The organism is Flavobacterium sp. GL_143 (assembly GCF_057834355.1).
Genome location: NZ_CM174401.1, coordinates 2,825,907 through 2,941,249, shown reverse-complemented (window position 1 = coordinate 2,941,249; position 115,343 = coordinate 2,825,907). Strand labels below are relative to the sequence as shown.

General features: G+C 32.5%; 95 protein-coding genes, 2 tRNA genes and 1 pseudogene (2 of these 98 cut by a window edge). 47 read left to right on the top strand and 51 right to left on the bottom strand.

The window, feature by feature from the left end:
* From AC3IPI_RS12740 to AC3IPI_RS12690, 11 genes are all read right to left on the bottom strand, one after another.
* Nucleotides 1–275: the 5' portion of a hypothetical protein gene (locus tag AC3IPI_RS12740; protein ID WP_086894366.1), read on the bottom strand. The gene continues 112 nt to the left of window position 1, outside the view; the window shows 275 of its 387 coding nt (coding positions 1–275); its start codon is at nt 273–275; the stop codon falls past the left edge of the window.
* 3 nt (nt 276–278) lie between these two features.
* Nucleotides 279–494 carry a hypothetical protein gene (locus AC3IPI_RS12735; protein WP_086894367.1) on the bottom strand — a complete coding sequence of 72 codons (216 nt, stop codon included), beginning with the start codon at nt 492–494 and terminating at the stop codon, nt 279–281.
* Nucleotides 494–985 (bottom strand): hypothetical protein, encoded by a 492-nt coding sequence (locus tag AC3IPI_RS12730; protein ID WP_489153090.1) that lies wholly within the window; start codon nt 983–985, stop codon nt 494–496. The genes AC3IPI_RS12735 and AC3IPI_RS12730 overlap by 1 nt, the downstream gene beginning before the upstream one ends.
* Nucleotides 985–1,980 (bottom strand): late control protein, encoded by a 996-nt coding sequence (locus AC3IPI_RS12725; protein WP_489153088.1) that lies wholly within the window; start codon nt 1,978–1,980, stop codon nt 985–987. Before AC3IPI_RS12725 ends, AC3IPI_RS12730 begins: the two co-directional genes overlap by 1 nt.
* Entirely contained in the window at nt 1,967–2,614 is a 648-nt protein-coding gene (locus AC3IPI_RS12720) for a DUF6046 domain-containing protein (RefSeq protein WP_086894369.1), read from the bottom strand. Before AC3IPI_RS12720 ends, AC3IPI_RS12725 begins: the two co-directional genes overlap by 14 nt.
* The gene (locus AC3IPI_RS12715) at nt 2,614–4,113 is read right to left on the bottom strand and encodes a hypothetical protein (protein WP_489153086.1); all 1,500 of its coding nucleotides are present in this window, start codon (nt 4,111–4,113) and stop codon (nt 2,614–2,616) included. The genes AC3IPI_RS12720 and AC3IPI_RS12715 overlap by 1 nt, the downstream gene beginning before the upstream one ends.
* 199 nt (nt 4,114–4,312) lie before the next feature.
* A complete protein-coding gene (locus tag AC3IPI_RS12710) occupies nt 4,313–4,864 on the bottom strand; it encodes a hypothetical protein (RefSeq protein ID WP_086894371.1) in 552 nt (183 codons plus the stop codon).
* 61 nt (nt 4,865–4,925) lie between these two features.
* Nucleotides 4,926–5,342 carry a hypothetical protein gene (locus tag AC3IPI_RS12705; protein ID WP_086894372.1) on the bottom strand — a complete coding sequence of 139 codons (417 nt, stop codon included), beginning with the start codon at nt 5,340–5,342 and terminating at the stop codon, nt 4,926–4,928.
* Between the two features lie 2 nt (nt 5,343–5,344).
* Complete coding sequence (locus AC3IPI_RS12700; protein ID WP_489153083.1) at nt 5,345–6,520, bottom strand: DUF2586 family protein; 1,176 nt, start codon at nt 6,518–6,520, stop codon at nt 5,345–5,347.
* Entirely contained in the window at nt 6,517–7,008 is a 492-nt protein-coding gene (locus AC3IPI_RS12695) for a hypothetical protein (RefSeq protein ID WP_323490613.1), read from the bottom strand. Before AC3IPI_RS12695 ends, AC3IPI_RS12700 begins: the two co-directional genes overlap by 4 nt.
* Nucleotides 7,001–7,411, bottom strand: a complete 411-nt coding sequence (locus AC3IPI_RS12690; protein WP_086894375.1) for an N-acetylmuramoyl-L-alanine amidase — start codon at nt 7,409–7,411, stop codon at nt 7,001–7,003. Before AC3IPI_RS12690 ends, AC3IPI_RS12695 begins: the two co-directional genes overlap by 8 nt.
* A 232-nt stretch (nt 7,412–7,643) precedes the next feature.
* On the opposite strand from AC3IPI_RS12690, the gene AC3IPI_RS12685 reads away from it, so the two are divergent.
* Both AC3IPI_RS12685 and AC3IPI_RS12680 read left to right on the top strand, forming a co-directional pair.
* Nucleotides 7,644–7,931: an oxidase gene (locus AC3IPI_RS12685; RefSeq protein WP_086894376.1), complete on the top strand. Its 288-nt coding sequence runs from the start codon at nt 7,644–7,646 to the stop codon at nt 7,929–7,931.
* Between the two features lie 120 nt (nt 7,932–8,051).
* Nucleotides 8,052–8,528 (top strand): hypothetical protein, encoded by a 477-nt coding sequence (locus tag AC3IPI_RS12680; protein WP_489153080.1) that lies wholly within the window; start codon nt 8,052–8,054, stop codon nt 8,526–8,528.
* Between the two features lie 199 nt (nt 8,529–8,727).
* On the opposite strand, the gene AC3IPI_RS12675 is transcribed toward AC3IPI_RS12680, so the two are convergent.
* The 11 genes from AC3IPI_RS12675 to AC3IPI_RS12625 all read right to left on the bottom strand — a co-directional run bounded on the left by AC3IPI_RS12675 (nt 8,728) and on the right by AC3IPI_RS12625 (nt 15,895).
* The gene (locus AC3IPI_RS12675) at nt 8,728–8,952 is read right to left on the bottom strand and encodes a hypothetical protein (protein ID WP_086894378.1); all 225 of its coding nucleotides are present in this window, start codon (nt 8,950–8,952) and stop codon (nt 8,728–8,730) included.
* Between the two features lie 169 nt (nt 8,953–9,121).
* The gene (locus AC3IPI_RS12670; protein WP_489153078.1) at nt 9,122–9,391 is read right to left on the bottom strand and encodes a hypothetical protein; all 270 of its coding nucleotides are present in this window, start codon (nt 9,389–9,391) and stop codon (nt 9,122–9,124) included.
* A complete protein-coding gene (locus AC3IPI_RS12665) occupies nt 9,375–9,650 on the bottom strand; it encodes a hypothetical protein (RefSeq protein ID WP_489153076.1) in 276 nt (91 codons plus the stop codon). The genes AC3IPI_RS12670 and AC3IPI_RS12665 overlap by 17 nt, the downstream gene beginning before the upstream one ends.
* Before the next feature lie 90 nt (nt 9,651–9,740).
* Nucleotides 9,741–9,944, bottom strand: a complete 204-nt coding sequence (locus AC3IPI_RS12660) for a hypothetical protein (protein ID WP_489153074.1) — start codon at nt 9,942–9,944, stop codon at nt 9,741–9,743.
* 11 nt (nt 9,945–9,955) lie between these two features.
* Nucleotides 9,956–10,156 (bottom strand): hypothetical protein, encoded by a 201-nt coding sequence (locus AC3IPI_RS12655; RefSeq protein ID WP_489153072.1) that lies wholly within the window; start codon nt 10,154–10,156, stop codon nt 9,956–9,958.
* 168 nt (nt 10,157–10,324) lie between these two features.
* On the bottom strand, nt 10,325–10,603 hold the full coding sequence (locus AC3IPI_RS12650) for a hypothetical protein (protein ID WP_489153070.1): 279 nt from the start codon (nt 10,601–10,603) through the stop codon (nt 10,325–10,327).
* 44 nt (nt 10,604–10,647) lie between these two features.
* Nucleotides 10,648–11,274, bottom strand: a complete 627-nt coding sequence (locus tag AC3IPI_RS12645) for an AAA family ATPase (protein ID WP_086894382.1) — start codon at nt 11,272–11,274, stop codon at nt 10,648–10,650.
* Complete coding sequence (locus tag AC3IPI_RS12640) at nt 11,275–12,153, bottom strand: AAA family ATPase (RefSeq protein ID WP_086894383.1); 879 nt, start codon at nt 12,151–12,153, stop codon at nt 11,275–11,277.
* 17 nt (nt 12,154–12,170) lie between these two features.
* Nucleotides 12,171–14,204 carry a hypothetical protein gene (locus tag AC3IPI_RS12635; RefSeq protein ID WP_489153067.1) on the bottom strand — a complete coding sequence of 678 codons (2,034 nt, stop codon included), beginning with the start codon at nt 14,202–14,204 and terminating at the stop codon, nt 12,171–12,173.
* A gap of 72 nt (nt 14,205–14,276) precedes the next feature.
* Nucleotides 14,277–14,486, bottom strand: coding sequence for a hypothetical protein (locus AC3IPI_RS12630; protein WP_086894385.1), 210 nt, complete (start codon nt 14,484–14,486; stop codon nt 14,277–14,279).
* 695 nt (nt 14,487–15,181) lie between these two features.
* Complete coding sequence (locus AC3IPI_RS12625; RefSeq protein WP_489153064.1) at nt 15,182–15,895, bottom strand: LexA family transcriptional regulator; 714 nt, start codon at nt 15,893–15,895, stop codon at nt 15,182–15,184.
* A 133-nt stretch (nt 15,896–16,028) separates the two neighbouring features.
* On the opposite strand from AC3IPI_RS12625, the gene AC3IPI_RS12620 reads away from it, so the two are divergent.
* The 10 genes from AC3IPI_RS12620 to AC3IPI_RS12575 all read left to right on the top strand — a co-directional run bounded on the left by AC3IPI_RS12620 (nt 16,029) and on the right by AC3IPI_RS12575 (nt 21,334).
* Nucleotides 16,029–16,223, top strand: coding sequence for a hypothetical protein (locus tag AC3IPI_RS12620; protein WP_086896328.1), 195 nt, complete (start codon nt 16,029–16,031; stop codon nt 16,221–16,223).
* Nucleotides 16,224–16,369: 146 nt separating this feature from the next.
* Nucleotides 16,370–16,672 (top strand): hypothetical protein, encoded by a 303-nt coding sequence (locus AC3IPI_RS12615; protein ID WP_489153062.1) that lies wholly within the window; start codon nt 16,370–16,372, stop codon nt 16,670–16,672.
* Nucleotides 16,660–16,842 carry a hypothetical protein gene (locus AC3IPI_RS12610; RefSeq protein ID WP_323490604.1) on the top strand — a complete coding sequence of 61 codons (183 nt, stop codon included), beginning with the start codon at nt 16,660–16,662 and terminating at the stop codon, nt 16,840–16,842. Before AC3IPI_RS12615 ends, AC3IPI_RS12610 begins: the two co-directional genes overlap by 13 nt.
* A gap of 2 nt (nt 16,843–16,844) precedes the next feature.
* Nucleotides 16,845–17,222, top strand: coding sequence for a hypothetical protein (locus tag AC3IPI_RS12605; protein ID WP_086896331.1), 378 nt, complete (start codon nt 16,845–16,847; stop codon nt 17,220–17,222).
* 132 nt (nt 17,223–17,354) lie between these two features.
* Nucleotides 17,355–17,585, top strand: coding sequence for a hypothetical protein (locus AC3IPI_RS12600; RefSeq protein WP_086896332.1), 231 nt, complete (start codon nt 17,355–17,357; stop codon nt 17,583–17,585).
* Between the two features lie 241 nt (nt 17,586–17,826).
* Nucleotides 17,827–19,017: a PD-(D/E)XK nuclease family protein gene (locus AC3IPI_RS12595; RefSeq protein ID WP_489153059.1), complete on the top strand. Its 1,191-nt coding sequence runs from the start codon at nt 17,827–17,829 to the stop codon at nt 19,015–19,017.
* 2 nt (nt 19,018–19,019) lie between these two features.
* Complete coding sequence (locus tag AC3IPI_RS12590; protein ID WP_489153057.1) at nt 19,020–19,586, top strand: 3'-5' exonuclease; 567 nt, start codon at nt 19,020–19,022, stop codon at nt 19,584–19,586.
* A gap of 11 nt (nt 19,587–19,597) precedes the next feature.
* Nucleotides 19,598–20,350 (top strand): hypothetical protein, encoded by a 753-nt coding sequence (locus tag AC3IPI_RS12585; RefSeq protein ID WP_489153055.1) that lies wholly within the window; start codon nt 19,598–19,600, stop codon nt 20,348–20,350.
* Complete coding sequence (locus tag AC3IPI_RS12580; protein ID WP_489153053.1) at nt 20,271–20,969, top strand: hypothetical protein; 699 nt, start codon at nt 20,271–20,273, stop codon at nt 20,967–20,969. Before AC3IPI_RS12585 ends, AC3IPI_RS12580 begins: the two co-directional genes overlap by 80 nt.
* Nucleotides 20,970–21,178: 209 nt before the next feature.
* On the top strand, nt 21,179–21,334 hold the full coding sequence (locus AC3IPI_RS12575; protein ID WP_489153051.1) for a hypothetical protein: 156 nt from the start codon (nt 21,179–21,181) through the stop codon (nt 21,332–21,334).
* Between the two features lie 104 nt (nt 21,335–21,438).
* Here the strand turns inward: AC3IPI_RS12575 and AC3IPI_RS12570 are convergent, their stop codons facing one another.
* Together AC3IPI_RS12570 and AC3IPI_RS12565 are read right to left on the bottom strand one after the other, a co-directional pair.
* Nucleotides 21,439–25,368, bottom strand: coding sequence for a YobI family P-loop NTPase (locus tag AC3IPI_RS12570; protein ID WP_489153049.1), 3,930 nt, complete (start codon nt 25,366–25,368; stop codon nt 21,439–21,441).
* Between the two features lie 164 nt (nt 25,369–25,532).
* Complete coding sequence (locus AC3IPI_RS12565) at nt 25,533–25,811, bottom strand: hypothetical protein (protein ID WP_489153047.1); 279 nt, start codon at nt 25,809–25,811, stop codon at nt 25,533–25,535.
* 431 nt (nt 25,812–26,242) lie between these two features.
* Between AC3IPI_RS12565 and AC3IPI_RS12560 the strand changes: the two genes are divergently transcribed.
* The 4 genes from AC3IPI_RS12560 (at nt 26,243) to AC3IPI_RS12545 (ending at nt 33,814) form a co-directional block, all read left to right on the top strand.
* Nucleotides 26,243–27,739, top strand: coding sequence for a T9SS type A sorting domain-containing protein (locus tag AC3IPI_RS12560; RefSeq protein ID WP_489153045.1), 1,497 nt, complete (start codon nt 26,243–26,245; stop codon nt 27,737–27,739).
* Nucleotides 27,740–28,613: 874 nt separating this feature from the next.
* The gene (locus tag AC3IPI_RS12555; protein WP_489153043.1) at nt 28,614–29,984 is read left to right on the top strand and encodes a heme-binding protein; all 1,371 of its coding nucleotides are present in this window, start codon (nt 28,614–28,616) and stop codon (nt 29,982–29,984) included.
* 79 nt (nt 29,985–30,063) lie between these two features.
* Nucleotides 30,064–31,782 carry an alpha-keto acid decarboxylase family protein gene (locus tag AC3IPI_RS12550; RefSeq protein ID WP_489153041.1) on the top strand — a complete coding sequence of 573 codons (1,719 nt, stop codon included), beginning with the start codon at nt 30,064–30,066 and terminating at the stop codon, nt 31,780–31,782.
* Nucleotides 31,783–31,828: 46 nt separating this feature from the next.
* A complete protein-coding gene (locus AC3IPI_RS12545; protein WP_489153039.1) occupies nt 31,829–33,814 on the top strand; it encodes an FAD-dependent oxidoreductase in 1,986 nt (661 codons plus the stop codon).
* A 384-nt stretch (nt 33,815–34,198) separates the two neighbouring features.
* Here AC3IPI_RS12545 and AC3IPI_RS12540 read toward each other — a convergent pair.
* Nucleotides 34,199–34,286: transfer RNA gene (locus AC3IPI_RS12540), tRNA-Ser, on the bottom strand.
* 997 nt (nt 34,287–35,283) lie between these two features.
* Here AC3IPI_RS12540 and AC3IPI_RS12535 point away from each other — a divergent pair.
* Complete coding sequence (locus AC3IPI_RS12535; RefSeq protein ID WP_489153037.1) at nt 35,284–35,904, top strand: terpene synthase family protein; 621 nt, start codon at nt 35,284–35,286, stop codon at nt 35,902–35,904.
* A gap of 188 nt (nt 35,905–36,092) precedes the next feature.
* On the opposite strand, the gene AC3IPI_RS12530 is transcribed toward AC3IPI_RS12535, so the two are convergent.
* The 17 genes from AC3IPI_RS12530 to AC3IPI_RS12450 all read right to left on the bottom strand — a co-directional run bounded on the left by AC3IPI_RS12530 (nt 36,093) and on the right by AC3IPI_RS12450 (nt 51,827).
* Nucleotides 36,093–36,180: transfer RNA gene (locus AC3IPI_RS12530), tRNA-Ser, on the bottom strand.
* Nucleotides 36,181–36,340: 160 nt separating this feature from the next.
* Nucleotides 36,341–36,730 carry an acyl-CoA thioesterase gene (locus AC3IPI_RS12525; RefSeq protein WP_489153035.1) on the bottom strand — a complete coding sequence of 130 codons (390 nt, stop codon included), beginning with the start codon at nt 36,728–36,730 and terminating at the stop codon, nt 36,341–36,343.
* A gap of 5 nt (nt 36,731–36,735) precedes the next feature.
* On the bottom strand, nt 36,736–37,869 hold the full coding sequence (ribB, locus tag AC3IPI_RS12520) for a 3,4-dihydroxy-2-butanone-4-phosphate synthase (RefSeq protein WP_035624622.1): 1,134 nt from the start codon (nt 37,867–37,869) through the stop codon (nt 36,736–36,738).
* Between the two features lie 2 nt (nt 37,870–37,871).
* Complete coding sequence (locus AC3IPI_RS12515; protein ID WP_489153033.1) at nt 37,872–39,323, bottom strand: LptF/LptG family permease; 1,452 nt, start codon at nt 39,321–39,323, stop codon at nt 37,872–37,874.
* A gap of 7 nt (nt 39,324–39,330) precedes the next feature.
* Nucleotides 39,331–40,020, bottom strand: coding sequence for an outer membrane lipoprotein periplasmic chaperone LolA1 (gene lolA1 / locus AC3IPI_RS12510; RefSeq protein WP_039113882.1), 690 nt, complete (start codon nt 40,018–40,020; stop codon nt 39,331–39,333).
* Nucleotides 40,021–40,023: 3 nt separating this feature from the next.
* Nucleotides 40,024–42,474 (bottom strand): DNA translocase FtsK, encoded by a 2,451-nt coding sequence (locus tag AC3IPI_RS12505; RefSeq protein ID WP_489153030.1) that lies wholly within the window; start codon nt 42,472–42,474, stop codon nt 40,024–40,026.
* A gap of 22 nt (nt 42,475–42,496) precedes the next feature.
* Nucleotides 42,497–42,877 (bottom strand): diacylglycerol kinase, encoded by a 381-nt coding sequence (locus AC3IPI_RS12500; protein WP_039113880.1) that lies wholly within the window; start codon nt 42,875–42,877, stop codon nt 42,497–42,499.
* 10 nt (nt 42,878–42,887) lie between these two features.
* A complete protein-coding gene (gene tpx / locus AC3IPI_RS12495; RefSeq protein ID WP_489153028.1) occupies nt 42,888–43,385 on the bottom strand; it encodes a thiol peroxidase in 498 nt (165 codons plus the stop codon).
* 670 nt (nt 43,386–44,055) lie between these two features.
* The gene (locus AC3IPI_RS12490; protein WP_035621165.1) at nt 44,056–44,313 is read right to left on the bottom strand and encodes a DUF6952 family protein; all 258 of its coding nucleotides are present in this window, start codon (nt 44,311–44,313) and stop codon (nt 44,056–44,058) included.
* A 121-nt stretch (nt 44,314–44,434) separates the two neighbouring features.
* On the bottom strand, nt 44,435–44,743 hold the full coding sequence (locus AC3IPI_RS12485) for a thioredoxin family protein (protein ID WP_489153026.1): 309 nt from the start codon (nt 44,741–44,743) through the stop codon (nt 44,435–44,437).
* A 170-nt stretch (nt 44,744–44,913) separates the two neighbouring features.
* Nucleotides 44,914–45,552 (bottom strand): peroxiredoxin, encoded by a 639-nt coding sequence (locus AC3IPI_RS12480; RefSeq protein ID WP_039113877.1) that lies wholly within the window; start codon nt 45,550–45,552, stop codon nt 44,914–44,916.
* A gap of 135 nt (nt 45,553–45,687) precedes the next feature.
* Nucleotides 45,688–47,298 carry a glycoside hydrolase family 3 protein gene (locus AC3IPI_RS12475; protein WP_489153024.1) on the bottom strand — a complete coding sequence of 537 codons (1,611 nt, stop codon included), beginning with the start codon at nt 47,296–47,298 and terminating at the stop codon, nt 45,688–45,690.
* Nucleotides 47,298–47,750: a GNAT family N-acetyltransferase gene (locus tag AC3IPI_RS12470; protein ID WP_039113875.1), complete on the bottom strand. Its 453-nt coding sequence runs from the start codon at nt 47,748–47,750 to the stop codon at nt 47,298–47,300. The genes AC3IPI_RS12475 and AC3IPI_RS12470 overlap by 1 nt, the downstream gene beginning before the upstream one ends.
* A 28-nt stretch (nt 47,751–47,778) precedes the next feature.
* Nucleotides 47,779–48,120, bottom strand: a complete 342-nt coding sequence (locus AC3IPI_RS12465) for a hypothetical protein (RefSeq protein ID WP_039113874.1) — start codon at nt 48,118–48,120, stop codon at nt 47,779–47,781.
* A 23-nt stretch (nt 48,121–48,143) separates the two neighbouring features.
* Nucleotides 48,144–49,679 carry an MFS transporter gene (locus AC3IPI_RS12460; protein WP_489153021.1) on the bottom strand — a complete coding sequence of 512 codons (1,536 nt, stop codon included), beginning with the start codon at nt 49,677–49,679 and terminating at the stop codon, nt 48,144–48,146.
* On the bottom strand, nt 49,663–51,237 hold the full coding sequence (locus AC3IPI_RS12455; RefSeq protein ID WP_489153019.1) for a glycoside hydrolase family 10-like protein: 1,575 nt from the start codon (nt 51,235–51,237) through the stop codon (nt 49,663–49,665). The genes AC3IPI_RS12460 and AC3IPI_RS12455 overlap by 17 nt, the downstream gene beginning before the upstream one ends.
* A gap of 185 nt (nt 51,238–51,422) precedes the next feature.
* Nucleotides 51,423–51,827, bottom strand: a complete 405-nt coding sequence (locus AC3IPI_RS12450; protein ID WP_489153017.1) for a GNAT family N-acetyltransferase — start codon at nt 51,825–51,827, stop codon at nt 51,423–51,425.
* Between the two features lie 301 nt (nt 51,828–52,128).
* On the opposite strand from AC3IPI_RS12450, the gene AC3IPI_RS12445 reads away from it, so the two are divergent.
* The 5 genes from AC3IPI_RS12445 to AC3IPI_RS12425 all read left to right on the top strand — a co-directional run bounded on the left by AC3IPI_RS12445 (nt 52,129) and on the right by AC3IPI_RS12425 (nt 55,047).
* Nucleotides 52,129–52,689: a porin family protein gene (locus tag AC3IPI_RS12445; protein WP_039113870.1), complete on the top strand. Its 561-nt coding sequence runs from the start codon at nt 52,129–52,131 to the stop codon at nt 52,687–52,689.
* A 174-nt stretch (nt 52,690–52,863) separates the two neighbouring features.
* Entirely contained in the window at nt 52,864–53,196 is a 333-nt protein-coding gene (locus AC3IPI_RS12440; protein WP_086893714.1) for a YegP family protein, read from the top strand.
* A 308-nt stretch (nt 53,197–53,504) separates the two neighbouring features.
* On the top strand, nt 53,505–53,696 hold the full coding sequence (locus tag AC3IPI_RS12435) for a cold-shock protein (RefSeq protein ID WP_035621148.1): 192 nt from the start codon (nt 53,505–53,507) through the stop codon (nt 53,694–53,696).
* Nucleotides 53,697–54,017: 321 nt separating this feature from the next.
* Nucleotides 54,018–54,659 (top strand): hypothetical protein, encoded by a 642-nt coding sequence (locus AC3IPI_RS12430; protein WP_489153014.1) that lies wholly within the window; start codon nt 54,018–54,020, stop codon nt 54,657–54,659.
* 187 nt (nt 54,660–54,846) lie between these two features.
* Entirely contained in the window at nt 54,847–55,047 is a 201-nt protein-coding gene (locus AC3IPI_RS12425) for a dodecin family protein (RefSeq protein WP_039113868.1), read from the top strand.
* A gap of 159 nt (nt 55,048–55,206) precedes the next feature.
* Here AC3IPI_RS12425 and AC3IPI_RS12420 read toward each other — a convergent pair whose 3' ends face one another.
* The 4 genes from AC3IPI_RS12420 to AC3IPI_RS12405 form a co-directional block, all read right to left on the bottom strand.
* Nucleotides 55,207–55,359 (bottom strand): hypothetical protein, encoded by a 153-nt coding sequence (locus AC3IPI_RS12420; RefSeq protein WP_165572111.1) that lies wholly within the window; start codon nt 55,357–55,359, stop codon nt 55,207–55,209.
* A 228-nt stretch (nt 55,360–55,587) separates the two neighbouring features.
* Nucleotides 55,588–57,294, bottom strand: coding sequence for a helix-turn-helix domain-containing protein (locus tag AC3IPI_RS12415; protein WP_489153012.1), 1,707 nt, complete (start codon nt 57,292–57,294; stop codon nt 55,588–55,590).
* A complete protein-coding gene (locus tag AC3IPI_RS12410) occupies nt 57,291–58,157 on the bottom strand; it encodes a thiopeptide-type bacteriocin biosynthesis protein (RefSeq protein WP_489153010.1) in 867 nt (288 codons plus the stop codon). The genes AC3IPI_RS12415 and AC3IPI_RS12410 overlap by 4 nt, the downstream gene beginning before the upstream one ends.
* A gap of 6 nt (nt 58,158–58,163) precedes the next feature.
* Entirely contained in the window at nt 58,164–60,392 is a 2,229-nt protein-coding gene (locus AC3IPI_RS12405; RefSeq protein ID WP_489153008.1) for a lantibiotic dehydratase family protein, read from the bottom strand.
* 286 nt (nt 60,393–60,678) lie between these two features.
* On the opposite strand from AC3IPI_RS12405, the gene AC3IPI_RS12400 reads away from it, so the two are divergent.
* The 12 genes from AC3IPI_RS12400 (at nt 60,679) to AC3IPI_RS12345 (ending at nt 89,270) form a co-directional block, all read left to right on the top strand.
* Entirely contained in the window at nt 60,679–63,075 is a 2,397-nt protein-coding gene (locus AC3IPI_RS12400; protein WP_489153006.1) for a TonB-dependent receptor domain-containing protein, read from the top strand.
* Between the two features lie 145 nt (nt 63,076–63,220).
* The gene (locus tag AC3IPI_RS12395; RefSeq protein WP_035621134.1) at nt 63,221–63,400 is read left to right on the top strand and encodes a hypothetical protein; all 180 of its coding nucleotides are present in this window, start codon (nt 63,221–63,223) and stop codon (nt 63,398–63,400) included.
* Between the two features lie 55 nt (nt 63,401–63,455).
* Complete coding sequence (locus AC3IPI_RS12390; protein WP_086893720.1) at nt 63,456–64,808, top strand: radical SAM/SPASM domain-containing protein; 1,353 nt, start codon at nt 63,456–63,458, stop codon at nt 64,806–64,808.
* 1 nt (nt 64,809) lies between these two features.
* Nucleotides 64,810–65,802, top strand: coding sequence for a hypothetical protein (locus tag AC3IPI_RS12385; RefSeq protein WP_489153003.1), 993 nt, complete (start codon nt 64,810–64,812; stop codon nt 65,800–65,802).
* Nucleotides 65,799–67,994 carry a peptidase domain-containing ABC transporter gene (locus AC3IPI_RS12380; RefSeq protein WP_409415956.1) on the top strand — a complete coding sequence of 732 codons (2,196 nt, stop codon included), beginning with the start codon at nt 65,799–65,801 and terminating at the stop codon, nt 67,992–67,994. Before AC3IPI_RS12385 ends, AC3IPI_RS12380 begins: the two co-directional genes overlap by 4 nt.
* A gap of 350 nt (nt 67,995–68,344) precedes the next feature.
* Nucleotides 68,345–69,958, top strand: a complete 1,614-nt coding sequence (locus AC3IPI_RS12375) for a tetratricopeptide repeat protein (protein ID WP_489153001.1) — start codon at nt 68,345–68,347, stop codon at nt 69,956–69,958.
* Nucleotides 69,959–70,369: 411 nt separating this feature from the next.
* A complete protein-coding gene (locus AC3IPI_RS12370) occupies nt 70,370–76,528 on the top strand; it encodes a M4 family metallopeptidase (protein ID WP_489152999.1) in 6,159 nt (2,052 codons plus the stop codon).
* 64 nt (nt 76,529–76,592) lie between these two features.
* A complete protein-coding gene (locus AC3IPI_RS12365; protein WP_489152997.1) occupies nt 76,593–77,234 on the top strand; it encodes a porin family protein in 642 nt (213 codons plus the stop codon).
* 594 nt (nt 77,235–77,828) lie between these two features.
* Nucleotides 77,829–83,474 carry a DUF8696 domain-containing protein gene (locus AC3IPI_RS12360; protein ID WP_489152995.1) on the top strand — a complete coding sequence of 1,882 codons (5,646 nt, stop codon included), beginning with the start codon at nt 77,829–77,831 and terminating at the stop codon, nt 83,472–83,474.
* A 484-nt stretch (nt 83,475–83,958) separates the two neighbouring features.
* The gene (locus AC3IPI_RS12355; protein ID WP_489152993.1) at nt 83,959–86,985 is read left to right on the top strand and encodes a DUF8694 domain-containing protein; all 3,027 of its coding nucleotides are present in this window, start codon (nt 83,959–83,961) and stop codon (nt 86,983–86,985) included.
* A gap of 364 nt (nt 86,986–87,349) precedes the next feature.
* Nucleotides 87,350–88,603, top strand: a complete 1,254-nt coding sequence (locus AC3IPI_RS12350) for a tyrosine-type recombinase/integrase (protein ID WP_489152991.1) — start codon at nt 87,350–87,352, stop codon at nt 88,601–88,603.
* A 1-nt stretch (nt 88,604) separates the two neighbouring features.
* On the top strand, nt 88,605–89,270 hold the full coding sequence (locus AC3IPI_RS12345) for a hypothetical protein (protein WP_489152989.1): 666 nt from the start codon (nt 88,605–88,607) through the stop codon (nt 89,268–89,270).
* A gap of 520 nt (nt 89,271–89,790) precedes the next feature.
* Here AC3IPI_RS12345 and AC3IPI_RS12340 read toward each other — a convergent pair.
* The gene (locus AC3IPI_RS12340; RefSeq protein WP_489152987.1) at nt 89,791–90,123 is read right to left on the bottom strand and encodes a putative signal transducing protein; all 333 of its coding nucleotides are present in this window, start codon (nt 90,121–90,123) and stop codon (nt 89,791–89,793) included.
* A gap of 110 nt (nt 90,124–90,233) precedes the next feature.
* Here AC3IPI_RS12340 and AC3IPI_RS12335 point away from each other — a divergent pair, with 110 nt between their 5' ends.
* The gene (locus AC3IPI_RS12335) at nt 90,234–90,314 is read left to right on the top strand and encodes an IS3 family transposase (protein ID WP_489159235.1); all 81 of its coding nucleotides are present in this window, start codon (nt 90,234–90,236) and stop codon (nt 90,312–90,314) included.
* A 53-nt stretch (nt 90,315–90,367) separates the two neighbouring features.
* On the opposite strand, the gene AC3IPI_RS12330 is transcribed toward AC3IPI_RS12335, so the two are convergent.
* Complete coding sequence (locus AC3IPI_RS12330) at nt 90,368–91,741, bottom strand: SusD/RagB family nutrient-binding outer membrane lipoprotein (RefSeq protein WP_489159209.1); 1,374 nt, start codon at nt 91,739–91,741, stop codon at nt 90,368–90,370.
* Nucleotides 91,742–91,758: 17 nt separating this feature from the next.
* Nucleotides 91,759–94,824, bottom strand: a complete 3,066-nt coding sequence (locus AC3IPI_RS12325) for a SusC/RagA family TonB-linked outer membrane protein (RefSeq protein ID WP_489159208.1) — start codon at nt 94,822–94,824, stop codon at nt 91,759–91,761.
* A 482-nt stretch (nt 94,825–95,306) separates the two neighbouring features.
* Here AC3IPI_RS12325 and AC3IPI_RS12320 point away from each other — a divergent pair, with 482 nt between their 5' ends.
* Nucleotides 95,307–95,669, top strand: a complete 363-nt coding sequence (locus AC3IPI_RS12320) for a YegP family protein (RefSeq protein WP_489159207.1) — start codon at nt 95,307–95,309, stop codon at nt 95,667–95,669.
* Nucleotides 95,670–96,040: 371 nt separating this feature from the next.
* Here the strand turns inward: AC3IPI_RS12320 and AC3IPI_RS12315 are convergent.
* Nucleotides 96,041–96,214 (bottom strand): annotated as a pseudogene (locus AC3IPI_RS12315) (transposase); the annotation flags it as partial.
* A 657-nt stretch (nt 96,215–96,871) separates the two neighbouring features.
* On the bottom strand, nt 96,872–97,276 hold the full coding sequence (locus AC3IPI_RS12310) for a hypothetical protein (protein ID WP_489159206.1): 405 nt from the start codon (nt 97,274–97,276) through the stop codon (nt 96,872–96,874).
* Between the two features lie 1,814 nt (nt 97,277–99,090).
* Between AC3IPI_RS12310 and AC3IPI_RS12305 the strand changes: the two genes are divergently transcribed.
* The 11 genes from AC3IPI_RS12305 to AC3IPI_RS12255 all read left to right on the top strand — a co-directional run.
* On the top strand, nt 99,091–99,606 hold the full coding sequence (locus AC3IPI_RS12305; protein WP_489159205.1) for a hypothetical protein: 516 nt from the start codon (nt 99,091–99,093) through the stop codon (nt 99,604–99,606).
* 156 nt (nt 99,607–99,762) lie between these two features.
* Nucleotides 99,763–100,092, top strand: a complete 330-nt coding sequence (locus AC3IPI_RS12300) for a hypothetical protein (RefSeq protein WP_489159204.1) — start codon at nt 99,763–99,765, stop codon at nt 100,090–100,092.
* A gap of 440 nt (nt 100,093–100,532) precedes the next feature.
* Entirely contained in the window at nt 100,533–100,769 is a 237-nt protein-coding gene (locus AC3IPI_RS12295; protein WP_489159203.1) for a DUF6965 family protein, read from the top strand.
* A 610-nt stretch (nt 100,770–101,379) separates the two neighbouring features.
* A complete protein-coding gene (locus tag AC3IPI_RS12290) occupies nt 101,380–102,057 on the top strand; it encodes a hypothetical protein (protein WP_489159202.1) in 678 nt (225 codons plus the stop codon).
* Between the two features lie 50 nt (nt 102,058–102,107).
* Entirely contained in the window at nt 102,108–108,815 is a 6,708-nt protein-coding gene (locus AC3IPI_RS12285) for an HYR domain-containing protein (RefSeq protein WP_489159201.1), read from the top strand.
* 926 nt (nt 108,816–109,741) lie between these two features.
* Nucleotides 109,742–109,939, top strand: a complete 198-nt coding sequence (locus tag AC3IPI_RS12280; protein WP_489159200.1) for a hypothetical protein — start codon at nt 109,742–109,744, stop codon at nt 109,937–109,939.
* A complete protein-coding gene (locus tag AC3IPI_RS12275) occupies nt 109,936–110,847 on the top strand; it encodes a transposase (RefSeq protein WP_489159234.1) in 912 nt (303 codons plus the stop codon). Before AC3IPI_RS12280 ends, AC3IPI_RS12275 begins: the two co-directional genes overlap by 4 nt.
* A 704-nt stretch (nt 110,848–111,551) precedes the next feature.
* Nucleotides 111,552–112,142 carry a hypothetical protein gene (locus AC3IPI_RS12270; protein WP_489159199.1) on the top strand — a complete coding sequence of 197 codons (591 nt, stop codon included), beginning with the start codon at nt 111,552–111,554 and terminating at the stop codon, nt 112,140–112,142.
* Nucleotides 112,143–112,498: 356 nt separating this feature from the next.
* Nucleotides 112,499–113,074, top strand: a complete 576-nt coding sequence (locus tag AC3IPI_RS12265) for an RNA polymerase sigma-70 factor (protein ID WP_489159198.1) — start codon at nt 112,499–112,501, stop codon at nt 113,072–113,074.
* Between the two features lie 2 nt (nt 113,075–113,076).
* Nucleotides 113,077–114,027, top strand: a complete 951-nt coding sequence (locus AC3IPI_RS12260; RefSeq protein ID WP_489159197.1) for a FecR family protein — start codon at nt 113,077–113,079, stop codon at nt 114,025–114,027.
* Nucleotides 114,028–114,117: 90 nt separating this feature from the next.
* A protein-coding gene (locus AC3IPI_RS12255; protein ID WP_489159196.1) for a TonB-dependent receptor crosses the window boundary here: on the top strand, nt 114,118–115,343 show its 5' portion. It continues 1,144 nt past the right edge of the window; only the first 1,226 of its 2,370 coding nucleotides appear in the window; it begins with the start codon at nt 114,118–114,120; the stop codon falls past the right edge of the window.

The window sequence follows — 115,343 nt, the reverse complement described above, 5'->3', positions numbered from 1 at the left end:
TCCAGGAGTAAAACTTTTCTGTTCATCATATCTTCAAACTCTTTATACCGGGTTTCATATCGGTTTTTTAAGTCGTCAAGAATTTCTTTATAATGTCCGGATAGTTTAATATCATTTTCAATAGCCGTAGTATCAGCATATTGTTTAGCCTGCAAAACCTCAACTTTTAGCTTTTCTACTTCTTGCTTATATTTGCTTTTGGCAAACAAAAAAGTAAAATAACCAGTACCTCCAGCTGTTATTAATCCGGTTAATGCAATTGTAATTTCATTCATTTATTAACTAATTGTATGAATTATTGTTCCGGTAACGCTTCCGTTTGGAGCAACAAGCCCGGCTTGATATTCGATTTTAGCATTTTTAATTTCTTCAATAATTGCTGTGGCCAACTTTAATGAAATCCTGTCCAGACTTGCTTCGTGATCAGATTTTTCTTGTTGCTCATCATCAAATGCAGTACGGATTTTGTTTTTTAGTCTATCTACGCTTAACATTATTTATCTTTTAAAAATTGATTAAACCTATCTTCTAGAGCTGTAAAATCGGCTAAGTTTATTAAGCTTATCGTTGGTCCGTTATTAGTTGTGAATTTTAAATTCTTAATTGCTATTATCAAATCAGCCATCAATTTCTTTAAATTTTCATTTTCCTTTTTAAACAAAAAACCATCTTTGTCTACCTGAAATTGAACTTTATCAATTACAAGACTTAAGCTTTCTATTTCCGAATAAACCTCAACATACAATCGATGTAAATCTTCATTAATCGGACTTACGATAACGGAGCTATCCTTTTTTGGAAACAAATAAAATTTTTGATTGCTCTCGTTTATTATCGAAGCCAATTGTACATCGGCATATTCCAGTTTTCCGTCTGATATCTTACATGTTCCTTTTTCTTTATCAACAGAAATAACATGCGCAATGAAGGTGTCGACATCTCGTTTTTTTATTTTTCTAAAAGCGTCCTGCAAATCTTTTTCCATTACAATCTATTTCTTATGCTTACTTTTCTTCTTGCTCCACTCATCCCAAAAGTGGTCACTACTTTATTAATAAAGTAACTTCCTTCTCTGTCTGTGTGTTCTTTGTCTATTAAAACAGCTTTCATGCCTCGTGTGGCATAGGGAATCAAAAAACTAGTTACATCCCCATTATAACCATCAAATCGTAATTTTTCGAGCTCAGCTTTTACCAGTTCTTTTAATTGTGCTTTGTCTGAAGCTATCGAGGTTGTATAAGTTCTTTGTTCCCCATCTTTATCTCCTTCCTCAACAATAGTTCGCTCATTGGTTTTGGGATCTATATAAGTATATTTCACCATGATTTTTCGGTCTTCTTTGGTTTTGTATTCCAAATTATTTTCGACCAAATTGTAGTTTAAATCATAACTAGCTACTTCACCAATATTCGTTAATTCTTTCAAGCCACAATGCAACTTACCCTCATCATTTATAAAAGAGGTAAAACCAAACTCTTGTTTTAATTTTTCCAGAGCTTGAGCTCCATTTTCATTAATAATCCATTTCTCCAGATCAAAACCCAGAACAGGATAACTAAGTTCGATACCTGTATCTTTTACTATTTCTTTTAAAATATCTTCTAGTGTGACTTTTTTATCCCAGCTATTACTTACATTCTTTCTACGAAGTTTCCACATCGCATCTTCACAGTGAATTTCCAGAGGTGTTTTTGGGCTGATTTTTTTTATATATCCCACAAATTCCACTTTCGAAATTTTACCTTCATAACCCAAAGTAATTGTTACCTTGTCACCAACTTGTAATGCTTTTTCGGTAAACTTCTGTGCTCCATTTTGCTTTATTTTAAATTGGGTTGGCAATTTTATAATTGCTGTATCACTCAATTCATCAACAGATTTGGTTATTTCGATTTCATTAACAGCATTAAAGACATAACTGGATTCTTCTGCGCCTCCATTGACTTTGGTAAACACAACTTTACTTTCAAGTAGAAACATTTTCTTGTGTATTTATTAATTCGTTTTTTGTCTTATTCTTTTCGTCTAAATCAGCATAAAAATCCTGATCACTAATTGCCGAAATCGTATATTTTTGCATTCCTCCTTGTCCCATCATATCCTCAAACTGAATGTCTTTGATTACAATTTTCCCAATGCCAAATAGTGTAAAAAATGGATTGCTTTTTATCTCAAGCGCTTCATTTATTTCTACCATATTTCTTAATGTGCTTACTTGCTGAGAAGGATATGAATTAGGATTTTCGTCATCAAAACAAATTCCTTTTATAGAAATCGTATAATCTTCGGTATTGATATATTCTTTTACAGTTCCTTTACGATACTTTCCTACTGTGGCAGTTTCAACAATTGTTTTGCTTAATCCCAACGAAATTAAAGGCTCATTTGGCAATTCATAATCAACACCTTTATAAGTAAGTGTAAGAGTCAGAAAATATTTCCCTCCCGAAAAATTAGAAGCATTGATAGAGTTTAGGTCTATTTTCTTTCCGTTCTTTTTTATTTTCAGTTTTCCACCTTTTGTACTAACATCAAACAAGAAACCCGGATATCCTGGACCAACATAATCTAGAAATGCTCTAGCTGTAATTTCTTTTATATTAAATTCTGCCATTATACTGCTGTTTGCATTTGGTTAACACTATTCACGGCTCTTAAAAGCATTTCTTGTACTTTTTCGCCCAAATTACTTATCCCTTTTTCGGATGACTCCACGTAAATTTTAGTGTCATCTTGTAGTTTTTGTATGTTTATTATAATATTAGTTCCTTTAGCTCCTCCAGACACAATTGAATCAGACGAACCTATATTATTATCTTTAGCTCCTTTTAACGTTTTGGCTTTTCCAGGATTTACTTTAGTATCTGTTATAGCATTTGTTTTTGCACCTGCCCCGCCAAACGTATCTTTTATCTTTTTAAAATCTCTTGAAATTCCTGCAGTATCTACATTAATTTTAACTTGGCTAAATTCATTTCTCGCTTTAGCGAAAGAATTATCTGCTTTGGCTTTACCAGCAGTAATCGAGTTTTCACGCATTTTAATGTCTCCATTAATCTGAGCAATCATCTTTAGGTTCTCAGAGCTATCGCCCATACCTACTGCTTCTTTAAATTTGTACCAGCCAATTTTTATTTTGTCAATACCAATCATAAAATTTTGTATCAACGTATTAAATTTGGCTTGTGCAGTCTCTGTAAAACCATCCCATAAAAATTTAGCACCACTAACCACATGTCTCCAGCTCTCGCCCCAACCGCTTGTGTATTTAATTATCATTCCGATAACTAATGCAAGCGCCATAATTCCGACTATAATCCAGGTAATAGGAGAAGCTGCCATTATCGCATTAAAAACAACCATAACACCACTATAAATAGCTACAGCATTAGACAATAACAACCATGCTCCTGTAAGAATCAGAATTTCGGTTGCAAAAGGTTTTAATGTATCAATGATAAACTTCAATCCGGTTGTTAGCCAACTCACTACTAGCAAAACACCAGTCATTACGAGTCCAAAACCATCTAATATTGCTCCTACTTCGACAAAACTAAAAGCCGATTTTATAAAATCTCTCAATGATAAAACTACTGGTTCCATCATTTTCCAGAGAATACTAAACCAGGTTGCTATATTGGGCAATTGAGATGTTAAGAAGCTTAGTCCTTCATTCATCGTAGTAAGGATGGTCATAAATAAACCAGAAGCGTCACCACCTAGCGAAACCAAAAAAGTATTCCAAGCGGTCGTAAACACATCTAAATTTGCTTTAAGCTTAATAAACTCATCACTTATCCCTCCTTTTACACCATTAAGCTTTTCATATTCTACTCGGGCATCAAAAACTTTTTTTCCAAATTCAAAAATGGCCTCAGGCGAAAAAGCTCCTTTTATTTTACCTCCAATCTCCATTAACTTGGTCTTAAAAAAACCCATCGAAGTGGCACTTTCTTTGACTTTTTCATTAAAATTATGTACAGAGTTATCTACCTGATTAAACGAGTTATTCATGATATCTATCTGATTTATCGTAATTCCAAGGGATTGGGCCACGTTCAAAATTGGGCCGTTTGCATTTTGTATGCTTGTAATATAGTCGTAGGGGCTCATGATGGTATTTGTGAGGTTTCTTTTTCTTTGGTTCTGATAAAATGTAAATTCTGAATTTCTTCTGCCCAATCTTCATCACTCAGTTTATGAGGTTTAGGAATGTGCATATAGAATTTTAAATACGCATCAAATAATCGTATGTCGATATTCTCTGCAATTGAAAAGGAAGAGGTATCATCGGTATCGATGATAGCCCCTTTTAAAGCTTTTTTAGCGTTGCCACTTTTTTGTTTTGGAGTTTTTCTATTGCCTGGTAAAGCGGGAATCTAATCGAAGCATTTTCTCTATCATTAAAGACATCATCTTTCTTGATACAAATCATTTCGAATAATTTTTCCTGAGTAACAAATGGTTTTGCAGATGGATTTTTCTTTTCGGCAGTTTTAATATCCTGACGTGTAATTACTCTAACGGTGCATTTTTCTTCACCAATTACAATAACCGAGTTGTTTCCTTCTGAAGTTATTTCGGCATCATCAAAATTGAAAAAATTGGCAAGCTCTTTACGTGCTGCAAAGAAGTAATCATCATTTGTCTTGATTTCTTCATCTCCGCCAATAAATAATTCGTTTAACATGACCTCTCCAAAGGTCATTTCGCCATCTTTTTGCATAGCACTAAAGGCATGCTTAAAAGTTGTCATTTTCGGTTCGCGTAAATAAGCTACTTTATCCTCTACAGGAAGCTCATAAATTTGACCGTATTTTTCTTTCCACTCATTAATTTGTTCTTGTTTTATTTGCTGTTTCATTGTTTGTTTTATTTAACCAACCAAAACATTTAAACTGTTTTGGTTGGTTGGATTAGGATTATTATTGTTGTGCTTTTACACCTAAAAAGACAATTGGCAATTCGACTACCATGTTTTTGTCTCCTTGTTTCATGCTTTTCTTAGTTTCGGTAAATTCGCAACCAGTTAAAACATCAATTACCGTTTTTCCTCCATCAGATGGAACGTAAGAAACGATAACATCAAAAGTTAAGTCAAGGATATCAGCGTTTGGAGCACTTAAAACCATTGCTTCCAATTCGCTTTGCCAAATAGTAATTTTTCCTTCGTAAGATTTATTACCACGTGTTACTTTGTGAGGGTTGTTACCACGACCTCTTAAAGTTTCCTTTTCCTGTTTTACAGTGTATTCAACTTCTGTAATTCCTTCTATAATTCTGCCTCCAATTGAGATGGAAACATCTGACCAAGCGTATTGCTTGCTGCTAAATGTGCTCATATTTATTCTAAATTTGTTGTAAATCCGATGTTTACAGTTATATAATCGCTATAACCTACTGGCAATAATTGTAAGGCAATATTCAAGTTGTTAGTCACCAATACATTTTGGTTTTCGTCGATATATGCCTTTACACCAGATAATTTTCCGTTTTGAACCATTAAACCATCAATTTGTCTTTCGATAGCATTTTGCCATGATTTAATAGTAACCGGGTGAATTTTTCCAGCATCTGTAACCGGAATTTCGTCTGATAATTCATCAACCAAAGTATCGTAAGCAATAAGTACTGCTTCGTCCATTACTAAACCTCTTGATAAAGTATTGAAATCATCTGTAGATCCAGTTAAGGTTGCATCACTTGTAAAATAATAACCAGAACGGTTAGCAAAACTGCGTAAAAAGATATACCCTTTGTTATGGATAGCATTCCAAGAAGTATCAAGGGTTTCTGCTTTTGATCCATCAGTAAAATAAGCGGTAAAATCTTCTACCGGACCATCTTTTACACGAGAGATTTTTCTTTGAGAAGGAATACTTGCAATTCTTCCTAAAGCCAAACCTACAGAAGCTTCTTTAGAACCATCTGTGTTTGCTAACAAAATAGATACTTTGTTAAAACTTGCAGTGGTGTAATCTTTTAAGTCGGCAACAACTCCAGAGAATTTGTTTCCTGAGATAATGGTACGAACCGGGAAATACCTGTCTGCATAATCCTGGTTTAACGCTTGCGCTTTTGCAACAGCAAGAGCAACATCGGCGTCTAATCCGTTTGTGATAGTTTCTGTGGTTCCTGATTTTTTAAGAAGTCCTAAAACTCTAATTTTTCCAGATGCATCAGCCAAAAGCTTTTTTGCATAAGGTTTTGTCAAATCGGCCATATCTTCCATTGTAATGGTCGATAAAACAAGCATGAACCAAAGTTCTGCTCCTTTTTTGGCTTCGTCGTAAAATGCTTTGATATGCTTGTAAGCAAAAGCATTTGCACCTGTCTCTTCGATACCAAGATTTACTGCTTCATCAAGCGAGAAAATCTGATACGAACTACCTACAGCAACTTTTCCAGTTCCTGTAATTGTAACTCCAGTTAATACCAATCCTGGTACTTTTTGAATGTCTGATTGTAACAACCCTAGACCCTTGCTAGAGATGTTGAATTTTATATTTGGTAAACTCATACTATTTTAAAAAATTTAATTATATAACAAAATGCAAATCCGAGTAAAAAAGCAATACCGATATGAATAAAAGAATATCCAGTTTTTTGCTTGCTTTCTATATTGTTGTTTTTAATAACATTTGAACTCTCTTTTTTGAACTCATTTTTTATCTTGGCCACTATTGCAAGACTATCACAGGTTGCGGATATCGAAATTGTATCGTGTACAATTTTTAATTTAACCTTTGCCTGAGCGTTTTTCTGAACGTAAAAAATGGGTTGCGAATCTGTTTTCAATTGGCTCTTTGCAACCAATTCAGATAAAGGGATTCTTAGTTCCGTTTCTGCTCTCGGAGCATAAACTGTAGTATCTTTATAGATGACTACTTTTTCAGATGTTATTTGAGTCTGATTTTCGGTTTTTTGAGTTTCCTGTCGCGTCGTACGACAGGAAATCAACAAACAACTAAAAATAAACACTGATAACAAAAGTGTTTTTTTATACATGTTGATATTCTTTTTTAGCGTCAAAACTTGGGCATGCTTTCTTTACATTCGGAAAATCTCTGTGTCCCTGAATAATAGCTTTCGGAAATTTTTGTTTCAACTCCGTAAGCAATTTTAACAAAGAAGCTTTCTGGGCAAGCGTTCGATTATCTTTAGGAACAACCTTTTCGTCGATTCCACCTACATAAGATATGTTGATGCTTTCATGGTTAAATCCTTGTACGCCATTCGAAACCTGTTCTATTGGCAATAAAGAAACTACTTCCCCATCTGGCTTTATAATAAAGTGGTAACCTGGCATTCTCCAACCCAATTGATTTTTCCAGTAGTTCTGTATGCTACTTATTGATGTGTTTTGAGAGGTTGCTGTGCAATGCACGGCTAAGTACTTTATTAGTCTCACTTTGTTTTTTTTATTCTCGTTTCTCTACCCTTCTTTTGGTTTTACTTAAACAAGTAACTCGTATTAAAAAGTAATTTTCCGATTGATTTCTGAGGCAAAGTTGTGGGCTTTTCTGCTGCAAAAAAAATAGTCTTCCAATCCTTGTATCAGACAAATACAAAGTTTGGGGAGATTTTATACAAGCTTTGGAATGTAAATTTTATGGTACGTATCTAAAGCCGAATTTTGCTTTATGAATGATATAATAGTAGACACAAACGGGGATTTAGGCTTCCAGAACGGAGACCTATTGATTGGTTTTTCAGAAAACCTGCATCAAGAACATATCTTGATTGCCAACAAAGGCGAGTATCGTGAATTTCCTGAACTGGGAGTAGGTATTTTGCAAATGTTAAACGACGACAATTACATGAACGTTTTAATTGAAGCCAAAAAAAATCTGGAATACGATGGTATGAAGATTAATAATATTGAGCTCAATGACGATGGGAACTTAAATGTCGATGGACAATATAAATAGACTTTAAAGAAAAGTCTGTTTTAAAGAAAATAATGAAAGCTGTTATACATCAGCTTCAAATCGTTATGCTTATACTTCAAGTGTAATGGGCAAACTAATCACGTAAAAACAAAATTTTAAATGACACCACGCAACGAATTATTTGTAAAAATAAAACAAGCCTTAAAGACAATTCCAGAATTGGGATTGGTCGATTTGCAACGCAAACAAATTTCTAATCCTGTCTCTGGCGATCCTGTTTATTGGACCGCTGCTCTTATCGAAATAAATAGTATTGCCTGGCAAAATATGCCCGAAAGCAATCAGGAAGGAGATTGTGTTGTAGAAGTACTTTTGTATTGTAAAAATGGCTGGATTGACCATCTTAATATAACAGTCGAAAATCCGGATGAATTAGCCGAGTTTAATTTAATCCATAAAATATCCGAAAAACTCCAGCATTTAAAAGGAAGTTTATTTGCTCCATTATTACAAGTTAATGAAGAAGTTGATAATGCTGTAGATGGTTTTATGAGTTATAAACTATCATTTAACACTACTATTTGCAGAGAAATAAATCCGTTATATTCAAACAAAAAACTAAGCATTATTTCTTAGGCATAAAAAAACCTCCTGAAAAGGAGGTTCTTTGGGTGCTAATATTATAAATCAAATTTTGAACACTAATTACACTAATTTGCACTAATCTTAATGGTTAACTTAGTTTGTGTAATTAATTCCACAAACTAATTAGTGACAATTCGTGCAATTTGTGTTTAATATCCTTTTTTGTATTTAAATGCTGTTTAAATGCTGTTTAAAACATTTTTAATTGGCTGTTTTTATTTGAATCTTTGAGGTTGTCGTTGTAAATACCTTCGTAGTTTACAATAGCATCAACGGTTCTTGTAGATAAAAAATATTTTTTAGCAACTTCCTCAACTACAGCATCAATCCTCCATTTAGGGTTCTTTGCCATTAATGAATAAAAGTGCTTACGTACTAAATTATTTCTTTCGAGAAGTCTTTCCTTGCGTGTCATATTACAAAGATAAACAGACAATTTTAATTCTGCAAGGCGATTTTTTTTGACTCTCTAAATGGCTTTATTAACCTATTTATTACATATTTTTGTAATATTGAAGTCTATTACTTATTTATGTAATAAAAACATACCCACTTTATACTAGATTTGAAAGTGGGTAACTTAATTATTTATTTTCTGTAGAGTCTTTAAAGTAAAAACCTATTATAAACCCTAATGGTCCAGACAATACTCCAGAGATTGTTAACAACATGTCTTTATAGTCCTTTATTTCAAAGCATTGTAGATACCCTACAAGAAATCCTACACCAATTACTATAAAAAATGCTCTAACAAAAGTTAAAGCTATTTTACTTCTAACATTCTCTCTTTTAACAGCAGGTTCAGCGGATATATGCTCACTACGCTCAAAAAGGCTATCACTTATTCCCGCCATCTTCTTTTATATTAAGTTGAATTCCACTATTTGGATATTTTTTTCGTAACCTGTCTGTGACTTTAAAATTGATTGAATCTAAATCCTCTTTTTTAATTCCAACTAAATTTGGATTCTTTGCTAAAAGTAAATCAATGACATTTTCTAAGACTCCTATTCGAAACTCATTATCTAAAATTTGAGTAAATTCTATATCTCCGTATTTCACACCCATGATAAACTGTTTTATACAAACAAATATATCTAATATTCTATTCATAGTCATTGCATTTTATAAATTTATTTTTATTGCTAAATAGGTTATTTCGCTTATATAATTATAGTTCCAAACACAGAAAAAATATTGCTTTTATTCTTCCTGTAATTGCTTAATCATAAAGAGTAATCCCGCCAGAACCAAATAAGTAAGGACTAAACCAAACGGAATTAAAATTGGTGACGAAACCAACCACCAACTCCAAGTAATTACATTGGTTATTTTTAAGATGGTGAAAACAATTGTTATTATTGTTAAAAAACCAATGGTGTCTAATTTTGCTTTTCTACTGCTCATACTTTTTTTATTTAATCGTTATACGTTGCTTTGATATGTTTTTTTAATCGGGGATTCGGGATGACAATTTTTGTATATTGACTAAAAGCCAACCGTTCTTTTTCGGATAAATCAGATTTGGAAATCCAATTATTTAAAGTGTCTTTATAAACCAAATGCCCATTTACTTCATACGATTCGTGATCGGTTATTGGTTTGATTGTTACGCTCATATTTTCTTTGTTTATGCATTGTTTTAAGTTTAAATCTCAGCCATTCGATATAGGTTTTAATCGGCTTTAGGTTTGTACCGATGAGCAATATCACTAATAAGATTATTGTATTATTCATAGATTTTGGTTTTGTTAAAGGGGCTAAAAAATCTTCTTGCAATTTTGTCTTTATGATAATCTGGCCTGTTCAAAAGCGAGCCAATTGGTATCTTTTATTTTTTGGAGTGTAAACTGAATCTTGGCTTCAATTACTGGAGGACATTTATAATCTCTAACTTCATCTTCGGATATTTCGTCCAATAAAAAAGAGAATCTACTCAATAAAGCACCTCGTTCCTGGTTGATGCAAATACGCTGAAACTTGCTAAAAGTCGCGTGTTTTTCGGAACAATAAAGAAGGACATTGTACAAAATGTCTAAACGGTTTGTGATTTCGTTTGCTGTCATATTAGTTTTGATTTAAATTTTTGGGTAATTATTATTTTTGAATTCTATTTTTTGATATCACTTCCATGATATAACATGGCTGTTTTTTCATTTATCGCCATTATTCCTCCAGGACATCTTCCGGCCACAAAAGCCGTTAATCCTTCTATTCGGATATAAATCTTAGCCAACTTTTTGGCTAGTTTTGCTGTAGCGGTATAAGGCTCTTTTTTCTCCTCGTGTGCCAGAAATATCATTGTTGTGTTTGGAAACTCCGAAGTAAAACGCCTAAAAGCACCATTTTTCAGTTCGTCATTATAAATTGTCATATTATCAAACAGCACAATTTTGGGCGCTTGGCGTTTAGATAATCTTTCTTTCACCACTTCTATTTCGGTATATTCAGAGAACTTTATTTTTCTCGAAGCAGGATCTATTTTGGCACGTTGTGCATTGGCTTGGAATTCTTTTCCTGTGCCCTCTTCTGCAGATATGTACCAAACATTTTCATATTTGGTTAAAAATTCAGCTAGTTTAAGTGCAAAGAGCGTTTTTCCGTTTTTTTCAGCTCCATATATAATCCAAACACCGCCTTTTTCGGGTTTGCCAAATACGTCGCCCCAGATTCCTTCAAAATCAAACTCGTCGAACTTCTTTTCAAATAATGTTTTGGGAGATATTGCTCGTGCCATTTATGCGCCTATTTTTATGAGAGTTTCTAAATATCTAAGTGTAGTTTCTTTTCCGATGCATTTATTAACCAATGTTTTGGTTTTGCTACGATCTTCTATATTGGCATTGGCAACATCACCTATTAATTGGGTATAAAAAATAGTTCTGTCTACTTTTCCATTAGGAACCAACTTGATAAATTCGTCTGAGAATCGACTGAATATTTCGGCAAAACCTACTTTCTTATTGCTGATTCCTTTCTGAATTTTTGCTCTCAATCCATCGGCACCAATCATGTACCAGCCACATGCTCCATCCGTTCCATTCCATAATTCTTTAAGCTCCAGGAAAGCATTATATTCTAAATCTCCAGCTTCATCAAGAACAATCAAGGGTTTTTCGAGTGTTGTGACGTAATATTTTAAATTGGCTTTTACATCTACATATTTTCCTTGGTTGTCTATGCCAACAGTTTTGGCAAGAAGCCTGATAAATTGTTGTTTGCTTTTGGCTTGAGAGCAATCGACATAGAAAGTATTTTTCATTTTTTTGATAATATGCTTGGTGCAAAATGTTTTACCAATCCCGCAATCATCAACCAATACCATCGATTTGCTTAGAGCCGCACAAAAATTGAGATTATCTTCTATTTCAGTATAAACCGATGTTCTGGCAACTTTCCAATTGTCTTCAAATACTTTTACCTGAAGCTCTCTTCCTAAAGTAATCCAGGTTGTATCGGATAAAATTCTTTCGATTTCCCCGTTTTTTAATCGGGAATAAATGGAAGCTTTTATTCCTTTTGACTTAGAAAAATCAGCATCAGATCCTCCATAATTTTGACGAGCTTCAATGAGTGCCAGTCTTACTTTTTGTTTAAATTCGTTTGTTAGGTTCATTGTTTTACTTTTTATTATTACATAAAATTTCTTTTCCAGCTTGGTATTGCATTTCCTTGTGGTACAATTGCAAAATCATCTTCGGCTTCATCATCAAATATTTCAACCGGCTGTTCTTCTTTCGCTTCAAAGCGTTTAATATTCGAAAACTTAAAATTGGAATTAATCGTTCTTGGTGTATTATCAATAAGATTTATTCTTTCTATTTTATCTCTTTGGCGTTTTGCAAAAGCTTCTACCGATGCCACATAGGAACTTTGTAAAGCTCTCGCCAGATAGTCTGCATCAGTTCTTTCTATAGATGCTCGATTGTAGCGTGGCATTTCCATTATTTCGCAAATCAATCGATCATTTAAATACACAAAAGCTTTCATAACCTGTCCATCATTACCATCAAGCCAATAGACATTAACCTCTTTGCTTTCGATAATTTTCATGATATTGACCAAAGCTTCTCCTGTCAAAATCTTCCCATCCTCGGCAATTGCCCTTCTTTTTCCCTGGAGCATTACATAACCCAACTTGCAAGAGGTTTCGGTTTTATAACCAATAATTGGTAAAATTGCTTCCCAGTTCGTCGGTTTTAAATCAGGATGTTGTTTGTTCAAGAAATAATCAAAACGGCTCATCGTAGCATGTTCAGGATGCGGCATATTATTCCATTGTTCTATTTCCAGCATTCGTTCGTTAATCAATTGATTGTACGGAATAATTTTATTTTCTCCCGGACCAGCCTGATTGGATTCTTTTTTAGCATGCGGACGTCCAATCCATCCAAAAGCTTCTTTCTCGACATCATATCGTACTTTCCCAAACATCCTTTCTATATATTTCCCACTTGCTTTGTTGGCAATAATTCGAGTACTCTGAAACATGGCGCCAGGACGAAGCAGCGTATTCCTGAAACTACTATTTAATGAACTCTCGCATTCCAGTTCATTCGGCAAAGGCAAATTCCACTCCGTATAATTCCGAACCATTTGTCGGTAAAAATCAACGATAATACCCTCTTTCGTTTTCCCGTAAACCACAGTCGTAAAGCATTGAGAAGCAATATCGCACCCAATATAAAACCAGGCTCTCTTACCTTTTTCATACCAAAATGGTGGGTTTCTGTCATCAATAGATAAAATTGAACCCGAATAAACTGGCAAATCCATTTGGTGCGGAGTCGTATATTGACTCATATATTTTTGTCTTTCACCACTTCTGGATAAATGCGTCGCAATTCTGTTTTCCCATTTATTGATGTAATTAATAATCGTGGTATTCGATAGTTTTTTATAGTCTTTCGGGTCAAACATTTCTCCCGTTTCTTCATTAAAAACTTCGGCATAACCATTTAAAAAAGCTTCATAATTCCGTGCTATTTCTGTTGGAGTTGGTTTATGCATCTGGTTTTTAAACAATCCATTAAAAATCATTTCCGTTTTGTCATCCACTTTTCTGGCATTGTTTGTTTTTCCGCCATTAGGATCTTTTATAATCGGATAATACAAATCGTCTTTACAGGATTTCAAAAGTTTTTTAAATTGCTTTTCGCTCGCTGGCAAATTGTGATTTACTTCGTGTTTAATCTTTAATGTATTATTGAAGTTCTCCACATCTTTTACCAATATTGCAATGATTCCTCGTATCGAACCTCTTAACTTTATCCTTTCCTGTATGCGAGCCTGCTCTAGCTTTATTGCAGCATTCATGACACTTGCATTAATAATGTACCGTTCCTGTTCATCAGCCTCTAATGCATTTCCTGCTCTTTTAAACTTGGCATAATATCGAACGGCTGCAGCATCAAAATCAAAAAAAACTTCCAACGGATTATCAATTCTTCGCGGATCTCCTAATGCATCCTGAATTGTTGTTTTTAAACTATCAAAGTCTATCAATAATTTTCGGCCATTCCCTCCTACTTGTAAACGTTTTATACCAAAAGGTTTCTGCTTGTAACGATTAAGTTCTGATTGCAAACTTTTTAAACAATTCCAATACGCCGGAACCAATTCTTCGTATTCTACTGCAACCTTATTATTTGTCCACAGATATGGCATAATTGCATTTTTTTAGAAAATTTTACTTTTGTTTATTCCTGGGAGTCGAAACTAAAATCGATTTGTAGTTTGTTATTTTGTATTGAATTGCTCAATGGTTTCTTTCAGTTCTTTTTCGAGCGTTTTATAATCAACCCTTATTTTATCTGCCGTAATACTATTACGATGTCCCGATAAACATTGTCGAATAAAAAAAGGCGTAAAACCATGTTTATCAACCAATGCCTTAATTATTTGCTGGTTGTAAGTGTACCTTTTGTTTTTTTTAGTTTCTTTGTCCATTGCGTTGTTTGTTTTTTATGATGTAGCAAAGATAAAGTAAAACAAAAGTATTATGCAAGTAATTTGAAATAAATAATTTCATTTTACTTTCATTTAAAACAAAATAAACAGTAAATTATAGGATTAAGTTCTCATATAACATCAAAAAACCGAAAGATGCATAATCAGTATAATAGAGAACACCACGCACCTTAAACAAGCAGAAACAATACAAGTTTTTATTTTTAAAGAATAAAACACAGTAGCAAACATCTAAAAATCAACCAATTAGACACAATTCAGCAATTATAAAAGATGCTATTAAACGTTTTGAGTTTGATAATTTTCAGCAAAAAACTGTAAAAACTAGCAATTAAAACCTCATAAAAGCATTCAAAAAAACACTGTTTTGAATACCCAAATGCAGACCCAGCCTAAAAATTAGAAGATTTAAATCAAAATCAAATCTGACTTTATTCCATAAAAAAAAGCCGTAAATAAACTCGCATGAGCTTTATTTACGGCTTTTATACCTTTTTAAATCTATATATCCTTAAGCAAAACAAACTGCCATTTAAGAACCAATCTCAGCAATTAATAAGGAAGTTTTATTTTTTACTCAAAAAATAACTTTACCCTTATAACTAACTCATTTTAAAGACTTTTATACTTTTTTTTTATTTTAATAAATTGGAAATATTGTTTTATTGGGGATATTAAAAAGTTCTTTTTATTACTTTAAAAATTTGCTTAACATCGTTCAACTCAATAGTAAAATCTTGATATTCTGGACTTTGATTCCTAGAATGACACGTTATTGTACCATTTTCTAAATCCTGAGCAATAATATCTTTACACACTATTGTATCCTTATGCACAATTATCCAGCCATATTGAGAACCTCTAAATCCGTCTTTCCAATGCTGACGATTTAATTCTCTGCAAAGCGTGATAGAACCTTCCGGATTATCATATAATCCACCGTTATCCATACTATCACCTTTTATTTCAAAAGCTACATAATTACCTCTTGCAAATTGATCTACGTAAAAATTTACATCATTAAATCCGTCTACAAAATCACCTTCACAACATTCGCTTATATAAGTAGCATAAGCCTTTACAGGTACAAGCGGCACAGTCATAATAAATTTTCCGTTCTCTAATTCTTTAAATTTATTACCATTTTTATTTTCCAAATATTCCTCTTCTTCAGCTACTACTTCCTGTTCACTTTCAGGTAAGAAGTAATTTCCTGGAACATTAAAATAATCCGCAAGTATTTTACGGTTTTTAATATTTGGCTTAGAATCTTTATTTATAATTCTACTTAAAGTCGATTGCGAAATACCCGTATTCTCAGAGAGCTCATAAGGCGTTATACCTTTATTTCTGATAAGGGTTTTTAATCTAGACCCAACTGTATCCATTTTGCATTTTATTTATAATCATTACAAATAAAAGTAAATCACATTAATTTTATTCAAATTACTTGCGTTATACTTTCATTTTACTTTATATTTGCACTATACAAAAATAACTAATCAAAAGTAGGCAATTAAAATGGAACTAACAAAAACCGCAAAAGAAAAACTAGGAACTGATGAAGTCAAGATGCAAATAGCATTAGCGTTAGGCAAGTCATATTTAACCATGAGAAGATGGATAAACACAAACCACGACAACCTGACCAAAACCAAATCTATCGAAGCGATTACAAAATTTACAGGACTTAAAGAGAATGAAATTTTCGAATAATAAAAACCCACACAAAAACACAAACACCTATTAAACAATATACTAACCCTTAAAATTAGGCAAATAAAAAAACCGCTCACGGGAATGAACGGTTTTTAATCCAGATTTTAATAACGCCCGGACTAGGGGCATTAATACTAAATAGAATGGCAAAGTTAGAGGAAATTTCAGAGAAAATACAACGTATTAAAAAAAACATTTCGACTTATGAAAAATTAAGAAATACTTGCTTAAAGCTTTCAGTTTACTATTATCGAGAAGGAAATACGGTAATGAATGACTGCATGAAACTACGATTGTCCAAAATAAAATCAAAGTTATACAATTTGCACAGTGAGTTGATTCCGATAGAAAAAGAAAGACTACAACTTCTTAATCAGCAACCTAAAATTATAATTCGAGAAACTATCACTTTAAAAATCAAAAATTACGAATCATGGATGCATTAACAGCCAAAGAAAAAAACGTCCTGGCTACTGCATTAAGAATACTTTTTGATAAAGAAGAAAGTAATTACGAAACCTGCTCCACAATCTCTGATTTAGCAATTAAGCTACAAACAAAGAATGCAGAAGAGATAAAGAACGACTTACTATTTGTGACCCAAAACCCTTTTTGATCATGAATATAGATGCTCAGATACGTACAGTTTTCGACACCAGTAAAAAAATGGCCGAAAACAAACCCGATTATCTATTTATATCATTTTCAAAAAAAGACGAAGAAATAAACGGTACTATTTTCAAGGTATATAACAATGACAAAGTACCACTTTACAGTCTTGCGGTTTCAAATAAAAAAGCACTTATCGACTTCTTAAAAGAATTTTTATCATCCGAAAAGATTCCGTTTAGGTTTGAAACTACGACCGATACTACAATTCTGGATATAGAAATAGAAATCAGGCGATTATTCTTTTTAGACTGGTTAATAAAAACAAAGAATATATACCGAAATCATCCCTCACACCTACAAATAGCATTAAACAAGATTAAATAATTATGAAACAATTAGAGCAAGAAAAACCAAACAGAACTTTCCATTTTTACATTATAAGCATATTAATTGCTTTTTGGATTGGGCTAGGAATAGGTGCGCTAATCGTCTTTTTAATTTAAGCAAACAATAACAATGGCAATCGAAAAAAACCAAACATATAAAACGGCAACAGGATCATTACTAAAAGTCAAAACCGTCAGAAGGTCAGGCATGCATACTTTAGAATTGGTCGACGAAAAAGGAAATCCCTTTCCGGAAAGAAGAAATACTGCTGGTCACGTAATCAAGAAATCCGAAAGAATATGCTCTGAAGAAACAATTAAAAGCTATAAAAGGATATTAATCACAACCTCTTTTACATAAATACCAAAATTTTATTTAACACATAGTCCCGAAGCTTCGGGATAGATTTAAAACCATAATCGAAGATGGTTTTAGAAAATCACAATTTTTCCACATAGAGCTATGCGAAAGAAATGTATTTCTTTTTGTATTCTTTTTTTACACATAAAACCTATGTTCCTATGCGTTAAAATTAATTACACCCAATGGATTGAAATCTAGAATAAGTAAAAAAAAATAATCTAAATAACTAAAAAGCACTATGACAAATTTAAACTCTCCAGTTGCAACCGAAAAAGAAATAGCAAACAACACAATCGACTTTACACGCCCGTTAAACGAATATCCAACAGCTCAATTTATAGCCGAATTTATTCAATCGGAAGTAAAACCAAAACACATTTATACTGAAACATTAAATGCCAATGGATTAGTTATTCAGGACGGAAAAGAAAAATTCCTAAACAACGATGCATTAAGTTCATCTATGCTAAAAGCAGCTTTAAAAACTCCATTGCATTTTGAGTTTGCTAAAAGCGAAGATAAAGAAGAGCTCAAAAAACTACAGGAAACTGCCGACCACTTTAATTTAAGTACCTTTTTGCATCAGGCAATTCTGGAACCAACCAAATTTAGCCGAGTTATAATCGAACCTAATATTCCGCTAAACACAAATGAAGGCGTTACAAAAGCGGTTGAATTTTGGGAACAGTTAATAACCGAAAGAGGATATGGTGTAATCGAGATGCAGGAAACACCATTTGATATCGTTCTGGAATATTGCCATAAAACTGTTGTCGAAACATTGGGATTGAGTTTAGATAAAATTGATGGAAAACGCGCTTACATCAAAACTTTAAAAAACTGCTCGGATGTTGAACCTGTTTCTGAAGAAAATATGGTTAAAATCAAAATTCTAAAAAAACATTACGAACAATATGGCAACGGAATTTTAAGAAGACTTATTCTCCACTCCAAAAGAGAAGCTTCGGTATATTATACCGACACAAAAACAGGATTAAAACTAAAAGTAAGACCCGACGCAATCCAATTTAAAGAAAACATTGGCGTAGATGCTATTATATCGGTAAAAAGCTCAGGAATCGAAGATCTGCAAGCATTTTATTATCAAGCTGCAAGATTGCATTATGATTTATCCGAAGGAATGTGTCAGGAAGTAGTTTCTGAGGTTACTGGTCGTGATTTTAATACCACCATTATGGTAATGCTACAAACAGTTGCACCATTTGCAATTGCAATTTTGGTTTGGTCCGCCGAAGATATCGAAACAGGAAAATACAAATATCATCTTGCCTTAAATAATGCCAAAGGAATAATCGAAAACCAATTGATAAAAGGATATGACGTTTTTTCGCACGAAAACAACTTTGGATTAATCCAAATGTCTTTACCTACTTGGAACCAAAACCAATTCTTAACTAGAAACATATAACTGTGAAACAATTATTTATAGATGTCGAAACAACGGGATTAAATCATTGGCAGCACGCCATACATCAAATTTCCGGAGCGATATACATTGATAACGTACTAACCGAGACATTCGATTATAAAGTAAAACCGCATGAGACTAGCAAAGTCGATCAAACCGCTTTAGACATGGGAGGTTTAAATCTAGAAACCATCTATTCTTATCCTCACCAAATAATTGTATATCCCGAACTAATTGCCTTGCTAAAAAAGAATTGCTGTAAACAAGACCCAAAAGACAACTATTTCTTTTGTGCCTATAATGCGCATTTCGATAATGCGTTTCTCAAAGCATTTTTTAAACAATGCAACGATACGGGTTTCGATTCTTGGTTTTGGTCCAATACCATCGATGTGATGGTATTGGCTGCAGAATATCTTAAGGATGTTAGGCACGAAATGCCAAATTTTAAACTCAAAACTGTTGCCAATAAATTAGGAATTACTGTCGACGAAAAAAAGCTACACGACAGTTTATACGATATCCAATTGACAAAAAAAGTTTATGATATAATAACCAAAACAAAGTAAACAATAACCAAATGACCTTAGCAACCCAACCCTATTTCCCTCTATATATCGATGACTGGATGAACAACTCCCAATTAAAAATATGTTCACCAGCTGCGCATGGAATCTTAATTTCCATACTATGCCTTTTGCATAAAGAAAATAATTGTGGGACACTTATGCTTAAGCAAAAGTTCAAACAAAGCGAAAATCAAACTACAAATTTCGCTTTGCAAATTGCAAAACTAACCGCTTTTGATTTGCATGAAATAGAAACCCCTTTAATAGAGTTGGTTGCTGAGGGCATTTTAATTATCCAAGACAATTACCTGATTTACGAACCTATGTTTCGGGAAGAACATATCCAGAAAAAAGAAGCTAAAAAAGAGCTTGCAATTGCAACTAAAAAAGAAATTGCTGTTAAAGAACCTGAGAAAATTGATTTCGAGAAAATAGTTTCGATTTTCAATTCTGTTTGCAACAAATTGCCAGCAGTTCAGAAATTAACGATTCAGAGAAAATCAGCCATCAAAAACAGAATTACAGAATCGGGATTAACAGGATTAGGCGATGCCTTTCAGAAAGTGGCACAAAGCCGATTTTTAAACGGTGAAAATGACCGTGGTTGGACTGCAGATTTTGACTGGATATTAAAACCCGCAAACTTTATTAAAATTATCGAAGGCAAGTATAAAAACACCGAAAATGGAAATAACAAATCAAGCGAACAAATCTTTACAGCTGCAATGGACAGCGAGGTTGGAAGAGACTTTAAGTTTAAGTAAATCAATAATTTCGGGCAATGCACAAATGGCACTTATCGAGATGAATCTGTCTATCGATCAAACTTTTTCTAAACCCAATATAAGAACGGTTTTTAAAAACGAAAACGGAACAATCGGTTTCAGCGTTGTAAATGTTCTCGTAAACCGATTCATAAACTCCTTTGGTTTTAGTACCAAACTATCCAATGACCAAATCGAGATTTTAACCGTAGATACGCTGGAAAATTTTAAATACGAAAGCCTGGAAGATATCATCGTCTTTTTTAAAATGGCACGCACCGGGAAATTTGGTAGCACCAAGAAAGGAGTCGATTCTAATTTAATCTACGGAGAGTGGTATCCTGCCTATTTAGAACTAAAAGCTGATATAAGAGAACAGAACTACTCCAAAGAAAAAAACGCCTTAAACAGCAACAAAATAACTCTTGAAGATGTAAAAAAAACCTATTCAAAACATCAGCAAAAGAACTTCGAAAAAAGAGTAACCAATTTTGTAGAAAAAATAACAAAAAATATCGACCGCCAAATGCTAGAAGATTTAATCACCGATTGGGAAAAAGACCTCGCCAGAAAACCATACCTGAATATCCTAAAAAAGAAAAGAATCACAATTAAATAACCCCAAAAAACAAAAACAAAAATTTAGAGATATAATAAAATTAAGGAGCTATTTCCTGCTGTCTGCTATATCTTTTATGCCTCCCGAAGCCTCGGGACTGGCATAAAAGGATGTCGCTCCCATCAGGGCTAGGAATTTGGTTTTTATGATGAGGTTTTGCTTGAAATTAAATATATGCTTTTTTCTACGATACAATAACCCAAAAAGGGATGGCTAAAACAACAAAGCAAGTAAATCACATACTCGCTTTAGGAGTTATAAGGGAGCATGAAACTCTTAAAAACGAAATAATAAACTTAGAAAATAGTTCTTATTGGTTAAATGAATTAGCAGAAATCTTAAATCCTTATTTGGACATTGAATAGATTTTCTCTTTAAAAATAATACAAAAACTTAAACATCGACTTTGAAAAATCGAGGTTTTTCATTAATCAAAAGAAAATTTCAGAGAGTGATCAAAATAACTCATCTACGTCAAATAAGTAAAACTGAGCTCATTATTTTTCTTTTTAGCTACACTTTTAATATACTTCCCTTTCAATAAGATTAATAGTTTAAAATTATCCGGATTATTTACAACTGTAAAGCTTTGTTTGTTTTTAATTTCTGAAAATGGCTCTCCAATTGCATCTAATGACTTTAATATCACCTCATCATCTAATGTATCAAAATGTTGTACTAGTAATTTTATTTTGACTGTTTCATCGCTTGAATTTAACATCAAATTATTATATAATTTAACACTAATATCAATCAAATTTGTAGTTGATAAGTACTCCGCAATTTTATCTAAATAAATTGAGTTGTACCCAGAAATCTCTGTATCAAATTTTGTAATAATTTTATTTTTAGAATCGTTTGACAAAACACTATCAATAATTAAATTATAAATTATATTTTCATTTAGAGTAAACTTATCAAGTTTATCAATGAATATTTGTTCATTTAATTCAATCAAGCTTATGTATATTCTTTCGTTACTCGTGTCATTCGCATATATATATTGGAGATTTTCGTCTGTTAAGGTTATTTTTTTAGAATTTACTAAAACTGATATTCGACTTAAATTCGACATCTCAAGAATTGAAATATCTTCATAAGGACTAATACTATTAACTAAACAATTGAGACTGTCCTCAGAAATACCTGAGTCAATAAGATTTTTAATAAATTTATTCGTAGAATTATTATCTATATCGCCAATAAAGGATTTTGATAGTTCAGTGAAATTTTCTTCATTATTTAGATAGTTCTCTAAAAATTCAAAGGATTCAAATTTTTCAAAATAAATTAATATATTTCTCCAAATTGGTTGTAACTTATTGTTTTCCATTAAGTCATCCCATAAATATTCACCTACATCTTCAATATTAGAAATCTTGTTATTTTGCTTTTTTATAATTTCAATCTTTAAATCATTAATGATTTTATAACTGGGGAAATTTAAAAGTTTAATGATTGTTTCTTCGCTTTCATTATTATTACTATCTAGTTTTAAAAAAACGTTTTCTAAATAATCTTTTATATTATCATTAATATAATTAATCAATTCAATGATATTAGATTTTAGAATGGTGGTATAATTAAAACTATAAATATCTTCTTCAGAATATGTTAAATTATTTTCTGGGTAATATTTTTTTTTGAAATCTAAAATTTCACAAATCATTTTCGAATTTATATCATATAAATTATTTTTATAAATTTTCTCAAATAAAGATTTTCTTTTATCGTAATAATTTAAAGAACTAAATTTAATATTAAGATGATTTAAAGTTTGAATTAACTCATCTTCATAAACTCGCCCCTTAAAGATTTCTAAAAAATCATCTAAATTATTAATGTAACCAGTTAAGAAATTATTTGAATCTTGATTAGTTAGATTTTTATCACTTCCTATTTTTAACATATTAGCCAATACTACATCTTTTATTTTTTTCTCTAAATCATTCTTACATAAGAATTCCCAGAAAAAATAATTCCTGTCAAGCATTACATCAACAAATAGTGCAATTTTTTCTCTTTTAGTATTATCTGTTTCGAGATATATTAGGTAACTTTTTATAAACTCAAATATAAAAAAAACTTCTTCAGAAATTGTCTCAATTAGGATATCTAATTTTTCACAACCATCACCATCAATTAAAAATTCTAAAATTTCATGATTTAAAATTGAATGTTTTTTAAAATTGCTTTCAGCAAGTTTTTCCACCAATCTTTGAACATTATCTATTTTAATATCAATAGGTAGTATTTTTTGCTCAATAATTTTTTGCTTTAAATTATTATCATTTACAGATAAAGAGCCTTTATAAAAATAGGATATATAATTAATATAGTGCTCATCTATATAACCTTCAATTACAAGTGTTTTTAACAAATTACAATCGTATTTTTTTTCTTCTTCTAGTATTTCATTTTCTAATATCTGATCACCTCTTTTGTTTAATTTGTTTTCCAAAATAATAGTATTAAGGTATTTTTTTATTTCTACAATTTCAGCATAAGAACTTGAATCCGAAAAATCTAAATATTTTATTTCTTTGATGTTTTTTTGTATTCGTTGCTTCTTTAGTTCTAAATTAATAATCTTATTATGTAACTTGTCTTTTATAAGATTCTCTCTTTGTATATAATTTAAATCCTTATTTATTTTTGTTTCAATATCTTTAAAACTTACAGAGGTCGAACTTTTATTACTTTCCCAATAATCTTTATTTCCTGTATTTGAATATTCAATATATTCAGATTTTACTAATTTATAAAAATTTTCATCTATTAATAATGAATCATCTTTTAATGTTATTCCTTTATCAAGTATTTGCTTAATGTTCGTACTGCCTACCTCACTAATTACCTCCTTATATAATTCATATAAATATAATTTTCTTAAAGTTTCGACTTCTGAAATTTTCTCTGAATTAATTAAATCAATTTCATCATTTAATTCTTCAATTTCTTCTTCTTTTTGATTTATAATATTACAATACAATTCTTCTTTTTGATTAAATATTGAATAAAGAATACCTTGCTGTAGTTGTAATGCTGTAAAATCTTTAGGATAATAATTTTTATATATTATAAGTGACAAAAGCTTTTGATTATCAAACGCATGCTCATTTACAACATTAGAATTAGTGGCTGGTACATCATCAAATATTGGTTCGATCTCAATGAAATTAAAGAAAGGAAGATGGATTTTTATCTTAGAGGTTTCATTATTTAATATTGGAACTTCCTCTTTTTTTGTTTCGTTTAAAATGTTTTGATATACTTTAAACTCATTAACAATATTTTTAAGCGTCCTCATATCATTAATATACGGCGACATATTTTTTAAAAAATCATCATTAATATCATCATAATTAGATAATTTTTCTGTGAGGATTTCATATGAATTATCATAATTAATTATTGGAATCAAAGGAATAAGGAAATCAAAAAATTTGGCTCTATTATTATCCTGAGAAAACATCTCATCCTTAATCGCATAAATAAAAGTTACTTTGTTTTTTATATCCTCACAATTGTTGATTAAAGAATTTATCTCTCTCAATTTGATCAAGATACTTGGGTTGTTGAATCGGTCTAAATCCTCAATAATAACTACTTTTACTTTTGTCTTCTCAAAGAAATAAATTATCTCATCAATATTTTTATTAAATAAATTGTCTTTGTCCTCTTTAGGAATCAGTTCTAAATCTTTTACACTAAGCTTACTTAGTTTTAAATTTAAAATCTCTTTTAAAATAGCTTTGAATATTATAAATAAACCTAGAATAAACAAAATAATAAGTGGAATTGTTATTACATTTTTATTAGGTATATATTTATATATATAATCACATAAAGTATCGTTTCTAAATATAATTGTATCTATAAAACTGGGGAATAATATATATACAAATGAAATTATCCAAAGAAAAGATACAATTGCTTTAAAGAATAAATATTTATTATTCTTTATTCTTTTCAATCTGGAATCAGGTAGAATATCTTGTTTTTTAGAATAAAAAATTTGTTGTAGGATTGCAATTTCAACATCTTGTTCTTTATAATCATCATCATCAAATTTTGATAACGAAATCATTAAACACTTTAATCCTTTATTCTTTTTTATAAATGAATTCAAAATGGTACTCTTACCAGTTCCATAAAATCCAGTTAATGCGATATTTTTTATATTTTCATTTTGAATAGCCCATTTTATAGATTCTAAATAGGTTTTGTGATTTTTTTTTAATTCAGCTTCATTTATATTAGGAGTTAAATCTTCGAAACCAAACTTATTTTCCTTTAAAAAATTCCGTTCAATAAAAAGTTGAAAATGATTAATATTTGAAATTAAAAAATCTAAAGAGTAATTTAAATTGGTAATTAAGAATTTTATGATTTTCATTGATTTTTTAAATAAATTTTAGTAATTCAAACATACTATTAATATTTACAACTTATTGCGAGGTCTTCAAAAAATATTAATTATAATAAATACTTATATCAGTTTATAAATAAAAGACCTAATATTAAATATCTTAATATTAGGTCTTTTATTTATAAAAACTTTTACCAGTTTTTTTTCAAAAAATCAATAATTTCATTTTTCATTACAACATTTGAAGGCAATTTATTTCGTATCAATTTTTCTAATTTGTGTAAGTCCGTGACATTAGAAAAAATAACATACTTATTTAAATATGAATTTGCAAAATCTTTTACTTCATATCCCTCATCTCTGTCTAACCTATCTCTATCTATTTTTCCTATATAAGAGCCATCTCCATTATCACGTTTCCATGTGTACTCATTCTTATACAACATATCTGTTTTAGTAAAGTTTGTCATAATTTTTTATTTTAAGATTGAATCAAATGTAAAATTTTTCTCTAATGTTATTTTACGGAAAACCATATTCTATAACTTTTAAATTTTATTTTCCAAAAATATCGATTAACCCATCTAATCAACTAGGTATTTATACCCTTTATTTAAAACAATAAACTCCATAAAAAAAGCGACACGATTATCTTTTTATCAATATCACAGAAAAATCAATTTTAAATTTTGATAGAAAACAAACTGAAACAATATTTTTCATGTTTTTTACTGAAATTAACTACAAAAAAAACTAAATTTACTAATACACACTGATAAACAATTAAATACAACATAAAACACAATATTAATTTGATTTTTTTTCCTAATAAATAACCATTTTTATTATTTATAAATATCCCCACATCTAGAAAATAATAATTCAACAGAACTTAATTACTATGAAAAAAATTACTCTAATTCTCGTTCTAACAATTTATTTTACTCCAACCTACTCTCAATCTAATCCAACTATTGACATCCTGTTTAGAAATAGTTATAAAGTATTTGAACTTCAGAGACTCCCAAACGGAATGTATAGAGATTCGAAACTATTTAGCGGAAATGATTATCATCCGATATCAGCTGCTAATACAGGTATGGGATTAGTCGCTATAAGCATTGCCGACGCGATGGGCTGGATTACTAACGGACAAGATTTGGCTTTAGCAACGCTTAAAACTGCAACGGGACATACTCAGGGCTTTGTACCCGACAGAACATCTAATGGATATTACAGACATTTTATGGATATAGATACAGGGCAACAAGCTTGGGGTTCTGAATACAGTACTATCGATACCGATATTCTAATGTCGGGAGCATTATTTGCAATGAAGTATTTTAAAAATGATGAAATCACAAAGTACACATTAGAAATGTGGAATTCAATTGATTTTGAAGCTGCTATTTCTGATGCTTCAGGAGGAGCTATTTATTTATCAATGAATGCAAACGGAACTGGCGTATCAGGTTCTGCCTGGCCTTATAATGAATATATGATAGCCGCTTGGTTGGCTAAAAACGCCTCTAAAACCCCTACTGGACCAGGGAATGTATTGTGGAATAATCATTACAGCTCTCCAACTCAATTACCAAAAGTAAATTATAATTCTATTCCAGTTTTATCGGATAATGCTACACGTTTTATGCCTTCATTTACACATCAGTTCAATTATTATCTCTGTAATTACTTTACGACTTCTAATGACTATATGCTGTATTTTAAAAATGCGCAACAAGCCGATTTAGAATGGTGGAATAATCAGGGAGGAAATACCTATCAATGGGGATGCGGTGCTGGCTCAGCTATTTCGTCCTCCTATCATGCAGATGCAATAAATGACAATCCTGATCAGATTGTATCACCTCATATTATTGCTGGATTTATTCCTGTAAACCCTAATAGTAAAAATGATTTAATTGCATTATGGGACAACAATAAAGGCAAGTATCTTTTACCAAATTCTACTGACCCAATTTTATGGAGACATAGTGTAAGCAATACAGCCTGGATACCTAATGAAATCATTGGTGTTGATTTTTCTACCATGCTATTCGGGATTGCTACTTTACCAGAATATTTAGGAGCTAGTTTTTTCTCAACCAATAACGCTTTTTTCCCTTTACCAACACCATCTCTAAGCATATCAAGCTTCAATTCTAATACCATAAAACTTTATCCAAATCCGTTTACAAATACTTTTAAAGTAGAGTTAGAGGAAACACAAGAGAATGTTTCAATAATCATTAATGATTTAACAGGAAAATCGGTTTACAATAAAACTTTTTCGGAATTAAAAGATCTTGATATTCAGCTAAACATTAGTAGTGGCTTATACGTTATCGATGTAAAACAAAACGGCGAATCGAGAAAGTTTAAAATACTCAAAAAATAATATTGAATTATATATTTCGTAAAGTTCAACTTTTGCACCTGATCCTTTTTTGCTCTTGGTCATAAAAACAAAAAAAACCGAAACTTTCGTTTCGGGGTTTAACTTTTATGGAGAAAAACTACAAAATATTTACTCTTAATCCCAGAAAAAATAAAGATTACAAAATATAATTTAAGCAAGGATTACACCATTTTCAGCTTCGTAAATCATCATAGGATAAAAAATTGTTTAGCAATTTCTGATACAAGAATCAACTCCCCTATACAATCACTGCTAAACTTAAAACTACATTTTATTATTTAAAACTTCGAAACTATTCTACTTCTCATTAATGGCATATCCTAAATGTACATTTAAGGTTTCAATAATAAATTAAGACACAACAAACACATTTCAAAAAGAAACAGGTAATTATACTTATTGTAATGTGCAGCATTTCTTCTAATTTTAAATACACTATAAACAACTCAAATACAGTATTTTAAAATTTATAATCATCTATTTTAAGCAGAGACGGTAAAAATAATTCTAAAGGTAGACTAAGTAAAATTTATGTTCTAAAATTTAAAAAGTAATCTCCTGCTGTTATTTCGGTTTCCCATGGATAAAAATTCGGCATTCATACCATTTTTTTCTTTTAAACTACTGTGTACTAGTAACTTTATTATGAAATAAACCCCAACTAGATTTATTTTCAAAATATGTTTTTTAATTAATACTTCATAAGTATCAGCATCACTTTTTTCTCCTAGCTATAAAGTTATGCGTGTTATACTATATCAATAAGAAATAAAAAGTGGAATTCAGAAACCACTTTATAAATGTGGCGTAACCCGAAAAGCCTTATGAGTAGGGAACTAAAAAAATAAAAAAAATGGAAAATTCAATCGACTTAGAACAAAAAACATGCCCTTATCAAGCTCAAAATGCTCTACAAGCTCAACAAGCAAGTACAGTAGCATTAATTCCAGACATTACAACGCCACTTGTATCAACAACTAATCAGCCACCAGTTGTGGGGCCTATTAATCTCGGACTTTTAAATAATCTTATTGGTACCTGGAACAGCCCTACCGGAGATGCTGCAACGGGCTATAATGTTATGCCCTTACCTCAGACAGATGCTCCAAATGGATACATCACTAAAAACTTCCCTTATTTTGAAGAAATTACATTTACGCCTATAGCAGGTGGAGCACCAAATCGCGCGGGAAATTTTACACAAACAAGTGGAGTGTTGTTTTATGAACAACGAGTATACATTGCAAACAATGCCCTGCCAACTGGAAGCCAGCCAATTGAAAACACTTTAATTCATGCCGAAAATGGCACTTGGTTATATCATTTTATACGACAACAAATGGAAGGCCCTTATGGTCCTGGCAATGTTCAAAACCCTTCAATTCCTGCACAAGATCCAAAAGTTCAGTACAACAAACAAATTTCGGTACCTCATGGAGTTTCCGTTTTAATGGTAGGAGGTCCAGTTGTTACCGGAACAGGAAATCCGACTTTCCCAACCGCAAATAGAACTCAATTACCGTTTACAGATCCTAATATTATTGACCCATCAACCTATTTAACGAACCAATTAAAATCATTGAACGACAAAGGCATCACAGTTGTTAGCTATTCTAGTATTAATGTTAGCTCAAATGAAATATTAGGAGGCGGAATAAATAATATCCATTTTGAGGCTTCTTTTGGGAAAGTAGTTTCAATGGATACTACCTGGTATATTGAAACGTTGAGTAACGGAACTGTTCAATTACAATACATTCAAAATATTATTTTACAGTTTGAGATTAATAGTTATCCAAAACAGTTTTCACATATTGATGCTAACACTTTACAACTTGTGGAAACGTATGTACAGGTCGATGCAAAATTACCATGGCAAAATACAGGAATTACTGTACAACCAGGGAAACCAATAAGTATAAATTACGATTCAGGCCTATGGACTGCTGATCCTGCTACAAACAATGGTAATTTATATGACGCAAATGGATATTCAGGCTATAAGATAGATCTACCCTTCTATCCACTTCAAGGTGTAAATATGGGATCGCTTATAGGTCAAATTGGTACAAATCCTCCATTCTTAATAGGAAACGGCCCTGTTACAACTCCTGCAGGACAAACTGGACTATTAAGTTTATGTATTGACGATGATTTAAATGCTAAAGGCGGAGCTGGATTAGCCGATAACGTTGGTAGTTTGCAAGTACGCATAAAAGTTTAAAATACTAAAAAAAACACTTTAAAATGAAGTATTTATAACCCAAAGATAAATACGTCTCCAAATCTACAATATCAGAAAAATGAAACCTACAAAAGAATTTACAGTGGCAGATTATCTGCTCACGCGTCTCAAGCAATTAAATGTTACCGAAGTTTTCCAAATCCCAGGCGATTATGTAAAACACTTTACGCAGGCCTTAGAAGACTTTGAAGGTATTAAAACCATTGGAGCTTCAAACGAATTAGATGCTTCTTATGCAGCAGATGCTTATGCTCGTACCCGAGGTTTAGCCGCAGTTTCCTTACAATATGGAGTAAGTACTTATAGTGCATTAAACGCTATTGCCGGAGCTTATGTAGAGCGTAGCCCAGTTATTGTAATTAGTGCTACTCCCGGAGCAGATGCCCGGCAAATAGGCAGTATGTACAACGTACTTTATCATCATTCTACAGGTAATCTCAATGCCGATCAGGAAATTTACGAAAGAGTAACTGTTGCAGCCGAGACTCTAAGCAGTTCTGTAAATGCTCCCGAAAGAATCGATAAATTAATCATTGCAGCACTTACACACCAGCGACCAGTGTACATAGCATGTTTTAAAGAAGTTTGGGGCGAACCTTGCCCCAAACCTTCGAATAAAAAACTAACACCACTGATAATAAAAAGTGAAGTAGCAGCACTTAACAATGCAGTTTCTCAAGCTTGGACTCAAATTAGTCAAGCAAAATCTCCTCTTATTCTTGCAGGTGTAGAAATCTTACGACACGATTTATCAAATCAATTAGAAGAACTTATTAAAGAAAGTGGCATGTTGTACACTACAACTTCACTAGGAAAAACAGTTCTGGATGAGAAAGGAGATAAATTTATAGGAACATATTCTGATCAAGCTTCAATACCCGAAGTTATCAAACTGGTTGAAGCTTCTGATTGTATTCTATCACTGGGAACTATCATTACCGATGATTATTTATGGTTGGTCGAAAATAAATTTTCGGATATGATTCAGGCAACCACTCAAGAAATGAGAGTTGGTTATTTTACGTATAATAATGTAACCCTAAAAGACTTTATCGAAGCATTAATAGAACGTTTTAAAAAAGCCGCAACATATCCTTTAAAAACTGTGGCGCCAGCTCAACCAAAATTCCCAGCACCCTGGATATCCAATTCAGATCCTAAATATGATAAAACACCCGAAGTAATAACGTTTAACCGTTTTTTTGAACATACGGTATCTTTCTTAAAAAAGAACAAAATGTTAGACGATATTGTTATGACTTTTGGTGTAAGCACCTCCATGTATGTGGCAACTAATATCTACGGATTATCTAAGAATGCATATATTTCTTCGGCTGCTTGGCAATGTATTGGTTTTGAAACCGGCGCTGCATCTGGTGCGCAACTTGGGAGTGGTAAACAAGCCTGGACTGTAGCTGGCGATGGTGGTTTTATGACGGTAGCACAATCACTTTCGACTCTTGTAAAATACAATATCAACTCAATACTCTTTGTAATGAGTAACGGAGTATATGCCATAGAGCAAGTATATGTAAATATAGATGCATTTAAAGCAGGACCATCTCATAAGTTTGATGCGTTTGATATTCTTCCAAAATGGGATTATCAGGCACTAGCCAAAGCATTTGGTGCAAACAGCTACCGAGCCGAAACAGTTACTGAGCTAAACGAAGTACTACTTAATCTCAAAAAGAAAACTCATCTCCCAACCTTAGTCGAAATTGTAATTCCTCAAAAAGATCTGGCGCAGCAAATGGCAAGATTGGGTAATGAATAAAAGCAATCACAAAACAATCGAATAAAAATTTTAAAAACATATAATCATGAGTACAAAAACATATTCAATTTTTGGAGCTGGTGCAGCTGGACTCTATACCGCTTGGAGATTACTTGACGGAACTTCCAAAAACAAAAAAAACGAAAAATTGCTTGTCAAAGGGGATATATTAGAACTCTACGACTGGGGAAAATACGATTTTTCTAAAAAAAACCCTGGAACCAGAGAACCTGGAGCACGTGTTTGTACATGGCACTATAAAGACAATAAAGATAATTCGTACCTAGAATTGGGTGGTATGAGATATTTGTATTGGGACGGAACCCCTAAAGGACCGGGGCATCGCTTAGTAACTAAAGCCATAGAAAAACTAGATTTAAAGAAAGATTCAATTCCTTTTAATGAATCTGCAGACCCACTAATGTCTTTGCGTTCTAAAAACATGTATATATCAGATGTTACTTCTAACCAGCCAGCTCCTTATGCTGCAAACAATTACGGCGAAGATGCTCCACCAGATGATGGATTTACAGTCATACAATCTGTAGCTATTACTCAAGATTCTGGACCAGTTACCCGAAGAGAGTGGTGCAAATTTTATGAAGATGGAAAAATTAATATTGAAATGCCTGAAAGTTCAATCTTCAAAAAAGGAGATTTGCTAAAAGAAATTGGGTACTGGAATCTCGGTTATGATATGCTTGGACAAGAAGGATTCAGCTATTTATCTGATGGTAATGGCTATAGTTCAAACGTAGTAAACAGCAATAGTGCACAGTCCTTTAATGTCAATGACGAGTTTACTCCAGGAACAGAATACAAAACTTTAATAAAAGGATATTCGAGCTTATTTGATTCCTTATTTGAAGAAGTCGAAAAACTAGCAAAACAAAAAGGGATTACTCTCAATTATTATCCAAATACACGATTGCGTTCTATTTTACATACCAAGTCAGGAATACATTTTACAACAGCAAAACGTGAATCTCCTGATAAACTTGCAGAAAGTAAAAAATGTGATGCTGCATTTCTTGCAATGCCAAGAGCAGCCATAGAATTAGTAGCTGAAGCAACTAGATATTCCGATGCAGAAGGTTTAGATGTATTAAATCACGAAAAAGTTCAGTTGTATTTAGAATCTGTAATCATGGAACCTTCATACAAAATAGGTATGTTTTTCAAGACTCCATGGTGGAGAGAAACACCAGACGGAGGTCCAACTTATCCTGCCAAACTAACAAGTTACTTTCTGACACTGGAGGGAATAGCTAAATTAAAAAAAGAGAATTTCCCTGCTGAATATCTAAATAAAATAAATAATCCAGCTATTATAGGTATTCCGTTTAACGATAAAGCCAGTTTTATTACTGCTGTAGAAAATGCAATCCAAGAGCGCCTAACTTTTAAACAAGAAAGCCAAATTTTAACTGTAGCCGAATTAGATACCATTGGGCCAAGTATTACTGATATGCCTATCCGACAAGTAGTTTATTTTGGTGATAATGCCAGAAATGAAAAAGGAGATAAAGTGTATGGTATTCTTGCCAGTTATGATGATATCCAATATTCAACATTCTGGAAAGCTTTAGAACTCGGTCCAAAAGCAACACGTAAAATTCCTGAATCCAGAGATTGCCAACCACTCGAAGGACCGAGAAAGGCCACACCTGTAATGGTAAAAATGCTTCGCTCACAATTGGCGGCATTACATTTTGGACCACAGACAGATTATTCTGCTGTACCAGAACCTTTAGAAACTAAGTATATGGACTGGTCGCTCCCTCCTTTTAATGCGGGTTACCATGCCTATAAATCACATTATAATTTAGGTGATGTGCAAAGAAAAATTAGAAAACCATCACAACTTGTTCCAAAAACAGATTGCGATATTTTTATAGTTGGTGAAACGTACTCAAATGATCAGGCTTGGGTAGAAGGTGCTTTTTGTACAGCCGAATCTGTTCTTAATGATTTTTTCGGCATTGAACCAATTATAGATGAAAAATACTATCCATTTATTTCTCCAGAGTAATACTCTAAAAACTGTAACTATGTAAGAAAGCCCAAAAACTTTTTACACTAACAAATGAGGTGACAAAAGAGAATCTCTAAGAGGTAATACAACACCAGATCTAATGGGTTGGAAAAGATCGTTCTTTTCCAACCCATTAAATATAGTTACTATGAATAATTTTTTATAGTCTCAGAAAATGGACAAAAAAGTCAAAACACCATTACAAGATTTCCAACAATGGATGCAATAACTTCTGCCTGATCCATACCAACAAACAGGAATCAAGCCTAGTAGTTTACTTTCTAATGTATCAAATAAATCATGTCTGACAAGACAAAGAGCAGAAATAAGAAAAGCCATAAAAGCAAAAAACCCGAAACTTTCGTTTCGGGTTTTAAATACTGGCGGAGAAAGAGGGATTCGAACCCCCGGACCTGTTACAGTCAACAGTTTTCAAGACTGCCGCATTCGACCGCTCTGCCATTTCTCCAGTATGTCGCTTTCATTTCCTGATTGCGAGTGCAAATATAAGACGCTTTTTTGATTATAACTAATCGAATTTCCAAATACAATAAAATTAAATCGTTTGCCAGAATTTAAGCTACCTAAAAATCATGTGAAGTAGTAAAAGTTTATCAATCTAAAAGCAATAAGTTCAACATCAAATTTATGTTTAAAAGACTAAGAGACTGAACCATATCTAAAATCTGTGGATAAATATTTTTTTTGATTTAAATAATTTACATGAATATAGTGCTTCAAATATTTTTGCATTAAACATCTATTTTCAATGAAAAAAAAATAATTTCACATTAAATATTTTTTTAAATTAGTATATCTAATTAATTCAAAATCAAATAATTATAAATTACACAAATTTTAGCACTCTGGAGCTGATCTGCAATAAATTTAAATATCCTTTCACAACTTTGTCTCCCTCTCATCATGCAACAATTATAAAAAATCAATGAATTCACAGAGTATCTCTGGCTTTATTGAGCTAAGAATTATCACAGTTTATGCTCCACTTTACACGAATGATTAGCATTGGAAACTGAGCTGAAGCATAAGAAAAACTAGAACAAATATAATTTCATTAATTTTCTTTAGACCCTGTATAAATTCTAACCTTTTAAAAAATCATTTTTATGCAAAACAACACGCTCCCAAATCCTTCTTTTTTTGAACAACTCCGAAAAATCACTCGGAATGAAATTAAAAGTTATGATCCTTCATTTGAAGATCCTGTTGAAGTTATACTGACTGAGTATTTCAAAATAAATCCATATCATCTCCCTTTAAGGAGCAGATTTATGAAATGGTTTAAACAGTATGAAAAAACAAGTCCACGATGTCACGAAGACTTGGTATATGTTCCAATATATTTCTTCCCAACAAGTAAAAATTATGATAAATTATTTTTAAACTTTGTTTTAACAGTAACCCTTATCGATATAGATGATTCCTCCCAAGGTGATAAAAATTTTATGACAAATTTCGCAATCAAATGTCTAAAAACATTAAATCCTGATCCGACGTTACCTACAAGTATCCTCGAATTTATAAAAGCAATGATCGGATTTCTATCTGGAGTAGATGATTATTTAAAAAAATATTATCTATTGATCATGGTCGAGTTTTTTGAAGGCTGTCAGACTGAACACAAAGTAGACCGATGGTCACAATCTTTTAATGAATACCTTGAAAATCGCAGAGACGTAATTCTCTTGAGAATGTACACATATGCAATATGGATAATAGAGGACAGGTTTGACCGTAAGGAATTTGATTTGGTATTCGATATTATGCGTGATGTTGATGAATGGGGCGTAATGATGAATGACCATCTTTCCGTTTGGAAGGAAATAGAAGAAGAAGATCCTGGCAACTGGATTCTTATCAAGTGTAAGCAAACAGGAGAAACTTTTAATGATATTTATACTGAGCAATTTAAACAAACGTTGGATAAAACATATGTTTTAATGAATAAGCTCCAAATGGTTGACTTAGCAAATAATACTGATATTGGTAAAAATATACTCCATTTCGTGGCTGGAATATATATATGGAATAAGTATAGTAAACGATACCAAGTTAGGTATAGTTAATGTTTGATAATAATATACACTGATTTCTTCTTGTTCAGATTATCTAATCTTTTTGCTTAATCCCCAAGATTTGATCCTGATCCCTTTTGAACATGATCCCTTTCTATATTCCATACAATTAAAAGAAATAAAACTAGAAAAGTCATAAAATCAAAAAACCCGAAACTTTCGTTTCGGGTTTTAAATACTGGCGGAGAAAGAGGGATTCGAACCCCCGGACCTGTTACAGTCAACAGTTTTCAAGACTGCCGCATTCGACCGCTCTGCCATTTCTCCAGTATGTCGCTTTCATTTCCTGATTGCGAGTGCAAATATAAGACGCTTTTTCGGTTCTCAAAACTTTTTTAGAGCTTTTTTGATGATTATTTTAAATTAATTTTCAACTACCTAATTATCAGTATTTCTCTTTTAAAATAATTTTGCGCTAATTTGCAAATTAGTCCATAATCGGGATTGGTTTTTTATTTTCATCAACCGCAACAAACGAAAAAGTACCTGAAACTACCGTCTCGCGAAGTTCAGAGTACATTTGTTCCATGAAAATATCTACATGAATTTTACAACTTGTTCTCCCAACACTATCAACTTTTGCAACTAATTCAATTAATGTTCCAGCCGGAATTGCTTTTTTAAAGTCAATTTGTCCAGTTGAAATCGTTACCACTTTCTTTCGGCTGAATCTGGTAGCACAAATAAAAGCAACTTCATCCATAAGATGAAGTGCAGTTCCCCCAAATAAAGTATCATAATGATTCGTTGTACTCGGAAAAACAGCTTTAAATATACGTGTTTCAGATTTTACAATTCTTTCTTCAAATGTCTCCATATCACTTAGTAGCTTACGTATTCTGTTATTTCAAGACCGTAACCTATCATACCAACACGTTTAGTTTGTTCCGTATTTGATACCAATCTAATTTTAGAAATATCAATATCATGTAGGATCTGTGCTCCTATTCCGTAATCTTTACTATCAATGATTACTTTTGGTGCTTTCATTACTCCTTGAGATTGTAATGTCTTAAGCTCAGCAATACGGTTTAATAAATTTACAGCTTGCATATCCTGATTAATAAACAATACTGCGCCTTTACCGTTCTCATTAATAACCTTAAACATATCATCCAATTGTTGTTCTGGATTATTAGTTAAAGTACCTAATAAATCATTATTTACCTGAGATGAATTAATTCTGGTAAGGATAGATTCACCCAAACTCCAAGTTCCTTTTGTTAAAGCAATATGAATTTGCTTATTTGTTGTTTGCTCATAAGCTCTTAAACGGAAAGTTCCGAAACGAGTCTCTATATCAAAATCTTCTTTTTTTACAATCAAACTATCGTGTTGCATTCTATATGCTACCAAATCTTCGATAGAAACCAATTTTAAATTGAATTTTTTAGCAACTTCTACAAGTTGAGGTAAACGAGACATAGTTCCGTCTTCATTTAAAATTTCGCAAATTACACCCGCTGGTTTAAATCCTGCTAGTCTTGCAAAATCGATAGCTGCTTCAGTATGTCCTGTTCTTCTTAATACACCACCTTGTTTAGCTACCAAAGGAAAAATATGTCCTGGTCTTGCTAGTTCATATGGTTTTGTATTAGGATCTGTTAATGCAAATACAGTCAGAGATCTATCGGCAGCAGAAATTCCTGTAGTTACTCCATTCCCTTTTAAATCAACCGAAACTGTAAAAGCAGTTTCCATATGATCTGTATTATTGGTAACCATTGGTTTTAAATCCAACTCTTTGCAACGACTTTCTGTTAATGGCGCGCAAATTAATCCACGTCCGTGTGTTGCCATGAAATTAATCATTTCTGGTGTTACCTTTTCGGCTGCAGCAAGAAAATCACCTTCATTTTCGCGATCTTCATCATCTACTACAATGATTACTTCACCTTGACGAATAGCTTCAATAGCTTCTTCAATGGTGTTGAGTTGTATTTTATTTGTTGACATAATTAGGTTTTGTTTTGAGAAGGAATAAACTTCTCAGAGAGTTTTTTAAATAACTTGTTCAATGGAGCCAAAATAGTATCCATATTAATTAAACCAATATCGTTTGTAGCACGATAAGTTAACAAAACGGCTAATGGTGTAAGTATAAAAGTAGACATCCAAGCTCCCATAAAAGGAGTTAATCCGTCTTCTTGTGAAATTCTTTTTCCAAAAGTATTGATAAAGTGAAAAGTAATAAATATCAAAACTGCAAAAACTATTGGTAATCCAAGTCCTCCTTTTCGGATAATTGCCCCGAGTGGTGCACCAATAAAAAACATTAAAAAACAAGCAAAAGCAATCACGAATTTCTCGTAAAGCGCCGTAAGATGACGGTTAATATTTCGTTGTTTCTCTTTTAATTCATTTTTTGTAGCGTCAATAGAATACATTGCGCTTGTAAGATTACTACTTGCCACTTTAAGTATTTCCGACTTTTTATCATTGGCATAGAGTGATAAAATATCGTTTGGCAAAGGTTTTTTCTTTTTATCTAATTTAGCAGTTGGTATACCTTTGGCAATACCCACTTTTTGATTGATATTTTCTGAAAAAGAAAGTATTTCGGTATCTAAATTTTTACTTAATGAATCCAGCGTATAACGCAATTCACTAGCATTTAGCATTCCGTTTGTATTACCTATTTCCTGACTATCATCTACTTTATTTAATTCGGACAAATCGATGTTGATGATTTGCTTTTTAAATTTCCCTTTTATAAAAGGCATTTTACTTCTGTCTTCGTATTTCTTAGGCGTTACATCTTGGTAATAGTAACCATCATTAAGAACTAACTGAAGAATACTAGATTTATCATTACTTATTAATTCACCAGTTTTAGATTTAATAACGGTTTTATTTTCACCACTATTATTTGCTTTTTCATGAATGGTTACTCCTGTAAGCTTATTTCCGTTTTCGCCTGATTTTTTATTTACCTTAATATTATAAAAACCAACATCGCTAAATTGTCCTTCGGCTATAGCCATTGCGGGCTTAGCTTGCGCGATGCTTTTTCTAAAATTAATAAATTTATATTCAGCGTAAGGAATTACATTGTTTGCAAAGAAAAAGGCAACAATACTTAAAAAACAGATAAACACTATTAAACCTCTCATAGCTCGCTGTAGCGAAATACCCGAAGCTTTCATTGCTGCAAACTCATAGTTTTCAGCCAGATTTCCGAATGTCATAATCGAAGCCAGTAAAACCGATAACGGCAATACCAACGGTATAATTCGAGGCATCGAAAACAATAAGAATTTAAGAACCAAAAATAAATCCAAATCTTTACCCGCTAATTCGGCTATAAATAGCCAAACAGTTTGAAGAATGAATATAAAGAATAGAATTACAAATACAGTAGTAAATGTAAGAAGGAAAGTTTTTAGTAAGTATTTGTCTAGTATTTTCAACCCGTAATTAGTCTAGTTTATTGATGTAGTAATTTGGATATTTACTTTGCGCAAAGGTAAACTGATTTTTTGATAATGGCTGATTGGTTTTAAAAGAATTAACGGTTAAAGTAGTTTTTGTTCCGTTTTTACCCATTTCGATTAAATTATAAATATGCTTTGTTTGCACATCAATCCCCAAAAGAATCTCTTTACGCTGGTCTTTAGCGCTTGTTGGATTTAATTTTATGTATTGAATTTTTCTTCCTTTTACGTTCTGAACAATATCCATTGCATACTTATAACCAGAATTAAAAAAAGTCAACATTTTTGAAGGTGTAATTGCATTATCATCTTTTTCGTTAACTTTAGAAATCGTAATTTCCTCGTCTTCAGGAACAATTGTATATGTTTTTTGTCCGTCGAATATTTTGGTAACACCCATAAAATTCAATACAAACTGATTTCCTTTTATAGTTACATTTCCTTTGCTATCCTGATTAATGTTTTCTTTGGCATTATTCAGAGTATATTTAAAATCGATTACGATATTATCGTAGCTTTTTACTTTTGCAGTTACCTGATCCAATAATTCTTTGGCTTTTTTATCTTGGGCCTGAACAGAAAAAGTGACAAGGAATAAAAAAACAATTTGAAAAACCTTTTTCGTAAGGCCGTTTACATTATTTTTTTTGAAGTTTTGAATCGTTGATTTCATGATTTAATTGTTTTGTTCATTGTTAAAAAATTGATCAAGAGAACTTAAATCTAAAATATTTACACTTCTGGCTTTACTACCTTCAAATGGACCTACAATTCCTGCAGCTTCTAATTGATCTATCAATCGACCTGCACGGTTGTAACCCAGCTTTAATTTTCTTTGTAATAATGAGGCCGAACCTTGTTGGGCATTCACAATTATCTCGGCAGCCTCTCTAAATAAAGTATCTCTTTCGGAAATATCCATATCAAGATTAATGCCAGTTTCTTCCCCTACAAACTCTGGGAGCAAATAAGCAGTAGAATATGCTTTTTGTGAACCAATAAAATCAGTAATTTTTTCAACCTCTGGTGTATCGATAAAGGCGCATTGTACACGAACAACATCGTTTCCGTTGGTATATAATAAATCTCCACGTCCTATTAACTGATCTGCTCCTTGCGTATCTAAAATAGTTCTCGAGTCGATTTTTGAGGTAACTCTAAAGGCTATTCTCGCAGGGAAATTGGCTTTTATCAAACCTGTAATTACGTTAACCGATGGTCTTTGTGTCGCGATTATTAAGTGTATACCAATAGCACGAGCCAATTGCGCTAAACGAGCAATAGGAACCTCAACTTCTTTTCCTGCTGTCATAATTAAATCGGCAAACTCATCGACTACCAAAATAATATAAGGTAAGAATCTATGTCCTGCTTCTGGATTTAATTTTCTAGCTTTAAATTTATCATTGTATTCTTTGATATTTCTAACCATTGCATCTTTTAATAAAGAATAACGGTTATCCATTTCAACACAAAGTGAATTTAATGTATTTACAACTTTTGCATTATCGGTAATAATTGCATCTTCGGTATCTGGAAGTTTAGCCAGATAATGTCTTTCGATTTTATTAAATAATGTTAACTCCACTTTTTTAGGATCCACCAAAACAAATTTTACTTCGGCTGGGTGTTTCTTATATAATAATGAAGTAAGAACTGCATTTAATCCAACCGATTTTCCTTGTCCCGTAGCTCCAGCCATCAATAAGTGAGGCATCTTGGCTAAATCGACAACAAATGTTTCGTTAGAAATTGTTTTACCCAAAGCAATTGGCAATTCCATTTCAGCTTCTTGAAATTTAGCCGAACCAATAACGCTTTTCATCGAAACCATTGTTGGGTTCTTATTAGGAACTTCTATACCAATTGTTCCTTTTCCTGGAATTGGTGCAATAATACGAATTCCTAATGCCGATAATGACAATGCAATATCGTCTTCCAGACTTTTAATTTTCGAAATTCTGATTCCAGCTTCTGGTACAATCTCATACAATGTTACCGATGGACCTACTGTGGCTTTAATCTGTGCAATTTCGATTTTATAGTTTCGAAGTGTATCTACAATTCTATTTTTATTTTCTTCTAATTCTTCCTGATTGATTGTAATTCCTCCAGTAGAATATTCTTTTAATAAATCGATTGTAGGGAATTTATAATTAGATAAATCCAAAGTAGGATCAAACAAACCAAAATCGGCAACTAAACGTGATGCTAAATTTTCTTCGATTATATCTTCTTCCGGAGCTTGTTCTATTACAAAAGACTCATCGTGCGAAGCAACAACTTCAGGTGCTTTAGACGCAACATCCATTTTGATTGGCTTTATAACCGGATCCAAATTTATCTCTGATGAGTGAGCAATCGTTGGCTTTAAAGCTTCTTTATTAATTTCGAATTGAGAATCTGGAGTTTTTAAATGGATATTATCTAACTCTTCATTTTCATCAATCGCAAATTCTTCTAAATTATAAGCTCCTTTATCTGTATTTAATGAAGATGATGAATTTAAACCTGAACGAAGTTCTTTTTTGGTATTATCAAAAAAGGCTTGAATCTTATCTGGTGATATTTTTATTTTGAAGATTAAATAAATAATCAATCCAAAAAGCAAACTTAACAAAGTTCCTGTTTTACCTATATAATCTTGTAAAAACAAATTAAGCTCATACCCTATCGTTCCGCCTAACTCTGGTGCCGATGTGGCAAAAAAACCAAACAATATTGATATTATAATAATGACAAATAAATCCCAAAACCAGATGTTTTTAAGTTTTCTTAGCGAAAGCTCCAAAATCAGAAACATTCCTGTTAAGAAAAATAAACGAACAAATATAAAAGAGGCTAATCCGAATCCTTGGTAAACCAATAAATCGGCTAAATAAGCCCCGAATTTTCCGAGCCAGTTTTGCACAGGTTCGCTTCGATCAGTAAGTGCTGTTAATGCGCTCTGATCTGATTGTCCGTAGATATAAAAGGAAATAAAAGCAACTAATAATGCAACGGAAAATAATACCAAAAGGCATCCCAAGACAATTTTTTGTTGCTTGGTCATTTTCTTAGACGTAACTGTCTCAGATTTGGATTTATTTTTATTGTCTACAGTTTCTTTTTTTGTTGTTTTTGCCATTCTTATTTTGGGTGCTAACCGCTTAAATATTTTGTATATATGGTATATATATTGTTAATCCGATTGCTATTGCTGTCATTGCTGCAAAAAACACTGCGCCTGCAGCAATATCTTTAATAAAACCTATTCTTTCGTGATAATTAGGATGAATAAAATCGGCTACTTTTTCTACAGCCGTATTCAATCCTTCCACGCTTAATACTAAACCGATGGCTAATATTTGAAAAAGCCATTCGGTATTTGTAATATGAAAATAAAATCCAGCAATTGTCATTATGATTCCTAATGAAAATTGCACCATTACGCTATGCTCTGTGCTTATAAGCTTTGCAGCTCCTTTATAAGCATAGGTAACGCTTTTTAATCTTCCTTTAAAAAAAGAATTATCTTTTTTAAATTCCATTCTTTGGATTTTATAGTGCAGCTAATGCAGCTTCGTAATTAGGCTCATTTGCAATTTCTGCAACTTGTTCTGTATGTGTAACTTTTCCGTTTTCATCAACAACAATAATCGCTCTTGAGTGTAAACCTGTTAATGGTCCGTCAACAATTTCTAATCCGTTTGCTTTACCAAAAGCTCCTTCTTGAAAATCCGACAAATTAACTACATTCTCTAATCCTTCTGCACCACAAAAACGTTTTTGAGCAAATGGTAAATCTCTAGAAATACATAAAACTGTAGTGTTCTCTAGATTACTTGCATTCTCATTAAACTTTCTAACTGAAGTTGCACAAGTTCCTGTATCGATACTTGGAAAAATATTTAAAACTAATTTTTTACCTGCAAAATTGCTCAATGAAGCAACCGAAAGGTCATTTTGTACTAATTTAAAATCAGTTAGTTGTGAACCTACTTTTGGTAATTCTCCTGATGTATGAATTGGATTTCCTCCTAATGTTATTGATGCCATGTTGTTTGTTTTTTTATGAGGTTCAAAAGTAAGGATTAAAATTTGAATCTAAAAGAATTTGTTATCGGTTTAGGGATTGTTTCCGAGTACACATTCGTCATTGCGAGGAACGAAGCAATCTTGTTTAATCTGCTCGTTTCAATGTTCTGCAAAGTTTACTTTTATTAGTGTGGTTGCTTCGTTCCTTGCAATGACTTTGATTGGCTAGACCTTTGTCAAAGTTTTGAGCCAAGGCTGTAAGGAACTTGGTTTTGAACTTTGACAAAGGTTAGCGCTGAAACTTTGTGGATTTTGATTGCGGAGACGCACTGCGGTGCGCCTCTACAGTTGCGATATCATTACTAATTTTATTTAATAGTATATACTCTATTCTAGATATAGCTTATACTCTATTTCTATTCTCTTTCTTCTATTCTCTTTTCTTTCTTCTCTTTTCTTTCTTCTCTTTTCTTTCTTCTCTTTTCTCCGCGAGAGGGATGGTCGCTGGCTACCGAAGTAGCGCACACAGCCCTACAGCATTAAGGAAAGGGGCGTATGTAGATTTGCTTGGTTTGCCCCTTTTTTTAATGGTGGCTCGCCCAAAGCTTGATTATAGGCAATAAAAAAACGCACCCCGTTAAGAATGCGTTTTTAATAATAATTATTTTTTTTAACCTTTTAAGCCTAATAATTATTTATCGATTGATCCTAAAACACGTTTCATAAACGTATTTAATGCTTCTTTTTTATCAGTTCCCTGAACTACCATTTTATGCACTTCTAATGCTCCGTACATATTAGAAATCAATTCGCCGATTACATCTAATTCTTCATCTTTTAATGATGGAATTTCGGTCATTGCCTCCAAAACTTCAATAGTTTCGATGATATAATCCTGATCGTTTTCTTCTATAAACTGCGTTAATTGTTTTATTACTGGTAATTTCATTTTTTTATTGTTTAAAGTTTAAGGTTTTAAAAAGTTTAAGGTTCAAAGTTTGCGAGTAAAAATTGCTCGATGAAGTTTAACTGTTAAGTTCGTCAACTTTAAACATTAAACTAAAAAAACTTTAAAGAATCTCGTTTACTAACTCGATTAATACTTCTTGTTTGTTGGTTTGTGTTTCGTTTACCAATTTACCATTTACAAATGTTGCAAATGTTGGTAAGTTACTCACATTAGCTAATTTTCTTGATTCTGGTGAATTTTCGGCATCTACCAATACAAAAGTTAATGCTTCATTTTCTGTAGCTAATTTTTTGAATTTTGGTTTCATTATGCGGCAATTTCCACACCAAGAAGCCGAATATTGCACGACAACTTTCTCATTTTTAGCAACTAAATCTGCTAAAGTATCTTCATTTAATTCGATTAACATTTCTTTTGTTTTTTAAAGGTTCAAAGTCGCAAAGGTTCTAAGGTACTAAGTTTTAGACCTTAGAACCTTGTGACTTTTTATTTTGAGATTGTAATTTATTAAGATTCTATTGTGCTCGAGTTTAAATCTTAGAGACTTTGCAACCCTGAACCTTAGAACCTTAAAAAAAATTAGTTTGCGCTTAAATACTCAGCTGTACTTAATCTATCTGCGCTCATTGCTTCTTTACCAGCTTCCCAGTTTGCAGGACAAACTTCTCCTTTTTCCTGGATATGTGTGTAAGCATCTACCATACGTAAGTACTCGTTTACGTTACGACCTAATGGCATATCGTTAACACTTTCGTGGAAAATTTTTCCTGTTTCATCAATTAGGTAAGTAGCTCTGTAAGTTACGTTTGAACCTTCGATGATAACTGAATCTGTTTCTTCGCTGTATTCTGTAGAATCAATATCTAAAATTCCTAAAATGTTAGATAAGTTACGGTTTGTATCAGCTAAGATTGGGTAAGTTACCCCTTCAATTCCACCATTATTTTTTGGAGTGTTTAACCAAGCAAAGTGTACTTCGTTTGTATCACATGAAGCTCCGATTACGATTGTATTTCTTTTTTCAAATTCTGGCAATGCAGCTTGAAAAGCGTGTAATTCTGTTGGACATACAAAAGTAAAATCTTTTGGGTACCAAAACAAAAGTACTTTTTTGTTCTTGTTTACTGCTTCTTCAAAAATATTGATTTTTAAATTATCTCCCATTTCTGAGATGGCATCAATTGCAATACTTGGGAATTTTTTTCCTACTAAAGACATATCTTTCGTTTTTAAGTTAATTATTTATTTGATGCAAAAGTAATGTATAAACCCATCCGGAAGCAATAGGATGTGATTATAAAAATTTATCCATTAATAAACTTTAGCTATGACAGAAAAATGTGTTTTTATAATTTATTGAAGCTCAATATTTACCGGTAATTTCCCTATACAATTAGAATTTTCTAAAAGTTGAATTCCTGCATTTTTTTGAAACGTAATAAAATCCTGATATACTTCGATAAGTCCTAAAGCTTGTTTTGCATTAGGAATTATTGGTAAAACATACGGGTTCCCGAAAACGTAAAGTATACATTTTTTGGTTTTCAATAATTTCCCTAAAAGTTCTAAAACCGATTCTTCGATATCGAAATTATTAAGTGGTTTTGCTTTTGGTACAAATAACGAAATGATAATTGTATCGAATGGTTCTAAATCCTGTTCTACTGAAGAAATTGTAGTATTACCTACTTCGATTGCAAATTCAGGGCTCGCTAATTGTGTATTTAATGTTTTAAAGAAATCATTGTCTACGCTTTTGTATAAGCTTAATTTGGCAAGTGTATTATTTGCATGTGCTTTAAAAACAGTTTCGGTAGTAGAATTATCTATAATTTTTGTGATACTGTTTTGTGCTATTTTTTCGTTTAATAAAGCTGTTTTTTCAAAATCTAAAATTCCTGAACCTGCTTCTGCCTCATTAAGGATTCCTGCTTTTTCTTTGCATTTCCAGATTCTGTTAAAACTTTCTTCGATACGTTCTGGCGAAGCATTTTCTAGAATTGCCTGAATTCCTTCGGGTACATTTTCGGCAAAACACAACACATCGTTTCCTGCATTAAATGCTTCCCACTCTAGTTGTCCTTTTACATCATATAATTTTGATACGCTGTGCATATTTAATGCATCCGAAATCACTAATCCGTCATAACCTAATTGTTCTCGTAATAAGGTTTCGATAATAGGTTTTGATAATGTTGCTGAGGTATCTTTTCCTGAGTTTAAAGCTGGAACTGCAAGATGTCCTATCATAATAGAATCGACATTATGCTCGATTCCTTTTATAAATGGATATAATTCGTTTTCTAATAATTCTTCTAATGTTTCTTTTAGAACTGGTAATCCCAAATGTGAATCTACATTGGTGTTTCCGTGTCCGGGGAAATGTTTTAAACAACCTAAAACTCCAACATCTGACATTCCTCTTAGGTATTCTAAAGCAAAATGGGAAACTTTTTCTTTGTTCTCTCCAAATGAACGATACCCTATAACTGGATTATCTGGATTATTATTTATATCGGCCAATGGTGATAAATTATACTGAATCCCTACCGATTTAAGGTCTTGCCCTATTTGTTTTCCTACTTCGTAAACCAAATCTGATTTGCTCTCTGGCAAAGCTCCAAGGGTAATTGCATAAGGATATTGTGGTGTTTTTTCTACACGCATTGCTAATCCCCACTCGGCATCAATACTTATTAAAAGTGGTGTTGGAGCACATTTCTGGAAACGCTCTATTCTCTCTTTTAACTGTTTATAACTATCATCGTTAAAAACGATTTTTTTGTTGCCCTCGTAGTTTGTTGCAGCACTGGCTCGACTATGAAAAAACGTCAATCCGCCGATGTTATATTCTCGTATTAATCGTTCAGTTTCCTGAATATTTTCTTCGGTATCATTTATAAAAACTGCAGGAAAGAAAAACTGTCCTACTTTTTGTTGCAATGTTTGTGGTATTTTGCTCATTAGTTAATTGTTTTTTTCATGCATACGCTATTATCCATAACATCATACGGAGGATAATTTGGTATTATTGAATATTCTGCTTTTTTGTATAGCGATATAGCTTCTGGTTGGTTTATGCCAGTTTCTAATATGGTTTGTTTGTATTCTATTTCTGAAGCCCAAAGTTCTAATTCGGCTAGAATTCTATATGCGATTCCTTTTTTGCGGTAATCGGGATGTACAAACATTCTTTTAATCTCGACAGTTTGGTCATCATATCTCCTAAAAGCGCCACAACCTGCGGCCACTCCATCTTCATAATACACAACTACATGTTTTATTTTATCGGTTTTATTAAACTGATTATAAAAATCGTGGTCATCTCCATCTCTAATTTTTAAATCCTGATCTAGTAAATAAACCAGATTTGTAAAATCTATATTGTCTGATGTTGTTCTTTTTAATGTAATCATGATGATAAAAAACTATAAAATTCCTGTTTTATTTAAGCTTCTTTTTCTTCTGTTTTGCAAGTAGTGCTTTGGTTTGCAATGCTTTTTCTAGTCTGTTTTTAAACCTAAAAAGTTTTGGCATTCCTTCAATTCTATCTTCGAGCGTAATTTCTTCGTAAATTAGAATGGCTTTTTCTAACACTCGAATTTCATTATCTACATCATTTTGGTTTTTATAAATAGTTGCCAATCTATCATAAGAGTGATTTCCTCTAAAACCTTCATTACTATTTTCTTCGTATAACGCAATTGCTTTTTCAATCTCTCCTGCTTTTTCAAATTCAATTGCTTTCAGGTTACGTTCAACCTGTATGTTTTCATTGATTTCCATGGGCGTTATATTCTAATTAAATCTTATTCTATCTTCTTACCAAAGTCTTTTGGAAAGAATAAAAATCGGGAAAGTATTACTCCCGGAATTGTTGCCAAAAATACCCATATAAAGAAATTTCCGTATCCTAAATATTCCTGAATATATCCGCTTACCATTCCTGGTAACATCATTCCTAGTGCCATAAATCCTGTTGCAATAGCATAATGTGACGTTTTTGATTCTCCTTCGGCAACATAAATTAAATACATCATAAAGGCTGCAAATCCGAAACCGTAGCCAAACTGTTCTACAATTACAACTGCATAGATATAATAAATAGAGGATGGATGAAAATAAGCCAACAATATAAAACCAATAATAGGTAAGTGCATTGTTAGGATCATAGGAAGCATCCATTTAGTAAGTCCATGCTTTGAGATAGCAATTCCGCCTAAAACCCCACCAAGCATTAATGCAATTAATCCGAAGGTTCCGTAGATTAAACCAATGTCTTCGGTATCTAATCCCATTCCGCCTTTTTCAATTGTTTTATTGCTTCCTTTGCTAGCTACTAATTGATTTACAAAATCTATCCTGGGTTTATTTAGGCTTTTATATTCTTTTGCATCTTTATTTTCTACCTCTTGTAATAGATTTTTCGAATTTCTTTTCTCAACCTGAATTGGTAATTTCGAATACATTAATTTTAATTCATCATCAGATAATTTTTCTCCTGTCTTAATTTTTGAATTATAAATTGCTAAAGCTTTAACCTGACTTTCATCTGAACTTGTTTCGACTAATTCATATTTTATTGGATCTACTAAAAATGGCGTTAGCATTTTCATTAATTGAGATTCTCCTAATCTAAATAATAAGATAAATGCAAGTGCTAGTACAATTTGTTTTTTTCTGAAGAAACTTGCAAAAACGGAAGCAAAACTTTGATCTGCAATTTCTTTAGCAGTTCCTGCTGCATTAGTTTCTGTTCTTGGTGTCGAGAAATAATTGTATGTCGTTATAAATGTCATTAATAAACCAACAAAAATCATCGTATATGACCATGCTTTGCGATTATCTCCGTATTTGTGCTCCAGATAACCTGCTAAAAGGACTATCAAGCCGTTTCCTGCCAACATCGAAAGTCTGTAGAATGTGCTTCGGATTCCGAGAAAAAAAGATTGTTGCTCTTTGGGTAAAACCAATAAATAAAACCCATCGCTCGCAATATCATTAGATGCCGAGGCAAAAGCCGCAACCCAAAATATGGCTAAGGTTAATATGAAGAAATTATTTAGCGGAATGGTGAATCCGACAATTAAAAACGCAATCGATATAATTAATTGCATCGATAAAAACCACTTTCTTTTGGTTCCGTTCAACTCTATAAACGGGCTCCATAATGGCTTAATTACCCAAGGCAGGTATAATAAACTGGTATAAACACCAATATCTTCATTTGTAATCCCTAAGTTTTTGTACATAAGTACCGAAACCGAAATAATTACCGCATAAGGCAATCCAGATGCAAAATTCAAGAATGGAATCCAAAACCAAGGTTTATTTTCTGTTTTCATCTGTTATTTCAGCTACGTTTATTTTAAATCCTTTTTTTAAATCTATAATAGTTGGAGTACTTTCGTTTGCATAATAATCGATAAATGTGATTGCGCAAGCTTTGTACTTTTTCATTGTTCGCTCTGAAAGAACAAAATAAATAGAACCATCAATTTCATGAACTGTCAATTTATCTATAATTTGTGTAGCGTCATTTATATCAAGTTTTGCCTCACTTTCGGCACCATAAACTACAATGTAACGTACTTTGGTATTCTGCGGATAGGTAACTTTAAATGAGTAATTAACACTATCTTTTGTAAACTCACTTACTGTAGGAACATCAGCCACTACCTTTCTAAGATTAGGAACTGCAAGCGGAATCGCAGGATATTTATATTGATTCTCTGCCAAAAGGCGTACTACATCCTGGTTTTTATTTATAAGCAGTTTTGCACTAAAATAAGCACTTCCGGTAACGTTACTAAAACTTCTGGCATAATCAACCTGATTAGGAATTTCTGTTGCAAGATTCCAACTTTTATCACTATCGGCTCTAATTTTATACGGACTATGCCCGATATAAATAGCAACATTATTAGAGTTTTCTGACCACCACTTTACTAGTTTAGAATAATTAGCTCTCGGATTATTCATACTCCAATACAGTTGAGGTATTATGTAATCGATCCATTTGTTATCCATCCATAAAACAGGATCTGCGTATAAATCATCATAATTAGATGTCGATTGTGTATCTGAACCTTTTGGATCTTTAGATTTATTACGCCAAACCCCAAAAGGGCTAATCCCAAATTGTACCCAAGGTTTACATGTTTTTATCGTTGTCGAAATAGTATGAACAAAGCTGCTCACATTAGCTCTACGCCAATCGGCTAGACTAACACCATTCCCATATTTTTTATAAGAAGCTGTATCATTAAATTGTTTTCCAGGAACTGCATAAGGATAGAAATAATCATCAAAATGTATTGCATCAATATCATAATTCTCTACAACTTCTTCTACAATCGTAGTTAAATGCTTCTGAACTTCGGGCAAGGCTGGATCATAATATATTCTTCCTCCATATTCTATCATCCATTCTGGATGTTTGATTATATCATGATTTGGGCTTAAACTATCTTTTTTTAAGTCGAATGCAGCTCTGTATGGGTTCATCCAGGCATGGAACTCAAATCCTCTTGCATGTGCTTGCTCAATCATCCAAGCCAAAACATCGTAATTTGGTTTTGGTTCCTGACCTTCTTTTCCTGTCAAATAACGCGACCAAGGTGCTAACTCTGAAGGATAAAAAGCATCTCCAACACTTCGTATCTGTACAATTACAGCATTAAAATTTAGTTTTTTGTAAGTATCCAGAATTTCGAGATAATCAGCTTTTTGTTTTTCTCCACCATCTATTTTACTTTTAGGCCAGTCAATATTAACAACGGTCGCAATCCAGACTCCTCTAAATTCATTTTTAGGATGTTGTTCTTTTTTCTGAGCGGTTACACTCCACCCTGAAAATATAAAAAATAAAAAAAATAATATTACGTGCTGATTTTTATGCATTTCAATCTTAATTTATACAGAAACCAAAAATAGTTTTTTTAGTGAAGTTTACAGGATAATTTATTAATAAAAATTTATAACTTACAGAAATGTAAGCATTAATAAACCTAAACAGAATCTACATTTAATTAAACAACTATATATGAACCAAATATAATTGTTTTCGTTAAGAGTCAAATTTGATTTTATAGTCCTACTTCCATTATGGTAAATTCCTGCCCTGACTTAAAAAAGGTTATCTGAGTATCTATTAATCCAAATTTCTCGTAAAAAGACTTTTTGTTTACTCTCGCATTACACCAAACTCGTTTTATACCATTAGTTTTAGCACGTTGCAAAATATATTCTAAAAGCTTTGTTGCATAACCTTGCCCTTGTTGTTCTGTTAATGTTGCTAGTTTCCTAAATTGCATTTCCTCGTTATCCTCAAAACAAGAAACGATAGCAACGAGTTCAGATTCATTATATAGCCCAAAATGTACACCTAAATCGTCTTCCTTTAATTGTACAAATTCAAAAGGCATATCGGGCCACATCACTTTATGCCTGATTTCCCAAGTTTCTGAAGCTGGAATTTCCTTGATTATCATAATTACTTTTCTTTAACTTGGACAAGAACCCAAAATTAGAATTTATTATTACAAGTGAATCTGGTTTGACTCACAAAGCTTTTATAAATTTTACAGAATTCACCTATATTAAAATTCTAACATATATGCACTTTTACTTTATAAATCATATTAATAAAAAACACATCCTACTATATTTCAAACAAATACAAAACACTTTCTTAAAAAAACCATAAAAAATAAATAAGATATATCTTTCGATTTCAGTTTATAATATTTAATTTTAATGTCTAAATAATAATTACACTAACAATTCACACGTATGAAAAAGTTCTTTTTAATCACGCTATTATGTATCAGTGCAAACAGTTTTGCCCAATTAATACAATTTGGCCCTATAGTTTCTTCTAACATAACTTCTATCCTAACAGATGATTATAGCTCCGATAGTTCAGGAACTTCGGTAGGTTTTGGAGGATTTGCCAGAGTAAATGTATTAATGCTTTATGGACAAGCTGAATTTGGATATGCACAATCTAAATTTACTGTTTCTGAAACAGGAATTGCCGATACCGATTATAAACTATCAGGAACTGAAGCTACTCTTATTGTAGGTTTTAAAATTGTTCCTCTAGGAAAACTAGGAAACGTAAGGATTTTTGGTGGTTACAACTGGAAAAATTATTCTAATATAGATATGAGTAATGACCTAAACTATATCGACATTGTTAAGAACAACAATAGTTTCCTTGGCGGAGTTGGTGTCGATTTATGGAAATTTACTCTAGATTACAGATATTTAGCAGGAGTTACAGATATTGATGCATCTGGTTTAAAAGCAAAAACAGCTGTTTCGAATATCAGCTTGGGATTCAAATTCTAAAGAAAATAACCTTATTATATAAACGAGAACTTAACTTTAAAATTAGGTTCTCGTTTTTTTTTACCCTTTCACAAAAAAATTAAATATTTTACTGTTTCCCATAATCTCTGGAATAATTTTCTTTTGTATTTTTATAAAATAAAACAACTATTTTTAACCTTAAACCATACTATAATGGGAAAATTTGTAATCACGAAAAGAACTAACGGAGAGTTCCAATTTAATTTAAAAGCTGGTAACGGACAAACAATTCTTGCAAGCGAAGGATATTCGGCAAAAGCAGGTTGTTTAAATGGCATCGAATCAGTAAAAACCAATTCACAAGACGATTCAAAATTTGCCAGAGAAACAGCTAAAAATGGTAAACCTTATTTCAATCTAAAAGCAACCAATGGTCAAATCATCGGTACAAGCGAAATGTACGAAAGCGTAGCAGCAAGAGACAACGGAATCGAATCGGTAAAAACCAATGCACCATCTGCAACTACAGATGATCAAACTAGTTAAAAATAGTTTAAACATATCTTTTAAAATATTAAAACCACTCTTATAGGGTGGTTTTATTTTTAGAACCTCCCGAAGTGTTGGGACTACCTCTACGCTATATCTTTCTGTTTTGGCAAGAAAAAGGATGCGACTATGATCTAGGCTAGAGCTTTCGCTTCTGTTAAAAAAATAGTCCAAAAAACTCAATATCAGTCTTAATCCTTAACTAAACGTTAAAATATATAAAATTCTTTTTTAAAATAAAAACTAACTATCAGTTAGTTAAATAATTTTTTAGAGTACATTTACTAATAAAATTAATATAAATTATGAAAACAGGAGTAGTAAAATTTTACAATGAAGCAAAAGGATTTGGATTCATTACAGAAGAAGGTACAGGACAAGACATTTTTGTACATGCATCAGGCTTAAAAGAACAAATTAGAGAAAGTGACTCTGTTCAATTCGAAGTAGTTGACGGAAAAAAAGGTAAAAACGCAGTTGAGGTTACAGTAGCTTAATACTCGCATCAATTACGATTGCCTATTGGTTTAAATATGAAGATAAAAGAATAATATTCGATATACTCTCAATAATAAAACCCGACACATTACTCACAACAGTTTAAGAAACAAAAAAATCCTGTAAACATTGTTTACAGGATTTTTTTTGTGGTGTCGATGATAATCATATTATTAAAACTGATTCCTTTTTTATTTCAGATTCTTAAATCTATTTAATTTAAAGCTAATTAAATATTACAACTTTGAGTCATACAAAAGTATTGATTCACTAATTTTGAAACTTAAAAAACTTAAAAAACTTAAAAAAATAAATACAAAATGAAAAAATTCTACCTTCTAATACTCGTTCTTCTCACTACCAATACTTTCTCACAAATTAATTCCCCAAATGGTGATAATCTTTTTTATTACAATGGTCTTGCTGATGTTCACTTTAAATATCCTGAAAGAGGATCTGGAGGAAGAGCATTTGTTCATGCAGATTACAATGTTTTGGCTATAAATTTCCAAAGTGATTTTACTGGTGGTACAAGAATAGGAAATGATGTATACTTCAAAGATGGTGGTAATTCATTTATCAATTCAGGGAATTTCGGAATTGGTACTACAAACCCAGACGAGAAACTTACAGTAAATGGTAAAATACATGCACAAGAAGTCAGAATAGATATCTCCGCCCCTATGACTGTTCCTGATTACGTTTTCGCAAAAGGATATAAATTAAAATCACTGCAGGAAGTAGAATCATTTATAAAACAAAACAGTCATTTACCCGAAATCCCTTCCGCAAAAGAATTAGAAAAAGATGGCATTCTATTAGCAGAAATGAACTTAAATTTATTAAAAAAAATTGAAGAATTAACTTTATACGCAATAGAACAACAAAAAAACACTGATAAACTCACTAAAATTATTGAAGAGCAAAATAAAAGATTAGAAGTTCTTGAAAAAAAGAACTAAACAAAAAAATCCTGTAAACATAGTTTACAGGATTTTTTTGTGGAATTAATTTTATCATTCTTACACTCAACAAAAACAACGAACACAAACAATTGAAAATCTTTACTTTAAATACAAATAAAATATTTTTAGAACTAAATTTCAAAAGAAAAGAGGTAAATTTATTCTCCTTAAAAAAATAGAAATTATGAAAGTATTAAAAGTAATCGAAGTTCTTTCTAGTTCAGACACTAGTTGGGAAGATGCAACTCAGAAAGCAGTTAGCAAAGCATCCAAATCTTTAAAAAACATTCGTTCTGCATATGTTCAAGAACAGAGCGTAACAGTCTCAGATGGAAAAGTCACTGAGTTTAGAGTAAATCTAAAAATAACATTCGAACTCGAATAGTGCAAATGAATTATTAACACAAAACAATTGAATTAAAGTGCCAACTAAAAACAAAAAAATCCTGTAAACAATGTTTACAGGATTTTTTATTGGAATTAACAATCAGGCTTCTATAATAATTTCATTTTTAATATTTAGGCATATTATTATTTAACGATATTATCCGTGTTGGCCTGAATTTGTTGGAGGCGTAATTTTTATTTTTTCCTCGTCGGTATCACCTCCAATAATTGCTTTCATATTCTTAAATTCTGCTACTTTAAATTTATCTAAAGATAATTTCTTAACCGTTTTAACTTGTTGCTTTTTCATAGTTTTTAGTATAAGTTTTTTTATTTTAAGTGAATATACTATCTCCTGTAATCAGTTAAAAACTCTTGTAGTCTGAATTTATAAATTTCGCCCATAAATTTCAACAATCTACATACTACAATATATAAGATATTTACCCAAAAGCGCATTATTTATAGTGGTTTGAGAAATCTATAAGATTAAAATAGTTTGTCAACACTTTTAAATATATAAAACCAATTTTACCAATTATTGCTCTCCATTTTTTATAAAATAAGATGGCTGATATCCTGTTTTCTTAAAAAAGGCTTTTGAAAAAGATTCTGAATTACTAAAACCTACCTCCTCTGCGATAGCTTTTATCGAATAATTTCTAAACTTTTTATCCTCTCTTAATCTTGTAATAGTATCTTCTATTCTTAAATCATTAATATATTGACTGAAGTTTTTATTTTTGTATTGATTAATAGCTTTGGATAAGTAAGTACTATTCGTCTCTAGTCTTTTTGCAAAATCTGCCAGATTTATATTTGGTTCTAAATAACCTTTATTTTTTTCAAATTCTGCGATTTTTTCCAAAATTTCATTTGCTTTCTCTTTTGGCAAAACAATTGTTTTTTGGGCATTCTCATTTGGCTCAATAACGATATCTGAAACAGGCTTTTCTATTTCGTTACTTTTATTTTCTGTATTATGTATATCGAGTAATTCATTTACTCTTTTTTCATAAAGTTGTTTTTCTTTTTTTGTTTTTAATAAATAAAAAAGAGAAAATCCAAGTCCTATAAGAACGATGAAACCGATACCAATGTAAATTCTTTTTTCCTGATTTATTTTTAAAATTACTTTTTCCTTTTGTAATAATAAATGAGGTGTATCATAATTTTTGTTTATCTGCTCTCCTAAAATAATATCATTTTTGCTTATATAAGAATCTATCTCGAGCAAACGATTCAAATAATATAACTGCTTTTCATTATTTTGTAATTTCTTGTATATTTCAATTAATTGGATACAATTATTGCGTAAATCTGCTGTGTTTAAACCACTCTTAACTAATATGGAATCTGCTGTTTCGAAATCATTTATAGCTTTATCTATGTCTTTTTCGTTTTCCAAATTGTTTTTACCTCTGTAATAATAACTAATTGCTAAATTCAATTTATCACTGGTTGGAGTTAGCATTATAATGGCTTTGTCTAATAAAACAGTACTCTCCCGAAATTGCTTTTTGTAACTATAACAAATTCCTTCATACATTATCAAATATTTATAAAATCGATTATCCGACTTTATTTGTTTCTGCAAATCTTTAATGTAATATAGTGCGGTATCTATTTTTTTTAAACGAATATAAATATCTGCTAAAACCCAGGTAGTATATACATAATCGATAGAATGTATGTTCTTAGATTTAAAATGATTATAATTTCTTATTATAAGTGGTAAGGCTTCTTCTGATTTTCCAAGTTCAATTTTAATTAATGCGATTTGCTGATTAACCAATAAATTTTGTTCAATATTTCCTTTCTGTAAAGAATATTTTTCTGCTTCCAGGATATTAGCCAATGAAGACTTTAAATCCATTTTTTTCATCAAAAAATTACTCTTCAATATATATCCTTTAGCAGGATAATTAAAATCATTACTGTTCTTAGTTAATGCAATGATAGTATCTGCGTATTGTAATGCAGCTGTATCATTGGCAGTAGTCATAGCTGCCATATACAATCCATTAGCCCGGATTATTTTATCTCTTTGTAGTTTAGATTTTTTATAATACACATTAGCGTAAAGGGCTTTCGTATTTTTATCTATAAAATAATTCTCAAAACGTTCATCCAATTCTTTAAAAGATATATTCTTGAGTGAATCTGGAATAACAAAAGTTTCTTCCTTTTGAGAGAAAAGCGCAGTTGTAAATAATAGTAAAATAATTAATATAGAATTCTTCATATTCTGGCTGCTATATTTTTATAATATCTGTTCATAAAATCATAACACATCATTTCATAATGTCTTTGTTTTGATCTAAAAATGCGATTGATATTCATATGGATAAGTGATGAAATAAAATCTTCTAAACTAGTTGACGATTTCATACTTATTATTTCTTTTATTACCTCGATTTCTTTTTGGGTTATTTTCACTAAGTCAATTAATCCTTCTAAGTAAACGGGCTCTTGTTTTTCTTGTAAATATAATATGATTTCATTTCTGTAGGTTCGATACAAAAAATCTAACTTCTTATTATTTTCTTTCTCAATGTGTTGTTCGCTCTTATAATCTTCTTGCATAGTCTTCACAAAACTAATTCGATTATTTAAAGGAATATTAAAACATTCTAATAAATCATTAATCATTTGTAATGAAGCAAATATCCTAGCGATTTCATCTTCCTGAGGTGTGGTATTAGTGATTAAATTTACTGTTTTTTCGCTGTGATAATAAAATAATTTTTCAACAAGTTCTATAGTTGATTCACCGTAACGCTCAATCTCTCTTTTATAAGTTGCCGTTACAATATCGCTCACTAAATCTTTTTTGATTAATTCACTAAAATGCGTCTGCATTAACTTTATTATTACTTGAATATTATCTAGGTTCTCTATTTGAAAACGCAATCTTAAATGATTATTAGGATCATTATATCGTATAAAAAACCACTGAACGATAAGTCCTTTTTGAACCAATTCATTAACAATTGGCAAGATACTTTCAGCTAAAACAAGGTCTGCCGAATAATGTCCACAATAAATTTTATAGTATAGCCATTCTTCTCCCAGAATAAAACTTCTCTTTACTTTTTGCGTATGCATCGTTACTTAAGTTTTATTTTTTACACCAACAATAAATTGATTTGCATAGCTGCCCATTTCCCCCTTAACTACTTTGCCAGAAGGGAATAAAAATTCTTCTAAAATAAATTGTGTTTTATTTTTAACTGTTTCAATTAACATTTCAATACAAGTATCATTTTCAAGATTGATTACTAATGTATTGTCTCCATCGATTAATGACAGATATTGAAACCCTTTTATATGCATAGAAAGAATAACTGAACGAACTAAATCTGGAGTGAAATTTGTTTTATCATTCACTATTTTAAAAAAATCCGGACATCTGTTTTTATTAAAGATCCATTTAGCTTTAGAGATAATACAATTCCCGACCGTTACTCTTGGCAAGTAATCAAAAAGCTTCTCAAATTTATTATTAAATCCTATTACTGATTTACAATTTTCAAATTGCATATCGCATAAAAATTGATAAATGGGTAATGCTTTATAAGAATAATTATGGGCATTTGTTAGTCTTGTAATCACTTCTTTGTTATATTTTTTACTCCACAAAATCAATCTGCCTTTTTTTACAAATACCATTAAATCCTCAATATTTATTTGATTTGAGGATTGTACGTTTGATTGACCTAAATACGGTATTTCGTAGGTTCTAAAACTTGGTCTTCTTAATATATTTCCAGTTCTTGATTCTGGTAAATGAATTATTTCTGCGATGATTTTATTAGCAAAACTTTCAGATTCAAATTGTGTAATTTCATTTGCCAGACTATTTACGCCTTCATTTCCATAACAAAATCGGGCTAATAAATTTGCTGCACTAGAACCGCCTATACTCTGGATTACAATCCACTCTTTACCTGCCTCTTCAACGATTTCAAAAACACATGAGAATGTATTTGGCATGTTTTCAGTTGAGAAATCTTCATTTTTAAAATCAGAATACTCTAAAGCAATACTAGTTTTACCATTCTGTAAGGCATTTTGCAATTTATTGTAGATGATTTTATCTACTTTATTCAAACTTATTTGATGATTCTCGCTATTTGTTTTTTGTTTTATTTCTATACAATCTAATAGTGGAGTCGAATCAGAATTATTATTTTGTAAATATCCTATTCCTGTTTCTATGTCTAATGCCTTAACCAACGGAATCATTTCATATTCATACCTTTCGATAAAAGCTTTTTTAAAATTTTCTAAGGGTGTATTTTTAGGTCTTTCTGAAATTTTATTCAAAAATTTTATAACATTATATAATTCAGATGTATATTTTTTTTCTAGTTCAAATCCTTTAGACTCGAGAAATAAATCGGCTTGAAATAAATATTTTTTATCAAAAGAGATTTTTGTTTTGGATAGACTTTCTTCTATGTCTCTATAATAAGATATATCGTTTCCTAATTTTGTGTCAATATCCTGTAACTGCTTCTCTACTTCATTAATCAAAGTTTCAAATTTAATTACAGCTTCACTTTCTTTTTTGGCTCCGCTTATTAAATCATTAACAGAAGTGTTTCCTGTAAGTTTTGGCTCTAATTCTGAAACCAAAATCTGATTAGAAATTAATTCTTTAATAAATTCTAAAGCTTCATTTTTGGTGATATCTTCAATCATTAAGTAGCCAGCCAACTCCTGTTTAGATATTCCGTTACTGGCTTTTTGTACTATTAAATCCAGATAATCTGTTCGCTTTAATGCTTCAAGAGAATACTTCCGGCTATTATTTTCTAATGTATATTCTACATATCTGTAAAAATCCCCTAATTGATAAAGCGTGCTATTTGGATAAAAAAGCAATTGATCCTGAATAGTCAAGTCTCCGGCTAATTTGCTATATAAATTAGCAACAAATTGCATATCTAAACGTGTCTTTCGATAAAAATAATTTTCCTTATCTACAGAATTACTATCGACACTTATTTTTGTTACGTCGCCAATATTCCCACAACCACATGCAGCAAAAAGCCCAAATGGAGTACATCGAGTAGACATTCGAATAAGATATTTTAGTACAGAAAGTTTAATTTTTTCACTTTTATAAATAGCATAATCTTCTTGATTGCACCATTTTTGGATTTCCGAATATAATTCGGGCGATGCTAAATATAATGCTTCATTTATCTGAGAATCTTTTACTAATTCTTTTATAACATCAGGTTCAATTGAAAGTTCTTTTGTAAGATTTTTATAAAAATCAATTGAATAAGCTGGCGTACGTATTATGAAAGAAGAAAAAAAGGAAAAATTCATCTGCAATTTTGATATATAAACAATAAAGTAAGAATATTAATAATTAAAATACCGAAATTAAGCATTTATTTTAGACTATCCTCTCATTTTATATTAAAACCTGATTAATATACGCAATAAAACACTTTTAAAACACCCTTTAAAATCAAGCAATTACATTTTTTTATTCCAAAAATTTATAAATCCAGACACGATATTTATAAATGTCGACTACCATAGTTTGCATCTAATAAGTTGTTAATCTAGTTTTGATTACAGAAAATCACAAAAAACAGGATCTAACTTTATGTTTAGAATTACAAGAATACTAATTGCCGCAATCCTGTTTTATAGTCCTTCTTTGTTAGCACAAGTAAAAATAAAGGGGAAAGTGGTAGATATTAAAAATAATCCCATTGAGTTTGCTGAAGTTTTATTGATAGATAAAGATTCAACCGCAATAAAAAGCGAAATGACCAATAGTAATGGTGATTTTATACTACTTACAGAAGTTGGTAATTATTTATTACAAATAAAACAAATGGGTACCGTTTTATGGAAAAAGAAGGTAAACATTATAGACAATATCGATTTTAAATCTATTCAGGTAATTGAGAAAGAAGAGAAACTTAGTGAAGTAGTCGTAAAGACCCCAAAAAAGATTATGGTTCGAAAAGTAGACAGATTAGTTTTCAATGTCGAAAATTCTATCTCGGCGATAGGAGGCGATGCTATTGATGCCTTAAAAGTTACTCCTGGAATAAGAGTACAAAACAACTCTATTGCAATGATTGGCAAAAGTGGTATGGCTGTAATGATTGATGATAGGTTAATACAACTTTCTGGAGAGGATTTGATTAATTTTTTAAAATCGATTCCTTCAGATAATATAAAAAGCATTGAGGTTATTTCTACTCCACCAGCAAAATATGATGCTCAAGGAAATAGTGGGATTTTAAATATTAAGTTAAAAAAGGTATTAAAAGACAGTTGGAACACAACATTACGGAGTACATATCTACAACAAACTTATCCGACGGGTAGCCTTGGCGGAAATTTTTCATACAAAAAAAACAAACTGAATTTGTTATTTGATATTAACTATAGAAAAGGAAGTGCACTTGATAAAGAGGATTTAACCTTTTTTTACCCAACAGAGACCTGGAATTCTATAAATAAAAATAAACCCTCCTATACTTTCTTTAATTCTTCGTTGAATTTAAATTATAAACTCACAAAGAAAACAGATATAGGAATACAATATTTAGGTGGTCTTGGAAAACTAAAAAAGCAGAACTCTAATATAACAACTATAAATGAAGCTGTTTCTAATAACTATCTCTATGATATTAATACTATAGGAGATGATACTAAGAAAAACAATAATAGCTCAATAAATATTTACTCAACAACTCTTATTGACACTTTAGGAAAAAAATTCTCGATAGATCTGGATTACTTTAATTTTAAAGAAGATAAAGATAAAAACTTTAATTCGTACAATAATAATCCTGCGCAAAGCTCTTCTCTTATTGGTAATAACCTAAGCAATCAAGATATTAGTAATTATTCGGCTAAAATTGATTTTGATATGCCTTATGGATTTGCTGATTTATCTTTTGGTGGTAAAGTTAGTTTTACAAATAACAAGAGTGATGCCTCATTTTATGATTTAACATCTGGAGATGCAATTTTAGATCCATCACAAAACAATGTATTTAACTATAAAGAGAATACTCAGGCTTTATACGCTTTAGCAAGTAAGAAACTAGGCAAAAAATGGGAATCTAAATTTGGACTACGAATGGAAGCTACTCAAACTATTGGTACTTCTGAAATACTAAACCAGACTAATAAAAACAACTATATCAAATTTTTCCCGAGTGCTTACCTCTCCTATCAACTTAATGAAAAGAATGTTTTTAATTTAAGCTATAGCAGAAGAGTTGGAAGACCATCTTATTGGGAAATGAATCCTTTTAGATGGTATGACAATTCAAACCTATTTTCAGAAGGAAATCCGTTTCTTCAGCCATCTTTTACAAATAATTTTCAGATATCACATTCCTATAATAACATCTTAAATAGTACTATTTACATATCCAAAATAGAAAATGGTTTCGGGCAACTATCAACTTTTGAAGTAATAGATGGGCAGAAAATTCAAAAATTCTTAAGACTTAATTATTACGATCAGACCGATTTAGGACTTGATATATCACTAACATATAATTTTACTAGCTGGTGGAACTATTTCGCCGATTTAACGGTGTACTACAGCGAAACCAATACTAAGTCTATTTACGTTCAGCCTAAATTTTCTGGCTGGGGTGCCAACTTTACAAACACCAATACATTCACTTTAAATAAAAATAAAACTTTTTTTGCAGAGATAAGCTACTTCTATTTCTACCCTACTCTCTCCGGAATATACACCATTAGTGATTATTCTTCTTTTGATTTTGGGATTAAAATATTGTCGCTTAATAAAAAATTGCAAATTTCAGCCAATGTCTATGATGTATTTAGCAGCAATAGACCTCAATATACATATGTGACAAATGGAATCAAACAAATTTCTAAGAACTATTATGATGAAAGATATCTTAGAATATCGTTAAAATACAGTTTTGGGAATAGTGATATCTCTGTTAAAAGTCGTGATTTAGGAAATCAGGATGAAAAAAGCAGAGCAGGAAAATAATAATTGATTTAATTCTCCTAGTATTTTTTCAATGGCCAATGAAAAGAGAAAGGAAGCTTAAATATCTCCGCTTGCAAGCAAATTAATTAACCATTTAAGAGAATCGTTCTCTTGAATTATTTAACAATTGAAAAACATTAATAAAATGAAAAATTCAAATTTAAAAAATAAGCTTTCAGGTTTAACTACAACTAAATCTTTTGAAATCATCGAATTAAACGATTCTTTAAGAAAAATTATTGGTGGTGCAGTTCCAGCAAACAATGGGTCAGGATGCAACGGATCAGGATGCAATCCAAAAGTAGAAATACTAGTCCGTAAATAATTTCTTAATTAGGGGATAGGCACTGCTTATCCCCTAAAATTAAATTCAACTTATCATGAAATATAAATTATCCTATTATACTATCATTACGGATCCAATTCCTAATACAGATGTTTGTGTTGTTTTCGGAACAAAAACTGCAAAAGCTTATAATCTTGACCAAAAAATTATTGCCCTTTTAAAAGAAGAGGACTTTGATCAGATTCCTTTAGATATAATTAATAATTTAATTATCGCTGAGATTATAGTCCCAAAAGATTTAAATGAGTTAAGCGAATTTTGTGAGAAAGCTAAATTAGATGCTACAGCAGAAGATGGTTATCTACATGTTACCGTAATGAGTTCTGGAAATTGCCAGTTAGGCTGTTCTTATTGTGGACAAGTCCATTCTAAGAAAAAATTGGAAGACGATACTGTCGAGTTGATAGAAAAGAGATTAACACATTTATTTAGCAGTAAACCCTTTTCTGAATTCCGCATAAGTTGGTTCGGAGGAGAGCCACTAATGGCGTTAAATAAAATGAGACTGGTTAATACTTTTGCCAAAAAGATTTCAAAGAGCAATGATGCTATTTATAGATCTCATATTGTTACTAATGGACTCTCTCTTAAAAGTAATATCTATGAAGAATTAGCTCATGAATTTAATTGTACATCTATAGAAATCACATTAGATGGTGTAAAAGAGTTTCATGATACCAGAAGAGATACAAAAGCAAAAGAACCTACGTTTGACCTCATATTCAATAACATTTTATCCATTACAAGTTTAAAGGACTACCCTATTAATGGATGTTATATAAAAATAAGATGCAACGTAGACGACACTAATAAAGAAGGTGTAATTCCTTTAATAGAATTATTAGCAGAAAATAATCTACAAGACAAAGTTATTTTCTATACAGCTCCTGTATATAGCTGGGGTAATGATGCGCATTTAACAAATACTAAAGAAGAATATGCGATTAATGAAATCGATTATTTGTTAAAACTTCATGAAGTAGGATTTGAAATTAACTCCATTCCACAAACAAAAGATGTAGTATGTTCGGCAGTTACACCTAATTATGAATTAATAGATCCTAACGGAAAAATCTTCAATTGTACCGAAATTCCGTTGGTACCTATGTACGGAGATGAATACTTAATCGGAGATTTAAAAACCAGTTTTACCGAGGTTAAAGAATACGCCGAAAGACCTTATACAAAATGGTATGATGAAATTCAGGATAAAAGCAATGGCTATTGGTGTACATCATGCAAAATTTTGCCTTTATGTGGAGGACGATGCCCAAAATCATGGAAAGATGGAATTCCTCCATGCCCAAGTATGAAATTAAACATTGAAGACAGACTAATGCTGGCAAACTATTTAATTCAAGAAGATAATATTACTCAAATAGCATAAAATGAGAAAAGATGACATCTCCTTATCATTATCAGACATTGTAAATTCTGATTTTGTAAATGATAATCAATCAGAAGCCATAAGTTTTGATGATTTATTTACCTCTTTTGTTTTTAATCAGTTTGAGTTAACTGAAAGAATGGACATTCAATTAATATGGAGTTATTATTCTAAAGCATTAAATGAGTGTAAGCAAAACAGGTTAACAAAAGCAGATTATTTCTATACAAAAGGTTTAGAAGCATTAAATAATTCTGATTTAAATGAAAGAGCAAAACTATATTTAAATGTATATATATACCCCAATCTGGCATTTAGAGTATATAAAGACAAGAACTATGAAAAAGCTTTAGAGTTATTGCTTTTGGCAATTCAGAACATCGAAATTATTGAAAAAGAATACACAGATATTTATGCTGCCAAAATTCAGCAAATTCATAATGTCATTAGGTTATTTTTAAGAGCGAACAAAAGCAGCGATTATATCGATTTAAACATTGCTATAATAGAACATATTCTTCTGGAAGTAGAACCAATAAAGAATAAATATAACTTAAAAAATTCGATATTAAATCAGACAAAACTTCAATATAAAGAAGAAATGTTAATGCAGATTTTTACTGAATTTTTGGTGACACAAATGACTACAGATACGCAATCATTTGATTTTGAATTTTTCTGTAAATCATTAAATGAAAAAAAACATAATACAGAAAATAAATATCTAAACGATTGGCTCGCTTTAGTATGCCTAATTAACGATAATTCTCAAGACATTGCTTTGCTACTAAAAGATGTTTTAAAGAAAGACTATAAATATGCTTTTTTTAAAATATATGTTTTAAATGCGCTTCAAAATAAAAGTTTCTTGTACTTACAATCTGAAGATTCAATACAGAATGTAAAAGTATTGACAGCTATTTTTACAAACCAAATTCATGATAAAAATATTCTAGAAAAAATTCAAAAAGCATCCAAAATAAACATTAAATGATTTTTATACCCCAACAAGATCAAATGGATTGTGGCCCCGCTTGTTTATGTATGGTCGCAAGTGCTTATAAAAAAAAATATTCTTTACGATACCTAAGAGAACATTCTTTTATCACACGTGAAGGAATTTCTTTATTGGGGGTCAAAGAAGCTGCAACCAAAATAGGTTTTGAAACTCTTACGGCTAAACTAACCATTGAAAAGCTTAATGGAATGCCTATGCCTTGCATTCTTCATTGGAATAAAAATCACTTTGTGGTTCTTAATAAAATAAAAACGAATCTATTTACAAAAAAAAAGTCTTACAAAATTGCTGATCCAGGTCATGGTTTTGTTGCACTAAACGAAGAAAAGTTTAAAAAATCATGGTTATCTGATGGCGATTGTGGAATTGGAGTATTCCTAGAACCTACTGAATCTTTCTATAAATTAACTCCTCCAAAAGAAGAAAAGTTAAATATTAAATACATTTATAACTACTTAAAACCATACAAAAAACAATTAGCTTTTCTTTTTGTTATGTTACTAATAGGCAGCGCCCTAACTTTAGTTTTTCCGTTTTTAACACAAAGTCTAATTGATAATGGAGTAAGTAAGAAAAACTTAAACATAATAAGTCTTATTCTTTTAGCGCAACTCGGCTTATTTTTTGGATCTATAACTATAGAAATAATTCGTAATTGGTTGATGCTTTTTATAGGAACAAAAATAAGTATTCGCATTATATCTGATTTTTTAAAAAAATTATTACAGTTACCTATTAAGTTCTTTGACACTAAAATGACTGGAGATTTTAATCAACGAATACAGGATAATGAACGTATAGAAAACTTTTTGACTTCTCAAAGTCTAGTTACTTTTTTTTCGATGATTACCTTTTCCGTGTTTTTTGGAGTACTTTGGTATTATGATGTTACCATCTTAGTGGTTTATCTTATTTTGACTGTAGTATCAATTAGTTGGTCATTCTATTGGCTCAAAAAACGAAAAATACTAGACTATTTTCATTTCCAGCAACGAAGCCAAAACCAGGAATCTATTTTGGAAATCATCAATGGAGTAACTGAAATGAAATTAAACCAGTTTGAAGATTTCAAACGCAACGAATGGGAAGAAATTCAAAAGAAATTATTTAAAATTAATACCCGAATATTAAAATTAGATCAAATTCAGTTATCTGGTTTTGAATTTCTAAATCAATTCAAAAATATTTTAGTCACTTTTTTAGCTGCATCATTTGTAGTTAAAGGACAAATGACATTAGGACAACTTTTGAGTGTATCCTATATCGTAGGGCAAATGAATAGTCCTATAAACCAGCTTGTTAGTTTTTTCCGTTCTTTTCAGGATGCACGATTAAGTTTAGAACGACTAAACGAGGTACAAAACCATCCAACAGAAGAAGGAGAAAATAATAATTTTTTAAAAATAAGAGATATTAGTAATTGTTTTCCTTTAGGGATCAAAGGTCAAAATTTAAGTTTTCAATATGAAGGCCCCAAATCTCCATATGTACTAAAAAATATAGATTTTAGTATCCCCGAAGGAAAAATTACTGCCATTGTTGGTGCAAGTGGTAGTGGAAAAACCACTTTATTAAAATTATTATTAAAATTCTACGAACCTACACATGGTGAATTATTGTTTAATGCTAAAAATATTATCGATATTTCTTCCCGAAGTTTACGTGAAAATTGTGGCGTAGTCATGCAAGACGGTTTTATTTTCTCAGATACTATCGAAAGAAACATAGCTACTGGAGATGAAAACATTGATAAACAAAAATTAAAAAGAGCAGCTAAAATTGCAAATATTGAAAGTTTCATCGAGACATTACCTCTTGGATATAATACAAAAATTGGAGCATCAGGAAATGGACTTTCAGGTGGCCAGAAACAGCGTTTATTAATTGCACGGGCAATTTATAAAAATCCGCATTATATCTTTTTTGATGAAGCGACATCTGCACTTGATGCTGAAAATGAAAAAATTATTCATGATAATCTACAAGAATTTTTTAAAGGAAAAACTGTTGTCATTATCGCGCATCGCTTGAGCACAGTAAAAAATGCTGACAATATCATAGTACTTAAAAATGGTGAAATTGTAGAACAAGGAAATCATTCTGAATTGGTTTACAACAAAGCTGACTATTTTAAATTAGTTAAAAACCAATTGGAATTAGGAAATTAAACGTTTTAGTAATGAATTGACGAACAAGAAATTTTACCTATTTATTTTTTGATTAAAATACTTTTAAATGTTTACTTTTAGAAAATATAATAAAAAATCCTGTAAATAATCTTTACAGGATTTTTTAGTTTTGGATTGAATGAGTTACAAGCAAATACCGTATTTTTCGGATTCGATTTTCGGGTTTACCAATAAACATTTGAAAAAAATAGAGATCTACAATTGATTCTTTTCCTTCAAATGGTAAATCACGATTAATAATTAGATACTTTAACAAGATTTACATCTTATTGTCATACTAATCCTATTTTTTATTTAAATTTGAAATTCATCTTTAGCATTTTTATATTATGATGGCACGACTCTTTCCCTTGTTTTTTCTTTTTCTTTCTATTAATATTCATTCTCAGTCTTCAACACAAGAACTGATTGATAACTTAAATAGTATTAACGATAATCAGAAAAAAGTAGAGTTGTGCCGCAAAATAGCACTAAACCTTCAAAATTCTGATTGGGACAGAGCTATTAAGTATATCGAATTAGCCGAAGCAGAGGCAAAAAAAGCTAAAGAATCAGAACTCACTTTGGCTTCTGTTTATACTACAGCAGGCAAAATGTATTCTTCAAAAGAGGTCTTAGATATTGCTTTACAATACTACTTAAAAGCGTATGAGATTTATAAAAATAACGGTAATCATGAGGAAGTATCTAAAGTAGAAAACAATCTTGCGATTATTTATGCGCAAGGAAAAAACAAAGAAAAAGCATTAAAAAACTTTTTAAATGTATATCGCTATCAAAAGACTAAGAACGATCCTGTTAAGCTTGTAAAAATTTTAAATAATATAGGTACTACTTACTTAAGTAAAAATTTAGACTCTTCTTTGTATTATTATCACAAAGCCGATTTAATAAATGCAACCATAAAAGATAATGTTTTAAAAGTCTATGTCAACACAAATTTAGCACGAACTTATGTTTTAAAAAATGATAAAACACATGCTGACTATTATTTTGATCGCGCTTTTTCTCTATTAAAAGAGCCTGTTGATAATTTAATACAAGCTTTTGTCTATGAATCTTATTCTGATTATAAGTTAAAAGAAAAAAATTATGATGCTGCAATTCTAAATGCAAAAAAGGCATTAGAATTATGTAGTGAAAATGAATATACTTTTTCGGTTTTAAACCTCAACAAAATGCTTTATCAAGTATATGTAAGTAAACAGGATTATAAAAATGCTGTCCATTATTTTGAAAAATATAATGCCATAAATGATAGCATACATGTAGAAGAAAAGGCAGTAAACCTAGAAAAAATAAAGCTAGAACAGGACTACAAAGTACGCGCCCAAATAAAAACACTTATTGAAGAAAAGAAATTATTTAAGTACTCTGTAGTTGGATTGATATTAGTTGTCGGTATATTAATTTTAATTATTTTTTTAATAAAATACAGAAACAAGAATATCAAAAATCAACTCGAAAAGGAGAAATTAAAGACAAAAATGCAAACCTTAAAGCAAAACCTGGATGCTAAAAATAAGGTTCTCATAGGAAAAGCAATGGCAGAAATACATCGTACAGATAGCATTAACGAAATTCTGACCGATCTTAAACAGATTAAACTCAAAACTATTAATAAAGAAATGCAGCAAGCTATCGATATAGTTTTAAAGCGTTTGGAGAAGAATTTGAATACTGATATCTGGAAAGAATTTGAAATAAGTTTTGAACAGGTTCACCAATCCTTTTTTGACAAATTAACGGTCGATTATCCCACACTTACTCCAAAAGACCGCAGATTGTGTGCCCTTTTATATCTGGATTTAAGCACAAAAGAAATTTCTCAAATAACGGGGCAATCTTTCAAATCGATCGAAAATGCCCGTACAAGACTTCGCAAAAAGTTTGATTTAACCAATGAAAAAGTAAATCTTTCTACTTATCTAAACACATTTTAATCTCATTTAATGAAATATTAAATCATGTCTAACTAGCTGATTTAGTTATATTTATATATTTTTGAGTGTTTTTTTAGTGACGGTTTTTTACCTCGGAGTGTTTTTGTAATAGTCCTTTTTTTTCAAAAACACCTACCTCCATTCTACATTTACGAAAGCGATGTAAATAAATCTAGTAATGAATCGGAAGAAGAAAAATGCCCCTCCTAAAAGTTTAGAACAACTTTTAGAAGAAACAAAAGCAAAAAAGAAAATTCTCTTAAAGATTCTGAAGAAAATAACGAATGAAGATTCTGAAAATCAACCCCAAAATTGATTTTTAGAAAGTGCTTTTATGGTTTGCTATTAACCATAAAAGCATAATGATTATTAACCAAACAAACTCTAAGTATTAATTTTAAATTTAAAAGAATGAATCAAATTTACTTCAAAACCAAGTATTTGTTTATTTTGTTAAGTCTCTTTGCCTGTTCTGTCGGAATGGCTCAGTCACCTTTTCAAAATATCAAAAATGATGGCGTGAAAACCGCCTTGGGAGCACCTGACGAAACAAAGGAGCAAGTTTCTAAAAAAACTAGCGACCCTAATTCTAATCAGGATAAAGATGCCAATAATCTCTTCATGCCAAAAGAAGAAATTATAAATGGCAAAGAACTTTCTGCTACAGAAAGTGAAGCTGTGACAAAACAAGTACAACAGAGTCAAAAGTTATTTGTAGATAAACTAACTAATGCTACTGAGAAAACAAATCCGCAAGACACAGTTCGCACAAAGGTTAAGTCTTTTGCAAAATCTTCTAATTTAACTGTGAAAAATTTATTTGAAGTTAAAAAAGGAGATTTTGATTTATCAACATCTGATAAAATGCAATTAAAATCAATTTCTGATAATCATGGGAGAACTCTCGCCACTTATCAGCAATTGCATAACTCTGTTCCTGTTGAAGGTGCAATTTATAAGGTTAGAGAAAATAAAACTAAGATTGATGCATTTGGTTATACAGCTAAAAAATTGTCTGCAAACAGCAATTATAAAATAAATGCGGCTACAGCTTTAGAAAATGCACTTAGAACTGTAAATGCCAAACAATATATTTGGGAGAGCAAAAAATTAGGTTCTTTAGTTAGTAAAACTATTAGTACAAAACCTCAGGGGGAACTGGTTTTTGTAGGACCTAATTTTTCTCCTGAATTAAAGGAGTATTATCTAGCATGGAAATTTGATATTTATGCTACCAATCCGCAATCTAGCCAAACAATTTATGTCGATGCAAATACAGGAAAAATAGTCCTTACTATAGATTTAAGTCGAGATGCTAACATTACAAATCAAAGCCAAAGCCAAAACCAAAACCAAAGCTTAGGTAAAGGTAAATCACGATATGCTGGTGAAGTAAGTTTTAATACCAAGCAATATGCTGATGGATACAGATTAGAGGGACTACAAGGAAAGTACAATGTGCCAATGTATACCATGAACATGAATCATGCAAATCAGGCTTCAGATGAAGTGATTACTGATTTTATTGATGAAGATAATATTTGGAATGAACTGCATAATAAAGATAATGATGAGGTTGCATTAGATATTCATTGGGGTATGCAAAAAACCATCGAATACTATGGGGAAAGATTTAATCGAAATAGTATCGATGACAAAGGAATGACAATTATTGGTCTTGCACATCTAGGCAAGAATGTTGAAAATGCTTCATGGACTGGTGGTTGGGCACAATTTGGAGATGGTTATAACACTCCTTATGTTGGTTTAGGGATTACTGCACACGAATTAACTCATGGAGTAACACGTTTCACGGCTGGATTAATCTACCAAGGAGAATCAGGTGCAATGAATGAATCTTTCAGTGATATCTTCGGTGTAGCTGTTGAATTTTATGTGGGGAAAGACAAAAAAGAAGATATCTGGATGCTGGGCAATGAGTTATACTCGCATGGCAGCATGAGAAACATGGCTAACCCTAAGGCTCAAGGGCAACCTGACACTTATGGAGGGGTAAATTGGGCAAATCCATTAGCTGTTAATTACGATAATGGAGGTGTACATATTAATAGCGGTATTACAAATTACTGGTTTTACCTTTTAAGTGAAGGTGGCCAAGGCGTAAATGACCTTAATAACAGTTACGATGTTAAAGCAATTGGTCTTGCCAAAGCAGAAAAAATTGCATACATAACTCTTACGGAGTATTTATCTCCTTCTTCAAACTTTAACGATATGCGCCAAGCAAGTTTAATGGTTGTAGAAGATTTATACGGATTAGGTTCTGAAGAATACAAACAAGTTACTAATGCCTGGTATGCTATTGGTATTGGTGCTGCTCATACAGATAAACAAATAGCTCTTGTTTCTGTCGAAAAACCATCCGTTGCTTGTGGTCCTTTAAAAGGTGATGAACCATTTTATATTAAAATAAAAAATACGGGATCTACCATAATTAAAGCAAGTGATCCGTTAAATTACAAATTGAGATTAATGACTACGGGTTTTGGCGGAAGGTTTAATGTTATTTACACCAACAATGGTACTATTTCTTTAGATAAAGATTTAGGAATAGGTCAAGAAATGACTATAAAAGTTCAAGACAAACTTCCGTATATAATAAGTGCGACTACAGTGAACTATGTAGAAATTAAATTAGATTTTAAATCTATTGAGGAATTTGGCTCTAAAGACGGCGTTTCATTTATTGCAAGTTTAGTCGTTCCGCCAGCACAAAAAGATTTCGACATTAAACTCGTAGGATTAAATCTTCCGGATTATTCTGGCGAAGCATTGTCAGCAAGTCATCCGTTAGCGATTACTCTATATAATTTGGGCTGCAAAGATATACCAGCAGGATCCCAATTAAAAGTAGGGTATCTAAATACTACACTTCCCGGAATTGAAGCTATCTGGAAAGACATTACACTAGCTACTGACTTTAAAGGAAACTCAGAAATGACAATTCCTTTTGATAACAACATCGATTTATCTGCGGTTGGATTGCATACGTATGAAGCTTATGTAACCTATAGCCAAGATCCGGTAACAACTAATAACACGGTTACTAATGCTGTTTATAACGGTGTTGTAACTCAATTTCCATATACAATGGATTTTGAAAAAACACCGGGTGGCTGGTATTCAAAATCAATACTTACAAATCAAAAATTTGTTTGGCAACAAACGTCTGCTATCTCATTTAGAGATACAAAATCAAAGTATATATGGGGTACCGTAACCTATGGTGGTTCTGATAAGATAGCTGTGAATTCTAATTTTACCTTAGAATCTCCAATATTTGATTTTACGAATATTGCCTCTCCTTATATTGATTTTGATATGATTTATTTGTTTTCTAAAGGATATGACGGACTAATTGTTGAATATTCTGAGGATAAAGGTCAAAACTGGAAAAAAGTAACAGGCATTGATTATCCGGAAAAAATACATTACAATGAGTTAATATCAGGACCATGGTTTACCGGATTAAATAATATTAGGGTTGGTGAACCAAGAGGAATGCGTTTAAATGAGCTTGCAGGTAAAAAAGCTGCAATCCGTTTTAGAGTAGTTACAGACAAATATAACAGTAATTATATAGGAGCTTTTATAGACAATATTCGTGTAACCAATGCTCCTTACGATTTAGAAGTTATAGCTGCAAACTTAGATGCTGGCACCTGTACTATTAACAATGATAACATAACCATAAAGACTAAGATCATTAATAATTTCAGAACAACTAATGAGCAGGTTAATGTTACAGTAAAAATTCTTAATAGTGAAAAAAACGAGGTTTTTTCAAGAACCGAAAAAACAGCATTAGTATTTACTAAATATAGAGATACACTAACCTATTCTATTTCAAATATTAATTTAAAAAACATAGGTGAAAATACTGTTATAGTTTCTGTTTTCCCTGAAGACATGACCCTGGATGATAAACCAGAAAATAACTCCTTTATGTTTGGTTATGACAATTGGAACAATGAAGATATGAAGGTATCAGTACTTCCATATACAATGGATTTTGAAGATGTTACCAAATATAAAGGATGGAGAACTTCTGAAAATAAAAATGCTACAGGATGGCAACATGGATTAGGTAAAGATTTACGTTCTCCATCATGGCAAGTAGCTGATCATACATATTTCATGGCGAGTAATGATGATAAATGCAATTGTGACTCTTCAAATGATATGTTGATTTCTCCTGTATTTGATTTAACTAATTATAAAGAAGCACATTTAATATTTGATGGCTTTGGAGATGGGCTAAGAGATTCTGACGGATATGTAAAAGTAAGTACAGATGGAGGTGGAACATGGGAAACAATATTTAAAATGCCTTATGTTTCTAATTGGATAGAATATCACGTAAACTTAAGTCCATATGCAGGAAACCCTTGTGTTCTTGTAGCATTTGTACATGATGATAACGGATTATTTGCTAATGGTTTTGCGGTAGATAATATTAAAATTAAAGAAACAGCAGATTATTTAGAGCTGTCTAATTTAAGTGTAGCCGAAAATGTTTACGAAGATGCGCCTTCACATGAATTTTATATAAGTGCTAGAAATTCATCATACGCTAATATTGACAACGTTTCTATCGAATATCAAATTACCAAAGATGGTGCCGCTGTAGGAAAACCAATTTTGTTGGAAAAAAATAGTCCACTATTGCAATATCAAACACTTGTTTATAAAATAAATGGTATACCACAGCTAGCTGCTGGAAATTATGAAATTAATGTAAAAGTATTTACGGAAGGACAACCAAAAGCCCTAATAGAAAGTCTTACAAAAACTTTTAAAGTTATTGCAAAGGCTCCAGACTTAGATGTTGAAACTTTCTCAAATATACCTGAAGGACTATTATTTGGAACAAAAGGATTCGTTTCAAGTCAAAGTGATAGAACTTTCCCATGGGAAGTAGTCGTTAAACCTGATAATATATACCTAGGTATTCCTGTTAAGGATCATACAGGAGATGCTGCTGCAAAGATGCTATACCATCCGCTAGAAAATGGCTCTAACTATGGCGATTTAATCTTACCTCTCTATAAGTTATCTGAAAATGCAACTGCTATGGAATTTTATTATGCAATCGACAGTAATGTTACTAATGATTTTATTATAGATGTTAAAACCGTAGGAGGCGAATGGAATCAAGCATGGAAAATCTCTTATCAAGAAAAACATACAGACAAAGAATGGCAAAGAGGAGTCATTAATTTAAATAAATATAATGGAAAATCTATAATGATACGCTTTAGACATTCTTTGACAGCTGGGTATTCTTATATGGTGTTAGATGATTTAAAACTAATCACTGATCCTATTACAGATGTATCATTGCAAATATTGTCTCCAAAAGATGTATGTGGTGGATCTGAATTTAAAGTTAAGTTGACCAATGAAGGACAAGTTCCGATTAAAGGAAAAGCAATTCAATTAGATCTGGAATATATCAATACACTTGAAACTATCTCAGAAATTATTGAAGCAGAAATTCCTGTTGGTCAAAGTTTAGAATATGTTTTCAAGAAACAGCCTAAACTGGATACAAGCGGTGACTCACATGTATATAATGTTATTGCAAAATTGGAGAATGATCTTATTCCGCAAAACAACGAAATAAAAAATTATATATATCACGAGGTATCATCAGATTTCAAAATATTTGACAATCCAACAATCCATGGATATGCTGGTAAAAAACTGTACATCGATGCTCAAACTAATTTTAGTGCCAATAAACTAGATATTACTTCATACAAATGGAGTACAGGCGATGTTACTAATGGTATCGAGATAAATAAAGCGGGTGATTATACAGTAACCATACTAATGAAAAACGGATGTACTCTTACAGAAACTATAACTGCAACATTTGATACTTTCGAATCTGATTTAGCTAGTGGAAATGTTTGTGGACCTGAAGTTGTATTATCTCCAGGTGATTACAAATCGTACGAATGGTTTGATGGCTCAACTGAACCAACTTACACTACAACTAAAAGTGGCGAATATTTTGTAACTGTTTATAACGAAAATGGAATTGGTAAAATTTTTAGTACTACCGTTACCGTTCTTGAGAACATTACACCAGAAATTCAGGTAGTTGCTGATAAAAAGTTAACCGCTTCAGCCGATGCTGTTTCGTACCAATGGTTCTTAAACGGAAGACCTATACCAAATGCAACTGAAAAATCTATAGTTACAATTTGGGAAGGAGATTATAGCCTACAAGTGACCAATAATAATGGATGTAATAGTATTTCAGCTCCGTTTGATTCAAAAGGTATGCTTGTTGGAAAAATAACAAATGCTTTTAGGGTATTCCCTAACCCAGCAATTGATACTGTAAATATCTTCTTAGCTGATAAAGTTGAAGGAGAAACACAAATCAATATTTATGCAATCGATGGTAAAGCTGTGTGGAGTAAAACATATACAAGTATTCCGTCTAATATAAATGTAAGCGGATTAGCTCCTGGAGTGTATGTTTTAGACTGCAATGTACAAGGCAAGAAATATACCGCAAAGATTGTTAAGAACTAACAAATTTACAGATAAAACGATGGTAACTCTCCCATTGAGAGTTACCATTCTTAAAACAACAAATATGAAAAAATATATGTTAATTATATGCACCCTTTTTTTAGGTGTACCTATTATGGCTCAAAACCAAAAAGTTAAATTAGGCGTAAAAGCGGGTTTAAATATCGCTAGTCTTAATTTTGATGAAAGTGAATTGAATTCATCTAGTAAAACGGGATTTACGGGCGGAATTATGGTTGAAGTTCCTATAGCGAAAAACTTTGCACTACAGCCAGAATTATTGTACAGTCAGCAAGGAACAAAGGTTTCTTTTTCTGATAGCGATGTAACAAACTCTAACTATAAAAGCACTATTAAATTGAACTATTTAAATATTCCGCTTATCCTAAAATATTATGTCCTAGAAGGATTAAGCATACAAGCTGGACCTCAGATAGGAATACTCCTAAAAGCAAATAATAAATACCAAGATAATTTTTTAGGCTATGAGAACCATGACAATTTTAACTTAAAAGGATATTCAAGTGGTGTAGATACTTCTTTAAATTTTGGTTTGGGTTATCAATTTAAAGATAAATTCTATGCCGATGCGAGATATAATATTTCTTATTCTAATGTCTTTAAAGAAAGTGATTTAAATTATTTCATTAACAATGACATGAAAAATAGAGTTTTTCAAATATCAATTGGTTATTTTTTTAAATAGAATTAATTATTCTTGTAGTTTTCCAAAACCACTCTTATATAAATATAGGAGTGGTTTTTTTTATTTTACAAAGATTCTAAATCACAAAGTTTTATTTATAGATCAAAACTTAAATTCATCATTATATTTAACTTTTCTTCCCATAAAAACATCCTCAAAATAGTATTTAACTTTTGAGGGCAGTTTAATCAATGCGCCTCTACAATCTATATGTCGATAATTGGTGATGTGATTTTTTCTTTGTTAAAAACAAATCCCATAAGATAAAACTGATATTAGTTACCCAATAACTATTGATTATAAAGTATTGATAATTAGTTTGTTAAATATTTACGAAGAATTATATTTTTTCAGATTAAGTACATAATAATATACGAAATTGTTTTACTATTTTAAGTATTTTTTTGTTAATTTCATAATCCTTAAAACGTAATTAGTTGTTTTTTAACGTGTTATACTTTTTTTTTTCTGTTTCTGTTTTAAGAAAATAAATAGTATCGATTAACCTTTATTAAGCATTACTTTTTTTTCACTACTCGCCTTATAATTACTATTACTAAGAATTAAATTATTTAATCATTAAAAGTTATTATTATGAGACTAAAATTATCTTTATTACTCGTTTTTATGGTTACGTTTTCATGGTCGCAGACCACGAAAACATTTAGCACCAGTGGTACATTTGCCGTTCCGGCAGGTGTGGCTAGTGTTAATGCTCAGGCATGGGGCGGTGGCGGATCTGGCGGTGGAGCCAGTGGCGCTGGACTCCTCTTAGGAAGAGGAGCGGCTGGCGGAGGCGGAGGTGCTTATGTTAGCGCTACATTGTCAGTTAATTCAGGACAGATTTTAAATGCCGAAGTTGCAGGTCAAACATCTGGAACTTCAGGAGGCAATGGAACTTCGGGAGGATTTTCTACTATTACCGGGTACGAATCTTCATTTTTAGCTGCCGGAGGTTCAGGCGGAGCAGCAAATAATGCCGGAGGCACTCCACTTGGAGGTAATGGTGGTTTAGTTTCCAACTCTGCCGGAACAATTAGGTTTGCTGGACTTAATGGTGTTCAAGGAAATTCATGGTCGCTTTTATCTTTATTACTCACTTCTGGCGCGGGAGGTGCAGGAGCAAATTTTGGTGGTGCCGGTGGTGCAGCTGTTGGAAGTTTGATTTTGGGCACCGCACCCGGTAATGCAGGTATAGCCCCAGGTGGCGGAGGTAGTGGTGCCATAAATTCGGCATTAGGTACCGCCCAGGCTGGTGGAGCCGGTGGAGCTGGACAGGTAATTATTACATATACTTGTCCTACCTATACTATTACAGGTACAACAGCATCAAATGTTTGTGCAATTGGTTCTAACGAATCTATTGTAACTTTAGCTTCAAGTGCTTCATCATTGCCTGTTGGTTCTTATGTTGTAACCTATAACAGAAGCAACCCTGCTGCTACAGGATTAACAGCAAATATGACAGTGAGTTCAGCAGGAACAGCTACATTTATCGCAACTGGATTTACTGCAGTAGGCAATAGTACTATCGTAATTACTAAAATTACTTCTCAATCTTGTTCTTCTACTATTACTACTAATAATACAGCAACCGTAATTGTTTCTCCTGCAACAGTTGGCGGCGCTATAAGTGGCGGAACTACCATAAATGCAGGAAGTACAAGTGGGTTACTAACTTTATCCGGTCATACAGGATCAGTTGTAAAATGGCAGTCATCTGTAAGTCCTTTTACAACTTGGGCTGATATCGCTAATACTAATACGACTTATACTTCAGGAATATTAAACGAAACTACACAATTTAGAGCTGTTGTTCAAAGCGGAACTTGTAGTGTTGTAAATTCTGAGCCAACAACTGTTACAGTAAATCCAAGACCAACGATAACATTAGCTTCCTCTGCAATAAGTCGTTGTAATACTAATGATGGTAGTGCTTCACAGATTTCTTTAGATTATACAGGAACAACAGAAAACCCAACAACTTATAGTATTGCATGGAATTCTTCTCCGTCAAATACTTTTGTACCTGTTACAGATGCAGCATTACCAGCAAATCAAATTGTAATTAATATTCCTGCCGGCGTAGCCTCTGGAACTTATACAGGAACATTGACTGTTAAAAATGCAAACGGTGCTATTAGTAGTCCGGGTACAAGTTTTAGTGTAACTATAAATGAAATCCCTTTCATTACAACTAGCGGAACAATCGCTTCGGTTTGTGCCAGTGCTAATTCACAAAATACAACATTAGCCTATACTGGTGTTACAGGAAATCCTATAAGTTATTCTATTGATTGGAATACCATTGCCAACAGCGCTTCATTAGCAGATCAGGGACCTACCTCATTTGTTTTTGCTTCAAGTGGTGGTATTGTAAATTCAATTGTAGTGTCTCCAAATGTTACACCAGGAACTTATATAGGTATAATGAGTATTTATAATGGAATTTGCAGTCAGAGTCAATTTGTATCATTAACAGTAGTACCCGAAACAGTTGGTGGCGCCGTAAGTGGCGGAACTACCATAAATGTGGGAAGTACAAGTGGGTTACTAACTTTATCCGGTCATACAGGATCAGTTGTAAAATGGCAGTCATCTGTAAGTCCTTTTACAACTTGGGCTGATATCGCTAATACTAATACGACTTATACTTCAGGAATATTAAACGAAACTACACAATTTAGAGCTGTTGTTCAAAGCGGAACTTGTAGTGTTGTAAATTCTGAGCCAACAACTGTTACAGTAAATCCAAGACCAACGATAACATTAGCTTCCTCTGCAATAAGTCGTTGTAATACTAATGATGGTAGTGCTTCACAGATTTCTTTAGATTATACAGGAACAACAGAAAACCCAACAACTTATAGTATTGCATGGAATTCTTCTCCGTCAAATACTTTTGTACCTGTTACAGATGCAGCATTACCAGCAAATCAAATTGTAATTAATATTCCTGCCGGCGTAGCCTCTGGAACTTATACAGGAACATTGACTGTTAAAAATGCAAACGGTGCTATTAGTAGTCCGGGTACAAGTTTTAGTGTAACTATAAATGAAATCCCTTTCATTACAACTAGCGGAACAATCGCTTCGGTTTGTGCCAGTGCTAATTCACAAAATACAACATTAGCCTATACTGGTGTTACAGGAAATCCTATAAGTTATTCTATTGATTGGAATACCATTGCCAACAGCGCTTCATTAGCAGATCAGGGACCTACCTCATTTGTTTTTGCTTCAAGTGGTGGTATTGTAAATTCAATTGTAGTGTCTCCAAATGTTACACCAGGAACTTATATAGGTATAATGAGTATTTATAATGGAATTTGCAGTCAGAGTCAATTTGTATCATTAACAGTAGTACCCGAAACAGTTGGTGGCGCCGTAAGTGGCGGAACTACCATAAATGTGGGAAGTACAAGTGGGTTACTAACTTTATCCGGTCATACAGGATCAGTTGTAAAATGGCAGTCATCTGTAAGTCCTTTTACAACTTGGGCTGATATCGCTAATACTAATACGACTTATACTTCAGGAATATTAAACGAAACTACACAATTTAGAGCTGTTGTTCAAAGCGGAACTTGTAGTGTTGTAAATTCTGAGCCAACAACTGTTACAGTAAATCCAAGACCAACGATAACATTAGCTTCCTCTGCAATAAGTCGTTGTAATACTAATGATGGTAGTGCTTCACAGATTTCTTTAGATTATACAGGAACAACAGAAAACCCAACAACTTATAGTATTGTATGGAATTCTTCTCCGTCAAATACTTTTGTACCTGTTACAGATGCAGCATTACCAGCAAATCAAATTGTAATTAATATTCCTGCCGGCGTAGCCTCTGGAACTTATACAGGAACATTGACTGTTAAAAATGCAAATGGTGCTATTAGTAGTCCGGGTACAAGTTTTAGTGTAACTATAAATGAAATCCCTTTCATTACAACTAGCGGAACAATCGCTTCGGTTTGTGCCAGTGCTAATTCACAAAATACAACATTAGCCTATACTGGTGTTACAGGAAATCCTATAAGTTATTCTATTGATTGGAATACCATAGCAGATCAGGGACCTACCTCATTTGTTTTTGCTTCAAGTGGTGGTATTGTAAATTCAATTGTAGTGTCTCCAAATGTTACACCAGGAACTTATATAGGTATAATGAGTATTTATAATGGAATTTGCAGTCAGAGTCAATTTGTATCATTAACAGTAGTACCCGAAACAGTTGGTGGCGCCGTAAGTGGCGGAACTACCATAAATGTGGGAAGTACAAGTGGGTTACTAACTTTATCCGGTCATACAGGATCAGTTGTAAAATGGCAGTCATCTGTAAGTCCTTTTACAACTTGGGCTGATATCGCTAATACTAATACGACTTATACTTCAGGAATATTAAACGAAACTACACAATTTAGAGCTGTTGTTCAAAGCGGAACTTGTAGTGTTGTAAATTCTGAGCCAACAACTGTTACAGTAAATCCAAGACCAACGATAAATTTATCCGAAACTGCCGAGGGACTTTGCCTTAATGGACATCAAATGAATACAATACTATCTTACTACGGAACAACCGGAAATCCGGTTTCATACAGTATTGTCTGGAATTCTTCTCCAACAAATAGTTTTGCGACTGTTACCGATGAAGTATTGCCATCTAGCTCTATTACGTTTGATATTCCTGGCGGAACTGCTTCCGGAACTTATACAGGAACACTGACTGTAAAAAATGCGGGAGGTGGTACGAGTATAGGAAAAACTTTTAGTTTAACTTTAGTTGACACGCCTTCGATTACTACTACAGGGACAGTAAATCCTGTTACTACAAGTAGCAGCAATCAGACTGCCTCATTATTTTACTCTGCCTCTACAGGACATCCTGATAGTTATTCTATTGATTGGGATTCAGCAGCAAATACAGCTCAATTAGCTGATCAGGACTATACTCCATTTAGTTTTGCACCGGGTGGAGGTTCTATAGAAACTATTGCGATACCGGCAAATGTTCCGGCAGGAACTTATTCAGGTGTTCTTATAATCGATAACGGATCTTGTACCCAGATTCAAGACATATCTATAACCATTAATGCTGCGGCTCCAACTATAGCGTTATCAGAACTTACCGATAATGCTTGCTCTGATGGCAGTCAAACCACAACATTATTGTCTTACAATGGAACAACCGGAAATCCTGTAACTTATAGTATTGTTTGGGATTCTTCTTCGCCAAATGATTTTGAAACTATTATTGATGCAGCATTACCAGTTAGCCCAATAACGATTACTGTCCCTGCCGGAACTGCTGTCGGGACTTATAGAGGAACACTGACTGTAAAAAATGCGGTGAGTAGTAGTATAGGGAAAGTTTTTAATTTAACTGTAAATGAAAAACCTAATTTTTTGGTAGATAATGATGTAACTCCAACAGCTTGTTCAAGTACTAGTATGCAATATACAACATTAGCCTATAGTCATGTTACGGGTTATCCAACAAGTTATTATATTGATTGGGATGATACTGCAAATGCAGCTTTATTGCAAGACCAGCCTATTACCCCTTTTGAGCCCGAAAGAGGATATGCCGACCTAAGAACAGTTGAGGTTTCTGCAAATGCTCAAGCGGGTGATTATTCTGGTACGTTATATCTTCTTAATGATTTTTCCTGTTCATCATCACCTATACCAGTATCTATGTCTATTAAACCAACACCAACAGCTCCTGTAATTGCAAGTATTACACAGCCAACATATGAGGAGCCAACAGGAGGTGTTCTTTTAAGCGGGCTGCCTGCCGGAAATTGGATAATAGAAGTTAACCCATCAGGACGATTAGTAACTGGATCTTCGCAATATGCTGCTATTACACAGCTTGAGGAGGCTGAATATACATTTACAGTAACAAAAGATGGTGTAGGTTGTCCTTCAGAACCATCAGAAATTGTTGATATTCATGGTCCATACGGAGAGGGAGGAGAAGGATTTAAAACAAAAGATTCAACAGATAATACAATTGCTGTTACAGCTGTAAACAAAGTAATTAATATAAATTCTACTAGTCAAAATATAGATAAGGTATTTGTTTATGATACATCTGGAAACTTAATTTATAAAAAGAATAAGGTTGGAGATTCTAAATTAGTTATCGATAATTTAAGAGCAACCAATCAAATTTTAATAGTTAAGGCGGTTTTGGATGATAACACTACCAAAACAAAAAAGGTCATTTATTAAATTAAAATCAAGGTTGAAATTTAAAACCATTTGTCGAAAGGCAAATGGTTTTTTTGTTTTTAGGTTCAAGAGACGACGCACTGCTATGCATCTCTACAATCTATGTATCGATAATTGATGCTATGATTTTTTCTTTTTTAAATACAAATAGTATAAGATAAAACTGATATTAATTATATGATAATTGTTAGTTATAGGATATTGATAATTAGTATGTTAAATATTTAGGGAGAATTATATTTTTTTAGATGAAGTGCATAATAATATGCGAAATTGTTTTGTTATTTTCGGATTTTTTTGGTTAATTTCATGAATGATAAAATGTAATAATCTGTTTTTCAGAGCGTTATTGTTTTGTTGTTTCTACTTTAAGAAAAAGAAACTTATTGATTAATCTTGATCAAGTGTTGTTTCTTTTTCATTACTCGCCTTATAATTTCTACTAAAAATTAATTAATTATTTAATCATTAAAAAGTTATTATTATGAGACTAAAATTACCTTTATTATTCGTTTTTATGGTTACGTTTTCATGGTCACAGACCACCAAAACATTTACTACCAATGGTACATTTACTGTTCCTGCCGGTGTAATTAGTATTAATGCTCAGGCGTGGGGCGGAGGCGGATCTGGCGGTGGAGCCAGTGGCGCTGGACTCCTCTTTGGGAGAGGTGCAGCTGGCGGAGGCGGAGGTGCTTATGTAAGCGCTACATTGTCAGTTAGTCCAGGACAGATTTTAAATGCCGAAGTTGCAGGTCAAACACCTGGAACTTCAGGAGGCAATGGAACTTCGGGAGGATTTTCGACTATTACAGGGTATGAATCTTCATTTTTAGCTGCCGGAGGTTCAGGCGGAGGAGCTAATAATGCCGGAGGCACTCCACTTGGAGGTAATGGTGGTTTGGTTTCCAACTCTGCCGGAACAATTAAGTTTGCAGGTCTTAATGGTGTTCAGGGTAATACGGCGGCACTTTTATCTTTATTACTTACTTCGGGCGCAGGTGGAGGAGGCGCTAATTTTGGAGGCGTTGGCGGTGCACCCGTTGGAAGCCTGATTTTAGGCACCGCACCCGGTAATGCAGGATCAGCACCTGGTGGTGGAGGCAGCGGAGCCATAAATTCAGCAGGAGGTGCAACACAAACCGGGGGAGCTGGAGGAGCCGGACAGGTAATTATTACATATACTTGTCCTGCCTATACTATTACAGGTACAACAGCATCAAATGTTTGTGCAACTGGTTCTAACGAATCTATTGTAACTGTAGCTTCAAGCGCTTCATCATTGCCTGTTGGTTCGTATGTTGTAGCCTATAACAGAAGCAATCCTGCTGCTACAGGATTAACAGCAAATATGACAGTAAGTACTGCAGGAACAGCTACATTTATTGCAACAGGATTTACTGCAGTAGGCAATAGTACTATCGTAATTACTAAAATTACTTCTCAATCTTGTTCTTCTACTATTACTACTAATAATACAGCAACCGTAATTGTTTCTCCAGCAACAGTTGGCGGCGCCATAAGTGGCGGAACTACCATAAATGTGGGAACTACAAGTGGTTTACTAACTTTATCCGGTCATACAGGATCAGTTGTAAAATGGCAGTCATCTGTAAGTCCTTTTACGACTTGGGTTGATATCGCTAATACGAATACAACTTATACTTCAGGAATATTAAACGAAACTACTCAATTTAGAGCTGTTGTTCAAAGCGGAACTTGTAGTGCTGCAAATTCTGAGCCAACGACTGTTACAGTAAATTCAAGACCATCAATAGAGTTATCTCCAGACACAAGTAATGCTTGCGATGATGGCAGTCTAACCATAGTAGAATTGCCTTACTACATAACAACCGGAAATCCTGTAACTTATAGTATTGTCTGGAATTCTTTTCCAGCAAATAATTTTGCAGCCATTACTGATGAAGCATTGCCGACTTATGCTTTCGATATTAATGTTCCTGCCGGAACTGCTCCCGGAACTTATACAGGAATACTAACTGTAAAAAATGCGGGGGGTAGTACTAGTATAGGGAGAATTTTTAATTTAACTGTACTTGCGGGCCCTTCGATTACTACTACAGGGATAGTAGATCCTGTTGCTACAAGTACCAGCTCGCAGATTACTTCTTTGTCTTACTCTGCCACTACACTAAATCCTGATACTTATTTTATTGATTGGAATTCAGCAGCAAATGCGGCTCAATTAGCTGATCAGGACTATACTTCATTTAGTTTTGCACCGGGTGGAGGTATAATAAACAATATTCAGATACCGGCAAATGTTCCAGCAGGAACTTATTCGGGAGTCCTTATGATTTATAATGGATCTTGTAGGCACGATCAAAACATATCAATCGTAATTGGTGCTGAGGCTCCAACTATAACCTTAGCTGCATACACAGATGATGTTTGTTATAATGGTAGTGCAACAACTGCATTATTGTCTTATAAAGATACAACCGGAGATCCCGTTACATACAGTATCGTTTGGTCTAATGTTTGGTCTAATGAACAATATCTTGTGAATGTTACAGATGCGGTTTTTCCGGATGGTCCAATTATAATTCAAATTCCAGCCGGAATTCCTACTGATACTTATACAGGACAACTGACTGTTAAAAATGCAAACGGTATTAGTAGCGAAGTTTCAATTTTTACTGTAACTATACAAACACAACCTTCACTTGTTGTATATGAAACAACTACACCAGTTTGTCCAAGTAATAATCTTCAATATACATCATTACTCTATAACAGTATTACGGGCAATCCAACAAGTTATTATATTGATTGGGATGATACTGCAAATGCAGCTTTATTACAAGACCAGCCTAGTACTCCTTTTAATGTCGAGAATGAACCTTACGCCATAGAAACAATTCAGGTTTCTGCTAATGCTCAACCGGGTGATTATTCGGGTACATTATATCTTGTTAATAGTTCCTGTTCTTCATCTATGCCAATATATCTGTTTATTAAACCAGTACCAACAGCTCCTGTAATTGCAAGTATTACACAGCCAACATATGAGGAGCCAACAGGAGGTGTTCTTTTAAGCGGGCTGCCTGCCGGAAATTGGATAATAGAAGTTAACCCATCAGGACGATTAGTAACTGGATCTTCGCAATATGCTGCTATTACACAGCTTGAGGAGGCTGAATATACATTTACAGTAACAAAAGATGGTGTAGGTTGTCCTTCAGAACCATCAGAAATTGTTGATATTCATGGTCCATACGGAGAGGGAGGAGAAGGATTTAAAACAAAAGATTCAACAGATAATACAATTGCTGTTACAGCTGTAAACAAAGTGATTAATGTAAATTCTACTAGTCAAAATATTGATAAGGTATTTGTTTATGATACATCTGGAAACTTAATTTATAAAAAGAATAAGGTTGGAGATTCTAAATTAGTTATTGATAATTTAAGAGCAACCAATCAAATTTTAATAGTTAAGGTGATTTTGGATGATAATAGTACCAAAACAAAAAAAGTCATTTATTAAATTAAAAATCAATTGTAAAATTGAAAACCATTTGTCGAAAGGCAAATGGTTTTTTTATTTTTAGATATTGCATTTTTAAAATATTAAGAAACCAATTTATGACAATGTTTAGGTTCTTTTACTTTAAGCAATTACCAGAAAAAAAGGTTGGAGAAAAGTTAAAACAAAAAATCACAATCACCAACATATCAGGTAATTGTGATTTTTTTGTGGAGTCGCCGAGTATTGCGCTAATTACATCAGTATTGGCTGTTAATAATTGATTTTCAATAAGAAACACTTATTTTTACAGGAATTCTTATATTTGTTATAACTAAGTTTTTATAACTAAATATAACATTATTGTCAACTAAATTGTCAACTGATGAAATACACTTTTAATCTTAAAGAACCGAAGAGTGATAAAGAAACTTTGATTTTATTTTCATGCTATTTTAAAAATGAGAATAAAAAATTTGTCTTTTCAACTGGTGAGAAAATAATGCCTGAAAATTGGGATTTTGAAAATAGATTCCCTTTTGTAAATGGGAAAAAGAAATCAAAATTTGTTCAAAGTATAAGACTTCAGATGAATCGATACTCTGATTTATTTCTTGAAACAGAAAGTTTGTATAAAAGAATAAATGAACCTTTTACTTCGAAGAATTTAAAAAAAGTTTTTGATGAGGAGTTTAAAAAAGCTCCATCTAGGAAAAATGCATTTTTTGATGCGTATGATGAGTTTACTGCCGAAAAGGAAAAAGGCAAAGAATGGTCTGCATCAACAATTAAAAGGTATAAAAATATAAAGAATATTCTAGAAAAATTTGAAGCGGCGAGAAAATTCAAATTGATATTTAGTAAGATCGATGAAACATTTCATCGTGAATTCACTTCCTATTGTATGGATGATTTAAAGCATATTAATAATACTTATGCTAGAAATTTAGGGCTTTTCAAAACTTTTATGTTTTGGGCTAGGAAAAATAAATTCACTTATAATGATAGTTTTGTAGAATTTAAAAAAGTAGAAAGAGTAATTACAAATCAAATTGCATTAACAATAGATGATCTGAATAAGTTAATGCAACACGAATTTGAAAGTGAAAAGCTAGGGAGAGTTCGTGATGTTTTTGTCTTTGCTTGTGTAACAGGCATGCGTTTTGGTGAGTTATCTTTGATAAGAAGAAGTAATGTAACTAATGATTTTATTTTATTAAAAGAAGATAAGGATGAAACTAAAGAAACTAGGGAGATACCTTTAACCAGTATTTCTAGATATATTTTATTAAAATATGATTATGAACTTCCTTTAATTGCCAATCAAAAACAGAATAAATATATAAAAGATGTATTTCAGGAGATGGAATATAATAATAAAGTTCAAAAAGTTACAACTAAAGGAAAAGAAAATATTAAAGAAGAAATGTTCTTTTACGATAGAATAAGTACACATACAGCAAGAAGAACTTTTATTACTATGATGAAAAGACAAGGTAAAAGTGATAAATTAATTGCATCTATAACTGGGCACAACGATATGAAAACTTTGAATCAGTATTATCAGATTAGTGAACCAGAGAAAAAAGAAGCCATGGATGAAGTTTTTAATGTTGAATTGAAATTGAAAGTCGTTTAGAATGGATTTTAAAAAGAAATATTTTAAAAAGAAATCAAAATTTATTGATTTAAAGCCTATTGACAATAAGAATACTAATGGTGAAATTAAACTAGGTATAATTATTCTTATTATGGTTTTTCTTTTTTTGATTGCTTTTTATTTTTTCGAAAATGTTTTTCTGAAATCAGATGGAATATTTAGACTAGTTGCTATAGGAATAACGTTTTCGGCAGCAATTATGATTGTTTTATATTTTCGCCTTTTGATTGATAAGACCGATAAGAGGAATAAAATAAATTCAACAATAGTAAACTATGATTTTTCGAATGATGAAAATAATACAATAGAAGTTCGGTTTAAATTTTTTTTTAAAGATGAATTGTGTTATTTGAATTTTAAAAATAATGCGATTAAAATTGGATTAATTGACCAAAATTGTAAGTGGTTGTATAAAGAAAAAGAAATTCTATACTTCGCTTTATTGTTTTCTAAGTTAAAAGAGAATAATTATTTTAAAAACACAATTGAAAACAAAGATTTTTGTGAGGTTTCTAGCCAATTTTTAGATATTAAAATTAATTCAACGATGCTAACAAAATATGATCTTTCCAAGGAAAACAATCTAATTAAAGCACATCATGAAAAATATTATGAAAATGATTATTCCATTTTTAACCAAATATAGTTCAACTCATTTTCAATTGAATTCAATTGAAGATATTGAATAGAAATAAATTATAATTAATACGATTAAGTTATTATACTTTGATGACAGCAGAACAAAGTATGGTCCTACCCTAGCCCTAGCCCCGATTGCTTCGCCAGTTCGCTTCGCTCGTGTGCAGTGAAAATCCTTTTGTGCCGGGGTCCGGCGCAAAAGATTGCAACGCATAGCGGGAAAAAGCTCCTAAAAAACAATATTAAACCTAAAAATAATATTACATACAAGCCTCATTACCAGATCGCTATTTTACAAACACAACTCATTATTCTGCAAAAGTAAGTACTGCCATCCTTTTTACATTTGACAAAGACCAAAGAAAAAGACAAAGACAAAGACAAAACACAAACCCAGACAAGCACGCCCCTACCGGCCAACCTGCCCCGCAACATTCCTTAAAAAAACGACAGTATTAATCTAATTTAAAAAAATAAAATAACACATTCAGACGCGCCACAAAATTCTCTGGGAATAACCATAATTTTCAAAACCCCAGCACAGACAAGTAAAGCTGAGCTCCAGAGCCCAATGGGTATGCTTCAGAGCATCCTGACCAGACCCCCCTCAGTGCATCCAAGATACCCCAGAAGGACGGATATCTTTCCAAATTGTATTCTCCTATATTAAAATCATCTATTATTTTCTTAGCATCATCTAAGTCTTTTACTTGCACTTTGACAATTGCAGAAGCCTTTCCTCCAGTTGAAACCGACCATGTCTGAATATTTGACATGTGCTCATGGGCAATAAAAACTGAAATAGCGTTATTTTTCAATAAATTTTTACTCCCCATAGCTTCAATAAATATATGAACCACTAAAAATTTCTATCATGATTTTTATTTTTGTTTCATTTTTTTTAATAAAGAATAATTATATTTTTTGTACATTACAGATGCATTAATTAATTGAAACAAGAAATTGTAGCGTGTATAATAATGATAGAATCAAACTGAATGTAAAAGGAATGAGCCCGATACAATATCGAGCTCATTATTATCAAATTTAATTATCAATTCGTCCCAACTTTTGGGTGCTGTCTAAATGGATTGGTTTTACTGTTTATTTATCCCACCATACGTTGGCCGTTACATTGCTGACTACCGTTGCGTTTGGATTGTAATTTCTCTCATCTGATGGAGTTGGGAATCTTACAGGAATAGTTTTAGTGTTAGATGATTGGTTAGGAACTAAAACTGGTAAGCCTGTTCTTCTGTAATCATTGTAAGGCTCCATAGTCAAGAAAAGGGCATTGTACTTTTGTTGAATGATGTTAGCTAGAGTTACTGTTGAAGTTGCAGTAGCTAAGAAAGCCGGAGTTGCAGCAATTCCTGTAACTTTTAATACTGATGCAGCAACAGCAGCTTCTAAAGCTGGTTGAGCATTTTGTCCTAATCTGAATTTAGCTTCAGCTTCGATAAATTTAGCTTCAGCATAGGTTACCATTCCAACTGAACTGTTGGCATCAGCATATGCCAAACCAATGTATGAAGATGATGTTGTATCTAAATCATTGGCAGCATTACCAGTGTAATTTCCATTCTCATCTTTTGCAATTGCGAAAGGTAATCTTGGATCTGCAGTATTTTTTAAACCATCAACAAAAAATGCTCCTGTTTTAAGGTAATTTGCACGGCTATTATCAAAAGCGTACCATTGATTAAGTCCATTTGATGTTCCAGGGAAAAAAGTGTTAGCGTCATCTGCATTAGAAGTAATTCCAGATGCATTGATGTAATCTAAAGCTTTTTGAGCAGCACCTGTGTCAACTTGTGTTAATCTTAATGCGTATCTTGCTTTTAATACGTAAGCAACTTTAATCCATTTTGCAGTATTTCCAGCAAAAATAAAGTCGTCAGCACCTGGTCTAGAAGTATTACTTGCAGCAGGTTTGCTTAAGTTAACAATAGCTGCATCAAGAATAGTTTGTAATCTCGCGTAGATTTCTTGTTGTGTATTGTATTTAGGTGATTTATTACCTTCTTCGCCTTTGAAAGCTTCATCATAAGGAATATCTCCCCATAAGTCAGTTGCGTATCCTAAGTTTAGAGCAGTCAATACTTGACCAATACCATTATAGTAGGGGAACTCAGCTGCGAAATCACGACTTAAGATATGACCACTTATTAATGTTGTTCCGTATACTGTATTCCACTCGTTATTTACATCTTGTTCCGTAAGAATATAACGTTGAATGTCTCCTAATTGTCCAACACTTGTACCAGCAAGATGTTGATCAAAAATATTTGAAGTTCTAATTAGACCACTTGTATGTGTAGAAAATGTAGAAACTTCCATAGCAGACAACAATAATGTTGGTGTAGTTGTTATAGGAGAATTTGGATTTTCGTTAAAGGTGTCTAACTCTGTCTGGCAGCTAGTTAGTAAGCTAATACCAACGGCTGTAAGAATTATACTTTTTATATATTTTTTCATTTTTATTTATTTTAAAATTAGAAGCCTACTTTAAGAGTCATGATAAATGATTTGCTACCTGGATTGTTGAAGTAGTCTAATCCGTTGATTCTTGAACCAGCACCTGTTAAACTTGTTTCAGGATCTACACCTTTGTAATTAGTGTCTAGCCATAAGTTTCTACCTGTAAATGAAATTTGAGCAGCATTGATTGCAGTGAATCTTTTTACATCAAAATCATAGCTTAAAGTAACATCACGAAGTCTTATCCAGTTAACCTCAGTTACCGCTTCTTCAGCAGCTCCACCACCATCTCCTAAATATTTTTGGAAGTAGTTTTTAGCTGTAATTGCGATATCATTTTTAGTACCGTCAGCTTTAACACCGTCAATTACATAAGTACGCTCTCTGTCTGCAGATGCTTCAGAAACTCCAAAGTTATGCATTCTTGCTAATGTACCGTTGTAAACAGCACCACCATGTCTGAAATCCAATAAACCTGATATTGTTACTCTTTTGTAAGAGAATGTGTTTCTTAAACCTCCTGTCCATTTTGGAGCAGAGTTCCCTAGGTTACCAGTTTCTCCGTCAACAACAGCCAAACCGTCAGTTCCAATAATTTTGTTGCCATTTGCGTCACGTGCCCATTTAGTGCCATAGAAACTTCCTAATGGTTGACCTTTTACAGCGTAGTATCCGATTGATCCAAAAGCAGATTCAATAGAAATTTCGCTTAAGTTTCCAGAAATATCTGTTACTTCATTTTCGTTTTTAGACCAGTTCGCATTGATGTTCCATTGGAAAGCATTTCCTTTTTTGAAGATATCATATCCTAATTCAATCTCCACACCTTTGTTTACTAATTCAGCAGCGTTTTGGTATACTGATGTAAATCCGCTTGATGCTGGTAATGGTAAAGTGATCAACAAATCTTTAGAAGTTTTGTAATATGCGTTGATGTCAAATGTCAAACGGTTGTCTAAGAATTTAGTACTTAAACCAACTTCGTGACCAAGTACTCTTTCAGGTTTTAAGTTTTTGTTTCCTAATTCTCCAGATACAGTCATTCCGTTAATTCCATTGTATGGAAAACTTAGACCGTCTGTAAAACCATCAGTCATAAATGGTTGCGTAAAAGTACTGATTGTTTTGTACGGACGTGGAGCAATACCTACTTCACCATAGCCATACGTTACTTTTGCAAAACTAATTGCCTCAGGTAAATCAAAAGAGTTTGTTATTACCCATGAAGCAGATGCAGCAGGAAAAATAGCATTGTTAGCATTTGTTCCGTAAGTTGAAGACCATTCTTTTCTGATAGATCCCGTTACGAAAAGTTGATTTTTAACGTCAAATTCTAATTGTCCAAAAAGCGCTCTTGACATTATATTTTCTTCATAATTAGAAGCATATAATTGAGTAGCATTTGATAAGTTATAAACTCCTCTTACAGCAAGTTCTTTACCTCTGGAGAATACATCTGTATTTTGGTTAGAACGTAAGTTAAGACCTGCAGTATAGTTAATTTTTAACCACTCCGTTTTTAATGGTAATAAACCACTTGCCATAAAGTCTGCGTAATATTGTTTGTTTGTGATGTTGTTAAAAGCAACTTCACCAATACCTGCAAGATTATCACCATTTGATGAAACTGCATAAATTTGTTTACGGTAATCCGAATATGCATCGATACCACCTTTTGCAGTCAAAGATAAATATTCACTTGGGGTGTACGTTAAATACATATTTCCAAAAACACGATTTACATCACTTGTAGCAGGGTTCTCGTTTACTGTGAAATATGGGTTATCATAAGAAGCAAAGTAGTTTTTGTTGTTTCCTAAAGCATCTTTATAATTTCTTAGATCGTAGTTTCCTACAGCACGTAATAAACTCAACATAACACCAGAAACGTTACTTCCGTTTTGTGCCAATGTATTTGTGGTGTGAGTGTATTGTAAACTACCTCCTGTTTTCCATTTGTCGCTTAATTTTAAATCTCCAACAACTCTTAACGTGTTTCTTTTTAATCCTGTTTCAGGAATCATACCCGTTTGTGTTACGTTACCGTAAGAAGCTCTGTATGTCGCTTTATTGTCTCCACCGTAGAAAGAGATGTTGTTGTTGTATGTTAAACCTTCTCGGAAAAAGTTTCCAACATTGTCATATATTGGTACACCTAAAGTTGAAGCAGCAGGCCCCCAGCTTTGTGGTGTGTTAGTAGGGATTGTAGTTGCAGTAGCACTAGTTCCTTGCACGTATTTATTTTGTCTTGCAGGTAATTGACTTACTATGTCAATAGCTAATGAAGTAGAGAAATCAATTCCTAATCCTTTTCCAGCTCTACCTTTTTTAGTGGTATAAAGAATTACACCGTTACCAGCTCTTTCTCCATATAATGCAGCAGCAGCAGGTCCTTTAAGAACAGTTACGCTTTCTACGTCATCAGGGTTGATGTCTAATGCTCTGTTTGAGTTGTTGATACCTGATAAGTTGGCATTAAAAGGATTATCTCCAGCTGTAGTTTGGCTTGTAGCATTGTCAATTGGCACACCATCTACTACGATTAGCGGATCAGATGTTCCTGTGATTGTATTAACACCTCTAATGATGATTTTACTTGAAGCTCCCGGAGTACCACCAGATCCAATTACCTGTACACCAGCAGCTTTTCCAGCTAATGCCTGAAGAACGTTTTGCTCACCAGATCTTGTAATTTCGTCTGAACTTACTTTAGATACAGCATATCCTAAAGTTTTTTCAGCTCTTTTGATACCTAATGCAGTTACAACTACACCTTCAAGTTCTACTGAATCATCTTTTAATTTTACATTAAGTGAAGTTGAACTTGCAGCTACTTCCTGAGATTTCATCCCGACGTAACTAAATACCAAAACTTGGCTTGAAGAAGCTTTGATAGAGAATTTACCATCAAAGTCTGTTTGCGTTCCTGTTTTTGTTCCTTTAACTAATACGCTAACACCTGGTAGAGGCATTCCCGAATTGTCAGAAACTGTCCCAGAAACAGCTCTTTCTTGCGCAAAAGTTAATTGCGCCACAAGAACCACGAGGATTACTAAGAACCCATTGAACTTTAGTTTCATTTTTAAAAATTTTAAGAATTAATTATGAAACAAACTTTGCTTTTTTTTTTTTAGAAAGAAATGGGATACAGACAGGAAAAAAAATGGGAACAAAAAAATATGATTATAGCTAAAGCTAAATAGTTGACATAACTATCTAAATAAGTGCTATTTGAGTCTTTAATAAAACAATGATATAAAAAACACAAACAAGAATTTTGAATCCTTCCCTATCTCTATCTCGTTTAGATTAGGTGTATTATTATGTTTAAATGTCTTATTGTGCGGTCTAAATGATTTTGTACAATATAATTTTGAAAACCAATAATCATTGGTTGTATGCTTGAAATTTAATGAGACAATTAGCAATATTTTTGAATAATGATGCATTTTTTTAGTATCAGCCTAATTTAAAATTCACGCATCAATTTTAAATGATTAACAATGGAGATGACAGAATTCATATTGATGCTATATATAGTGCATAAGCAAATTAATTAAAAATGGGAAGATTTGTAATAACCAAAAAAAATGACGGTATGTTTCAATTCGACTTTAGAGATGTACAAGATCGTACGATACTTTATAGTGGGTCGTATACAAGAAAAACAATGTGTCTTAAAGGTATTTATTCTGTAAAGCGTAACTCAAAAGACCAGACAAGATTTAAAAAGAAAACAATGTCAAGCGGCAATAAATTCTATTTTAATCTCAAGTCTTTTAATGGAAAGATAATTGCAAAAAGCGAATTATTTGAAGAGAAAGAGCTGCGAGACCTTTACATTACATCAGTAAAAAACTATGCTGAAGATGCGATTATTGTTGATATGCAAATTAAAAAAAGACAAGTACACCAATTAATATAAATCATTCTTATTATATTTAAAATGTTTTGAATTAGTACACTGACTTTTTTTTTATACATAAGGATAAATAGGTTACCTCATCGGGTAGCCTATTTTTATTATAATTGTTTTGACTTATTATTAAAAAGGCTTACTTTTTTTTAATATACTACATCTAATACCGTTTTATTTAATATTATTTTTATTAAAAGCTTTATTGCTGGTTTCGGATCAATACTTATGTCTTAGGAGCAAAAATTAAGCATACCTATTAGTTAGTCTAAAAAGGAAGTATTCTATATTTCTAACAGCTCGGAATTTTAATCTGAATGCTTTTATTTTAGGTTTGAATGATTCTGCAGAGACATTACTACTTCTATTGTCAAAATAGTTTAATTATGATTCATAATGGTACGAGAGATTGTACTGAAAGACTTAACCCCAGATTGATCTACTTTTTCATGCATTTTGCCTAATTTTGCAAAACCGATGTTTTTATCGGTTGTATTCTCAAAAATGCCGCGGAGCTCTTGAGTTAGACTATATCCTTTTTGAATATCAGGATATAATTCAAATAGTAACGCAGCACGTGCTGTTTGATTTGGAGTCCATTTCGATTTGGTTTTGTATCACTATTAGATATGTTTTTAAACCTGAAGGTATTAAAATGTAAATTCCAGTGATATTGATGAGCTCATTCCAATTTAAAGTGATTAAACATTTTTCTGTTGATGCTTTTCACTATTTAATGAGGATTAAGCAATGAATATTATTTGTAATATATTTAACAATTGTCAGCAGCCGGCATCAGTATTTCACAATTCTACCATTAATCAAACTAGTTAATTTGCCAACTTCAAAAAGAAAAATTAGCATTGTACAATCGTATGCTATAATGAATTGAGGACACGGCTTTAAAAAATTAATCCATAAATATTTTATAAAAACCTCATAATTTTTGTAAAAATAATATGCTGAATCAAAATCTGATTAAAAAACAACATCATCAATCATTCCACCTAAAGTAATATAAACTAACAACTAAGCCTGCTAAAATTGTAACAAACTTAAAAATTCCCTTCTCCCGAGAAAACCCAGACACTGCCCTTGACGTGGTTGAGGAATAAAGATACGGGATTCTTGGGTTAAGCACCAATTTCCCAAATACAAACCATCTTTAAATTTAGCCTAAAACTCCAATCTTACCAAGGCTGTTAGCGGTATTATTTATTTTTTTCCAGTAGGTAAACAAGCTTTTTGTTTTCATATACTTTCAAGTCACCATCCTTAGTCACTTGGAATGATTTCCCTTTTTTTGGAACGCTAAAAATGGTATCATCGTTAATAATCTTTAATTCCATTTTTCTTTTGCCCACTTTTAAGTTTTCCAAGTATTCATATTGAACTATCGAATTACCTTCTTTCTTAAATTCAATAATACTAAAATATCCAACCCAAGATCGTTCTTTAATTTCAAAGAAACGTTCCATATATCCTATTTGATTTGGATTTAATTTTGTTTGAATTGATGCAACTTTTTTTGTCGAATCGTTATTTAAATTATCCTTACTTTCTCTACAAGAAAATAAAAGAACCACTAAAAAAAACAGAACCACCGTTTTGCTCATCGTAAGATTTTTCTGAAATTCAATAAGGCGGTTTTATGTAACCTCATTTTTTTTTTGTAATAGTACCGCTAACGTTCAGGCGCTTGACCAGGTTGAGCAATAATGAGCGGGATTTTTCGGTTAAGCACCAATTTTCCAAATACAAAACCAACTTTCATCAAACCTAAAACCCCAATCTCGCCAAACGGCTCTTGGCCAGTAGTGTTTTTTATTTGCGTTGATGTACTATAATAATTTGTTCTTTATTTCCACAAATGAATGTAATTGTATTATTTCCCCAACCCTTTGAAATAAGGGTATGTTCATTTTTGAAATTGATTTTTTCAAACTATTTTTTTTAATTCTTTCCGATACGTATATATTTTCAATATCAGGTTCCCAATGCCCATTATCAAACTTCATTTTCCCATACACTGCATAAGAAATTAAGGATTTAGAATTGAATAAATTTAGTTGACTTTCAACAATTTCAATTGTAAGACTATCAATTAGTAAGTCATCTTGATGTGACCACCAACCTAATATTATAATTAATGGGTATTTCCATTTTTGGTTTTCTTAGTTCATTGGATAACATTCCTTTTCTGCCCACTTATTTATACGTGTGATTAAACCACACAGAGCCACCTAAACTAAGATAGATATATGTGATAATTAGTGCACATTATTAATTTCAAATATATCTTTTTTTATTATAAATGATCAAAAAGACAGTATTGGGTTTATGAAATTATTATTGGAAAACTAAAAGTCAAAATATAAAAAAATGGATTCAACTTTTTAGCCCTGATTGCTTCGCCAGTTCCCTGACGCTCGGGTGGAACGCATAGCGGGAAAAGCTCCTAAAAATAATATTAAATACAATTGACGATGCTGACCACTCGAATTAAATTCGGGTAACAATTCTTAACACCCGATTATTCAAGCCCTGCAGAATGCTGCCCTCTTGTACAAGGAACAGCTCCTAAAAAACTCCGGCAGCAGCTGGCAATGCTTTGATTTCTAGAAAGAGTCTAAAATCAAAAGCAGCGTTAATAAAAAAGAATGTACTAAATAAATAATCAATGCACTATGGACTTGTGTATAAATTATAAGCCCACCGGTCATAAACTAGCGGGCTCTTATAATTATGCCTTTCAAGCCTTGGATTATTCCAAACAAATAGTATCGGCGAGGTTCTGCTCACTGATAAACGCCACTATATACTGCTGTGCTTCCTCTTGGTGCTCCGGGGGAGTTTCAAAAGTATTGCTATGAAATTCATCCTGACCCAGGATATGAATAATCAGAGTATATCCTTTGGGGATCAGACTGCTCTTTAATTTAAGATAATTACATACCTAAATACACCCACTATAAAAAGCTTTGAAACTGTTTTGCAATGGCATCGCAAAAAAATACCCACTTCTTTATGGGAGCGGGCAGATGGAGAATTGTCATATATTTTAAATAGTTTAATGTTTTTTTGTAATATTATTATACAAAAAAAACTTATGTAATTATTTAAGTGATATATAATATATAAATTTGATTCTTCAAAAGAAAAAACTGTAATAAAATACCACTCCTATTACAAAAGTAAAATCATAATTATTGAAAAAGTGAATAATTATCTATTATGGCATCTGAAAGATATTATTTTTTTCCAAAACAATAAATTCCATCTATTTTAATCAATTTACAGAAAGTTATTTCACAAATATACCCACTTGTCACTTTTGAATAGTAACTTGATTTTTCTTGTGTAATTTACTAAAAAAGATTGCCTGTTTCAATAATTACAATATCAAATTAAATAAGTTAACCAGTAAAAAATGAAAAACAAATTACAAAGAACTGCCCAAGCATTACTTTGCTGTTTTCTTCTTATCGTATGGAGTTGTGAAACCAAAAAGATAGCAACTGATGAACAAACACCTCAGGCTAAAAGTATTCAATCAGCCAAAACATGGTTTGATAAATATGATTCTAACGGTATTAATTATGAATTATTTCAGCATTTAGAATACAACTGGAATGAAGCCAACGTTACAAAATCAGAAGATGGAACAGAGACCATTGTTGTACCTGTTATTGAAATAAAAGAAGATAACGAAGAAACTTGGTCACAGAAATTATATCTTTATAAATTAGATGAAGGTAATTTCAAGGCATTATTGTTCGAGATATATTCTGATAAAGATCCTCAAGGAAGAAGTCAAAAGATAGATGGAGAAGATTTCAATGGCTACATCGCTACTTGGGATTTAAAAAAGGGTTTTGTAAGAGCATCTAGATTTAAAAATAATCAAGCTATTGAAAGATGGAACTGTAGCTGTGATTTCAATTGATAAAAACGTAACAAGCAAAGCTCCTGCTGTTCTTCCATGTGTTGATGATTACAAAACGGCAATGGAGGAACTAATATAAACTCATTAGAATTTCCTATTGAACCTGATATTGTCGGATATATGCACGTGCATATAGATCCCTATGAAAGTGATAAATTGGATGAAGATGGCAATCCACAAGAAAATGCACCTATAAAAATGTTTTCCCCTGCCCATGTGCAACAATTCCTGTTATTATTAATTAATGCAAAAGTCAATAAAATTCCTGTCGAGAATCTTTTTGGCACTATGGTCTCAAGTTCGGAAGATTATACCCTACGTTTTACAGGTAAGATTGAAGATATTAAAACAGACTATAATTGGGGTTCCCTCACATCAACCTACAAAGCTGCTATCAAAAAAAACGGAAATGAATTAGGTTTTCTAAAATTCTTAAATGACAATATAGGAATTAAGGGAATATCTTTGATCGCTTTAAAATTCTAAAGATAAAACTTATTCCCAGATGCGACAGAACGTTGCCAAGGGCTTATGAAATTATTATTGAAAAACGAAAAGCCCGAAACATAAAAAGTGGATTCAATTTTTAGCCCCGATTGCTTCGCCAGTTCGCTTCGCTAGTATGCAGTGGAAATCCTTTTTTGCCGGGGTTCGGCACAAAAGATTGTAGCGTATACCAGGAAAAAGCTCCTAAAAAGAGCATTAAGGAAGTAAAGCCATAAGTACTTGCCCGAATTCCAAAAGGGACGCCGGAAGACCAGGACCGGCAGAAAAAAGAGATTCTAAAAAGTAAAAATAAAATCGGCAGGATAATTCTGTGACTGCCAGTACAGTTGGAACAAAAGCAGAGAATACACCTAAAAACACTGACCCTAAAATTGACTTCACCCTTTGCCCTCTCTACAATTTTTACCTAATTTTGCCCTATGACCCCAGAAGAAATAAAACACTATTTTGAAACCACTCCCCCGCCCCAGGAAGTGGATTGGAAGTCCTGGGCAAAAATCTCAAATTCCCAGCTTTTCCTAAAGAGTTGTTACTTAACTATAGACAATTATAAAGGAAGCCTTGATATGTGCCCTGCCTGGTGGCATTTGAAAGAGGTTTATACACTTGTAAGACGAAATTCACAGGAAGCCAAAAGCGAAAATCAAACGGAGTAAACCGGAAATTTTCAGCCCGGCTTTAAGTGCATCTTTCCCAGCTCCCTCCCACTCTACCTTTTCTCTTCTTCATCTCTGACTCCAGCAAAGGTGTAAACTTATAAACCCAGCACTAAATCGTAGCAAAAGCCACAAGCACTCCTCAAATTTTCATTATTTCCTCAACATCACGGCAACTAAGTGTAAATCTTAATTTGAAATATACTCCCCTGAAGAATTATGTGTTTTGGATAACAATGACCTCTAGTGTTCCTTTTTTGATCGCTTTAAAATTCTAAAGATAAAAGTTATTCCCAGATGCGACAGAACCTTCTCTTTTAAGTAAGAGATAAATAAACTTTATGTTTATATTTTAATGGCTTATTTGAATGAAATTAACTTTTATTTAGTTTTAATTTTAGTGTAGTGAATTAAATAAAAGATACAGTTTGTTATTGTATTTATCATGCTGCAATATTATTGCAATTGGTTAGGTATTATTATTATAAATGTCTAGTAGAAAAACACTACATGATATAGTTTTTTATATTGGTAATAATTTAAAAATAAAGCGTGTTAATCAATATATGTAGCATAAAAATATTCGTAAAACTAATATAATAGTTTAGTTATGAAAAAGAAACTTTTAGTGACCTCGATACTTCTTTGTGCTTTAAGTTTTATTCCTGAATTGTATGCCAAGGATGTTGGTGTGTATCTATCGAAGAGGGAAAAAGCAAGCTTCGCATCAGGGGCTGTAATCGGAGCAGTTGATTCTAATTTTTATACAAAATCAACAAAAAAGACTTTTGCTGCATCTGTTGTTTATAGCTTTAGTGATTTAAAGGCTGTTATTGCGAGCGGGGGAACACAAACGATTGAGATCTCCGGTAGTATTGTTATTACAGAGTCATTGGCTATACCTGATAATTCTAATTTCACATTTGATTTAAGTTCTCAGGCAGGTACGAATAGTGTTACTTTAGGTTCGTTTGCTAATGGAACTCTTCCTTTACTGTCTATAGGGGGGACAGGAACGGCTACAATTGATTTTGCTGGTTCTGTTCTTAGTACTGTTAGTACAATACCGATTTCGACATCAAATGGAGCGGGTAAGTTAACTGTTAAAAATGCTAAATTTTCCGGGTTTGGTGGTGGTTTTACCTATACAAATGGAACTGTAGAAGTTATCGGATGTACTTTTGAAGGTAATAATTTTACAGGAAGTGGAATAAAAGCAGCAAAAGTTATTTCGACAGACACTAATTACACATCAAATAGAAGTAGCACCGGATTTATTCAACTGTAAGTACTGTAGTTAATAATTCTGTTTTTGATTCTAACAACAGCCCTAAAGGTGTGATTTATAGCGATCTTGATGCAAATACAATTACTATTTCTTCAAATTCCTCTTTTTTAAATAATTTTTCATCTACAAATGGGGGGGTGATTTACAGTACTGCTGGTACAATTAATATTACTAATTCTACTTTTACTAGCAATTCTTGTCAAACAAACGGGGGAGCAATTTATGTGTCTGACCCGAGTATATTGTCTATGAATACAGTTACAATGACTGGTAATAGTGCAAGTACTGGGGTGATAAATTTTGAAGTACCAACTAATAGCTGCCTGACAAGCACTTATTCGAATATACAAAATGTAACTACAGATCCTGGTGTTACTTATGTTTATAACAATAATGACGTTTTTGTTAATTCTTATGTTACAATGACATATAATTACAATGGTGGATCCATTGGAAGCGGACCTATATTTTACTCATCTTCGGTTAAAGTAGTTAAGTGTGGGTATGTGGTAAAACCTGCTACTCCTACAAATACAGGATATACTTTGTTGGGTTGGACGAAAACTTTAAATGGTACGGATTTTTGGAATTTTAAAACAGACTTAACCCCGGATGCTGCTTTGAATAGCACGACACTCTATGCAAAATGGGAGTTGACAAGGTCTCAAGGATATTTGCAAGACGCAACAGTATTCATTGGAGGTGTAGATGTAAAAACGATATCTGGAGTTATAACAGACTTGTATACCGTTATTACTAATGGTACTACTGATTATACATATTATGCAATGTTACCAATTGGCACGACTAGTGTTGATATTAAACCTACCTTGTTTGATTCAACAGGTACATATAAGATGACTTATCAGTCACAGGCTCCAACTTCAGGAGTGACTACTGTAGTTGCAGGGGCTTTGACAAATACAACACAAACAGTACCTTTGCCAGATTATGTGCCTACACACGGTCAAGTTTATACACAAGTGAAGATTGAGGTTTTTCCATCTGATGGTGTTTCACCTTCCAGAACCTATACAATTTCCTTATATTCTTTACCGACTGTTCCAACATGGACAACAGATTTGAGCAATACTACTGACAACTATGTTTTGGAGGATGTAGTTACTCCTTTGACTGTTCAGGCTATTTCGAATTCATATTTAGGTGCAAATATCTCTTATCAGTGGTATTCTAACACAACGAATTCAACAACTGGTGCTGTTATCATTTCGGGTGCAACTTTAGCATCTTATAAGCCTAGTTCCGCAAGTGTAGGGACATTGTATTATTATTGTGTGGCTTATTCTAATGGATATAATGGGAAGAATTCTGCTTCTCTTTATAGTCAGATTCATACTGTTACGGTTGCTAATTCAACGACTTTGTTTAGTGAACTCCCTAATATTGATTATACGACGTATGGAACCGCTGCGAACCCTTTTATTATATCCAAGTTATCTGATGTGACAAAGATGTCGAAATATGTAAATGGTGCTGACCCAACTGCAGATCTTTCTGATATTTTGGCAAAGATGAACTTAACCTTGTCAAACTTTACATTGCTTGTGAGAAATGGTTATTATTCTTTGACTAATGATATTGATATGAGTGAGTTGACTGGGTATTTTATCCCAATTGGAAATGTCGCTGCAAATACGAGTAATGTATTTAAAGGAGACTTAAATGGTAATAATTATTCGATCAGAAACTTAAATTTTAGTGCAACAGACAGAACTGGTTTCTTTGGACAGATTGATGTAGGGGCTCATGTTTATAATATTACTGTGAATTCTACTGCTGTCCCACAGTCGGGATATACAGGTGTTTTAGTTGGAAAACTTACTGGAGGGACAATAAGTAATGCTACTGTATCTGGGAATTTTTCGAATGGCAATGGGGGTGCATTTGTTGGCGGAATGATAGGTCAAATGACGGGAGGTACAATTGAAAACAGTACCTCTCAAGTTAATGCGTCTTCTGCCAATTGCGCTGGGTTTGTCTACGATATGACTGGAGGTACTATTGATAATTGTAGCAGTGCGGGAAATTCAAGTGGACGTTTGAATGCTGCAGGTTTTGTTTATTTATTAGGCAATGGTACCATTAAAAACTCAAGCTCAAGTGGTTCTTCAAAAGCAGGAACAAATGGTAATGGTAATTCAGCTGCGGGATTTGTTTATCAGATGAATAGTGGTACGGTACAAAATTGTGTAAGAACTGGATCGATTGTTAGAGATGGGGGGAGCAGTTTTGGTAGTTTCATAATGTTTATGGCTGGGGGTACCATAGATGGTTGCAACACCAATTCAGCTATTCCTGGAGGTAATATTAATACTGGTAGTGGTTTTGCTTATAGTATGTCTGGTGGAACTATCAAGAATTCCTATTCTACTGCTGCTATTGCTACAATACCAAATATTGGAGGTTTTATCTATAATATGACTAATGGTACAATAGATAATTGCTATTATAAAGGAAATTTAACCACTTCGGGAGTAGCTGGTGGATTTGTTGAATTAGCTAGAGGAGGTACAATTAAAAATTGCTATTTTGAAGGTAATATTACAGCTTCTGCCGGAAATCGTAATGTAGGAGGGTTCGCTGCTCAGGCCGACATAAATCCATCGACAATAAAAGATTGCTATGCATTAGGTGCTGTAACTGGTAGAGGACAGACAGGTGGTTTTATTGCACAAAATGATAAAGCAGATATCAAACGAAGCTACATTAAAGGATCTGTGACAGGTCTTACCGGTGGGTATAATATTGGTGGTTTTGCGGGTTCAACTACGGCTTCTATGGAAAGTAATGCCGCAAGAATAACTAGTGTAACTGGACCTTCCAGTGGTTTTGTTGGAAAATTTTATGGGGCAGGTTCGGGTATCATAAAAGATTGTTATGTTGCTAAGGATGTATCTACAAGTGGTACGGCACCTCAAACTTTATCGTATCCGGTTACTTATACTCTTGCTCAATTAAACACAACTCCGCTTTTTGATGCAATTGATTATCCTAGCTATGTGATAAATGCTTCTCCTGTACCAGGAACATATTTGGATTTACCTGGAAATATAGTAACTTTATCTGATACTGGAGGCTACACTATATACTATACATTAGACGGAACTATTCCTGCTGTTAATCCTGTTGCTGGACCAAATGCATCAACTTTTGTTTATTCTGGACCAATAACAGTGCAATCAAACACAACAATTACTGCTGTTTCTTACGATGGGACAAATTTAGGACCTGTATCTGTATTACAATACATTGTAAGATCCAAGGATCCTAACTTGTCCGGTATTAGTACTGTTCCAGGAGGCGATGTAACGGGTTTTGATCCTAATACAAATACTTATAGTGTTACAGTGCCTTATGGAACAACATCAGTAAACGTGACTGGGACTGCAGTTGTGCCTGTCTCAACTGTAACTACAACTGGTGGAACTGCAACAGCAGGAGCTGGTTCAGGAACCATAGCTACTCCAACTGTTGGTACCGTGTATACGTCTACAATTCATGTTGTAGCTGATAATGTCAATTATTCAAAAGACTACACGGTAAACATAACGCAGCTTCCTGAAACCCCAGTTATTACAAATATCACCCCAGATACTCAAAATATTGTTACTGGTGATCCGGGAAGTCCAATAGTGCTTTCGGTTAATCCATTGACTACCACCGGTGTATTATCTTATCAATGGTATAGTAATAGTACTGCAACAAATACAGGTGGAGTGGCTATAGCTTCGGCGACAGGTATTAATTATACACTTCCAATACAATCTTGTCAAGGAGAGTATTATTATTATTGTATTGTAACCAATACAGATGGCCCGGTGGGAGCAAAACTTACGGCGACAGCGGTTTCACCAGTTGCAAAAGTAACATTCGTTGACACTATAAATCCAACCATTACAACTCCGGCTGATGTGACAGCTTCTGCTGATTCAGGATGTACGGCTACAGGGATGGTTTTAGGAACACCTGTAACGGCAGACAACTGTGGGGTTGCGACAGTAACAAATGATGCTCCGACTAGTTTCCCATTAGGAGATACAACTGTAACATGGACAGTAACTGATAACAGCGGCAACACTGCCACTGCAGTTCAGAAAGTAACATTAGTTGACACTATAAATCCAAGTATTACAGCTCCGGCTGATGTGACAGCTTCTGCTGATTCAGGATGTACCGCTACAGGGATGGTTTTAGGAACACCTGTAACGGCAGACAACTGTGGGGTTGCGACAGTAACAAATGATGCTCCGACTAGTTTCCCATTAGGAGATACAACTGTAACATGGACAGTAACTGATAACAGCGGCAACACTGCCACTGCAGTTCAGAAAGTAACGATTAATGATACTGCTGTGCCAACCATTACAGCTCCGGCTGATGTGACAGCTTCTGCTGATTCAGGATGTACAGCTACGGGGATTGTTTTAGGAATACCTGTAACGGCAGACAACTGTGGGGTTGCGACAGTAACAAATGATGCTCCGACTAGTTTCCCATTAGGAGATACAACAGTAACCTGGACAGTAACTGATAACAGCGGCAATATTGCCACTGCAGTTCAGAAAGTAACGATTAATGATACTGCTGTGCCAACCATTACAGCTCCGGCTGATGTGACAGCTTCTGCTGATTCAGGATGTACAGCTACAGGGATGGTTTTAGGAACACCTGTAACGGCAGACAACTGTGGGGTTGCGACTGTAACAAATGATGCTCCGACTAGTTTTGCATTAGGGGATACAACAATAACCTGGACAGTAACTGATAACAGCGGCAACACTGCCACTGCAGTTCAGAAAGTAACGATTAATGATACTGCTGTACCAACCATTACAGCTCCGGCTGATGTGACAGCTTCTGCTGATTCAGGATGTACCGCTACAGGGATGGTTTTAGGAACACCTGTAACGGCAGACAACTGTGGGGTTGCGACAGTAACAAATGATGCTCCGACTAGTTTCCCATTAGGAGATACAACTGTAACATGGACAGTAACTGATAACAGCGGCAACACTGCCACTGCAGTTCAGAAAGTAACATTAGTTGACACTATAAATCCAAGTATTACAGCTCCGGCTGATGTGACAGCTTCTGCTGATTCAGGATGTACCGCTACAGGGATGGTTTTAGGAACACCTGTAACGGCAGACAACTGTGGGGTTGCGACAGTAACAAATGATGCTCCGACTAGTTTCCCATTAGGAGATACAACAGTAACCTGGACAGTAACTGATAACAGCGGCAATATTGCCACTGCAGTTCAGAAAGTAACGATTAATGATACTGCTGTGCCAACCATTACAACTCCGGCTGATGTGACAGCTTCTGCTGATTCAGGATGTACCGCTACAGGGATTGTTTTAGGAATACCTGTAACGGCAGACAACTGTGGGGTTGCGACAGTAACAAATGATGCTCCGACTAGTTTCCCATTAGGAGATACAACAGTAACCTGGACAGTAACTGATAACAGCGGCAACACTGCCACTGCAGTTCAGAAAGTAACATTAGTTGACACTATAAATCCAACCATTACAGCTCCGGCTGATGTGACAGCTTCTGCTAATTCAGGATGTACCGCTACAGGGATGGTTTTAGGAACACCTGTAACGGCAGACAACTGTGGGGTTGCGACAGTAACAAATGATGCTCCGACTAGTTTCCCATTAGGAGATACAACTGTAACATGGACAGTAACTGATAACAGCGGCAATATTGCCACTGCAGTTCAGAAAGTAACGATTAATGATACTGCTGTGCCAACCATTACAGCTCCGGCTGATGTGACAGCTTCTGCTGATTCAGGAATTGTTTTAGCCCCCCCTGTAACGGCAGACAACTGTGGGGTAGCGACAGTAACAAATGATGCTCCAGCTAGTTTCCCATTAGGGAATACAATTGTAACATGGACAGTAACTGACAACAGTGGCAACACTGCAAAGGCTATCCAAATGGTAACAATTACTAAGGTGTCCTCTTTAACAGCTACAATTGCGCAAACAAATGTTTATTGTTATGGTGAGGCTAATGGCTTAGCTAGCGTTTTAACTACTGGAGGAACAGGTATATATTCATATAGTTGGAATACAGGAGAAACAGCAGCGACTATTGAGAATTTAAGTGTCGGAACTTATCATGTTACAGTAATGGACACAAAAGGATTACGAACAACAGCAGAAGTGACTATAACACAACCTGAAATATTATCAGCAAAGATTATAGGAGATGATGAGAGTTGCAGTGGATGTAAAAATGCTTCTGCAAATGTAGTAGTTACAGGGGGTACATTACCTTATACTTATATGTGGAGTACAGGAGGAACTACTGCTAGTATTAATAATCTAGCAGATGGAATTTATAATGTGAGAGTAATGGATGCTAATGGATGTATCGTTATTAGTGAAATTACGATAACTAAGCCAACGAAAGGTGATATTATAGAAATCTTCAATACCATTACGCCAAACGGAGATGGTATTAATGACGAATTTATCATAAAAGGAATAGAATACTATCCTAATAACAGACTTGAAATATACAATCGTTGGGGATTTAAGGTTTACGAAACTGAAAAGTATGGTCAAGAAGGAAACTATTTCCGTGGTATTTCAGAAGGAAAGGATACACTTAAAAAGAATGCTGGATTACCTATAGGAACATATTTCTATATTTTGAGGTATTCAGATGTTGAAGGAAAAGAGAAAGAGAAGTCTGGTTTTTTATATCTAGGAGGATAGGGGAATGTATGATGTAGTGTTGGTGATTAATTATTTCATATAAGATTAGCAGAAAACAACTTTTTATACTATTATCACAGTAAAAGAGACTAAACAATCTTTTTTTCTAGAGGGCACCTTAAAGTTTAGACAAATTTATAATTAAGTTTAATAAAAATGAGGTCGGTATTTAATCGAGCTCATTTCTTTAAAAAAAATGATTTAAATGAAAGTAGCTACAGTTTTATTTGAAAACAATTCTTTTATACGAGAAATCAATAATTTCAGTTCCAGTTAATTCTAAAACTGTCGCTTTACTAATGGTTGCTGTTGTTTATCCTTCAAAGGAATAAAATGATATTTCTGACTGGCGCTCGTTTGCAACGAGTGCCTACTTTCCTTATAAAACAAGTCATAGCGTTTGCAACGCAGATAACTACAATAGGAGTAACTTTACACAAGTATATTCCTGTTTTTTTATTACTTTTCTTTTAAAATCAATATATTTGAGAAAAAAGAATGTCTAAGAAATATAAAGTTATAGATAGTACAGTACCCACTTTTATTACCATAATAGTTATTGATTGGTTTGATTTGTTTGTGCGTCCTATTTACTGTAATATTTTAGACGAATCAGTTGAGGATCGTCATCAACGAGAATCTGAATAGGAACAACTGTTGAGAAGCGTTTCTGAATTTGAAGGTTTGAGCAATGATTCGAGAAATTTATTTCAACAAAACCAATGACTGAAAAACACACAAAATGATTTAAAAAATTTGAGTTTTCAAAGAGTAATAAACCAAGACTGTAAGTAACTTTAGTAAAAAATATTATTTTTATTTTCGTATATCTTTAAACATATTAGGAAATGCAAATCAGAACAGATGTGAGAGAAATATTAAGTTAAATCTCAGATGATCAACTTGATTTTTTTGCTCGAGAAACAATGGTTGATTGGAATGCTAAAAAATTAAAAAGCAAGGAATTATTTAAACTTTGTGTTTTTGGAGTTCTAAATGAAAATAGAGCTAGCTCTAGAGTGTTTGAGAATTTTTATGAAAATCATTTCTTTTGTAAATATGCTCAAATTCCTAAAGATAAAAGTGTTAGTCATAGTAGTATTGCAGAGAGAATAGAAAAATAAACGTTGGGTATTTTGAGAAATTATATCAGCATACTGTTACTGTCTTTCAGGATAAACTTAACGAAAAAGATAAAGCTAAATTAAGTTTATACGACTCAACAATTACAAGTTTATCAGCTTCTCTATTGAGTTTTGGAATGCAAAATGGACAAAAGAACAAAAAAGGCGAACAAGGAAAAAATAGTATAAAATTCACGATTGGCTTTAGTGAGCTGCCTTTTAATGTCAAGTTTCACAAAGATCAAAAGATGATTAGTGAGGATTTGGCTTTAGGAAATATTCTAGAAGAACACATAGCCAATAAAAAAGATATTGCAGTTTTTGACAGGGGAATGAAGGATAGAAAGACAATGGTTGAACTCTCCAATGATGATAAGTATTTTGTGACCCGAATTTATAAATCATCTAAATATGAAGTAGATAAAGGTAGTAAAGTAACTCTATTAGATTTTGAAAATGAAATCCTTAAACTAACAAGACATAGCAAGGTTTACCTTTATGCTAATCAAAAGAAGACTAAAATAGTTTTTAGATTAGTTGAGGGGATATTAAAATCTGATGGAGAAAAAATATTGTTTTTAAGCAATTTACCTGAAGATGAATTTACAGCAAATCAAATAGCTGAAATTTACAAAAGACGTTGGGATATTGAGCGTTTCTTTAGATTCATAAAACAAGAATTGAATTTTAAACACTATTTTTCAAGACAGTGGAACGGAATTCAAGTAATGATTTACATTATTTTAATTGCATCAATATTACTTTTGAGTTACATAAAACTCAATCAATTAAAAGGATATAAAATCCCCAAAATGTCATTTTGTAATCAATTGCAAAATGACATTATTCAACAAGTAGTAATACATTGTGGTGGAGATCCTGCTAAATTAGAAACATTTAATACATGAAACCAAGTTCCTTACAGCGTTGCTTCTTGAACTCTAAAATATCTTTTTTCTATATTTGACATAGATATTGGTTATTTACCGATTTCCAGATACTGAATTTCAGAATCTGGATAAATATCCATTCAATGTTTTTTACTTCAAATAATTGCACCGAACGGATTGATAATAATAACGAAATTTAAGTTTTTAATATTCCTAGCAATTTGTATTTACTAATTATATATTTTTTGGTTTTTGAACATAATTGTATCATCCATATCTGATAATTACTATACAATAAACTATTTTAATTTTGTATTACTAGCTATTCTTTTAGGCGGTATTTATTTTCCAATTAGAACTCTAAAAGAATTTAAAAAATAAAGTTTGCTTTTAGAATACTTTGATTCATTACTGTTGGTGAAAATTTATATGGACAAAACAATATCATCAATATTAGTATATGTAAAAAGTAACATCACTTGTTTTTGGGAGACTACTTTTTTATTTTGAAGTTATAAAGACTCAGAATTAATTTTATAAGGGACTCTTATTTAAAACTTGACTGAATTAAAGCTGTTGTATTTACTAGATTAGTTGAAAGAAAATACAAAATCAAAAAAAATGTTTATAGGGGTATTTCAATTTTTAGCGTATTAAGTATATGACAGTGCAGAAGGCACTGCCAAACTTTAAATATTTAATAACTAAAATTAATTACAAAGATGAAAAAAACAATCATTTTATGTGCAATTCTAATAGCTTTCAGTAAAATCATTGTAAATGCACAAGAAATCAATAAGCACGAAATACACGTAAACTATAGTGATGGCTTACCAATTTCTTTTATAGATAATTTTTCGTCTGCATTATCGTCTGCTATTCTAGAACAAAAAAACAGTTCGGAATCAAAATCTTTCGGAAATATTGGATTGGGTTATAAATATCAAATCTCTGAACGAATAAGGATAGGTGGAGATATTGCATATCAACAAGAACAAACTGATTTTATGGACAAGAACAAAAAAATTATCGGAAAAAAAACCAGTCACTATTTTATTGCAATGCCAACGGTTACGTTTTCCTATGTAAAAACTCCTTGGTTAGATTTTTATGGTAGAACTTCCGCAGGTGTTATTATGGAGCGCTATTCACAAGCATTAGAGAATAATACTCATTATCAAGATAATAATATAGATTTTGCTTTTCAGGTTAATCCTGTAGGCATACGCGTAGGTAATAAATTTGGTGCATTTGCAGAATTAGGTTATGGATCTATGGGATTTGGTACTATTGGACTAAACTATATGTTTTAGAGCCAAAAGCAATTAATAAAACTAAAAAGTCTCAAAATGCATTAGAACTCTTTTTAAATGGCTGAAAATTCACTTAAGTAATATTATTCAGTCATTTATTTTTATTATTCAAATATAAATTGGATTTTTTAATTCCGTGTACATTCAAACTTTTATCGCTAAAAAAATAATTACTTTATTACCAGGCAGATCATTGAATCTCAAAACTCACTCTAACTCTATAATAAAAAACGCACAGAATTACTGTAATGAGTAACTTAATTTGGTTTAGTAAAAGTACGTTGTTTAATTATTTCTAACTCTTATTGATTATTTTTTTAGATAGTATTTTAATATTTATTTTATAATGTGTTATAATGGATGAAGATCAAAAACACTTTAAACAATTATTTTATGAGCTTTACGAGCCCCTTTGCAATTATGCATTTAGGTATCTACGTGATAGGGATCACAGTGAAGATATAGTGCAGGAAATCATGATGAAAATATGGGAAACCCAAAAAGATCTTTTTACGGATAATAGTCTGAAATATTATATTTACGTTGCTGTTAAGAATAAGTGTATATCCTCTTTCAGGAAAAAAATTTATATGCTTGACATTGATAAGATAAGTACTGATATTGCCGATGAAATATATGAGATCGAACCATCAAAGGATATTGATGAGCTTATAGAAAGTGCCTTTAAGGGAATTCCTCCAAAGTGTCTTGAAATCTTTAAACTCAGCCGGATTGAAAACTTAAGTTATAAACAAATCGCCGAAAAGTTAGACATATCGATAAAAACAGTAGAAAATCAGATGGGTAAGGCCATCAAGCATATACGTGAGTTTATTAAACATCATCCTATTTTAACTATTTTAGTTGGTGGTTTAATTACAATATTACTAAGAGATCTCAAAGAATTTGTTTTTTATTTAAAAGTGATATAAGAATGGATAATCAAAATATCAATGCATCATTGGCTAGACATTTTTCCGGTGAAACTACACCTTATGAAGAGTCTATTGTGCTAACCTGGATAAAAGACAATAAGGAAGAATATATTTCTCTGAAAGTATTTTTTGCAGAAAACCAACAATTAGATCAGCCTCAGTTATTTTCTGTCGATATGGCCTGGAAAAATATAGTACCCAATTTATTACCTGCAAAACCTACTGTATTTCAGTTATACAGAAGATATGGATACGCAGCTTCTGTTGCGATATTGATATTGTTAGCAACTTTAGTCTTTTTTTATAATAATTCGGAAATAATTATTAAAACAGCTGATGCACAGGTAAAAAACATCAAACTAAGTGATGGATCTTTAGTTACACTCAACGAACACTCAAGCATTTCTTACAAAAACTCTTTTTGGGCAAGACGTACCGTTAGGTTAAATGGAGAAGCATTCTTTAAAGTAAAACATGATGCAAACCGACCTTTTACCGTCAATACAGATAGCATGACAGTAAATGTTTTAGGTACATCTTTTGTTGTCCAAACTACAGCAAAGAAAAAATTAGTGGCAGTAATTAAAGGAAAAGTATCTGTTAGTTCCTCTACGGTCAAACAAACTGTTATTTTGGAAAAGAAACAAGCGGTTTACTTGAGTGCCAACAAGTTCATTAAACAAAATTACGATGATAAAAACTTACTTTCGTGGAAAACAAAGCAACTTTCTTTTAAGAACGCACCACTTCAAAAAGTATTTGAAGACCTTGAAAAATGTTATCATATTAAAATACGTGTGATTGGTAATATACCCGAATCATGCACAATAACTACCAATTTTGAGAAAGAATCAATGAAAGAAGTACTGGAAGAATTCCATTTATTATTTGGACTAAATTATATTCAAAAAAACAATGTCATTTATGTAAAAGACATATCTTGTTATTGATAAAATGTTATGAAAAATTGGGTAACGATTCTGTCTTTTAGTATTCTAGTTTTTTACAATGAATCTGTACAGGCACAAAAAATAGATCTTATGGAAAAAAAGATCAAGGTTGGAATAGAAAATGATAGCATTGGTGGCTTTTTATCTACAATTATATCACAAGGTGTAAACTTATCTCTAAGCAATAACAAACTTAACCTTAAAAAAATAATAATCATCAAGAAAGGAGTTTATAAGGTAAGAACACTTTTAGATTTACTTTTTATACAAGAGCCAGTAAAGTTTCTTGAAACAAATAACAAAATTATTATATATAATGTTCCAAAAACGCCCCATCAATTTACGCTCAGCGGTTTTGTATATGCAGGTAACAGTAAAGAAGCACTTCCGAGTGCCATGGTACGGGTTTTAAATTCAGATATCGCTGTTTATTGCAATGATTATGGGTATTATACCATTGAATTACCTGAAAAAACACACATTATACAGGTAAGTTATACCGGCTATGCTTCTCAAATAGATACACTATTAGTAAATAATGCAATTAAAAAAAATTTTAATCTAAAAATGGGATTATTCCTTGCTCCTGTAGAAGTTAAAGCCTCTAAAAATGCTTTCAATAAGGATTATAATGTATTAAGTACACGATCTATTAACTCTCTCCCCTTTTTAATGGGGCAATCGGACCCACTTAAACTCCTAACACTAAAAGCAGGTGTGAATGGCTCTCGTTTAAATGTAAGAGGAGGAACAAGTGACCAGAATCTGGTTTTATTAGATCAAGTGCCCATATATAACTACAATCATTTTACTGGGTTATTATCAATTTTCGACACAGCGGCCATTACGCAGATAAACTTTTTCAAGGGTGGCTTCCCTGCTCGTTACGAAGGCAGACTATCTTCCGTTATCGATATCAAAACAAAAGATGGAGACATGCGAGAATACCATGGAGTGATGGATATTGGTATATTAACCGGGACTGCCATGATTGAAGGCCCTATTATAAAAGACAAAGCATCCTTTATGGTCAGCGCAAGAAGAAGCTGGATTGATGGTTTATTCAGCTTGGCTGACCCTAGTATAGATTTAAAATATCGCCTCTATGATGTGTATTTTAAAGTTAATTATGTCCTTGATCCTTCAAGTAGAATCTATCTTGGCGCATATACAGGCGGGGATCTTATAAATATAAAAATCTTTGACCCATCACCAAAACTAACATGGAATAACAGAACTCTTTCTTTGCGTTGGAATAAAGTACACAGCCCTAAGTTATTCCATAATTCCTTTTTTTTGCTAAGCAACTATAATAA

Bases quoted from the DNA above. Each gene is read 5' to 3' on its own strand.
- AC3IPI_RS12735 (WP_086894367.1), bottom strand. From the start codon at position 494: ATGTTAAGCGTAGATAGACTAAAAAACAAAATCCGTACTGCATTTGAT.
- AC3IPI_RS12730 (WP_489153090.1), bottom strand. From the start codon at position 985: ATGGAAAAAGATTTGCAGGACGCTTTTAGAAAAATAAAAAAACGAGAT.
- AC3IPI_RS12725 (WP_489153088.1), bottom strand. From the start codon at position 1,980: ATGTTTCTACTTGAAAGTAAAGTTGTGTTTACCAAAGTCAATGGAGGC.
- AC3IPI_RS12720 (WP_086894369.1), bottom strand. From the start codon at position 2,614: ATGGCAGAATTTAATATAAAAGAAATTACAGCTAGAGCATTTCTAGAT.
- AC3IPI_RS12715 (WP_489153086.1), bottom strand. From the start codon at position 4,113: ATGAGCCCCTACGACTATATTACAAGCATACAAAATGCAAACGGCCCA.
- AC3IPI_RS12710 (WP_086894371.1), bottom strand. From the start codon at position 4,864: ATGAAACAGCAAATAAAACAAGAACAAATTAATGAGTGGAAAGAAAAA.
- AC3IPI_RS12705 (WP_086894372.1), bottom strand. From the start codon at position 5,342: ATGAGCACATTTAGCAGCAAGCAATACGCTTGGTCAGATGTTTCCATC.
- AC3IPI_RS12700 (WP_489153083.1), bottom strand. From the start codon at position 6,520: ATGAGTTTACCAAATATAAAATTCAACATCTCTAGCAAGGGTCTAGGG.
- AC3IPI_RS12695 (WP_323490613.1), bottom strand. From the start codon at position 7,008: ATGTATAAAAAAACACTTTTGTTATCAGTGTTTATTTTTAGTTGTTTG.
- AC3IPI_RS12685 (WP_086894376.1), top strand. From the start codon at position 7,644: ATGAATGATATAATAGTAGACACAAACGGGGATTTAGGCTTCCAGAAC.
- AC3IPI_RS12680 (WP_489153080.1), top strand. From the start codon at position 8,052: ATGACACCACGCAACGAATTATTTGTAAAAATAAAACAAGCCTTAAAG.
- AC3IPI_RS12675 (WP_086894378.1), bottom strand. From the start codon at position 8,952: ATGACACGCAAGGAAAGACTTCTCGAAAGAAATAATTTAGTACGTAAG.
- AC3IPI_RS12670 (WP_489153078.1), bottom strand. From the start codon at position 9,391: ATGGCGGGAATAAGTGATAGCCTTTTTGAGCGTAGTGAGCATATATCC.
- AC3IPI_RS12665 (WP_489153076.1), bottom strand. From the start codon at position 9,650: ATGAATAGAATATTAGATATATTTGTTTGTATAAAACAGTTTATCATG.
- AC3IPI_RS12660 (WP_489153074.1), bottom strand. From the start codon at position 9,944: ATGAGCAGTAGAAAAGCAAAATTAGACACCATTGGTTTTTTAACAATA.
- AC3IPI_RS12655 (WP_489153072.1), bottom strand. From the start codon at position 10,156: ATGAGCGTAACAATCAAACCAATAACCGATCACGAATCGTATGAAGTA.
- AC3IPI_RS12650 (WP_489153070.1), bottom strand. From the start codon at position 10,603: ATGACAGCAAACGAAATCACAAACCGTTTAGACATTTTGTACAATGTC.
- AC3IPI_RS12645 (WP_086894382.1), bottom strand. From the start codon at position 11,274: ATGGCACGAGCAATATCTCCCAAAACATTATTTGAAAAGAAGTTCGAC.
- AC3IPI_RS12640 (WP_086894383.1), bottom strand. From the start codon at position 12,153: ATGAACCTAACAAACGAATTTAAACAAAAAGTAAGACTGGCACTCATT.
- AC3IPI_RS12635 (WP_489153067.1), bottom strand. From the start codon at position 14,204: ATGCCATATCTGTGGACAAATAATAAGGTTGCAGTAGAATACGAAGAA.
- AC3IPI_RS12630 (WP_086894385.1), bottom strand. From the start codon at position 14,486: ATGGACAAAGAAACTAAAAAAAACAAAAGGTACACTTACAACCAGCAA.
- AC3IPI_RS12625 (WP_489153064.1), bottom strand. From the start codon at position 15,895: ATGGATACAGTTGGGTCTAGATTAAAAACCCTTATCAGAAATAAAGGT.
- AC3IPI_RS12620 (WP_086896328.1), top strand. From the start codon at position 16,029: ATGGAACTAACAAAAACCGCAAAAGAAAAACTAGGAACTGATGAAGTC.
- AC3IPI_RS12615 (WP_489153062.1), top strand. From the start codon at position 16,370: ATGGCAAAGTTAGAGGAAATTTCAGAGAAAATACAACGTATTAAAAAA.
- AC3IPI_RS12610 (WP_323490604.1), top strand. From the start codon at position 16,660: ATGGATGCATTAACAGCCAAAGAAAAAAACGTCCTGGCTACTGCATTA.
- AC3IPI_RS12605 (WP_086896331.1), top strand. From the start codon at position 16,845: ATGAATATAGATGCTCAGATACGTACAGTTTTCGACACCAGTAAAAAA.
- AC3IPI_RS12600 (WP_086896332.1), top strand. From the start codon at position 17,355: ATGGCAATCGAAAAAAACCAAACATATAAAACGGCAACAGGATCATTA.
- AC3IPI_RS12595 (WP_489153059.1), top strand. From the start codon at position 17,827: ATGACAAATTTAAACTCTCCAGTTGCAACCGAAAAAGAAATAGCAAAC.
- AC3IPI_RS12585 (WP_489153055.1), top strand. From the start codon at position 19,598: ATGACCTTAGCAACCCAACCCTATTTCCCTCTATATATCGATGACTGG.
- AC3IPI_RS12580 (WP_489153053.1), top strand. From the start codon at position 20,271: ATGGAAATAACAAATCAAGCGAACAAATCTTTACAGCTGCAATGGACA.
- AC3IPI_RS12575 (WP_489153051.1), top strand. From the start codon at position 21,179: ATGGCTAAAACAACAAAGCAAGTAAATCACATACTCGCTTTAGGAGTT.
- AC3IPI_RS12570 (WP_489153049.1), bottom strand. From the start codon at position 25,368: ATGAAAATCATAAAATTCTTAATTACCAATTTAAATTACTCTTTAGAT.
- AC3IPI_RS12565 (WP_489153047.1), bottom strand. From the start codon at position 25,811: ATGACAAACTTTACTAAAACAGATATGTTGTATAAGAATGAGTACACA.
- AC3IPI_RS12560 (WP_489153045.1), top strand. From the start codon at position 26,243: ATGAAAAAAATTACTCTAATTCTCGTTCTAACAATTTATTTTACTCCA.
- AC3IPI_RS12555 (WP_489153043.1), top strand. From the start codon at position 28,614: ATGGAAAATTCAATCGACTTAGAACAAAAAACATGCCCTTATCAAGCT.
- AC3IPI_RS12550 (WP_489153041.1), top strand. From the start codon at position 30,064: ATGAAACCTACAAAAGAATTTACAGTGGCAGATTATCTGCTCACGCGT.
- AC3IPI_RS12545 (WP_489153039.1), top strand. From the start codon at position 31,829: ATGAGTACAAAAACATATTCAATTTTTGGAGCTGGTGCAGCTGGACTC.
- AC3IPI_RS12535 (WP_489153037.1), top strand. From the start codon at position 35,284: ATGACAAATTTCGCAATCAAATGTCTAAAAACATTAAATCCTGATCCG.
- AC3IPI_RS12525 (WP_489153035.1), bottom strand. From the start codon at position 36,730: ATGGAGACATTTGAAGAAAGAATTGTAAAATCTGAAACACGTATATTT.
- ribB (WP_035624622.1), bottom strand. From the start codon at position 37,869: ATGTCAACAAATAAAATACAACTCAACACCATTGAAGAAGCTATTGAA.
- lolA1 (WP_039113882.1), bottom strand. From the start codon at position 40,020: ATGAAATCAACGATTCAAAACTTCAAAAAAAATAATGTAAACGGCCTT.
- AC3IPI_RS12505 (WP_489153030.1), bottom strand. From the start codon at position 42,474: ATGGCAAAAACAACAAAAAAAGAAACTGTAGACAATAAAAATAAATCC.
- AC3IPI_RS12500 (WP_039113880.1), bottom strand. From the start codon at position 42,877: ATGGAATTTAAAAAAGATAATTCTTTTTTTAAAGGAAGATTAAAAAGC.
- tpx (WP_489153028.1), bottom strand. From the start codon at position 43,385: ATGGCATCAATAACATTAGGAGGAAATCCAATTCATACATCAGGAGAA.
- AC3IPI_RS12490 (WP_035621165.1), bottom strand. From the start codon at position 44,313: ATGAAATTACCAGTAATAAAACAATTAACGCAGTTTATAGAAGAAAAC.
- AC3IPI_RS12485 (WP_489153026.1), bottom strand. From the start codon at position 44,743: ATGTTAATCGAATTAAATGAAGATACTTTAGCAGATTTAGTTGCTAAA.
- AC3IPI_RS12480 (WP_039113877.1), bottom strand. From the start codon at position 45,552: ATGTCTTTAGTAGGAAAAAAATTCCCAAGTATTGCAATTGATGCCATC.
- AC3IPI_RS12475 (WP_489153024.1), bottom strand. From the start codon at position 47,298: ATGAGCAAAATACCACAAACATTGCAACAAAAAGTAGGACAGTTTTTC.
- AC3IPI_RS12470 (WP_039113875.1), bottom strand. From the start codon at position 47,750: ATGATTACATTAAAAAGAACAACATCAGACAATATAGATTTTACAAAT.
- AC3IPI_RS12465 (WP_039113874.1), bottom strand. From the start codon at position 48,120: ATGGAAATCAATGAAAACATACAGGTTGAACGTAACCTGAAAGCAATT.
- AC3IPI_RS12460 (WP_489153021.1), bottom strand. From the start codon at position 49,679: ATGAAAACAGAAAATAAACCTTGGTTTTGGATTCCATTCTTGAATTTT.
- AC3IPI_RS12455 (WP_489153019.1), bottom strand. From the start codon at position 51,237: ATGCATAAAAATCAGCACGTAATATTATTTTTTTTATTTTTTATATTT.
- AC3IPI_RS12450 (WP_489153017.1), bottom strand. From the start codon at position 51,827: ATGATAATCAAGGAAATTCCAGCTTCAGAAACTTGGGAAATCAGGCAT.
- AC3IPI_RS12445 (WP_039113870.1), top strand. From the start codon at position 52,129: ATGAAAAAGTTCTTTTTAATCACGCTATTATGTATCAGTGCAAACAGT.
- AC3IPI_RS12440 (WP_086893714.1), top strand. From the start codon at position 52,864: ATGGGAAAATTTGTAATCACGAAAAGAACTAACGGAGAGTTCCAATTT.
- AC3IPI_RS12435 (WP_035621148.1), top strand. From the start codon at position 53,505: ATGAAAACAGGAGTAGTAAAATTTTACAATGAAGCAAAAGGATTTGGA.
- AC3IPI_RS12430 (WP_489153014.1), top strand. From the start codon at position 54,018: ATGAAAAAATTCTACCTTCTAATACTCGTTCTTCTCACTACCAATACT.
- AC3IPI_RS12425 (WP_039113868.1), top strand. From the start codon at position 54,847: ATGAAAGTATTAAAAGTAATCGAAGTTCTTTCTAGTTCAGACACTAGT.
- AC3IPI_RS12420 (WP_165572111.1), bottom strand. From the start codon at position 55,359: ATGAAAAAGCAACAAGTTAAAACGGTTAAGAAATTATCTTTAGATAAA.
- AC3IPI_RS12415 (WP_489153012.1), bottom strand. From the start codon at position 57,294: ATGAAGAATTCTATATTAATTATTTTACTATTATTTACAACTGCGCTT.
- AC3IPI_RS12410 (WP_489153010.1), bottom strand. From the start codon at position 58,157: ATGCATACGCAAAAAGTAAAGAGAAGTTTTATTCTGGGAGAAGAATGG.
- AC3IPI_RS12405 (WP_489153008.1), bottom strand. From the start codon at position 60,392: ATGAATTTTTCCTTTTTTTCTTCTTTCATAATACGTACGCCAGCTTAT.
- AC3IPI_RS12400 (WP_489153006.1), top strand. From the start codon at position 60,679: ATGTTTAGAATTACAAGAATACTAATTGCCGCAATCCTGTTTTATAGT.
- AC3IPI_RS12395 (WP_035621134.1), top strand. From the start codon at position 63,221: ATGAAAAATTCAAATTTAAAAAATAAGCTTTCAGGTTTAACTACAACT.
- AC3IPI_RS12390 (WP_086893720.1), top strand. From the start codon at position 63,456: ATGAAATATAAATTATCCTATTATACTATCATTACGGATCCAATTCCT.
- AC3IPI_RS12385 (WP_489153003.1), top strand. From the start codon at position 64,810: ATGAGAAAAGATGACATCTCCTTATCATTATCAGACATTGTAAATTCT.
- AC3IPI_RS12380 (WP_409415956.1), top strand. From the start codon at position 65,799: ATGATTTTTATACCCCAACAAGATCAAATGGATTGTGGCCCCGCTTGT.
- AC3IPI_RS12375 (WP_489153001.1), top strand. From the start codon at position 68,345: ATGATGGCACGACTCTTTCCCTTGTTTTTTCTTTTTCTTTCTATTAAT.
- AC3IPI_RS12370 (WP_489152999.1), top strand. From the start codon at position 70,370: ATGAATCAAATTTACTTCAAAACCAAGTATTTGTTTATTTTGTTAAGT.
- AC3IPI_RS12365 (WP_489152997.1), top strand. From the start codon at position 76,593: ATGAAAAAATATATGTTAATTATATGCACCCTTTTTTTAGGTGTACCT.
- AC3IPI_RS12360 (WP_489152995.1), top strand. From the start codon at position 77,829: ATGAGACTAAAATTATCTTTATTACTCGTTTTTATGGTTACGTTTTCA.
- AC3IPI_RS12355 (WP_489152993.1), top strand. From the start codon at position 83,959: ATGAGACTAAAATTACCTTTATTATTCGTTTTTATGGTTACGTTTTCA.
- AC3IPI_RS12350 (WP_489152991.1), top strand. From the start codon at position 87,350: ATGAAATACACTTTTAATCTTAAAGAACCGAAGAGTGATAAAGAAACT.
- AC3IPI_RS12345 (WP_489152989.1), top strand. From the start codon at position 88,605: ATGGATTTTAAAAAGAAATATTTTAAAAAGAAATCAAAATTTATTGAT.
- AC3IPI_RS12330 (WP_489159209.1), bottom strand. From the start codon at position 91,741: ATGAAAAAATATATAAAAAGTATAATTCTTACAGCCGTTGGTATTAGC.
- AC3IPI_RS12325 (WP_489159208.1), bottom strand. From the start codon at position 94,824: ATGAAACTAAAGTTCAATGGGTTCTTAGTAATCCTCGTGGTTCTTGTG.
- AC3IPI_RS12320 (WP_489159207.1), top strand. From the start codon at position 95,307: ATGGGAAGATTTGTAATAACCAAAAAAAATGACGGTATGTTTCAATTC.
- AC3IPI_RS12310 (WP_489159206.1), bottom strand. From the start codon at position 97,276: ATGAGCAAAACGGTGGTTCTGTTTTTTTTAGTGGTTCTTTTATTTTCT.
- AC3IPI_RS12305 (WP_489159205.1), top strand. From the start codon at position 99,091: ATGAAAAACAAATTACAAAGAACTGCCCAAGCATTACTTTGCTGTTTT.
- AC3IPI_RS12295 (WP_489159203.1), top strand. From the start codon at position 100,533: ATGACCCCAGAAGAAATAAAACACTATTTTGAAACCACTCCCCCGCCC.
- AC3IPI_RS12290 (WP_489159202.1), top strand. From the start codon at position 101,380: ATGAAAAAGAAACTTTTAGTGACCTCGATACTTCTTTGTGCTTTAAGT.
- AC3IPI_RS12280 (WP_489159200.1), top strand. From the start codon at position 109,742: ATGGTTGATTGGAATGCTAAAAAATTAAAAAGCAAGGAATTATTTAAA.
- AC3IPI_RS12270 (WP_489159199.1), top strand. From the start codon at position 111,552: ATGAAAAAAACAATCATTTTATGTGCAATTCTAATAGCTTTCAGTAAA.
- AC3IPI_RS12265 (WP_489159198.1), top strand. From the start codon at position 112,499: ATGGATGAAGATCAAAAACACTTTAAACAATTATTTTATGAGCTTTAC.
- AC3IPI_RS12260 (WP_489159197.1), top strand. From the start codon at position 113,077: ATGGATAATCAAAATATCAATGCATCATTGGCTAGACATTTTTCCGGT.